This is a genomic window from Tuberibacillus sp. Marseille-P3662 (assembly GCF_900178005.1).
Taxonomy (GTDB): domain Bacteria; phylum Bacillota; class Bacilli; order Bacillales; family Sporolactobacillaceae; genus Marseille-P3662.
Genome location: NZ_FXBS01000006.1, coordinates 461,374 through 576,716 on the forward strand (window position 1 = coordinate 461,374; position 115,343 = coordinate 576,716).

Consider the following 115,343-nt stretch of genomic DNA (forward strand, 5'->3'; position numbering starts at 1 on the left):
ATAAAGCAGACCTCTCTTTAGAATAGATGAGGCCTGCTTTTTAATTTATCTGAAATAATGACGGGTTAAGGGGATGAACACATTGAAGAACATCGAAACTATTTTAGCTCAAATTGGTAACCAAAGCGAAATAACGGGAGCAGTCAGCCCACCCGTCTATTTGTCTACAGCCTATCGTCACCAGGGTCTCGGCCAATCGACCGGTTATGATTACACACGAACGGGTAATCCGACTCGCGCTATTTTGGAAGATGCCATTGCTGAATTGGAAGGTGGCAGGCGAGGGATAGCTTTCAGCTCAGGAATGGCAGCGATCCAAGCCGTTTTGTCTTTATTTTCTTCCGGAGATGAGCTGTTAGTTTCCGAAGATTTGTATGGCGGGACCTATCGATTGTTTGAGGATTTTGCTGGTAAGTGGGGTTTGTCGTTTCAATACCATCATTTCCTTGATATCACTGATACGGTATCAAGGATTAGCGAACGCACAAAAGCGATTTTTATCGAAACGCCGACCAATCCATTGATGCATGAAACCGATATTGAGGCTGTGGCCCAAATCGCGCGCCAGCATGGATTACTTTTGATCGTGGATAACACATTTTATACGCCGCTGTTGCAACAGCCGATTGACAAAGGAGCGGATGTTGTTGTCCATAGTGGAACTAAGTATCTCGGCGGACATAACGACGTTCTCGCTGGTTTGATTGTGACCAAGAGCGAGGAAACGGGTGAACAACTGGCTAGCTATCAGAATGCTGCAGGTGCCGTCTTATCACCGTTCGATTGTTGGTTGCTTATGCGCGGTATGAAAACATTAGGGCTGAGAATGAGGCAGCATGAAGCGAATGCGAAACGGATTGCTCAGTTTCTTCAAAAGCACTCGGCCGTTAAAGACGTTCTTTATCCGGGCCAAGGTGGTATGCTTTCGTTTCGTTTACATTCGGAAGATGGTGTGGCCCCGTTTCTCGAGCAGTTACAAGTGATCGCATTTGCTGAAAGTCTTGGCGGTGTTGAGAGTTTTATTACTTATCCGGCAACACAAACACATGCAGATATTCCCGAAGCGATCCGTATTGAACAAGGGGTATGTAATCGACTCCTTCGTATGTCTGTCGGTGTTGAATATATTGATGATTTGCTGGCTGATCTTGATCTGGCCTTGCAAAAACAGAAAGAGGTGATCACTCGTGGGTGAAGCAACTTATTGTTTTCAGACAAAGCTCTTGCATAATCAACATAAAGTCGATCCGAACACGGGCGCAGTCAGTGTCCCAATTCAACCGGCATCGACCTTCCATCAGTTTGATATGGATCATTTTGGCCAGTACGATTACAGCCGGTCAGGCAATCCAACAAGGGCAGCTTTAGAAGATGCGATTGCTGATTTGGAAGGAGGCGTTCAAGGTTTCGCCTTTGCTTCAGGCATGGCTGCGATTTCAACAGCCTTCATGTTACTTTCGCAAGGAGACCATGTCTTGCTTTCAGAAGATGTCTATGGCGGCACATATCGAATGACCTCCGAGGTGCTAGGCCGTTTTGGTATTGAGCACACGTTTGTGGATACAACTGATATAGAAATGGTGGCCCGTCATATTCAAAGCAATACAAAAGTCATTTATATTGAAACACCCTCAAATCCATTATTAAAAATTACGGATATCCGTGCTGTGACAGAACTAGCGCAGTCTCATGGTTGTTTGACATTTGTTGATAACACCTTTGCTACACCGGCTGTGCAGCGTCCACTTGAATTGGGTGCTGACGTTGTTTTACATAGCGCGACCAAGTTTATCGCAGGGCACAGCGATGTTGTGGCTGGTTTGGCTGTTGTTAAAGATCAGCATCTCGGTGACCAGATTGCTTTTTTACAGAATTCATTTGGAGCCATTCTCGGCGTGCAAGATGCGTGGCTTGTTTTGCGCGGATTAAAAACCCTGCAGGTGCGTATGAACCAGTCAACAGCATCCGCTAAAACCATCGCTGCTTTTCTAGAAGAACACCCCAGTGTCGACAATGTCTACTATCCTGGACTCGCGTCAGATCCAGGCCGCGATTTACATTTAAGTCAAGCTAATGATACTGGTGCTGTACTTTCTTTTAGTTTGCACGATGAAGCGGCCGTTCGCCAATTGACAGAACACATGCAAATTCCGGTGTTCTCAGTAAGTCTCGGTGCCGTTGAATCCATTTTGTCTTATCCGGCTAAAATGTCGCACGCCTCCATGCCAGCTGTCGAAAGGGAGAAACGAGGCATTACGGACGGATTATTGCGTCTTTCTGTTGGACTAGAAGATCACGATGATTTAATTCAAGATCTAACACAAGCTTTATCAGGTGTGGAAGCGGCTGCTGTCTCGAAGCAGTAGCTTTAATACTTAAGTTACGGTACAAAAAATCGTAGTTAGGCACCTTTCTTTTATCAAAAAAGGGGAACGAAAGTGAAAGTGTAAGGAGCATAATTTGAAGTAAGAAATAAGAAACAATATCGATGTGAATCACAGATAAAAGAAGTGTCTCAAAGGTATTAATTAATACCTTTGAGACATCCTTGTTCATGTTATTGTGTGATGTAATGAGCCAAAAGTTGAAAGGTATTGTCCAAGGCGTCAATATGAGTGCGTTCCATGCTGTGGGAAGCGTGAACACCGGGTCCAACAAGTGCGCAACGGATATTGTTGCCGCCTTTAAGTGCGGCTGATCCGTCTGAACCATAAAAAGGATAAATGTCAACAGCGTGATTTAAATTTTGGTTTTTGGCAATATTGATGAGTTGGGTCGTCATTTCATAATCATACGGGCCTGATGAGTCTTTGGCACAAATCGAAACATCATATTCCGTACAAGACAAGTCATCACCCATTGCCCCCATATCAACCGCTATTAATTCACGAATATCTTCAGGAATATAGGCAGCCCCATGACCGACTTCTTCATAAGTAGTAATGATGATTTTTAGCGTTTTTTCAGGCGTGATGCTATTATCGCTCAGCCATTTTAACAAGCCAAGCAAGACACCAACACTTGCTTTATCATCAAGATGCCGTGATTTAATAAAACCGCTCGGCACGACTTGGGTTCTTGCATCGAAAGAAATATAATCGCCGACATTGATACCTAGAGCTTTGACATCCTCTTGACTCGACACTTTTTCATCAATTCGTACTTCCATAGCTTTTTCATCACGATCCTGGCTCTTAGCTCCTTTATAGACATGAATAGATGGCTGGTTCGTTAAAATTGTACCTGTGTATGTGCGGCTGTCACGTGTATGTATTTGGCAATACTCACCTTCAATAGCGTGCATCATAAACCCGCCGACAGAGGTCAATTTCAATGTCCCATCAGATGTGATCGAACGAACCATAGCCCCTAGCGTATCTACATGACCACTGAGACCGAGAACATCGGATTGTTTTCCAGGTACCGAAACGATAAGATTGCCTTTCGGCGTTGATTCCCATTGATAACCCAATGAATCTGCTTCATGGATGACGTGATCCAAAACTTCTTGACAAAATCCGCTAGGACTTGGTGTCATCAGCAACTTTTTTGTTATATCTACAACATAGTCACGGTTCATATTAATGTCCACATGCAACTCTCCCTAATCAAAAAGTTATGACACATTTAATTATAAGAATCCGGTTCGAAAGTTGCAAATGGATATTGACAAATTGCGATAAATAGTAGTTACCCCTCGGAAAAAAGCGTTAAATGTATTATAATAGGCATGATGAGCTTTCTTTAAAAGGAGTCGAGAAATCAATGGCAGGACATTCAAAATGGAAAAATATCCAACATAGAAAAAACGCTCAGGATGCCAAGCGCGGGAAAATTTTTATGAAATTATCTAAAGACATTTTCGTGGCCGCCAAAGAAGGCGGCGGTGATTTGGAAACCAATGCTGCTTTGCGGACCGCGGTCGATAAAGCAAGGGCAAATAACATGCCCAATGACAATATTAATCGCGCCATTAAAAAAGGAACGGGTGATTTGGATGGTGTCACCTACGAACAAATCACTTATGAAGGGTACGGCCCTAGTGGTGTCGCGATCATGGTTGAAGTATTAACGGATAATAAGAATCGCTCCGCTTCTGACATTCGTCACGCCTTCTCCAAACATGGCGGCAATTTGGGCGAAGATGGTTGTGTGGCGTTTATGTTTGATCGAAAAGGTGTGATTGTCATTGAACAGAGCAAAGAAACGGATGAGGACACGCTCATGCTCGATGCCATTGAAGCTGGCGCTGAAGAAATGGAAACTGAGGATGGCTACTATGAAGTGACAACCGAGCCGGAAAACTTCAAGGGCGTCCGTGATACATTAACAGAACAAGGGTATGAGCTGTCGGATGCTGAAGTTACGCAAATTCCGCAGACGACGACCTCATTGTCAGATGCCGATCGCGACAAGTTGAATAAACTCATTGAAACACTGGAAGACAATGATGACGTCCAAGATATCTACCATAATGCAGAAGACTAACAGGCTTGACGGATCCCCCTCTTACGAACTTGTTAGGAGGGTTTAGATGGAAATTGACAATAAAGTTGCTTCAGTATTATTTATCAGCGGTATCATTGAAATGATCGCCGGTTTGTTTATTGGTATTGTTTTCGGCCGTATTGAAGTAACATATGAGGCCTTTAATTATTATTTGGCCATACGGTGGTGGGGAGCCGGGTTTATATGCGGTATGATGTTTATTGGCTTTGCAGAAGTCATTAAACTACTGTACAGCATCAATTTACAGTTAAATCACGATTCTTTAATAGAGAAGGAACAAACGACTGCAGCTATTCACGGTAACCGTGTTGAACAAGACATAAAGTATCACCAATGGGAATTACCAGAGTTCGACAAAATAAAAATTAAACAATTATTTAGTGATGCAACTTCAGAGCTCGATATCATTGAAACGCCATTCATTAATTTCGTGTTAGTTATATTAGATGATAGGTATGAATTAATTGAAACAGGTGGTTTTAACCCTAAAATTATTCCTAAAGATCGTTGGCGGACAGAAATATTGAATTGGTTTGATGAAAACTTTAAATGACATGGGAAAGAATGACTTCATTCAGGGCTATTTCATCTAAGATATTTCCATAATACAGAAGAATAATACGTGACGGAATATTAACCTCTTACGCCGTTAATAATAGTTGTGGAACAATAATCTTGTGATAAGAGGTGATCGATTTGTTCCGGCTCATATCCTCAATTTGTGTGTCGGTTTTACTAACCATCAGCCTATCGTTACCCGTGTATGCCCACGGTCAAACGTCCCATGCCGGTTCAAAATCTGGACCCTTGATTGTTAATCTTCATTTAAAGAAAACCTTCATCGACGGCGTTCAGATTCAAAATACAGTCAAGAAAAAAGTAATGTCTATGGAGGATCTTTGGACGACGTACTCGGATTGGCAGTTGGTTGACCAACGCAAAGGAAACGTCTATTTCAAAAAAAAGGTGGATGACTTATCCCCGGTGTCAAAAGCAGTCGGGATCTTGGGTTTGAGTGATAACGAGACGCTAACTTTGTATAAAGGGAATCCGGATGATCAAACGATTATTCAAACCTTCTATCAAATTGACACAAAAGAGCTTCAAGTCAACATGAGGAAACAATTGAAAGAAGGCATTCGCATCAAAAATAAACAAGACTTCAAGCATGTCTTAAAAAAACTTCAGCAATATGCTCAGTCATCATAAGGAGCCTACATTGTAGGCTCCTTTTTTTTACTGCCTAAAGTCACGTTATTATTCATATTAGATTACAAATCAAACGAACATATGTTATGATATTAGCTAGCATTTATACATAATTGGGTGAGTCTATCAGTGTATGATTATATAATAGGAACCATTAGTGATGTTACACGCGAATACATTGTTGTTGATCATGATGGCATCGGTTTTCAAGTTCATTGTCCAAATCCGTTTGCTTTTAGGCAGCATGCTGAAGCTATAAAGGTGTATACCTACCAACACGTCCGCGAGGATTTTATTGGCCTTTATGGATTCCAAACCAGAGATGAACGGTCATTATTCATTCATTTATTGGGTGTGTCAGGCATCGGACCTAAGGGAGCATTAGCCATTCTTGCTACGGGACAACCAGCTGAAGTGGTTCGGGCGATTGAAAATGAAAACGAAAAATTGTTGACGAAATTCCCGGGCATTGGCAAAAAGACAGCACGACAAATGATTTTAGACCTTAAAGGGAAATTTGTGGAAACGTATGATTTATTGTCTGAAGATGAAGCAAGCACAGTGTCTATCCAAGGATCAAGCCCAATGGTCAATAGCGCATTGACAGAAGCTGCTGCAGCGTTAGAAGCCTTAGGCTATTCCGAACGGGAAATAGGTAAGGTTCGTCCTCAATTAGAAACGAAAGATTTAGATGCTGAAGGCTATATTAAAGAGGCCCTCAGACTTATGCTCAAAGACTAGGAGGTGTTAGCCTCATGGAAGATCGTATGCTTTCCGGTGAAGCGGTTCCTGAAGAAGTCGTGGACGAAACCAATGTCAGACCTCAAACGTTAGAAGATTACATCGGGCAGGAACAAGTCAAAGATAATTTGAAAGTGTTTATTGAAGCGGCCAAACAGCGGCAGGAACCATTGGATCACGTTCTTTTATATGGCCCTCCTGGTTTAGGTAAAACAACTTTATCGATGATTATTGCGAATGAGCTCAATGTTAACCTGCGGACAACATCAGGACCTGCGATTGAACGGCCGGGTGATCTGGCGGCTGTGTTAACGGCCTTGGAGCCCGGGGATGTTCTATTCATCGATGAGATTCACCGACTGAATCGGAATGTCGAAGAAGTATTATACCCGGCGATGGAAGACTTTTGCCTTGATATTGTTGTCGGGAAAGGGGAAACGTCACATTCGGTACGTTTAGATCTTCCACCCTTCACACTCGTGGGCGCGACAACAAGAGCAGGATATTTATCACCGCCGTTACGTGACCGATTCGGCGTTGTTAGTCGTCTAAACTATTATACGCATGATGAATTGGCCGTGATTGTTAACCGGACAGCCGGCGTATTAGAAGCTGCTATTGAAGACGTAGCCTCTGAAGAAATTGCTAGACGTTCACGCGGAACTCCTAGAATTGCGAATCGTTTATTAAGACGGGTGCGTGATTTTGCTCAGGTCAGTAACAATGGTGAGATTGACCATGCGATCACAAAGGAAAGTCTGACACGTTTGCAAGTGGATGACTGGGGGCTGGATGGTGTAGATCATCAACTTCTCCGGGGCATTATTGACCATTTTCAAGGCGGACCTGTTGGATTGGATACGATTGCGGCGGCGATTGGTGAGGAGCGTCACACAATCGAGGATGTCTATGAACCTTATTTAATGCAAATTGGGTTTTTACAACGGACGCCACGGGGAAGAATGGTAACCAATAAAGCGTACCAGCACTTGGAGGTTCCTAAACCCGATGCCTAATATGGGAAAATGGCTGATGATCATGGGGAGTATGTTATTTTTACTTGGACTGGTGTGGCAGCTTATTGGTAAGCTGCCAGGCGATATTGTGATTCGTAAAGGTCATACAACGTTCTATTTTCCTATCATCACATGTATTGTTATCAGTGTGGTGATGTCCCTGTTATTCTACATTATTGGCCGCTTTAAATAGCTGACAACGAGAGAGGACCTTGTTTTATGGATATATCGATGTTTGATTTTGAATTGCCGGAGGACTTGATCGCGCAAACGCCTTTGGAAAACCGTGAAGCGTCGCGATTAATGGTGCTTGATCCAAATCGAAAAACAATGGAACACAAGACGTTCCATGATATAACCGACTTTTTAAATCCTGGCGACTGTCTGGTGTTAAATGACACCCGTGTGATTCCGGCTCGTTTATTTGGGGTGAAAAAAGACACGGGAGCCAATATTGAAGTATTATTATTAACACAAAAGGAAAGTGATCGCTGGGAATGTTTGGTAAAACCAGCTAAACGGGTGAAAGAAGACACTGTGATCACTTTTGGTGACGGCCGGTTGCAAGCCGTTTGTGAAACGGAGCTTGAAGAAGGGCGCCGTGTACTTAAAATGTGTTATCAAGGCATATTTAATGAAATTTTAGATGAACTGGGAAATATGCCGTTGCCACCTTATATCAAGGGGCAGTTGGAAGATCAGGAACGCTATCAAACGGTATACGCGAAGCACAGAGGCTCGGCAGCAGCCCCGACAGCGGGTCTTCATTTTACAGAAGGGTTATTGGACAGGCTGCAGGCAAAAGGTGTACAAATTGCTTACATCACTTTGCATGTAGGTCTGGGCACTTTCCGCCCTGTAAAAGTGGATGAGGTTGAATCTCATAAAATGCATGCTGAATACTATGATATGCCGGAGCAAACAGCTGAGCTTCTTGAGCAAACACGGTCTGCCGGTGGCAGGATTGTTGCTGTCGGAACGACGGTGATCCGGACGCTTGAGACGATTAAGAGGGATTACAGTAATTTTCAGCCTGCCTCTGGGTGGACGGATATTTTTATCTATCCCGGTTATGAGTACCAAGCGATTGATGCAATGATCACCAATTTTCACTTGCCGAAATCCACATTAATTATGTTAGTTAGTGCTTTTACAGGCCGCGACTTTTTGATGCGTGCTTACCGGGAAGCGGTTCAGGAGCGCTATCGGTTTTTCAGTTTCGGCGATGCGATGTTTATCACGGAAAGGAATCGAAACCAGTCATGACTTCAACCTCAGTCACATATGAATTAATAAAAGAAGATGGACAAACCGGTGCGCGGCTCGGCAAGCTGCATACGCCACATGGTACATTCGAAACACCGATGTTTATGCCTGTCGGTACTTTAGCCACAGTAAAAACAATGAGTCCTGAAGAATTAAAATCTATGGGTGCAGGGGTTATTTTGAGTAATACGTATCACCTTTGGTTACGTCCAGGCGAAGATATTGTGGATGAAGCTGGTGGCTTGCATCAATTTATGAATTGGGATCAAGGTATTTTAACTGATTCCGGCGGTTTCCAGGTGTTCAGTCTAAGTGATATGCGGGAAATTAAAGAAGAAGGTGTTCATTTTCGCAACCATTTGAACGGTGCCAAGCTCTTCCTTTCACCGGAAAAGTCCGTCCAAATTCAAAACGCACTTGGTTCGGATATTATGATGGCCTTCGATGAATGTCCGCCGTATCCAGCTGAGTATGATTACATGAAGTCATCAGTCGAACGGACAAGCCGTTGGGCGGAACGGTGTCTAGGAGCGAACCAAAATCCGGATCGTCAATCTTTATTCGGTATTGTTCAAGGTGGGGAATATGAAGCCCTTCGCCGGCAGAGCGCCGCCGACATTACGTCACTAGATTTCCCAGGTTATGCTGTCGGAGGGCTGTCTGTCGGTGAACCGAAGTCTGTGATGAACCATGTCTTAGAGTATACGACACCCTTGCTGCCATCTCATAAACCGCGTTATCTTATGGGTGTCGGTTCACCTGATTCTCTAATTGATGGGGCGATTCGCGGGATTGATATGTTTGATTGCGTCTTACCGACGAGAATTGCTAGAAATGGGACATGTATGACGTCGACGGGTCGGCTTGTTGTCCGCAATGCCAAATATGCGCGTGATTTTTCACCGCTCGATGAACATTGTGATTGTCATGTTTGCCGGACTTATAGTCGCGCTTATATCAGACATTTGGTCAAAGCAAATGAAGCTTTTGGATTCAGGCTTACGACTTACCATAACCTTTATTTTCTGATAAAATTAATGGAGCGTGTGCGACAAGCTATTCGCGAGGATCGTCTTCAGGATTTTAGAGATACTTTTTTTGAGCAGTACGGCTTTAACAGGCCGAATGCTAAAAACTTTTAATTGATTACATAAGGGAGGGTTATAGATTATGTTACAAACCATCATACCATTGATTTTGTTTTTAGCGGTGTTTTACTTCCTATTAATTCGTCCGCAGCAAAAACGGCAAAAGCAGACGCAGCAAATGCAAGCGGATCTGCAAAAAGGCGATAATGTTGTTACGATTGGTGGATTGCATGGTGTGGTTGATGTGATTGAGGATGATAAAGTCACAATCAAAAGCCATAACACCAAGTTAACATTTGATCGGGCTTCAATTCGTAGTGTTGTTGAAAAAGCAACGTCAACAGAACAGCCGACCGAAGAATAATAAAAAAAGCGTGCCGTAGCGGCACGCTTTTTTTATTATTTGATTCGGCCGCGGACAAAAAGATTGACGCCTAAGACTCCCCCAAGAGCTGTAACAATGATATTCGCGCCGAAGAGTAGGTACTGTTCCGGTGATAGCCCCATATTCACACCTAAGAACAAATAAAGCGATATGATGACTGAGTAAAGGATCCCGGTAACGGCCCCGATCATCAAACCTCGTTCCTTAAGCTTGACGCCCGCTGTTATGCCGCCGATAAATAAAGCAACGAGTGAAATGATAAGTGGAATTTTGTCAATGGATGCTTCTGATAATGACGATAGTTTCAAAAGGCTTGATAAGATGAGCGCCATGGCAAGGATAATAATTAAGCTTGTCACAACGCCGTAGCCTGCTGCTGTGAATAATCGTTTTGTCATACGATACACCCCCATAGTCATGTTTATTAAATACATATTCAGGCTTGACCATTTTAGAAGTAACAACATGTTTTTATAGGCTTGTTCATAAGATGTAGAAACCATAGAAATAGGGGGATGTACCGGTTGGATGTGATTATCACTTGCAGCATTTTTATTGTATGTTATCTCTTTATCATAACGGAAAAGCTCAACCGGGCACTTGTGGCCTGTTCCGGTGGTGTGTTAATGGTTATTATGCGAATTGTAGATGTCAGTGATCTGTTTGAAACGTATATTGATTGGCATACCATCTCACTGTTATTTTCAATGATGATTATCGTTTCTATAACAAGTCAAACGGGTGTGTTTGAATACATCGCGATTAAACTGGCTCAATATGTTCATGGCGGGCCGATTCTACTGCTTGTTATCAGCTCAACCTTAACGGCGATAGGATCAGCTTTTTTGGATAATGTGACAACGGTGCTTTTATTTGTTCCCATTGTTGTAAAATTGACCGATATTCTAAAGCTACCTGCGATTCCGTTTTTAATTGTATCGATTCTCTTTGCCAATATTGGGGGCACGGCGACTCTCATTGGCGATCCTCCCAATATTATGATTGGGCAGGCCGTCAGCCATTTATCATTCAATGATTTTCTGTACCATTTGGCACCCATTGTTTGTGTGATTTTCGCTTCAGTATTAACGGCGGTCATTATCATTTATCGCAACCAGCTACAAGTTAGCGACATGCATAGGCGGCAATTAATGGCCATACATGCTGGAGATTACCTCATTATTAATTCTGTCTTATTCAAATCATTAGCCATTTTAATGATGACGATTGCCGGGTTTATGATGCACCCTGTTATTAATATTGATATGACAACTGTTGCCATGGCAGGAGCTTTGCTCCTTTTATTAGTAACTTATCATGATGTTTCATTTGACAGTGTCTTTCGCCATATTGACTGGATTACACTATTTTTCTTTATCGGTTTGTTCATGCTTGTCGGGGGCTTGACGGAGATAGGAATCATCGATGAAATCGCCAAGCAAGTGATCTTTTATACTAAGGGTGATCTCCCCAAAACCGCTTTATTAATTCTGTGGGGATCGGGTATCTTGTCAGGCTTTGTTGACAATATTCCATTTGTCGCAGCGATGATTCCAGTTATTAAAGAGTTTCAGGAATTCGGTGTAAATAATTTAAACCCACTATGGTGGTCACTAGCATTAGGGTCGTGTCTCGGAGGTAATGCAACATTGATTGGAGCCTCTGCGAATGTCATCGTTGCCGGTATGTCTCAGCAGACAGGTAAACCGATATCATTTCTCGGGTTTATGAAAGTGGGGATCCCTGTTGTCCTGTTTTCGTTAATCGTCGCAACGATTTATGTCTATTTCCGCTATCTTATTCACTATTATTAATCTTTAAAGTGATAAACTCCTTGTGTTTCGCTTATACTAAAGGGCGATTGTGAGAAGACACAAGGGGTTTTAGGCATGGGAACGATTTTAATACGAACATTGCTCTTATATATTTTGATGTTAGTTGCTTTTCGAATTATGGGAAAGCGGGAAATAGGGCAATTAAATGTTGTTGACTTAGTAATTAACATCATGGTCGCGGAACTTGCGGTGACATCGATTGAAGATCCTTCTAAGCATTTAATCGATTCGATTATTCCCATTGCGCTATTATTGTTTGTCCAGTTTTTGATTGCTTATCTTTCAATGAAGTTACCAGCTTTTCGCCATATCATTGAAGGTCAGCCAACGGCCATCATTAAGCAAGGACAGGTGGATGAACAGGCGATGAGAAAGCAGCGGTACAATTTTGATGATTTATTAACGCAATTAAGGGAACAAGGTGTTCAGCAATTAGATGACGTTGACTATGCTGTCCTGGAGCCTACAGGTAATCTGTCAGTGATCGAAAAAAGTGGGGGGAGTTTAATACAGCCTACGATGATTTATCCGGTCATAATTGATGGTATGATCCAGCATAGGCATCTTCGCTATTTTAATAAAAGTGAATCATGGCTGAAAGAACAATTGCAGAAAGAAGGGTTAGATGATATAGAAAAAATCGCGTACTGCGCGATTGACCAGAAAAAACGTTTGCATATTGATATCAAAGACGAACAAGAATAGGTGGTTTGCACCTATTCTTGTTTATTTTATCCATCTTTTGATAATAGGTATATGGCTTAATTCCTCACGGTTGATTAGACGGAGACTGACAGCTAAGGTCATATAGACGATGACAACCAAGCTGATGAGAGTTAGGGTCCGCGGTAGCATCGTCCATGAGGTCAACAAGTACCGTTGACATATTTCAGCAAACACTCCTGCTAAGAGTAGAGCCGATATGCCTTTGATATAATCCATGATTTTAAGTGAGAAGCCGATCGATTTGATGACGGTGACTAAGTGCAATAGCGTGACAAGTATGACACTGACGACAACACCGATCGCGGCGCCCATGATGCCAAATTCGGGACGGGAGGCTAATGCCAGCATTGTCAAAATTTTAACGACGGCCCCCACCAGACTATTAATCATTGCAGCACTGGCTAAATTTAACGCCTGTAACACTGCTTGGAGCGGCCCTTGAAAATAAAATAGGAAAAAAAACGGCCCCATCATATTGACAAATACAGCTGATTCCGGCGAGTCGTACATGAGATCGAGTATTGGTTCGGCAAAAACATAGGAAATGACGATGGAGATCCCACCGGCAATCATGGCGATTTTTAAAGCTTGATTCAATCGGTAATGAATGGTTCCGATATGGTTTTTAGCGGCCGCTTCACTAATGGTTGGAATTAGCGACACATGCAAAGAGTGCGTAATAAAACTGGGCAATACTAATAGGGGAATGGCAAATCCCGTTAACATCCCATACTGCTTTGTTGCCATCGTAACGGAGACACCGGCAATCATTAAGCTTTGTGAGACGACAATAGGTTCGAAAAAATTGGATATCGAACCAATCAACCGGCTTCCTGTGGTTGGCAAGGCGACATGCATCAATTGAAAAAGTGTCCGGCGGCCACCGGCAAGGTGCGTAAAGAAATTTTGGCGCACTTTCACGCGTTTCTTAGCTTTGAACATCGCTAACATATAGAGCAGTGATGCGAGTTCGCCAATCACTCCGGAAATCATCGCTCCAGCCGCAGCATATTCAATCCCAAGCGGTAATAGCGCAGAGGCGAGCAGATAGACAAGCGTAATCCGAACAATTTGTTCAATGACTTGGGCTGTGGCATAGGGCTTCATGTTTTGGATGCCTTGAAAATAACCGCGTAATACGGATGACACAGCGACGATTGGTACAATCGGTGCAATCGCGATTAATGGATACAATGTCCGTTCATCCGTAAACACCGTTTTGGCTAATACTGGCGTGATGGCGATCATAGCAAGTGTTAAAATAATACTTAAAGTTCCAACAACAAAAAATGAAACGGTTAAAATACGTTTGATTTTTTTTCGGTCATTATGTGCCTCGGCTTCGGCAACTAATTTGGAGATCGCGACCGGTAAGCCCAACTGTGTTAATGTGACCGTCAACATTAACGTCGGGAAAGCCATGTTGAATAATCCCATGCCTTCTGCACCGATCACCCGAGCCAGTATCATTTTATTAATGACACCTAGAATTTTTGTGATGAGGCCGGCAAGCATCAATACAAAGGTTCCTTTTAAAAATGTTTGTTTCGTCATGTCAACCCAACCTTTTTCCTGCTATCAAAAGTCTAACTTCGCTAACGCAGTTATTGGTAGAAAGCTTGGTGCAACTAAGGTGTTGTCATCATACTTAGCGAAAAGCCAATTTTTCTTGATCTGCTTGTCAAGGTTGTACATTACATCTATATGCTTGATAGTCGGTCGAGCATGACTGATTATTAAAAGTGGGGTATTGAGATTATTGAGACATAAAAATCTCATTTTAGGAAATGAAAAACTGTGATATCATTATTAAAGTGAGGTGAGGTTATGGAACATTCGGTTGATGTGGAAAAGTGGCGTTATCATATACAGCCCTTTCTGCAAAGTAAGCTTGAAGAGTTCTATATACTAGGATTGAACAGTATGACGATGGACGAGCTGTGGACGTTTATTTTGGAATCACTTGAGAAAAAGAAACAACACCCGCAGCACTTACATCAGTTCGTCAATTTTGTGATGACACTCTCCGTTAATGATTATATGAATAGAATCCGGATGCAAATGTTTCAGAGTTCGGATCTAGCGGAAGATGACTCGCTTTTGAAATAAAAGGCATGGTACATAATAAGTAGATGATTGATATTGTTAAGACCTTGAGGGGGTACAGACATCATGGTGAAAAAAGGACGGATTGTTGCCTTTTTTTTAATTTTAATTGTTGCTGGCACCATTATTGGTTTAACGGCAACGAAGCTGGTTAATAATGTGAAGCTTGGCCTTGACTTGCAAGGCGGGTTTGAAGTGCTTTATCAGGTCGAGCCGCTGGAAAATGGTCCGGATATTACAGATGAGACCCTTAGCAGCGCGGTATCTGCGATTAACCGCCGGATCGATGCGCTGGGTGTCAGTGAACCGAGTATTACGATTGAAGGTGACGACCATATACGAGTAGCGTTAGCCGGGATTAAAGACCAGGAAGAAGCAAGAAAATTGCTATCGACGACCGCTCAATTAACGTTTCGTAATACGAACGGAAAAGTGATGCTGGACGGTTCTGATCTTGCTCCAGGTGAAGCTCAACTATCCTTTGATTCACAGACAAATGAACCCATCGTTGCTTTGGAATTGAAAAGCGCGAAGAAATTTGGGAATGTCACAAAGAAAATCTTAAATAACTCCAATGTAGACAATCGCTTAGTTATTTGGATGGATAAAAAGAAAGGGCAAACATTTAAAGAAGAGGTCAAAAAAGAAGGCTCAGCCAAAGGTGAGCCAGCTTATATTTCTGCGCCGACCGTTAATCAAGTCATCAATAGTAAGGATGTTCAGATCACTGGCGTAACCCAAGAGGAAGGGAAACACTTGGCGAGTTTATTGAAAGCAGGTTCGCTGCCAGTTAAAATGACCGAAATTTATTCAAACTCTGTCGGTGCTCAATTTGGTCAAAATGCCATGGATAAGACCATTCTTGCGGGTATTATCGGGATTGCGGCTATTTTCTTATTTATGCTTCTGTTTTATCGCTTCGGCGGTCTCATCGCAGTGTTAACTTTAGCGGTTTACATGTATCTTGTGCTGGCGGTCTTTGTCGGGTTACAGGCTGTACTTACCTTGCCAGGGATTGCCGCTCTGATTCTCGGTGTTGGGATGGCGGTTGACGCCAATATTATTACGCTTGAACGTATTAAATATGAAATCCGTTCAGGTAAATCTATTTTATCCGCCTTTAAATCCGGAAGTAAACGGGCGTTTGGAACAATATTGGATGCCAACTTAACAACGATCTTGGCGGCGGCTGTCATGTTTGTCTACGGGGATAGTTCTGTTAAGGGGTTTGCGATCATGCTGATTGTGAGTATCGTTGTGAGTTTTATCACCGCCGTCTTTGGATCGCGCCTATTGCTCGGTCTTTGGGTCAATAGCCGGGCGTTAAATAAAAAACCGGGACTATTCGGCGTAAAAAAGGGTGATATTGATGAACTTTAAAAACTTAGATTTTATCGCACAACGTAACAAGTTTTTTATGCTTTCAGGGATCATCATCATTTTAGGCATTATCTGCCTGTCTATATTCGGTATGAACCTAGGCATCGATTTTTCCAAGGGGAGTCGTGTCGATATTCAGGGTGACGAGTCCTTATCAATTGAAAAAGTCAATGCAACCTTTGAAAAACTTAACATGGAACCTTCAGAGCCCATCGTGACGTCGGGCACCAACAGTAATGTCATCACAGCTCGCTTTAATCAAGCATTTAATAAAGGCGAGGTTGCGAATATACAGGATGCTATAAAAGAGGAGTTCGGCATCAAACCAAGTATCAGTACGGTTTCACCACAAGTCGGTCGGATGCAGGCTAAGAATGCCTTCTGGGCGATAATGATTTCTGCTCTCTTTATCATAGTGTATGTATCGATCCGCTTTGAATTTTTGCAAGGTGTGGCCGCGATTGTCGCATTATTCCATGATGCTTTCTTAATTATTGCGGTGTTCAGTTTGTTCCATATTGAGGTCAATATTGTGTTCATTGCCGCAGTTCTAACGATTGTTGGTTATTCCATTAACGATACTATCGTCACGTTTGATAGGATTCGGGAACAGCAAAGGTTGAACAAAAAGAAAAAATTACGCACCTTTGCCGACTTCAAATCCATTACGAATGTGGGTATTCAGCAGACGTTTAGGCGATCTATCAATACGAGCTTGACGACGACCTTAGCTGTTTTAGCCCTGTTGTTTTTTGGTGCAACATCCATTTGGACCTTTTCATTAGCTTTATTAATCGGTCTGATTTCTGGGGCTTATTCATCAATTTTTATTGCTGCACCATTATGGGTCCTCATGAAAGTCCGGTGGAGTCGTCATCAGGGGAAAAAGAAACAGGCCCAACCGCAAACAGAAACGTGATTTTCAGGGTATACGGTTTTTTACCGTGTACCCGTTTTCTATGCCAATTTATGGGGAAGATACTTTGTGAGTCAAATATATTTCTGTAGGAGGATCTAATATATGGGGTCACAATGGCGGTTAATTTTAGCGCTTATTTTTGCCTTGGTGATCGGCATTTTTTCAGTGATGAATGTGGGAGCTGTCACCGTGAATTATGTATTTGGCCAATCAGAATGGCCGCTGATTATTATTATTTTATCTTCAGTATTAATGGGAGCACTCATCACAGGGCTTATTGGGATTGTCCGTATCTACAAGTTACAGCGTGAAGTCGGCCAACTGAAACGTCGTTTGTCTAAGCAAGAACCACCAGTTTCAGAGGAAGTGATGGACTCTGAGACTTTCGATGAATCGACCCATGAAACAACAGAAAATGACAATAAGGAGCAAGGTACAAAAAGATAATGTTTGCTCGTTCGACAACACCTCTAGTATAATTTAGTTTGGCGAGAGGTGATCAGATGCTCAAGGCAAACACACGTTGGCAGACGACGGCAATAGATGATCATCGTGCCCGGCAACTGGCAGATGATTTGGACGTTCCGCCTATTCTTGGGCGCTTACTTATCGGGCGAGGCATTGATGATGCTGAAGCCGCCCGTATATTTTTACATACTGAGCGATACGAAACGTTTCAGGATCCGTTTTTGCTGAAAGGGATGGCAGAAGCGTCGGAGCGCATCCATCAGGCTATCGCCAAAGATGAATCGATTTTGGTTTTTGGTGATTATGACGCTGATGGTGTCAGTGCCACGTCTCTAATGGTCACAGGTTTAAGAGAGCTTGGCGCTCATGTGACCTATTATGTGCCCGATCGTTTTAAAGAAGGTTATGGGCCGAATGTACCTGCGATTGAACAGGCCTACGAAGATGACATTAGACTGATTATAACTGTTGATACGGGTATCTCTGCGTTAGAATCTGCAGAGCGCGCTAAAGCGTTGGGCATGGATTATATCATTACCGACCATCATGAACCGCCGCCGGCGTTGCCTGATGCTTATAGTATTATTAATCCGAAGCAACTGGATTGTTCTTATCCCTTTACTGGACTAGCCGGTGTCGGTGTTGCATTTAAGGTGATCCATGCCTTGCGGGAACGAGCCCCTGAGCATTTACTGGATCTCGTGGCCGTTGGAACGATTGCAGACTTAGTTCCATTAATCGGAGAAAACCGCCTGATGGCAACGAAGGGGTTAAGGCGCATTAATGACGAGCCGCGTCCCGGTCTTCAGGCGCTCATGGCAGTGAGCCGTATGAACCCACCGGTAGCAGAAGATGATATTGGCTTTGCCATTGGTCCCAGAGTTAATGCTGCAGGGCGTATGGATCATGCGATGCCGGCCATTGAGTTGATGCTGGCTCAAGATCAAGATGAAGCGGATCAACTTGCGGCGACACTGGATCAGCTGAATAAAGAACGGAAAAAAATCGTTGATGAGATGACCACAGAGGCGGTGGCTACAGTAGAAGCGTTACCCGATCATCGGAGAGATATTCTCATTGTTGCTAAAGAGCAGTGGAACGCAGGTGTGATTGGGATCACAGCCTCCAGGTTAGTGGAGAAATTTTACCGCCCGACGATTGTTTTTGGTATTGATCCTGATACAGGTGAAGCCAAAGGCTCAGCACGGAGCATTGAAGGCTTTGACATTTTTTCAGCACTTTCACAATCAAGGGATTTGTTACCGCATTTCGGCGGTCATCCGATGGCAGCTGGTATGACAACATCTGCTTCTGACTTAGACGAACTTGCGGAACGATTGAACACCTATGCAGCGGAGCATATGACCGCAGACATGCTGGTGCCGGCAACTAAGGTTAACAGTACAGTAGCAATAGAAGACGTATCAGTAGATGTTCTTGAGACCATTGATAAGCTTGCACCATTTGGCGTCGATAATCCGAAACCGACCTTTGCTATCCATGATGCTAATGTCAGGGAAGTGCGGCAAATCGGTCGCAATCAAAATCATTTGAAACTCACCTTAGAACAAAATGGGGCACGCTTAGATGTCATCGGTTTTGGCCACGGCCATCAATTTGATCATATATCAACTGCGGCAAAAATTTCCGTTGTCGGTGAGTTGGTCATTAATGAATGGAACGGTTTCAGAAAACCGCAACTTATGCTTAAGGATCTAGAAATATCAGAATGGCAGCTCTTCGATTTACGTAATAAAAGAGATTTGCCTGGTAAAATAGAAACGATTTCAAAGCAGCAGAGGCTTCTGTTAGCTTTTCATGAAGAAACGGTTCAAGACCTCAAGCTTGAAGCTTATCAAAGCGAAATTGTTGGTCCGGATGATTTGGACCTTATTGACACGAATCAAAACCATTTGTTCATATTGGATTTGCCAGATGATGAGGAGGCTTTTGACCGCTGTTTTCAAGCCATGGCGTTTCCGGAGCGGATTTATGCGGTCTTCCATCAAAAAGAGGCCCATTATTTTTCTGGTATTCCCCAGCGTGAAGCGTTTAAGTGGGTATATGGATTCCTATATAAGAATCAACCGGTACAAGAACGCCCGATTCTACAAAAAATTGCCAACCACAAAGGCTGGTCATTGGAATCCCTACAATTTATAATACAAGTGTTTTCTGATTTGAAATTTGTTAAAATAGAAGACGGTGTGATTTCGTTAATTAAAGGACCTGCCGAGCAATCGCTGACAGCTTCCATAACCTATCAACAAAAGGAAAAGCGGATCGCATTAGAGGAGCAATTGTGCTTCTCGACGTATCAAACATTAAAACAATGGTTTGCTAAATATACGATTGGCCGGGAACGAACTGAGGAGGCTATAACTTAAATGAATTTTAAGGATTATGTCAAGATTGTTGAAGATTTCCCTAAAGAAGGTATTAAATTCAAAGATATTACCCCGCTTATGCAAAATGGCGAGGCTTATCAGGCTGCAATACAAAAGATTGTTGAATATGCAAAAGATAAAGACGTTGATATCATTGTCGGGCCTGAAGCCCGCGGTTTTATTGTGGGCTGTCCGATAGCTTACGAGCTAGGGATTGGGTTTGTCCCTGTCCGGAAAAAAGGAAAATTGCCCCGTGAAGTGATTGAGGTTGAATATGGACTGGAATATGGTGACAATGTTCTAACAATGCATGAAGACGCCATTAAGCCTGGACAAAAGGTATTAGTTGTTGATGATCTATTAGCAACGGGCGGAACCATTGATGCCTCCATTCAACTTGTTGAAAAATTAGGTGGAAGTGTGGCAGGAACGGCTTTTATGGTCGAACTCACTTACTTAAGTGGCCGCGACAAATTGAATGATTATGACGTTTATACGCTGATGCAATTTTAGCTAGAGAGTGCTCGAAAGTCGAGCGCTCTTTCTTTTCTTATGGTTAATGCAGATTAAAAAAGAAATTTATCAAATCATTGGCTTTACAAGACGACGTGAAATCGTGATAATAGACACAATAGACGTTTTTTCGGATAAAAAGGTGATGGGTGTATGACATTCGAAGAATTAATTGAAAAATCTCAGAGCTATTTGGACGATGAACAAGTTAATTATGTGATTGCAGCCTATGATTATGCGGATAAGGCCCATGACGGTCAATATCGGAAGTCTGGGGAACCTTATATTATGCACCCCGTTGAAGTTGCGGGCATTCTTGTTAATTTGGAGATGGATCCCGTAACAATTATGGCGGGCTTATTACATGATGTCGTCGAAGATACGTCGGTGGCGTTTGAAGACATTCAATCTAACTTTGGTGAACAAGTGGCGCTGCTTGTTGATGGTGTTACCAAACTTCGTCATTTCGAATTTAAATCAAAGGAAGAACAACAGGCTGAAAATCACCGCAAAATGTTTGTTGCCATGGCTCAAGATTTGCGATGTGTCTTAATCAAACTCGCGGACCGGCTGCATAATATGCGCACCCTAAGCTATATGCCGGCGGAAAAACAGTTGCAAAAGGCCAATGAGACATTGGAAATATTTGCACCCTTGGCTAATCGTCTTGGAATTTCGACTATTAAATGGGAACTTGAAGATATTGCTTTACGCTATCTTAATCCGCAGCAATACTACCGGATTGTCAACTTAATGAAGCGCAAACGCAATGAACGTGAAGACTATATCAGTACGGTAATAGAGGATATTGAGAAGCACGTTCAGCAAGTCAATATTGATGCGGACATTTCCGGGCGGCCTAAACATATTTATAGTATTTACCGGAAAATGGCTCACCAGCATAAACAATTTAATCAGATATACGACTTACTAGCGGTTCGTATTATTGTTAATAGTATTAAAGATTGCTATGCGGTTCTAGGTATTATTCATACCCATTGGAAACCGATGCCTGGGCGGTTCAAAGATTATATTGCCATGCCGAAAGCCAATATGTATCAGTCGCTTCATACGACGGTGATTGGTTCAAATGGCCAGCCATTGGAAGTCCAAATTCGGACAAACGATATGCATAAAGTAGCGGAATTCGGGATTGCTGCGCACTGGGCTTACAAAGAAAATAAAGGCCATAATGTGAATAATAAATTTGAGGACAAGCTTGCATGGTTTAGACAAATTCTTGAATGGCAAAACGATGCTGAAGATGCTAAGGATTTCATGGAATCCCTTAAAGTTGATTTATTCTCGGATATGGTTTTCGTGTTTACACCTAAAGGTGACGTAATTGAACTTCCTGCTGGGTCCGTTCCGGTTGATTTCGCGTTTCGAATTCATACTGAGATTGGCAATCAAACAGTCGGGGCCAAAGTTAATGGAAAGATGGTGCCTTTGGATCATCATTTAAAGACCGGTGACATCGTTGAAATCACGACGTCAAAGCATTCGTATGGACCCAGTCAAGACTGGTTGAATATCACGCAAAGCTCGCACGCTAAGAACAAAATTAAACAATGGTTCAAACGGCAGCGTCGTGAAGAGACATTGACCAAAGGCCGTGAATGGATTGAGAAAGAAGTCAAAAATCAAGGTTATGATGTTAAGGACGTATTAACCGAAGATAATCTGAGCCATGTGGCAGAAAAATATAATTTCACAAGTGATAACGATATTTATGCGGCTGTGGGCTATAACAGCATTACAGCTAAGCAAGTTGTTAACCGGCTTACGGAACAAGTACGCAAGCCTGAACAGGAAGCTGAAAACCTTCTGAATCACTTTCCAGATGTGGATCATTATACAGCTAAGCGGAAGACAGAATCAGGGGTTCGTGTTAAAGGTATCGACAACATGATGATCCGTCTATCAAAATGTTGTAATCCTGTTCCTGGCGATGACATTGTCGGTTATATTACGAAAGGCCGCGGGGTTTCAATTCATCGCCGCAACTGTCCTAATATTAACAATGACGAAGCCCAGCAACGTTTACTAGAGGTGGAATGGGAAGGACAAACGGCAGGCAATAAACAATTTAACGTTGATATTGAAATTACCGGATTTGATCGTGATGGCTTTCTTAATGAAGTATTGCAGGCAGTATCTGAAACCAAAACGATTATTAATGCGGTCACTGGAAAAGCTGATAAAAATAAAGTCGCTATTATTGATATGACCATCGCAATTCACAACGTCAGCCATCTTAAGAAGGTGGTTGAACGGATTAAAAAAATTCCTGACATCTATGCCGTCAGACGAATGATACAATAATCTTAGGATGAGGGAGACAGGTTCATGCGTGTTATTGTGCAACGAGCCAAACAAGCCAGTGTGTCCGTCCATCAGCAAACAGTCGGGGCAATTGAGCATGGTTTAATGTTACTGGTGGGCATCAAACAAGGGGATGCATTGCAAGATGTCCAATATGTGGCTGATAAAATTGCAGGCTTAAGAATGTTTGAAGATGATACAGGTAAAATGAACCAATCGGTGCTGAACGTTGGTGGAAGCATCCTCTCTGTATCGCAATTTACGCTTTACGGTGATGTCCGAAAAGGAAGACGTCCCAACTTTATGAAAGCGGCTCAACCTGAGGATGCCAGTCGACTGTATGAGGCTTTTAATGACGAATTAAGAAACAAGGGATTGATTGTTGAAACGGGGCAATTTGGTGAAATGATGGATGTTCATTTAACGAATGATGGCCCTGTGACTTTGATTGTCGAAAGCAAACAGCATGATTAGGAATGATATCAACGTTTGATGGTTAGACTAGATGCAAACACTTAGAAGGTGAATGCGATGAAACTATCAAGCGACCTATTTTACCAATTCTATAAAAACCAATGGATAATGGCTTGGAAGCATCCTGGTGAAGAACAGTTAGCAAATGATGAATCTGTCAGGGCAGTATCACAACCGTGGACTCCACAGCGTCATCATAAACATTGGACGACATAATTTAACACTTCGCCTACTTTTATGATAAAATCCTTGCTAATACCGAGAACTTATTTTACAATTAAATGCATCAAAAACGAATTAATAAAACCGATCGAGGAAGAAAGTATCTGGAATGTTAATGGCGCAGAGAGGATAGGCCGAACGGCTGTAAGCTTATCCCCATATCTCCAGTGAAAGACACTTCTTAGGTTTTTCTTCGAACGTTGTTTAGCTAGTAGGGGAAAGCGTTGCAGGCGTTAACTGTTAAGTGGTTGTCGTTGGTCTATAAACGGCATCAACAAAGGGTGGTACCACGGGTTTAATTCTCGTCCCTTGTTTTCCAAGCGGAAACAAGGGGCGTTTTTTTTATTTTATTTATTTATATTATGACTTGGATAAGGATGCACTTCCCCGCTACGCTAAGCACAACGATTTCATTTTAGCGGAGAAGCAAACTCGACGTAGAAAAAATGAGGAGGATGCACTTCCCCGCTACGCTAAGTACAACGATTTCATTTTAGCGGAGAAGCAAACTCGACGTAGAAAAAAATGAGGAGGATGCACTTCCCCGCTACGCTAAGTACAACGATTTCATTTTAGCGGAGAAGCAAACTCGACGTAGAAAAAATGAGGAGGATGCACTTCCCCGCTACGCTAAGTACAACGATTTCATTTTAGCAGGGAAGCAAACTCGACGTAGAAAAAATGAGGAGGATGCACTTCCCCGCTACGCTAAGTACAACGATTTCATTTTAGCGGAGAAGCAAACTCGACGTAGAAAAAATGAGGAGGATGCACTTCCCCGCTACGCTAAGTACAACGATTTCATTTTAGCAGGGAAGCAAACTCGACGTAGAAAAAATGAGGAGGATGCATATGGCGATTCAAATTCCACGCGGGACCCAGGATATCTTGCCTAAGGAAGCTAATTTGTGGCAATTTATTGAAGATCAGGCTCGGGAGATATGTCGATTGTATCATTATGAAGAAATACGGACTCCCATCTTTGAGGCCACGGATTTATTTCAAAGAGGTGTGGGTGATTCGACGGATATTGTTCAGAAAGAAATGTACACCTTCCAGGATCGCGGCGGTCGAAGCTTAACGTTAAGACCAGAAGGTACCGCTTCAGTGGTTCGTTCGTATGTTGAAAACAAAATGCACGGTGAGCCGAAACAACCGTCAAAATTATTTTATATGGGACCGATGTTTCGCTATGAACGACCACAATCGGGACGGACACGGCAATTTACGCAATTTGGCATTGAAGCTTTAGGGAGCAATGATCCGGCGATCGATGCTGAAGTGATTGCTTTAGCTATGCATTTCTACCACAATCTTGGGTTACGGAACCTGAAATTAGTTATTAATAGTCTTGGTGATCCTGAGAGCCGCAGTCAACATCGCCAGGCATTGATTGATCACTTTAAGCCGTCGATTGGCGACTTTTGTCAGGATTGCCAGAACCGGTTAACGTCCAATCCGATGCGAATTTTGGACTGTAAGGTGGATCGCGATCATCCATTAATGGCAACCGCGCCATCTATTTTAGATTATTTAAATGATTTTTCGGTATCCTTTTTTGCTAAAGTTAAGCAAGCGTTAGATGACATGGGGATTGCCTATGAGATTGACCCGACGTTAGTTAGGGGTCTAGATTATTACAATCATACAGCGTTTGAAATTATGGGTGAAGGGTTTGGAGCCATTACCACCTTAAGTGGCGGTGGTCGTTATAATGGTTTAGTGAGTGAACTCGGCGGTCCGGAAACGCCAGGAATCGGATTCGCTTTAAGTATTGAACGGCTCATTTTAGCTATGGAGGCTGAAAATATAGAGGTTCCTTATGATGAAACGATCGATTGCTTTATTGTAACGCTTGGTGAGGATGCTGAGCGTAAGACGCCGGTTCTCTTACAGCAAATGCGTCATGCCGGCCTTGCCGTTGATCAGGATTACGTTGGTCGTAAGGTTAAAGGCCAATTTAAACAAGCAGATCGATTAGGGGCAAAATATGTTGCTGTGTTAGGTGAGAACGAGCTTCAACAAGGCGTCATTAATCTAAAAGATATGACAACTGGTGAAGAAGAGACGGTTGGATTAGAAACATTGGCGACAACGGTAAAAAATAAATTGGAGGAGTGATCGGGTTTATGCCACGAACGGAATTTTGCGGGCGTTTAACAGAGGCCCATGCAGGACAAGAAGTGACGCTTCAAGGATGGGTGCAGAAGCGTCGTGATTTAGGCGGTTTAATTTTCATTGATCTGCGTGACCGGACTGGGATTGTGCAAACGGTCTTTAATCCAAAAGTGTCAGCAGAAGCGATTCAAATCGCTGATAAAATTCGTAATGAATTTGTCGTCGAAATTAAAGGATCTGTTGTCAAACGTGATCCCAATGCAGTAAATGACAACATTGCGACGGGTCAAATTGAAGTGAGTGCTCACAGCGTAACGATTATTAACGCTGCGAAGACACCGCCATTTACGATTGAAGACGATACAGATGCCTCCGAAGAAGTTCGTTTAAAATACCGCTATATGGACTTGCGTCGTCCGGTTATGGCAGAAACATTTAAAATGCGCCATCAGATTACGAAAAGCATTCGTCAATTTTTAGATGAGCACGAGTTTTTTGAAGTGGAAACGCCGATGTTGACCCGCAGTACCCCTGAGGGTGCTAGGGACTACTTGGTTCCAAGTCGTGTCAATCCGGGTTCTTTTTATGCGTTGCCGCAATCACCACAATTGTTTAAGCAACTATTAATGGTGTCCGGTATGGAACGGTATTATCAAATCGTTAAATGTTTCCGGGATGAGGACTTGCGCGCCGACCGGCAGCCTGAGTTTACCCAAGTTGACATTGAAACATCATTCTTTGAGCGCGAACCGTTTATGGCTATGATGGAGGAGATGATGGCTAATGTTGTCAAAAATGTTCGTGATATTGATATTCAAGGCTCATTCCCTCGGATGACTCATGCCGAAGCCATGGCCAGTTACGGTAGTGACAAACCGGATACACGGTTTGGCATGGAACTGATAGATGTTTCTGAAGAAGTTCAAAATTGTGGTTTTAAAGTATTTAGCGACACGGTGACTGGCGGCGGCCAAGTCAAAGCTTTGAATGTGAAGGGACAAGCTGAACACTATTCACGTAAAGATATCGATCAGCTGGGCGAATTCGTTGCAAGACATGGTGCAAAAGGGTTAGCCTGGATGAAAGTTGAAGCTGCTGACTTAAAAGGGCCGATTGCCAAATTCTTTGCTGATGAGACAGGTGAAGCCATCCGGACGCAAACAGAAGCGGAGGCTGGGGATTTATTGCTGTTTATTGCTGATAAGCCGTCGGTCGTTGCCGATAGTTTAGGAGCGTTACGCTTGAAACTTGGCAAAGATCTTGCATTAATCGATGAATCACAGTTAAACTTCTTATGGGTCACGGACTTTCCATTACTCGCCTATGATGAAGATGCTGGCCGTTATGTTGCGGAGCACCATCCATTTACTTCACCGGTAGCTGAAGATATCGATAAATTAACGGATCAGCCTGAAGCAGTTCATGCTGAGGCCTATGATTTAGTGTTAAATGGTTACGAATTAGGTGGGGGTTCACGGCGTATTCATCAACGTGATTTACAAGATAAGATGTTTCAAGCCCTTGGCTTTTCACAGGAAGAAGCTGAAGAGCAATTTGGATTTTTACTGGAAGCTCTTGATCATGGAGCACCGCCGCATGGTGGGATTGCTTTCGGATTGGACAGGTTAGTCATGATTCTTGCCGGCCGTTCTAATTTAAGGGATACGATAGCATTTCCGAAGACAGCAAGTGCCTCAGACCTTTTAACACAGGCACCGAGTGCAGTAAGCGATTCGCAGTTAGATGAACTTCATTTGCGTGTGACAAAAAACACCAATCAATAATCGAGGGTGGCGGTTGATAAGACCGTCATCGTGTGTTAAGATGTAAATACAATCACAGAGACGTCCTGAAGTGTTTGTAGGAAGGCCACATGTTTTGACCGAACACTAATTTTGAAAGGGAGTCCGTAAAGTTTTCATCCGGCGTAAATGCCTCTTCTGAGTGGACTTACAAAAGATGAAACAGGACACCCACCTGCTAACAGCGGGTTCAAAACTAGGGTCGACATACGGCACATTTGGGACTCTCTCTTATTTTCTAATTGACACTTTTATAGGTGTCTTTTTTTGTGTCTTTTTTAAGGCTGTTTTCTAAAAGATTGTTGCTTTTTTACAAAATCTATAAAAGGCGTCTTAATATACCGCTCCGGAAATACACTATGCTTTCCGCGGGTGACCCGTGAGCCTCCTCGAACTCCGTTCTGCGGGGTTCGAGGAGCAAAAACGAAGGATAAGATGACTATAATAGAATTAAGTCATACAAATATAAGAAAAAGGCTGTCCCTGGTATTTGGGACAGCCCTCTATTTTGCCATTTTTTCTAGATTACCGTTTTTGTCCATTTTGAACGCAGAACTTGCCTCATCTTGTTGATCAGATAGGGCAATCATTCGTCTTGCCCGATCCATGATACCCATCAAAGATTGATAATCTTCTTCAATGGTTTGATGTTCCTCACGCAGTTTATGTAACGCGGTCTCCAATTCCTTAATTTTCGATTGCAAAGCGTTATTTTCTTGTTTTAACGCAATGTTTTCGGATTGAAGTCGTTCACTTGCGGCACCATTGTTCTGCATGTCCTCTAAGAATGAAATCACATGGTTTAAATTTAATTGAGATCCCGATTGAGACTGGGATTCTGCCGTTGAGTGTTGATCCTCATTGAGTGTTGACATTTCCGAATTAACAATAGGCTGATCTACAGCTGGTTCAAGATTGTCATCATCCGTTGGTTCTTTTTGATCCATCGTTGGAACAGGTGATCCTGAGTAACCTTGTTCGTGGTGTATAGCTGTTGGCTCATACGTTTGCCAGCTTGTCCGGCGGTGTTTTTGTTCGGCACGTTTCTTTTGCTTGCGTTGTTTTTTGGCAATTTCAATCGCTTGATCATATTTTCTGCGAACGATGGCATTCCATCGGAAACCGCAAGCTGCCCCTGTCCGGTTCAATCTGTCACCGACTTCTTCAAAGGCATCCAATTGCGTACCGCCTTCTCTTATATGTCTCAACACCGTTTCGGCCAACAACAGGTCATCTTCGTGTGACCAAGCATCCTGTCTAACTTTTGTCAATGTCGACCTCTCCTTGTCTCTATTGTTTGCTATAATGATTGACAAAAAAGACTTGGATTATACACGAAAACTTATTTTTCTATATATCTTTTAATAGAGGCCCGTTGCTAGCTTTGTTCATCAAGGTGATTGAAAAATTCAATCCGCTTTCTGACGGTTTTTTCATGACCGCGGTCAACTGGATGATAGAATGTTAAATGCTCTAAATGATCTGGCAAATATTGTTGACTGACATAACCATGTTGGAAATGGTGCGGATATTGGTACGTTTTGCCGTGTCCAAGCCGCTCAGCCCCTTGATAATGGCTATCTCGTAAATGGACTGGAACCTCTCCGGTTGACTCGGTTTGCACCGCTTTAAGGGCTGCATCAATCCCTGATATCACTGCGTTACTTTTCGGCGCTGTCGCAATGTATAACGCCGCTTCAGCGAGTGGGATACGGGCTTCTGGCAAGCCGATAAAATCAACCGCATAAGCGGCTGATTGAGCGAGTAATAACGCGTTGGGATCAGCTAAGCCGACATCTTCAGCCGCGTGAACGTAGATTCTTCGGGCGATAAATTTAGGGTCTTCACCGGCTTCAATCATTTTTGCTAAATAGTATAAAGTTGCGTCCGCATTGGAACCGCGCATACTTTTAATAAAAGCGGACACTGTATCGTAATGGTTATCACCGGTTTTATCATACTGCAGCACCCGTTCTTGAATAGATTCTTCAGCGGTTGCTAGATCAATGTGTACGCCGCCATCTTTATCGGGATCGGTCGTCAGCACGGCGAGTTCTAAGGCGTGGAGGGCGCTTCTAGCGTCCCCGTTGGCGACTTGAACAAGATGATCCATAGCTTCGCGGGTTACATGAATTTGATAGTTACCAAAGCCCCGTTCTGGATCATGAATGGCCTGTTCCAATATGCGGTGGATGTCTTCATGGTTTAGCGATTTGAACCGAAATAAACGGGAGCGTGATAATAGGGCTGAGTTGATTTCAAACATGGGACTTTCTGTGGTCGCTCCAATTAAAATAATCGTTCCGTCTTCAACCGATGGTAATAAGGCATCTTGTTGTCCTTTATTAAAGCGATGAATCTCATCTATAAACAAGACGGTTTTTTGCTCATCATATTTCAACCGGTCCTTGGCGTTGTCAATCACCTCACGTATATCTTTAATGCCTGATGTCACCGCATTCACTTGCACGAAAAAAGCCGATGTTGAATTGGCGATAATACGTGCCAATGTCGTTTTACCTGTTCCGGGAGGTCCATAAAAAATCATGGGCGTCAGTCGATCGGCATAAATTGCCCGACTTAACAGCCGGCCAGAACCGACAATGTCACCTTGCCCTGTGAACTCGTCCAGCGTTCTCGGGCGCATACGGTCAGCTAACGGCTGATTGGTTCGCGTTTCTTCCTGCGGAAAATCGAATAAGTCCATCTAACATCTGTCCTTTCTACGGGGAACGTTACTACAGCGATTTGACAAATGCAAGATAAGTTGATTTCATGCTATAATAGATAAGGTTTTAAAAATTTTAGTGGAGCGAATGCTCATTGAAACATGTATTTCTTCATAAACAAAATTGGCTGATTCGGCTATGGAAATGGTCTTTTTTTATTTTCGGCCTTCTTATTATGTCATTGGGTATTGCGTTAATGATTGAAGCCCATCTCGGCAGCGCGCCTTGGGATGTTCTTCATATTGGCTTATATAAACATTTCGGATTAACTGTAGGAACGTGGTCGGTCATCGTTGGTTGCTTAATTATAACAACAACGAGTTTGCTAAGGCGATGCTTTCCAGAAACAGGCGCCTTACTAAATATGGTACTTGTCGGTGCATTTATAGACTTGTTTTTACATTTTTTGGCGGCTCCTGATTCATGGGCTGGTAAGACGGGGTTTCTGCTTATCGGTATTTTAATTAATGGCATTGGCATCAGTGTGTATATTTCAGGTGACAAAGGTGCCGGCCCTCGGGATACGCTCATGTTATATTTAACCGAAAAAACGGGTTGGAAAGTGTCGCATATCCGACGAATGATGGAACTGTGTGTACTGATTGCTGGTTGGCTTATGGGCGGTCCGGTATCAGCTGGAACTGTCCTATTCGGATTAACGATCGGGACGCTTGTTGGATGGTTCTTGCCATTCTTCCGGAAAGTAATGCAAACTTTGGTTGAAAGAGGTGCTGACAGTGAAGATTTCTACAAAAGGTCGTTACGGGTTGACCATCATGATGGCGCTGGCGAGAAAGCACGGTAGTGGGCCGACGTCGCTTAAATCGATTGCCGAACAACATCGGTTATCAGAACATTACCTTGAGCAGCTAATTGCGCCCTTAAGGAACGCTGGTTTTGTCAATAGTATCCGGGGAGCCTACGGTGGATATGTCTTAGCTAAAGATCCGTCTGAGATTACGAGTGCAGATATTATTAGAGTATTGGAAGGCCCGATTCGTCCAGTTGAGGTTATGGATGATGACGAGCCGGCCAAACAGGAATTATGGATTAAAATTCGTGATGCTGTTAAAAATGTTTTGGAAAATACAACGTTGAAAGATTTGATTGAATTTGATCGTCATGATAATATGCAAGATCCGTATATGTTCTTTATTTAACATGAAGGGATCAAAAGGATGAGTTTGATGAACGCAATTTACTTGGATCATGCCGCGACAACACCGGTTCATCCTGATGTGATTGAACAGATGTCGCACGTTTATCGGGAGACATTTGGTAATCCATCCAGCATTCATCAATTCGGGCGTGTTGCGCAAAAACGTGTTGATGATGCGCGAAGAGCGGTTGCAAAAACCATTGGGGCATCGCCGGGTGAAGTCGTGTTTACGAGTGGTGGGACAGAAGCCGACAATCTTGCCATTGTCGGTGCGGCCCATGCGAATCAAGATCATGGACGCCACATTATTACGACGTCCGTTGAACATCATGCGGTTTTGAACACATGTCAAGCCCTTGAGGAACAGGGGTTTGATGTGACGTATTTGGATGTTGACGAACGTGGTAGGATAGACATTGATGATTTTAAGGCCAAAGTCAGGGACGATACCATTCTCGTCTCAGTGATGTATGGTAATAATGAAGTCGGTACGATTCAACCGGTGCAAGAGATAGGTGAGTTTCTCGCTGATAAGCCTGCTTTGCTGCATACGGATGCGGTGCAGGCCTTTGGTGTGGTCGACATGAATGTCAGCGAGCTACAGGTTGATTTGTTATCGATGACGGCTCATAAAATTAATGGACCTAAAGGGATCGGTTTTTTATATATAAAAGATGGAACGAAGCTTGTTTCTCATCAACATGGTGGTGAACAAGAGCGCAAGCGGCGGGCGGGGACGCATAATGTTCCTGGTATCGTCGGTCTAAGCGAAGCCTTGTCGATTGCCTCTCATCAACGTGAGGCACGTGTAGATGATTACAGACGCTATCAGCAAGTGCTCTTGGATGTGTTTGACGAATACGGGATAGACTTTGCTATTAATGGCGATCCTGAACATGGTTTGGCACACATTTTAAACGCTTATTTCCCGGGAACGCATGTAGAATCACTGCTCATGAATCTGGATTTATCGGGGGTGGCTGTTTCCAGCGGTTCAGCGTGTACAGCCGGTTCGATGGATCCTTCACATGTGTTGACAGCTATGCACGGAACAAATTCCGATCGTCCGGAAAGCTCGATTCGGATCAGTTTTGGCTTGCATAATGATGATGAGAACGTTCGTGAAGCCGCCGAAGTGATAGCGAAGACAGTGAAGCGGTTGACGAAATAGAAAAGGTGGTGAAGAATGATGGAAAAACGACGTGAAGATACTCGTGTTGTTGTCGGTATGTCCGGCGGTGTTGATTCCTCAGTAACAGCGCTTGTACTGAAGGAACAAGGTTATGATGTTGTCGGTATTTTCATGAAAAACTGGGATGATACGGACGAAAATGGGGTTTGCACAGCAACGGAAGATTATGAAGACGTTGCTAGAGTTGCTGGGCAAATCGGCATTCCTTACTATGCGGTGAATTTTGAAAAACAATACTGGGATAAAGTATTCACCTATTTCCTAGATGAATATAAAGCGGGCAGAACACCTAACCCTGATGTTATGTGTAATAAAGAAATTAAATTTAAAGCGTTTTTGGATCATGCATTGAATCTTGGTGCTGATTATGTTGCTACGGGTCATTATGCCCGCGTAGATCGCAGTCGTGGTCAAGCACAATTGGTTCGCGGTGTTGATCATAATAAAGATCAAACCTATTTTCTTAATCAATTGAGCGAACATCAAATTAGCCAAGTTATGTTTCCGCTGGGTGAGCTTGAAAAAACTGAGGTTCGTGATATCGCGAAAAAACACGATCTAGCAACAGCTAATAAAAAAGATAGTACAGGCATTTGTTTCATTGGTGAACGTGATTTTAAAACCTTTCTAAGTAACTATTTACCAGCACAAAAAGGTGAAATCAGGACGATTGACGGTGAGTTTAAGGGTTACCATGACGGATTGATGTACTATACCAATGGTCAACGTCAGGGGCTTGGTATTGGGGGTCCCGGCGGTCCGTGGTTTGTGTGCGGTCGTGATCTTGATCAAAATATTTTATATGTCGCTCCAGGCGGCAATCATCCTGCCTTGTTTTCCGAAGGCTTAATGGCTGAAAAGGTGAACTGGGTGAACGGTCGACCCGACGAAGATACGATTCAATGCACTGCTAAATTCCGTTATAGACAAACCGACCGATCGGTAACAGTCATCATTGAGGCGGATGATCGGGTGAAAGTGCTGTTTGATGAACCGCAGCGGGCGATTACTCCCGGGCAGTCGGTGGTTTTCTATGATGGTGATATTTGTCTCGGTGGTGCGACTATTGACACCGTTTTTCAAAATGACTACCACCGGACATTCGACTTTGTCACAGCCAATGCGTAATATATATGGGCACCGGAGAAAGATTCCGGTGTCTTTTTATGGTCAATTGCATGGAGTTAATGGAGTTAAGGATGACGTTTTTGATATACTAGAGTATAGAAAGATTGATGTGGAGGGCACTTCCCCGCTACTCTAAGTACAACCATTTCACTTTAGTGGGGAAGAAAGTTTAGATAATCATCGGCTAAGAAACGCAACGTCCTATTGCGAACGCCGATGCTAGCACGTCCTGTGCGTCGTAAAAATGATTGTAGGGGATGCTGTCTGTGTCTGACTTGATTGAACAAGGTTTACAGTTTTGGGAACAACAAAAATATGAAAAAGCGGCGCAAGCCTTTAATGATTATATCGAAACCTATCCGGATGACCCGGTTGGCTATACCAATTTTGGCAATTTGTTAACTACCATGCAGCAGCCGGAGAAAGCCCTCAACTTTTATCACAGGGCTTTGCAACTGGATGAGACTCATGCGCCGGCGTATTATGGGTACGGAAACACACTTTTTAATAGCGGTGAATACCATGAGGCGATTAAACAGTATACAGAAACGATCAGTCATGGGTTTGAAGATGGTGACGTTCATTATATGATTGGACAGGCATATAGCAATCTCGGTCAAGCATTAATGGCCCTTGTACATTTTCAGCGTTCGTTGGAATGGCGTCCGGACGATACAGAAGCCAGGTTTCAATATGGTCTTTGCCTGTCAAAGACGGGATATGTCGATATGGCCGTTCAACAGTGGAATCATGTTATTTCTGAACAACCAGAACATGCTGACGCTTTTTACAACTTGGGTGTCGCTTACAGTTATAAAGATGATACGGAAGCCGCAAAGAACTATTTTAGTCAGGCGCTGGCGATTCAAGAGGATCATATGCTGGCGTCTCATGCCTTGAAACAACTTGTGAAAAATCAGCAGAACAATGAATCATAGAGTGAGGGACCGATATGGTAGAGGTTGTTGAAGGGCGCCAAACTGATGAAGACAATTATATAAAGGGCACCCCCTATCGTGTGATTTTTAAAAACGATGATAATGCTTATACAGTAATGCGTGTCAAAGTAGAAGAGACAAATGAGGATCTGGACGATAAAGACATCGCAGTCATCGGTCACTTTCCCGTCATTCATATGCATGAAAGCTATCACTTTACGGGAACGATTCAAGTTCATCCCCGTTACGGCAAGCAGTATGAAGTGCAGTATTATAAAAAGTTGTTACCGGAATCCGAGGAAGGTATGATTCAATACTTGTCGGGTGATCTATTTCCGGGAATTGGTCAAAAAACAGCGGAGAGCATCATTCATACCCTTGGGGAAAATGCAGTCTCCAAAATCATTGATTCACCCGAATGTCTGAATGATGTGCCGAAACTTCCCGATGACAAAGCTAAGCAGCTGTATAACACATTAATGGAACACCAGGGGCTAGAAAGAATCATGCTTACTCTGTCAAAATATGGATTCGGTCCGCAATTGTCGATGAAAATCTATCAAACCTACGGGAATGAAACGGTGGAAATAATCAATGATAATCCCTATTGTCTCGTACATGATGTTGACGGTATCGGGTTCCAGCGGTCGGATGAACTTGCTCAATCATTAGGTATGGATCGTGATCATCCCAATCGCATCCATGCAGCTATGATTTATTTGCTGACCGAGGAAGCGATGAATAATGGGCACGTCTTTCTTCCCATTGATGATATCATCGAGGCGACATTGAAATTACTGAATCAACCCACACCCATTATTAATGAAGGCCAAGTTATGCAAGAAATCGATGTCCTTGAGGAAGAGGGAAAGCTCGTCATTGAGGATGAGCATATCTATTTGCCGAGTCTTTACTTTGCCGAAAAAGGTGTGGTTACGAGTATTAGTCACTTAGCTGAAGAGCCGTCGCCGCAGGCGGAATTTTCCGAGACTGAGTTCTTAGAGGCGTTAGGATCGCTTGAAGAACGCTTGGATATCCAATATGCACCCAGCCAGCGGAAGGCGATTCAGACGGCCTTAGCCTCGCCTGTTATGTTGCTGACAGGTGGCCCTGGAACAGGAAAAACAACTGTCATTAAGGGAATGGTGGAAGTCTACGCTGAATTAAACGGTCTGTCCTTGAATCTTAAAGATTACAAAGACGACGAAGATTATCCGTTTATTTTAATTGCGCCGACCGGTCGTGCCGCCAAGCGGATGGGAGAATCAACCGGGCTACCAGCTGTGACGATCCATCGATTATTGGGCTGGAAAGGTGAAGCCGGTTTTGATCATGATGATGAAAATCCAATTGCAGGCCGATTGTTAATCATTGATGAAATGTCAATGGTTGACTTATGGCTAACCAATCAATTATTTAAATCACTCCCAGATAATATCCAAGTTGTGATTGTAGGTGATGAAGATCAACTACCTTCCGTAGGTCCTGGGCAAGTCTTGAAAGATTTTCTTGATGCCGAAGTGATTCCGACCGTACGGCTAACAGATATCTACCGGCAGGAGGATGGCTCATCGATTATCGAACTTGCTCACCATATTAAGGATGGTCTCATTCCCGAGACATTGACCCAGCCGCAGATCGATCGCCGTTTTTTCAAATGCCGTCAGCGCGATATTATCGATGCGATTTGCCAAGTCTGCGAAAATGCTGTCAGTAAAGGTTATGCACCACGGGACATCCAGGTGCTTGCTCCCATCTATAAAGGGAATGCCGGTATTGATGCGATCAACCAGGCGCTACAAGATTTATTTAACCCTGATAGCGATGATAAGAAAACAATCACGTATGGTGATAAGGTTTATCGCGTGGGTGATAAAGTTTTACAGCTCATGAATGAACCTGAATCCAACGTCTTCAATGGCGATATTGGAGAGATTGTCGCCATTATTAAGGCAAAAGAAACGAAAGATAAAATTGAACGAGTGGTTGTATCCTTTGATGGGAATGAAGTGAGCTATGTTAAAAAAGACTTAAATCAATTGACGTTAGCTTATTGTTGTTCGATTCATAAATCTCAGGGAAGCGAATTTCCAATTGTCGTCTTGCCGATTGTCAAAGGCTATCACCGAATGCTTAAGCGCAATATTATTTATACAGCTGTCACGCGCAGTCGTTCCTATCTCATTATTTGTGGTGACAGCTCGGCCTTTGAGCAAGCGATTAATCGCTCCGACGTTGATCGCCGTCATACGGTATTGGCTGATAAACTCGTGGAACGTTTGCAAGAAGAGACGACTCACATTGAAGATGTTGCCGAACCTGAGCTCACCAGTGGGCAAAAAACCGATGGATACGATTGACCGGATCAGGGGACTATGTATGACGGTACACAAAATAGGGCACTCTAGTATTAAATAATTTTTAATACTAGAGGTGAGACAATGCGATGCCCTAACTGTTCGAGTCGAAATCTCGGAAAGATTGGCAGTCAACATTATTACTGCTGGAATTGTTTTATCGAATTAACATTGACTGACGGAAAGTTTTCTATGAATCAAGTTGAGTGGGATGGGAGTTTGACGACGCTCGATGATTTATTTGCTGACGATGAAAGATATGCTTGAAAGATAACGGAGGTTCGCCATGAAGCCACGATCGTCAGCAGAATGGTTACGTAGGCTCTCCATCCTCTTAATCGCGTTGATTTCTGTATATATGGCGATACAATTGCTGCCTTATTTTAAAATGGTTATTGGCAATCTACTAAGAATGCTGACACCGTTTTTTATTGCGCTTCTTATTGCGTATTTGTTACATCCGTTTGTGAATTACTTGCAGCGCGGTATGCCACGGCCTGTGGCGATTCTGATCATTTATACCACTTTTTTTGGGGTGATGATCTATGCGCTTATCAAGGGTATGCCTTATGTAATTACGCAATTGAAGCATTTTGCTGAACAAATACCGGATTGGATTCAAGTTTACCGAAAACATGTGAATGATATCTATCTTGCCACGTCCAATTGGCCGGAGACGCTTCATGATAACTTTGATCAAATCCTGTCATCAGTGGAAAACACCTTAAAATCTTTTATTCACGGTGTTGTTTCTTGGTTGCAAGGTTTGGTTAAATCTTTTTTCACTATTCTTTTGATTCCGTTTCTTGTTTTTTACTTTTTAAAAGATGCCGATAAAATGAGGCGTTATTTTTGGCACATTGTACCGGAAAGTTGGCGACCAACAGGCAGGGAATTGACGCATAAGATTGATCAGCAATTAGGTAACTTTATCAGAGGCCAATTATTGGTGTGTGCGGCCTTAATAGTTGTCGCATTTATCGGTCTTTGGTTCCTTGATGTCCCTTATCCGCTTATCTTAGGGATGTTTATCGGGATTACCGATATTATCCCGTTTTTTGGGCCCATCATTGGTGCAGTGCCGGCGATTCTTATTGCTGCGACGGTTTCCGTAAAAACCGTCATTCTCGTTGGGGTTCTCATTTTGGTGATTCAATTTTTAGAAGGCAATATCATTAGCCCTCTGATTGTGGGTAGGAGTGTCCATGTTCATCCTGTGTGGATTATGTTGTCACTGGTCGTTGGTGAGACTTTTGCCGGAATTTTAGGGTTGCTTTTGGCAGTTCCAATATTTCTAGCCATTCGAGTGATTGTTAACCATTATGCTGAACAGCGAAAAAAAATTGACAAAGGAATCTGAGCTCATCTATAATGTCGACAGGAATAGAAAAACGGCGAACATGATAAGGGAGCCCGTTGCCTGCAGCCATTGACAGAGAGGAATCTTCACGGCTGAAAGAGATCCCCAATGCAGTGCTTGCAACACGCTACTCCTGAGTGCAGTTAACCACTGCCGGCCGAGGACACCGTTAACCGTCTGCCAAAGTGGATCCGCAAGTCTTGCGGATAACCAGGGTGGTACCGCGTGAGATGATTAAGCTCTCGTCCCTGTAAGGGATGAGGGCTTCTTTATATTTTAAGGAGGTCTTAAGTAATGGAGCCATCGTTGACATCAGCTGAGGTCAGACAAAAATTTCTAGATTTTTTTACAGAAAAAGGGCATAAAGTTGAACCAAGTGCCCCATTAGTCCCGCATGAAGATCCAACACTATTATGGATTAACAGCGGTGTAGCTACTTTGAAAAAGTATTTTGATGGCCGGGTTGTCCCGGATAACCCTAGAATGGCTAATGCACAGAAGGCGATTCGAACCAACGATATTGAAAATGTCGGTTATACGGCAAGGCATCACACATTTTTTGAAATGCTAGGTAATTTTTCTATTGGTGATTATTTTAAAGAAGAAGCCATACAGTGGGCATGGGAATTTCTCACGAGTAAGGATTGGATTGGTTTCGAACCGGAGAAATTAGCTGTCACGATCTATCCAAACGATGATGAAGCTTATGATATCTGGCATGATAAAGTTGGGATTCCCGATGAACGGATTATCCGTTTAGAAGAAAATTTTTGGGATATCGGTGAAGGGCCATGTGGTCCGAATACGGAAATTTTTTATGACCGTGGTCCTGCTTATGGCGATGATCCGAGTGATCCAGAAATGTTCCCAGGTGGGGAAAATGAACGTCATCTGGAAATTTGGAACTTAGTTTTTTCACAGTATAATCATAACCCTGATGGCAGTTATACGCCGCTTCCAAAGAAAAATATTGATACAGGTATGGGTCTGGAACGAATGGTATCGGTCATTCAAGATGCTAAGACCAATTTTGACACTGATTTGTTTATGCCGATGATCCATGAAATTGAATCCATTTCTGGAATGAGTTATGGTGAACAAAATGCAAAGGATACGGCTTTTAAAGTGATTACCGATCATGTACGCGCGGTGACCTTTGCCATTGCTGATGGTGCTTTACCTTCCAATGAAGGTCGTGGTTATGTATTAAGACGACTGATTCGCCGGGCCGTTCGATTTTCGATGGAGCTCGGAATTGAAAGACCATTTATGTATGAATTGGTTGATAAAGTCGCTGATATTATGAAAGCATTCTACAACGAATTGCCGGATAAAACAGCGTTTATTCAAAAAATTATTCGTTCTGAGGAAGAACGATTTCATGAAACGATTCATGAAGGTTTACAAATTTTAACGGGTATTTTGGAACGAGATGATGCTAAAGCCGAAAAGGTTGTTTCAGGACAAGATGTCTTTAAATTGTATGATACCTTTGGCTTTCCGGTTGAACTTACTCAAGAATATGCCGAACAAGCAGGATTTGCTATTGATTTAGAAGGATTTGAGCAAGAACTTGAAATGCAGCGGAACAGAGCCCGTCAAGCCCGTCAAAGTACTGATTCAATGCAAGTCCAAAGTGAAACGTTGCGGAATATAACGACTTCAAGTGATTTCGTTGGCTATGACCAATCAGAGGCTGAAACAACCGTTACTGTCATGTTGAAAAATGATGAGATCGTCCAACAAGCCGTTTCTGGAGAAGAGGTTCAAGTATTATTAGATCGGACACCTTTCTATGCCGAAAGTGGTGGGCAAGTAGCTGATCAGGGATACTTATTTAATGATGAAGCGTCTCTTGTGATGCAGGATGTCCAAAAGGCGCCAAATGGTCAGCATTTACACACAGTCAGGATTGATGAGGGCACACTTCACACCGGTGACCGTTTGACAGCTGATATCGATGAGCAAGAAAGAGCCGATACTGAAAAGAATCACACAGCAACCCATCTATTGCATCAGGCATTGAAGGATGTTCTTGGTGAGCATGTCAATCAAGCGGGCTCACTTGTGGCCCCGGATCGTTTGCGGTTTGATTTCACACATTTTGATAAAACGACTGAAGAAGACATTCAACGGATTGAAACGATTGTTAACCAAAAAATATGGGCCAATATTCCTGTTGAGGTGATGGAAAAACAATTAGATGAAGCAAAAGCCATGGGCGCGATGGCTTTATTTGGTGAAAAATATAGTGATGTTGTCCGCGTTGTTCGTGTCGGTGATTACAGCTTAGAACTTTGTGGTGGCTGCCATGTTAATAATACGGCGGAAATTGGTTTATTTAAAATTGTATCCGATGCAGGTATTGGCGCAGGAACACGCCGGATTGAAGCTGTTACAGGGCAATATGCATTTAGACAATTGAACCAAAGTGCTGCACAATTAAATCAAATCGCTGATCAACTCAAAACAAATGTTCAGCAGATTCCTGAACGAATTGAAACTTTACAACAGACAATTAAAGATTTGGAAAAGGAAAATGAGTCCTTAACAGCGAAATTAGGTAATGCAGAAGTTAATGACTTAGTTCATAACATCAAAGATATTAATGGTGTTAAAGTATTGGCGGAACAAGTTAATGGACAAGATATGAATGGACTGCGCGGTATGGTTGATCAACTAAAGCAGAATATGGATTCAGGAATTGTGGTATTGGCTGCAGTTAATGATGGCAAGGTTCAGCTTATAGCCGGTGTCACAGATGATCTTGTCCAAGCCGGTTATCACGCTGGCAAACTGATCAAGGAAGTTGCTACCCGGTGTGGCGGCGGTGGTGGTGGCCGTCCAGATATGGCTCAAGCTGGAGGCAAAAACCCCGATGAAGTGATCGGAGCCCTTCATTATGTATACGAGTGGATCGAAAACCAACAATAAACAACATGGCCAAAACGTGAGTCTGAACCTGGGGGGATAATCTGAGATGGATCAAACCATGAAATTTAATTTCAATGAAGAACCTGAAAGCCGTGAAGCAAAAGAAGTTTTATTACAAGTTTATCAAGCCCTTCACAGTAAAGGTTATAATCCGATTAACCAGATCGTTGGATACTTATTATCCGGTGATCCGGCTTATATTCCTCGACATCAAGATGCCAGAAACTTAATCCGCAAGATTGAACGGGATGAAATCATTGAAGAATTGGTGAAATCCTATCTAGACCAACATGGTGAGGGATAATTCATGAAAATCATGGGACTTGACTACGGGGATCGTACGGTTGGTGTGGCTGTCAGTGATGCTTTGGGACTGACGGCACAGGGGATCGAAACCATCCGACATCATCCTGATGATCAAGCAGCATTGTTTGAGCGGCTCAAACAATTAATTGACGAGCACGATATTTATAAAATCATTGTTGGTTTACCAAAAAATATGAATAATACAATTGGTGAACGCGGTGAAATAACTAAAGATTTTTCGGAAACATTAGAAACGACCTTTACTGTGCCCATCGAGTTAGTGGATGAGAGGTTAACAACCATGGCAGCAGAACGAACGCTTTTGAGTGCGGATGTCAGCCGAAAAAAACGAAAAAAAGTGATTGATAAAATGGCTGCCATGTTAATTTTACAAAGTTACTTAGATAGAAATGGGGTGACATAATTGTCTGAGGAACAAGAGCGTGTTGTGATACCGGACGAACAAGGTGAGGAACACTTATTTGACATTTTATTTACGTTTGATGTTGATGAAACAGAACGTTCATATATGGTTGTCAAACCAGTGGAGCCGGATAATGATACCGACGATCAAGAAGAAGAAGTATATGCCTTTAGGTTTGAAGAAGAAGGGGATGACTTCAATTTATTCCCAGTTGAAACTGATAAGGAATGGGATATGATTGAAGAAATGCTGAATACCTTTGTCGAAGAAGGGCATGTTTAAGAGCTTCCACTTTGGAAGCTCTTTTTTTCTTGCTTAAACCATATTATGAGGGATTTAGAAGGCTGTTTTCGTAAATTTCGTTGCTTTTTAACCTTATGGTTGAATCAAAAATACGACATTGCAGCTCCGTTGATTTCCGTTCCGGGCTGTCGCTTTCCGCGGGCAACGCTTCAGCCTCCTCGGAAGAAAACCACTTCCTGCGGGGTCTTCAGCTGTTGCTTTTCCCACGGGAGTCGACTGCCCTCCACTCCAATCAAGTATTTTTTTAAAACAAAATAAGATTTTGTCCAAAAAACAATATTTTATAAAACAGCCTTTTTTAATATATAGCAAATATAACGCTTTAAGTTCTAGAAAATTATCAAGAGGGCTTGTCGACAACCTGTCGAATTATTGTATAATAGATGAGGTATGTTGTGTTAGAGGAGGTCAAGATGTGTCGAATTCCGATGATCGATTTCGTCAAATAGAAAATCGCGCTAAAGAAAATCGCTTGGTGAGGCGGATTGTTTTAATCGCTATTGTTGCCATAGTCGTACTCATCATTGCAGCAACCTTGTTTATTTATTTCTATGTCAGCAACGGATTAAAACCCGTAGATCCTTCGAGTGAAGAGAAAGTTAACGTGACCATCCCTATGGGCACCGGAGTGTCGGAAATCGGTCAACGTTTGGAAGACAAGGGTGTCATCAAAAATGCGCTCATTTTTCGCTATTATGTTAAGTATAAAAATGAGAACGGATTTCAGGCGGGAACATATGAACTGACGCCATCAATGACGCTTGATGAAGTCATCGAAACATTAAAGTCTGGCAAGGTTAGCGAAAAACCTAAAGTGAAGATGACATTCCCTGAAAGCCAGTGGATTAAGGATTATGCTGGGGTCATTGCTAAGCATACTAAGCTAAAGAAAGCTGATATCCTTAAAAAGATGAAAGATCATGACTACATTAAGAAGCATTATTTAAATCAATATACATTTTTGAAACCAGCTGTACTGGGGGAAAAGATTAAGTATCCGTTAGAAGGTTATTTGTTCCCAGCCACCTATAGCTTTACAAAAGAAAATCCAAAGCTTGATACAATTATTAAACGAATGTTGGATAAAACCAAGCAAGTCCTTTCAAAATATAAAGGAGACTTACAAGATATCAAAGAAATCGATTCGGTTCATAAGTGGTTGACATTGGCCTCCATTGTTGAAAGAGAGGCAAAGACATATAAACAACGTCGAAAAATAACAGGAGTTTTCTATAATCGCTTGCATACTAAAATGCCGCTCCAAACCGATCCGACGGTGTCATATGCATTGGGAAAACATCAAATGAATATATCTAATAAACAAGCTGGCAAGGATTCCCCTTACAACACCTATAAGTATAAGGGATTGCCACCGGGACCGATAGGCAATCCTGGGGAACAAGCGATGAAGGCTGTTCTTGACCCCATTAATACAGACTTTAAATATTTCTACGCAAGACCTAATGGGGAGATTTTGTATTCCAAGAATTTTCCACAACACAAAGCAAATATAAAAAAGTATGACCACGAATGGGATGAATTAGAGAAGAAAAAAGAGGAATAACAAAGGGTTCTTCTTTTCTGCAGATATAAAAGAGGTGTACACATGACGGACGCGTCCCTTGGACAATATGCGGCCAATTTGTCTTTGGATTATCGGCCCTTTCCCGAATTAGAATCATATGCGTCCGATAGCCGGATTCCGATTATCCATGCCGATGCGATGGCCCATATTCAGCAATTAATTACGTTACACTCATCGCTAAAGATTTTAGAAATAGGAACAGCTATCGGTTATTCCGCCATGATGATGGCGCGAATGTCCCCGCAGATTCATGTTGTGACAATAGAACGCGATGAAGATATGGCGAGTGCTGCCCGCCATAATATAAGGAAGTATGGTTATCAAACACAAGTCGAAATCATGAGCGGTGATGCACTCCAATTGGATCAGGAAGTCGGGTGCATGGCTCCGTTTGACTTATTATTTATTGATGCTGCTAAAGGTCAGTACGGTTCATTTTTTGATTTATACACGCCAATGCTTAAGGCTGGAGGACTTGTCATTACCGATAATGTCTTTTTTAGAGGATTCGTCACACAAGCGGATGAGGATATTCCCAAACGTTTCCGACGGATCGTTCATAAATTGCGGACATTTAATCAAGAACTGTCCTTGAACCCTTATTATCAGACAGTGTTTTTAACCGTTGGAGATGGACTCGCCGTAAGCTTAAAACTTGGAAAGGATTTTAGAACATGAAACATAAACCCATTGTGATTGGTGTTGCAGGCGGATCGGGATCAGGGAAAACGACCGTTGCGAGGGAAATTTCCCGTGAATTTCCACACCAATCCATTGCTGTGATTGAACAGGATGCCTATTATCAAAATCAAGACGAAAAAACCATGGATGAACGCCTGCAAACGAATTATGACCATCCGTTAGCCTTTGATTATGATTTATTAATTGAACATATTAAGGAACTTTTGCAATTCAAAGCCGTCCAAAAGCCAGTGTATGACTATACAGCACACACAAGATCTGATAAAATAATTCCTGTCAAACCAAAGGATGTCATCATTATTGAAGGCATCTTAATTCTTGATGATGAGCGGCTTCGCAATCTCATGGACATTAAAGTTTTTGTTGATACAGATTCTGATTTACGTGTGATTCGCCGGATGATAAGAGATATTAATGAACGTGGACGTACGATGGATTCAGTCATTGAACAATACATTTCTGTTGTTCGGCCGATGCACAACCAATTCATAGAACCGACGAAAAGATATGCTGACATTATTATTCCTGAAGGCGGTCAAAATGAAGTTGCTATTGATTTATTGACAACAAAAGTCGAAAGCATTTTAGAAGACTCTGTAGCCACTCGATTGTCTGAAACTGTCAATCAAATGGGTTGACCAAAATAGAGGAGTGTACATATGGCTGAAGAGAAACAACACTATATGACCGAAGAAGGTAAACACAAACTTGAAGAAGAACTTGATCAATTAAAAACTGTAAAGCGAAAAGAAGTTGTTGAGCGAATTAAAATCGCGCGAGATTTTGGCGATCTATCCGAGAACTCCGAATATGACGCCGCTAAAGATGAACAAGCATTTGTTGAGTCACGTATTCAACAATTGGAGCAAATGATACGGAACGCTGTCATTATTGAAGATGATGACAGTCACCCTGATGTTGTTAATATCGGTAAGACTGTGACTTTTCAAGAGCTTCCTGACGGAGATGAAGAGACTTATACGATTGTTGGAAGTGCGGAAGCAGATCCATTTGAAGGTAAAATATCGAACGACTCACCGATTGCGAAAAGCCTCATGGGAAAGCGTATCGGTAATCAAGTAACCGTCGTGACACCAGGTGGAGAAATGAATGTCAAAATTGTGAATGTACAATAAGAAAGGGTTCAGGTTGTTTGCCGGTTTTTATGACCGGCTTTTTTTATGTCAGAAATGTAAGATAACGCCTTTGCTGAGGGTTTAGAACATGAGAATGTTGACAACAATGTCAGCAGAGGTGTTTGCATGCAATTTTATAAACGTTTTCGATTCATCGGTCTGTGCCTGCTCCTCGTACTGGTTTTATTTATTTGTCGATTAGCTCAACTCCAATTATTCGCTACTGAATCTCTTTCAGATGAACACGTTGACTTAATCCGTCAAAGTGTTGAGCAGCGAACAAGTGAGTTTGTCATTGATAACGGCCGTGGCTCGTTTCTGTATCGTAATAAAGAAACAATGAATCCAAAACAAAATCAATTGGTATTATTTCCTTTCTTAAAAACCGTTGACTGGCCTGCCAACAAAGTAGCTAAGATATTACACATCAACGCAAATGATTTAAAGCAGGCTGTTCTGAATGCTGACAAACCGTTTGTCTTTAATCAGCCATCGTTACATATCACTTCTGATCAAAAACAACAAATCAATGCCTTGAATTTGACCGGTGTTCATGCTCTGTCGTTAAATCGTGACCGATTTGGACTCTCAGCACCTTATCTTATCGGCATAACTGGGGAAAATCAGTCACTGGTTAAAAAACGCTACCCTGATCTTTTGAATAAAGGAATGGTCTCCAAGCAAACAACGGTTGGTTTAACGGGATTGCAGCGGGCTTTTGATCCATTTTTAATTTCACGGGACCAAGAAAAGTTGCTTTATCACACGACGGGAACGGGGCAACCAATGTTTGAAGATAGCATGCGGTTAAGTGCCATTCAGAATCAGAATTACTTTCCATTGCACATTCAAACAACGATTAATCAATCATTGCAGGATATAGCCGAACAAGCCGTTGAACAGTCTAATATCGATCGCGGTGGGGTTGCCATTGTTGATGTTAGTAACAGCGATCTATTAGCGATGGTTAATCGGCCAAAAATGATGACGAATGACCCGTTTAGTGGTGGTCACCAAAACAATATGTTGACAGCCAAATTCCCAGGATCTATTTTTAAAGTGGTGACTGCTGCTGCTAGTATTGGTCATAACATTATCACGAATGATCAGCAATACAATTGCAATTTAGGGGTTTACGGGGAAGAGCAGGCTGATCGTCAACTCGGACAACTTGGATTTAAAGATAGTTTTTATCAAAGTTGTAATTACACGTTTGCTACTTTAGCTAATCGGCTTATGAAGACGGATTTGCAGGTTATGGAAGACTATGCCGATAAGTTGGGGTTAACAGGAAGGTCGGGCTGGTCGGGCGATGTATTTCACATCAATGATTTACGTCAATTTCCTGAGGAACAAGCGAATACGATTTGGCAATCAGAAGATGACAAACACTCTAAAAAAGCCATTGCCCAAACAGCCATTGGTCAATTAAATGTTAAGCTAACACCGCTCTCAGTTGTTAACATGATGGCGACCATTGCAAGAGGAGGACAAAAGAAAGAGGTTAGAGCGGCCTCAAAAATTCTTTATAACAATAAAAGCATGCCGATGACAACTTTTCCGAGTCATGAACAGGATGGAAAAACATTGGCCCCTTATACTATTATGAAGTTGCAATCCTTGCTTAGAGGTGTTGTCACAGATTCAGAGGGAACTGCTCACTCATTAAATAAGCTGCCGATGCCGATTGCTGGAAAATCGGGAACCGCAGAGACAGATGGGGCAAAGAATTATCATTGGTTTGCTGGTTATTTTCCTGCTGACGATCCACAATATGCGATGGTCGTTGCCAACTTTTCATCGCAAAAGGGAGAAGAAACGGTTTATGACGTTTTTGGTAACATTATTAAACAAATGAGTAAACAGAAACAAGCTGAGACTAGTTAACAATTGTCTCAGCTTGTTCATATTGGTCGCAAATATGTTGCTGATAGAAAGATTCCTTGTCCTGGGAAATGATGAATGAAAAGATATCAAACTCTAAGACATGTTTATAAATGATACTTGTTCCATTGAAAAAAATAACTTTTAATAATTGCTTATCTTTATCATAGCCGATGGTATCAAATGAAGATAACCGGGAGATCGTGTTATCAAATGACGTATAAATCATTGGGTGAACCTCCTTTTTCTATAATATATTAGTTGTTAAAGCGGAATATTCCTTTTAAGTGTCAAAACTAGAGTAATTTTGACACAAATCGTCTTAATTGTCTGATAAATATGGGTGTGGAGAAATTTAAAGGACAAACCTGAATATACTGTGACGAATGCTTTACGGGATGGTACAATAAAGAAGAATTTAGTAAGGAGGGGTTGTTGTGGCTGACCGTCATTATAAATCTCGAACATCAAAGCAAAAAGGTGAACGAGCTGATCGCGTATTAAATTGGGCTATTGGCATCGTTGCCGTGCTTATATTGGTTGTGGGAGGATTTATATTCATGTCGATTACACAGCTAGGTAGTGGTGATAAGCAAGCGGATACGCCTGAGAATCAGCAGGAATCGACCAGCAATAATGATGGCGATGGAACCGGCGCAACCACATCCGATGATGAAGAAGCATCCAATTCTGATGACAACATATCTCAGGATGAAACATCGGACACAACCAAAGATGATTCGGAAGCAAGTGATTCCAAGAACTCAGAATCAGACGATGAGACTCATTCTACGGAACAAGATACACCTTCCGACGGCTATATCGCGAGTGATGGTGAACCGCATATGGATGGGCCGTGGAATTCCATTGGTACCAAGCAGGAGGGTTCACATGAACTGTCATTTGATGAAGGGTCGACCGATTGGAATGAACGATTGAAGGTACTGACTTATGTGACAGGGATAACGCCATCTGAACGCACCCTTTGGTATATGGGAAACATGAATGGCACAATATATGGTGTTGTCAGCAAAAACGGTAATCGCCAAAATCTTTACGTTGTTACGATGGAGTGGGTGGACCAGCAAGGCTGGAAACCAACGAGTGTCAAAACAATGACACATGATAAAGCCGTCCAAGAAGGTTATGTCAAAGAATGACGGGCTGCCTCAATATTGAGGCAGCCTTAATGATATTTAACGCTACATTGGCTAAATATATATATATGATACAAATCTTTTGCCATTATCTTTTTATCTGTGATAAAGTAACGTTAAATCAAATAATTCATATCAATAAAGTAGGAATTAATATTTATAGAAAACAGCCATACTGAGGTGATAGGGATGGGCCTGGAATTTACGGGATTATTTAACCACTGGGCAGACAGCTATGATGACACCGTAGCAGGTCATGATCCGGAATATCAAGATGTGTTCCGCGGATATGATGATATTCTTAATCACGTTGTTCATGAAACGATAAGTCCTGTCTTAGAATTTGGAACGGGCACAGGTAACTTGACGCAAAAATTGCTAACGAACGGTTTTAAGGTCTACGGAATCGAGCCATCGCAGGCAATGCGGCGGAAGACGAAGGAAAAACTCCCTAATCTTAAATTAAGTAAGGGTGACTTTCTAACATTTGACAATCCGGAGCGCCCGATTCAATCCATTGTTAGTAGTTATGCTTTTCATCATTTGACCGATGATGAAAAAGATTTGGCGATTGAACAGTATTGTGAGCATCTCCCTCAGGGTGGTAAAATTGTATTTGCTGACACCTTGTTTGCTAATCAGCAAAGCAGGGAAAGGCTTTTACAAGAAACAAAACAAAAGGGTTTTACCAATTTGCTTCATGACTTACAAACGGAGTATTATACTTTTAAAGACAATCTCGCGTCCATATTTGCCAAACACGGATTTGACGTTGAATTTAAGCAGTTGAATGCCTTTGTTTGGTTAATCACGGCCGTCAAACTATAATCGAGGGAGCACGCTTGTCAATGACAATAGGAATCATCGGGGCTATGGATGAAGAAATAGAACAATTAAAAGCAACACTAGGTGGTTATGAACACATACACATCGCAGGTAGTGATTTTTATAAGGGAACGATCGGTCAACACAATGTTGTGGTTTTAAAATCGGGTATCGGTAAAGTCAATGCCGCCATGAGTACAACGATTTTATTTACACAGTTTGAACCTGATATCGTCATTAACACGGGATCAGCTGGTGGGTTTAACCCAGAACTTGAAGTTGGTGACGTTGTCATTTCAACAGAGGTTCGATATCATGATGTTGATGCTACGGCTTTTGGCTATGATTATGGGCAAGTCCCACAAATGCCAGCGACTTTTCAAGCAGAGAATCGACTGATTGCCGTTGCCGAACGGGCGGCACAATTAAGTACCGACGCCCATAACATAGTTAAGGGGCTTATAGCAACGGGTGACTCGTTTATGTCGGATGCGGATCGTGTTGCGTTTATTAAGCAGCAATTTCCTGATTTGCAAGCAGCTGAAATGGAAGCAGGTGCGGTTGCGCAGGTATGTTATCAATTCCGGGCACCGTTTGTTATCATTCGATCGTTATCTGACATTGCAGGAAAAGATGCTAACGTCAGTTTTGATGAATTCTTGCAAACCGCGGCGAATCATTCGGCACAACTTATAATAACGATGATAAAGGAGTTGGATGATATTGACAAATAAAACGATGAATGTTGAAAGTTTCAACCTTGACCACACAAAAGTTGACGCACCTTATGTCCGGTTAGTCGGGATCACTGAAGGTTCACATGGTGACAAACTATATAAGTATGACATCCGCTTTTGTCAGCCAAACCAAGATCATATGGATATGCCGGGCTTGCACTCCATTGAGCATTTAATGGCAGAAAATATTCGTAACCACTTAGATAATGTGGTTGATATTGGGCCAATGGGTTGCCAGACAGGGTTTTACTTATCAATTTTAAACAACGATAGCTATGACGATATTACCAATGCATTAGACAAGACGTTAAACGATGTTCTAGAAGCTGATGAAGTCCCTGCATGCAATCCGACCCAGTGCGGTTGGGCGGCTAACCACAGCCTTGAAGGGGCAAAAACCATCGCGAAAAATATGCTTGATGCAAAAGACAGCTGGCATCACGTATTTGCAGAGTAATCTGAGGCGTCTAATATGGAATATTATCGCAACATCCAAGAAATGATCGGTCGGACACCTTTGATGGAACTTACACACGTTCCATTACCACAAGGTGTCCGCTTGTTTGCGAAACTTGAATTCTTTAATCCCGGCGGTAGTGTTAAGGATCGTCTGGGTCAAGAACTCATCCGGGCTGCGTTTGAAGAAGGTAAGATCAATGAAGGCGGAACGGTAATTGAACCGACGGCCGGCAACACAGGTATTGGTCTTGCACTGGCAGCGATCGGTAAGCATATTAACGTGATTTTTTGTGTCCCTGAGCAATTTAGTCTAGAGAAGCAAGAGTTGATGAAAGCGCTTGGGGCTAAGATTGTGCACACACCGACAGAAGACGGGATGCGTGGGGCAATCAATAAAGCCAATCAATTATTAGCTGAAATGCCGGATGCTTATTCGCCTCAGCAGTTTGCCAACGTATCTAATCCTGACGCTTATTATAAGACATTAGGGCCGGAAATTTATAATGAAATGGACGGAAATGTCGATATTTTCGTTGCTGGTGCCGGCACAGGGGGAACCTTCATGGGCGTCGCCAATTACCTCAAGGAGCAAGATTCATCCATTAAGACATCGATTGTGGAACCAGAAGGGTCAGTGCTTAACGGCGGTCAGCCTGGAGCCCATAAAACAGAAGGTATCGGCATGGAATTCTTGCCACCTTATATGAATTCCGATTACTTCGATGCGATTCACACAATTTCCGATAACGATGCATTTGAACAAGTTCGATCATTAGCAGCCTTGGAAGGCCTGCTCGTGGGCAGCTCTTCGGGTTCGGCCATGCAAGCGGCACTGCTGGAAGCGGAACATGCCGCACCTGGTACCAACGTTGTCACCATATTTCCTGATAGCAGTGAACGGTACCTCAGTAAAAAAATATACCAAGGAGGTCTGTAACCTTCATGAAGAAGAAAACACAAATGATTCATGCCGGCATTACCGGTGATGAACAAACAGGAGCTGTTTCGGTTCCGATCTACCAAACAAGTACGTACCAACAGGATGGGGCTGGCCAGCATCGTGGATATGAATATTCTCGGACGGGCAACCCAACTCGTCATGCCTTGGAAGAGACGATAACAGCCTTGGAACACGGTCAAGCGGGATTTGCCTTCGCTTCCGGTATGGCAGCCATCACATCGGTTATGACGCTTTTTAACTCCGGTGATCACGTGGTGATGACCGATGACGTGTATGGCGGGACGTTTCGCCTGATGAATCATGTCATCAATCGTTTGGGCATCGAATCCACATTTATTGATTCAAGTGATCCTGCTCAAGTGAAGGAAGCCATCCAGGATAATACGGTGGCTCTATATATTGAAACACCGACCAATCCATTGTTAAAAATCACTGATATTGCTGAAATGGAAGAGATTGCTCGCGAACATGAATTGACGTTAATTGTTGATAATACCTTCAACACCCCGTACTTTCAACATCCACTAGAGCTTGGTGCTGATATTGTGCTGCACAGTGCGACCAAGTATATCGGTGGGCATAGTGACGTCGTGGGAGGTCTTGTTGTTGTTAATAACGAGACGTTGGCTAAAGATCTTCACTTTATTCAAAATTCCTCTGGTGCTATTCTTGGACCGCAGGATTCATGGTTGTTGCTAAGAGGCATCAAAACATTGGGACTGCGGATGGAAGCCCATGAAAATAATACGCAAAGAATCGTTCATTTTCTTAACCAACATCCGAAGGTGACGAACGTTTATTATCCAGGCTTGTCCGATCACAGCGGTCACGAAATCGCTCAACGGCAAGCTTCGGGTTTTGGCGGGATGATATCTTTTGATGTTGGTTCAGGGGAAAACGCCGACCATGTCCTCGCCAATGTCAAATACTTTACCTTAGCAGAAAGTTTGGGAGCAGTAGAAAGTCTCATTTCTATTCCCGCACGTATGACCCATGCGTCGATCCCGAAAGATCGCAGGGAAGCCTTGGGGATTACGGACGGATTGATTCGCATTTCTGTCGGTATTGAAGACGCAGATGATCTCATAGACGACTTACGTCAAGCCATCGAAAATTAAAGTAGAAATACAAGAGACCGGGACAAAACTATATTAGTTAGAGAATCATCCGAACTTGTTGATGAATCCGTTCGGATGATTTGTCATTCCTGTCATCGCTTCGTCAAAATCCTTCGATTGCCGCGGGTACGTATTTTGGCGACGCTTAGAAACTTGCTTTCATATCTTATTGTTCGGCTTTCTGAGTATCCTGTTTTAGATTTGCCCCAGCTTCCTTTTCTTATAGATTGTTACTTTTCACATAGGACTTATGAAAGCTAAAGCGTCGAAAATCGTTGATTGGAGCGGAAACCAACCCCTCCTATCAAATAGCAACAAAGTTTACGAAAACAGCCTTATAAAACATCATTTCTTCTAAATTACTAATATTTACATACGGCAGGCATCAGCTAACCATGTTATTGTAGTGGTGGAGGGGATAACGATGTCAGACAATCAATTACATCAATTAAAAAATAAGATGACTGATTATCAACGCTTTAGTTTGATATTTTTGTTCCTCAGTGCGTTTATATTTGTGGGCTCGGTGATACCGTTTGCGGGTCGAACGGCCCTTAAAGCTGATGTACTCGCATTGATCAGTATGGGCTGCGTAACGATTGCTTTATTATTCTATTGGCGGATGCGCAAGGCAAAAGAAGCCTATGAAAATGGTTAGACCACATCCTTGTTGGATGTGGTCGTTTTATATTATTGGTCTAATAAAGTCTGAATCTTATTTTGCCATTTGTTATCATCTAAGATAATTTGAAATGAGATACGCCGGTTTTTTTGTCGCGAAGCAGCTGTATGATCGTCTGCGATCGGTTTGTATTTACTGTAGCCTGTGGCTGCTAGATATTTAGCGTAGGCATTTTTAGTGAGTTTGGTATTGGCTGACTGCATATATTTTAAGACATTCACAGCTCGATCGGTTGATAGTGACCAATTATCATAAGGGACCGAATCTGTATGGCCTTCGATTAAAATAATGTAAATATACTGACTTAATTTTTCGTTTTCAATAATATTGACTAGAGCATCGGCAACACCATTTAATACGGTTTTTCCATGATCACTGACTTTAGCTTTGGCCGATTCAAACAGGACATTTCCCTCGACTGATATTGTGTTGTTGGGTCCGCGCGTAATTTTATCCTTTCCGATCTTTTCAGCCAGTTTTTGATTGATGATGTCTGATATATTTTTTTTGACATCCGTAACTTGAGCTAATTCACGTTCGACTTCCCTTTGATCGTATGCTTCATATATAGCCTGGACAAACGCGATGATGGCAATGAATAAAAATACGAGAACGACCATGGCCATCATATCGGTAAAAGATGGCCAATAATGTTCCTGAGGTGACTGTTGCTGATGTCGACGACGAGGCATTAGTCAATCACCCGGGTTGGTAACCCTTGCTGTGACGTCGGTCTTGACTGGTCTCGCATTTGTTGCTCCATTAAACCGGATATACGCTGTAACAATTGGTAAAACTCTTGGAAATACCGCCCCGTATCATTCATTTGCCGATCGACCGCGTGGGAAACATTTTCAACACTTCGCAATAAATCACGTGTATCTTGTCGTCCCTGATCCTGGTTCATCATTTGCGCCTGCCGATCTTGTTGATACTTCATTTGTTCTGTAATATCCCGTTTAGCTTTTTCAAACATTTGGTATAATGCGCGTTCTAATTGTTCTACGGACGTTTTGAATCCATCCGATGCTTGCGCGTAATGGTTATTCATTTCTTGATGCTGATACAGCCAGTCTTCTTGCTGTCGATGCATCGAATCCGCAGCAGTATCATATTTGTCTTGATACGTCTGTAGCTGCTGGTCCATTGCACGTAGAAATTGCCGTGATAATTCTTCCGCTTTCTTATCACTTTGCTGAATGATAGACTGCATTTGTTTCTGGTGTTGTTCAATCCTCTTTTCCTGGGATTCATTTCGTTGAAAGACTCGGTCAACGCTTCCTTCTAATGATTGGATGTGACTTTTAATACCTTCTGTCGAATCACCAAAAGAATCAGTCCCTTCTTTAAAACGTTCACCGAATGTTGTTAACGATTCGGTTGCCTCCGCAAATCGTTCGCTATGCGTTTTCTGAGCTTCGATGATCCTCATCACATCATTCATGGTTGTATCTAGCTTCTCAGTGAAATGCACCATATCCCGGGAAAAATCACCAATGGTATTTTGAAAACTTTCCCCAACTTTATCCGCCAACCGGTCTAATATTTTCTCAAAGGAATCTTTAGGCTTTTCGTTAAGTAATTGGCCTTGGAAATGGTGATCGAGCAGGCTTTCCGTCTCTGTGAATAGTTTGTCTATCAGATAGTCCGTTGATTGCCCCTTAGAAAGGAAGCCGGACTGTAAGATATTCAGAAACAGGGCAGCTCCAATACCAGCGATACTGGTTATAAACGCCAAACTCATTCCCTCGAACGGTTCTGTAATAGAAGAGATAATGCTGTCAAATGAGAGTTGACCGCCCCCGGCGTTACCAAGTGACGTTAACGTCTCCTGCATGGAAAACATAGATAACGTGAGCCCGAGAAATGTTCCCATGATACCCAGGACAATTGCGAAAGATGGTAGATGGACGAGCAGCTTAGAACAATTGCCAATGGGGGTTCGCAGCACCCCCATGATTAAAATTCTTTCCTTGTATAGATGTTTTTCAATCAACGCCGGTGTATTGACGGGTGTTCCCGACAAATGGAAGGTTTTATATTCTTCCAATGTTTTATGTAACCATTGGGACGCCGTCATATGCCCGCTGTCACTTTGCGACAATTGTTCGACCTCGGTTAGCCATTTTTTTAATGTGAAGCTGACTTGAATATGACTGATGAAGCCAATAAACACAATCAGACCAATCACAATCAAAAATCCTGTTGTAATACTCAAGATGAGACACCTCCATAGTACAAACATATGAAAAGATTAATCAGTCTTGATAAAAAATAAAAGGAATTGGAGAAAAAGACTCAAAATTAATTAGAAAAAAGGGGTTTACAAAGCAGGTTTTTCCATGTATAATCCGTTTGTAATATTAAATGAAAGAGGCACTTCCTGCTACACGAAGCACATGATTTCATTTAGCAGAAAGCTGATAAATGACAAGAAGGAGGTCGGGAGAAATGACAATGTTATTAAATATAGCGCAACAAAACTTATATTTTAACAATCCACCCCGACCTAGCGGAATGTTATCACTTGTTTTTTCATTCCTACTCTAATGACGATTGAATGAAACCGCCGCGGGTCAGATATGATTCGCGGCTTTTTATCTTTGTTAGAAAAGGCCGTGGTGCTTATAACCATGGCCTTTTTTATATATTAAATTAAGTAAAGGAGGATTAAGTTTTCGATGGAGATGCTGAGTTGGAAACGTAGAGAATGGCTGAAAGGTTTGACAGGGTTTATATGAAAGGGTATTTTCTCGGAAAGGAGGGGTAAGCATGTTTAAAGTGAACATTTTTACGTTTACCCTCATTATTCGCGTGAAGCGACGCGAAAGATCGGCGGAAATGGTTGAAGAAGCACAAAGGCAACGTACTGTTTGTGACGAGATGCTTGACCGCCGTGCAACGTTTATTAACAAGATGTAAAGAATTAATTGATGTATTGGCGAATCATTTAAGACACAAATACTGGTAGCCGGCACTCGGACTAAAGAGTGCCGGCTTTTTAGGTTGAGTGTGCATCCATGCTTGTATGTTCTCAAGTAAGATATATTACGGGTTTCCGCCTATAGGCTGAGAACAAATCCACTCACAGCTGGTACGACTTTCATATTTAGCCAGCTATAATAGGCATAATAAGGCGGAATGGGATGTGAACATAAATGAATACAGCGTTTTTAGTCTTTAAGAACATGAACTTTACGAAATTATTTTTAGCGTCTTTTGCATCAAGGATGGGCACTATTATTGGCATGACGGCCTTCACTTTTTATTTGTTAGATCGTTTCAGTAACCAGCCGTTCTATGCCACATTGACCGAGATAATGTATTCAGCTCCGACGTTGCTCGTGTTTTTCGTTGTTGGGGTGATCGCTGATAAGATGGACCGGCAACGAATTGCCTATAAAAGTGACTTTATTTGCGCCTTTCTATCAGCCATCTTAATGCTTGCTATTTTCATTGGCTGGATGCCGCTCGTGTTTCTCATCTTGTTCATAAGAAGCGCCGTTTCCAAGTTTTTCTTCCCGGCAGAACAGGCCTTGGTGCAGGGTATTTTAACGGATGATGAGTATACAACGGCTGCTGGACTCAACCAAATGGTGGCCGGCCTATTTAATATTTTGGGCAGTGCAATAGGTATCAGTTTCTACTGGAGCGTGGGTATGACTGGTGCGGTGCTGGTTGATGGGCTGTCTTTTGTGATTTCGGCATGGCTCATTCATTCTTGTATGATGACTGATAACGTCCGCCTACCTAATGGTTCGCATCGTTTGACTGATTTGAAAGTTCAATTGATACTAAATGATTTTAAAGAAGGGATTCAATATATTCTGGGCTATAAATTATTACGAACGCTCATTTTGGGTTTTTTGATGATTGGCATTGTTAATGGCGGCTTTTCAGTGTTGCCTGTCTATGTTCTCAAATATAAATTGGCACCCGGATCGTATGAGATGTGGTCTGTGTGGATGGGCATCATATTTGGCATCTGCATGTTGATCGGTAGTTTCATAGGCGCAGTTATTTCGAAAAAAATCAAGCTTTATCATGGCATCATACTAGGGATCGCCTTGTCAGGTTTGCTGACAGCGACAGCTGCATTTTGCACACGGCCGATGAGTTTTATGGTTTTGGCTGGTTGTATTGCATTATGTTTGCCGCTTGTTAATATTGCTTTAGGTGGATGGTTGCCGAAAATCGTTGATCCGAAATTAATGGGACGGGTTGAAAGCTGGATTTCGCCAATCATGATGTTATCGCACACACTGATGTTAGGTTTCATATCTATCGGATTTCAAACTTTCATATCCATAGAAGGTCTATTTATCCTTGAAGGTCTAATCATGCTGTTCGTTGCTATCTTTTATTTGTTCACTTTGCCAAGATACGCCCATATGATCCGATCATCGGATGAATGGAATGAATCGAATCCGTATAAACAATACAGTCAGGTCTGAGTACCCCCTATATTAAAACGATAAATGCCTTTGCTATGGCCCGGTTTTTTCGTTTGACCAAGGTTTGAGAAAATCGCTATTTGGGTAATTCATTTAAGAAACATTTTACCACCTGTTAATCGTGTCTGAATCACAATATTCTAGGCACATGATTAGCTCAGGTATCATATATATACAATAAGGTATAACAGTTTATATGGAGGTGGAATGGTGCTATCACTTTTTGGAGGTATCGCCCTCTTTTTTAAAGAATTCTGGATGTTCGTCTCCTACGTCAAGAACAATGCGTTCCCACAACCGCTATCTGGTGAAGAAGAACGCTCGTGTTTGGAGAAAATGGCCGATGGAGATGAGGAAGCACGAAATAAGCTTATTGAACATAACCTAAGGCTGGTTGCCCATATCGTCAAAAAGTTTGAAAATACGAATGAAGATAGCGAGGATCTCATCTCCATCGGAACGATTGGTTTAATCAAAGCCATTGAGAGTTATTCCCCGGGAAAAGGTACCAAATTGGCAACTTATGCTGCACGGTGCATCGAAAATGAAGTATTAATGTCATCTCCCCCACATGCTCTCAAGTATTCATTTTAATAACATTCGTATGAAACTCCTCTTGACCGGTATGGGTTTGGTCGTTCGATAAGGGGGATTCTTCATGACTCATCACCCGTTCAACATATCGTCCACTAAAGGTATAAAGGACAAACAATCCCAGTAATCCCACGGTCATTGAAACCATAACAATCTCCACAATCCGGATTATAAAGTCCATCATGTTCCTCCTCATCTATTCAGATTACTGCTTATTACTATTACTATAACAAGGAATCTATTAGAAAATAAGATTATCGACAAAAGAAGAAGTAAAGTTACGAAAAAAATCAATTTTTTATTCAATACTTATGGTCATTTGACAAAATTCAAGATGAAGTCGAAAAGGAAGCAAGTGGACAACCGGTTGCCGCATAAAGTCACACCAGGGGTGATATGATGAAAATTCACTGGTGTGAAGGTCCTGCTGAACAAACTTCAAGAGAAGGCTGTTATCGCTACATTTTAGAAAAAAGCAGGAGGGAAGCGGCTAATGAAGGCAATCTACGCCCGAGTGAGTACGGAAGAACAAGCCAAACACGGTTACAGTCTGAACGGACAAATTGCGTCATGCCAAGCTAAAGCAGGTGAAGGTCCTTTCGAAATTTATACTGATGAAGGAGTCTCTGGTGAATTGCTGGATCGCCCGGCCCTTCGGCAATTAAGAGAAGATATTAGAGGGAAAACGATCACTCATGTGATCTGTTATGATCCTGATCGTCTCTCCCGTAAATTAATGAACCAACTCATCGTTACCGAAGAGTTTGATAAGTGTGGTGTCGAACTCGTTTTTGTGAATGGTGATTACGCGAAGACGCCAGAAGGTCAATTGTTTTACAGTATGCGCGGAGCAATTGCTGAATTTGAAAAGGCAAAAATCACGGAAAGAATGGGTAGAGGGCGACTGGAGAAAGCTAGACAGGGAAAAATTTTAAAAAACTATCAACTATATGGCTACAATTATGATCCAGAAAGGGGTCAAATTGTTCCCCATCCTGAAGAAGCTGCCGTTGTTCAATTAATTTTTGATCTGTTCGTGAATCCCCGGCCTGGCATTGAAGGTATTAATGGGATTGCCAAGTATTTAACACAACTCAATATCCCAACAAAACGCGGTGCGAAGGTTTGGCATCGGCAAGTTGTCAGACAAATACTAGGGAATGAAACTTACTCTGGGACTTTTTATCAGAATCGTTGGCAAACCGAAGGGATGTTTGCTAATAAATATAAATCAATCGATGATAAGATTTCCTTAAAAGAACGCCCGGAGGAAGAATGGATTCCTGTTCCATGTCCAGCGATTATTGATGAAGAGACGTTTACTAAGGCTGCGCAATTACTTGCAGCGTCCCGTCGCCGTTGGTCAAAGCAATCGAAGCACGCGTATTTGCTAAGCGGCATGCTTCGATGTGGGCACTGTGGAAACACCCTGACAGGTGAGAAGACGAAGTATTGGGGTCGAGAGAACTATGTATACACGGATCGAAAAAATTATTCGGGTGCCAAACAGAAAGGATGCGGCCGGCGCATTTCCTGTGAGACGCTCGATTGTGCTGTAATGGGTGCCCTAATGACAAAATTGGATGATCCTGATGCTTTAAGGCGTTTTTATAAAGAATCTTCTTCTGATGACGCGGCTGGTGAACGCAAGGTGCTTGATCAAGAATTGTCCCGATTACACCAGAGACGGGCGCGACTTCTAAATTTATATGCTGATGGCGGACTGCAACTTGCAGATGTTAAGCAGGCACTTAAAGATAATGATTTGAATCAGGCCGAGTGTCGCCATCGTCTAGAGATGTTAGCAGATAACGAAATTGAGGGTGAACCAGCTGACGATGAAAAGCCATTACAATCCATGATCCAGGATTGGCATCAACAATTGACATTTGCTGATCAACAGACTTTGCTCAGAACGTATATAAAGGAGATTATCGTTAATGATAACGAATTGACGATTCAAAGCTTTTAAATCAAGGATGCAGACTGCTGACATTGATATTGAAATCCTAATGCACCTGCGTGGACTAAAAAAGACGCGAAAAGATGTATCTCTAAATGATCCGATTGGTCAAGATCAGGAAGGCAACGAAATAAGTCTTATTGATATTCTCAAATCGAAAAACAAGGATGTCGTTGAAGAGATTACTTTAAATATGGAAAAAGAAAAGATCCACAAATACTTATACATCCTTGATGGACGCGAACGAGATGTTGTCGTCGCCCGGTTTGGTCTAGATAGCAAAAACGAACTCACGCAACGGGAAATTGCCACGAAATTAAACATTTCCCGCAGCTATGTGTCACGAATCGAAAAGCGGGCGTTGATGAAGCTGTTCAATGAATTTTACCGAGAACCCCGGCAGTCACGATGACCCTTTGTCAAAAAAAGAGCATCCCTTTATATAAAGGGATGCTCTACTCATGCCTTCACATTAACGGAATGAGATATCTAAAGTAAATATAGACTGTTGAAATAATTAAAGCAACAATAGTTAATGGCGCACCAATCTTCAGAAAGTCAAGGTAACTGAATCCATGACCTTCTCGTGCAGCCATACCAGCAACAATCACGTTTGCGGAGGCACCAATTAACGTCCCATTACCGCCGAGACAGGCCCCCAGAGCAAGTGACCACCAGAGCGCATTAACGTGATCAGAATCTACTGAATACCCCATACCTTGTGCCATATCCTCAATAAGCGGAATCATCGTAGCAACATAAGGAATATTGTCAATGGTAGCGGAAGCGAGCCCCGATACCCATAAGACAAGCATGGCTGCAAGTGGAATACTGCCGCCAGTGACTTCTAAAGCTTTACTGGCTAACGATTCGATGACGCCTGTCTCTATTAACCCACCGACGAGTGTGAAAAGACCGGCAAAGAAGAAGATTGTTACCCATTCAACTTCATTGAAAATCTCATCAATTTCGTTTTCAGGCACCCCAATAAGTAAGAGAGCACTTGCACCTAGCATAGCAACAGTTGCTGCTTCCATGTGTAAGACGGCATGGAGCATGAATAATACGATAACAACCCCTAAGACACAGAGAGACTTAATCATCAGTTTACGGTCTTTAATAAACTGATCGTCATCAAGATCCATAAGCTTTTGTTTTTGGTCATCAGATACTTTTAAATTCTTGCGGTAAATTAAGATGAGTATACCAAGAGTAACAGCTCCGATGACGATAACAATCGGGGCGAGATTGATTAAAAATGAATTAAATGTTAAATGTTCAATGGCGTTACCTAGCATGATATTGGGCGGATCCCCAATCATGGTTGCTGTACCACCGATATTAGAGAAAATCACTTCAGAAATTAAAAATGGAACAGGATTGACTTCCAGCATTCTGGTAATTGAAAAAGTCACCGGAACCATTAATAAAACAGTCGTCACATTATCTAGAAAGGCTGAACCAATGGCTGTTAATATCGATAAGATAATAAGAATTTTTAAAGGGTCGCCCTTAACGGCTTTAGCTGATTTAACAGCAATATATTGAAAGACACCGGTTTTATTGGTAATCCCGACTAGAATCATCATCCCAATAAGTAATGTGATCGTACCCCATTCAATGTGATGAAAGGCATCTTCCATATCAATGATTTGAAATACAATCATGGCAACGGCACCAAGTAATGCGATGACAGCCCTATTAATTAATTCGGAAATAATGAAAAAGTAAACAATGACAAAAATTGAAACCGCAATGATGACATCCATGAGACATCCCTCAGCTCCTTTTTATACGAATATGGTTTAGGTGGTATCATTCTTATTAATGGTCTTAATATTTCTCCTGGCGGTATGTACATCGCCACCATCAACAGGACAACTAAGGTCATTTAGATCATGATGTAAGTCTTCAATATAAAATTCAAAGCCACAATCACTGCATTGTAATTTCAACATACGATCAATGACCATGGAACTTGTCGGATTATCACTCATACTTGTATCCAGGAGTTCTACATGCATCGTTGGTTCCGTATCGTCGTCAGCAATCATTTCACCTGTAACATCAGAAATTGTCCGCCAAGGCGAGTCAAGTGTGTATTCTTTCAATTCACTGGGTGACAATTGATGTAAAACTTCTTTGGCAAAATTCATAATTTCTTGAGATGACAATTCGGAAAACGGCTTGTCATTTTTTGTTTTCGACCAACGGCCCTTTAGCTGATCTTCGGTCAAAACATATTTAACAATTTTGTTAATGATGACATTCTTCATAATTACACCTCCAATTTTATAATGGCGCATTTCATTCTACATTATTTTAGTATAGTCATAAAATAATGCGCATAAAAAAATAAACGAGCAACTAGTGCTCGTGGTTTCAAAAAATTTATGACGATAATTGTTTTATTCTATTGCCTAAAGAACGGCGATGAATTTCCTTTTCAATCAGCCTAATGAATTCAGTGCTTAACTCTAGTTCCTTTGCTTTAAAATACGATTCGATTAATAGATCGTCAGATAGTTTTTCCATAAAAAACCCGCATTCGGAGCGGTTAGCCACCTCCTAAAGGTAAGAAGTATGTATGGCAAGATTGACGTTAACAGCATGTTTTACATTCTGAATGTTATCATGAATAAGGAGGTAGAACAACCGTTCTAATATCCACATGTAATGGTGGATAAACTGTGGGTAAGGTGTTTATAAACATCATTAACCCAAGGGGGGGTTTGTGTATAAAATTAATAAAGTTATCCACAGTCTCTGAAAGTGTCATAATTTGTCGAACGATTTCTTGGATTTTTTCTTTTATATTAGCATATAATCATCGACGATTATTCGATCTGTGATAAGTCTAATGTGTTCCTAATTTGCTTGTGTTATAATTTCCTTTGATATACTGCATATTTTGTGAACACTTTTGTAGAGGTGTCTATTTTGTTAAATTTCTTTTTACCTGACCAACACGTGAACCGTATTATTGACATACAACCGGAAGAACTAAGACAACATAATATTAAAGGGATTGTTACTGATTTAGATAATACGTTGGTGGCTTGGGATGAGCCTGAGGCAACGCCTGAATTGCGTGATTGGTTCGAACTTATGCAAGACGCTGGTATCACAATCACTATTGTTTCGAATAACAGTGAAAATAGGGTGAAATCGTTCTGCCATCCGCTTGGTATCCCGTTTATTTCAAAGGCAAGAAAGCCGATGAAGCGGGCAATAAGAAAGGCCGTCAAAAATATGGGCTTTCAAAAAGACGATATTGTCGTCATTGGTGACCAACTATTAACAGATATTCTTGGAGGTAACCGTTTGGGGGTTCATACTATTCTTGTTGTCCCAATAAAAATGACGGATGGGTGGACGACGCGGATTAACCGTAAGATCGAACGCCGGCTATTTTCCTTGATGCGAAAGAATGGTTTAATTGATTGGGAGGAAGAGTAAGTGACACAAGAACAATACTGTAGCGGCTGTGGGGCCGCAATCCAAACCGATGATCCTAAAAAAATCGGCTTCGCACCCGAAGCAGCATTAAAACGGGAGACGGTTTTATGCAAACGCTGCTTTCGTTTAAATCACTATAATGAAGTTCCAGACGTTCAGTTATCGGATGAGGACTTTTTGAATATGTTGGAAACCATCAGTCATACCAATGCATTGGTCGTTAAAATTGTTGATATATTTGATTTCACCGGAAGTTGGGTACCTGGGGTTCGGAGATTTGCTGGTAACAATGATGTTATGCTTGTCGGGAATAAATTAGATCTCCTGCCGCAGTCATTTAATCAAGATAAATTACTAAAGTGGATGCGATTCATGTCGAATCAGGCCGGGTTGAAACCGATTGACGTCCAACTGATCAGCGCGGAAAAAGGGACGCATATCAAGGAATTAGCAGCTTTGATTGATAACTACCGTGATGGCAAGGATGTTTATATAGTTGGTAGTACGAACGTTGGTAAATCAACGTTTTTGAACCAATTAATACAGACGTTTGCCGGCGATGACGATACTGGAATTACAGCTTCCCAGTATCCAGGTACAACCCTGAACTTTATTGAAATACCGCTTGATGATGAACAAAGCATCTATGATACGCCAGGGGTTATTAACCCACAGCAGATGGCTCATTTCGTGAATGCGGATGATTTGAAGGTCATTACACCAAGAAAAGAAGTTAAAGCAAAAATTCATCAACTCAATGAAGGCCAGACATTGTTTTTCGGTGGGCTGGCACGATTGGATTTTGTTAAAGGCGGTTTTTGTCCTTTCGTTTCCTATGTTTCCAATGAACTCTATATTCATAGGACAAAAACGGAAAATGCTGAAGCACTCTATCACAATCATCTAGGGGAACTGTTAAGCCCGCCAAGTGATACTGATATGTGGACAGGCTTGATTAGACATGACTTTAAAATAAAAGAAAAAAATACAGATATTGTAGTTTCAGGGCTGGGATGGATTACAGTTAAAGAAGCGGGTGTGACCGTTAGTGTTCACGCACCAAAAGGGGTTGGCGTGTCGGTGAGAAGATCAATTATTAAAGGGTGAGAACATGAAAATATTTGGTGTGATGGGTGATCCGATTAGCCATTCTTTATCACCTATAATGCATAATACTTGGTTCCGAAAGTATGAAATGGATCATCACTATCATGCCTTTCAAGTATCAACAAATGGTGTTCATGATGCTATGAAAGGGATTAAGGCGCTTAGTATTTCGGGTATGAATGTAACCATTCCGCATAAGGTTTCGGTGATCCCATATCTTGATCATATTGATGATGAAGCGGCGATGTTGGGCGCTGTCAATACAATTATTCATCGTGATGGCAAGCTTTATGGTGAAAATACCGATGGATTAGGTTTTTTAGCTAGCTTGAAAACTAAATATCCGAATTATGAAAGGCTCCGTCGTGTATTAATTATTGGAGCGGGTGGTGCCAGCCGGGCCGTTGGATTGACACTTTCGAAACATCTTTCGGACGTGGTTGACTATGCGAATCGCACGGTGGAAAAGGCACAATCATTAGCTGTAGAAACGCGTCAATATGGCAATAGTAAAGGGATATCCATTCTCGAAGCTGAAACGCAAATACATAATTATGATATGGTCATTAACTGTACGCCAATGGGAATGGATAGTGTCAATGAGCGCCTTCCAATTCAACTTGATGGTGTTACACCGGATACGGTTATTGTCGATATCGTCTATCGACCGTTAAAAACATCATGGCTACAGCATGCTGAGCACCAGGGTTGTACGATCATTGGTGGCTTGCCGATGTTAATTCATCAAGGCGCGTTGGCATTCCAAGATTGGCTTGGCTTTATGCCAGAAGTGGCAAGGGTTGAACGTTTACTACAATCACAATTGGGGGATTCCTATGTTGACGAATAGACAGAAAAAATTTTTACGAAAGCAAGCTCATGATATAAAACCCATCTTTCAAATCGGCAAATCAGGTATCCATCAAACGATGATTGCTGAAATTGCCGCTGCTCTTGAAGCGCGGGAGCTTATTAAAATCAGCATTTTACAAAATGCTCTTGAGGATACGGAGGAAGCAGGGCAACAGTTAGCTTCAAAAACAGATGCTGATGTTGTGCAAACGATCGGCAGCACAATTGTTTTATATAAAGAATCCCGGGAAAATAAACATATCGAGCTGCCCCGATGAAGAACATTGGATTATTAGGTGGAAGTTTTGACCCGCCGCATTATGGACATTTAATTATGGCACAAGAGGCGCTGGAAAAGTTCCAATTGGACAAGGTTTGGTTTCTACCGTCTTATATTCCGCCGCACAAAAGAAAAAAAACGACATCGGCCTCCGTCAGTCATCGGTTAAATATGCTGAAGCTGGCGATAGCTGACACACCGGCTTTTGATGTATCAACAATTGAAATTGAACGAGAAGGCAAATCGTATACTTATGACACGATTAAAACCTTGAAACATCGTTTTTCTGATGTTTGTTTTTATTTTATGATTGGCGGGGATATGATTAATGATCTTCCTAATTGGCATAACATTGATGAGTTATCCCAAATGATTGATTTTGTCGGGTTCAAACGAGCGGGTTATCAATTGAAGAAACCGGACAACGTCAGCATTCATGAAGTCGATATGCCCGAAATTCAAATTTCGTCGACAATGGTCAGGGAAAGAATAAAAAACCACCAACATTACCGTTATTTTATTCCTGAGAATGTTAGACAATATATTGAGGAGAAGGATGTTTATGAATAAACAAGAAGCGTTGCAAGTTGTTCAAGAGATATTACCGGAGCATCGCTTTGAACATACTAAGAGAGTCGTGGAAACAGCTAAGCAATTAGCTGGACGAAATGATGCAGATATTGATAAAGTCACCTATGCTGCTATTTGGCATGATATTGCCAAATACTTTGATGAGGACTATATGTACGAAATCATTTATACACATCCAGAAATCCCTAATGAATTGCTCAACTATCATGTATCTTTATGGCATGCTCCGGTGGGTTCCGTGTATGTTCGTGAAACCTATAATCTGTTAGATCAAGATGTACTGAATGGAATGACTTATCACACGACAGGAAGAGCAGGCATGTCCACATTAGAAAAAATCGTTTTTTTAGCTGATTATATTGAGCCGGGACGAGCGTTTCCTGGCATTGATGAAGTAAGGCATTTGGCTGAAACCGATTTGGACGCCGCCGTGTGTCAGTCACTCGCTAATACGATACAATTTCTAGTGGCTAAAAATGCTCAAGTACACCCTGATACTGTCGACGCTTACAATGAACTTATAAAAAATAAGGAGGAACATGAATGACATCAAAGGAAACTGCTTATTTTGCAGCTGAGACAGCTGACCAAAAAAATGCTCATGATATCGTTATGTTGAACATGCAAGGGATATCGATTATGGCTGATTATTTTGTCATTTGTCATGGTAATTCTGAAAAGCAAGTGCAGGCAATTGCTCGAGCGCTTAAAGAAGAAGCGGGAGAGAAAGAGGTTAGCATCAAGCGAATTGAAGGGTTTAATAATGCCCGTTGGGTGCTCGTCGATTTGGGGTATGTGATTGTTCACATCTTTCACAAAGAGGATCGGGATTATTATAAGTTGGAAAAATTGTGGGGAGATGCTCCTGTATTCACATTGGAGAGTAATTTCTCCAGTGGTCAATAAGTCGATTCTCTAGGCCAATGGTCTTTTTCTCTTTGATGTTCATTTTCAATAAATTAAACCATCCTTTTAAAAAGAAGGAATTGTTAATAGCATGGCGAATATTTTTTAAAGAAGGGTTGTATAAAACAACCCTTTATTTCTTTTCTTTCTACTTTGTATAAGCCTCGAACTGCTTATCAACATGATTGTGATCCTCTCTGAATTTTTCATGTGTTGTTTGAAACAATTGCTCAAACACATCACCCAGTTCCGTTTCCAAAACATCTAACCCTTTACCAGTAACACCGCCTTTTACTCTGACTTTTTCCTTCAAGGTTTCCATTGTGTAGATTTGCTTCTCAAGCAGATGGCCTAATCCTACAACCATTTTGCTCGTTAATTGTGTGGCTTGGTATTCGGATATGCCTGTTTCTGAGACTGCGGCGTTCACCATGCGTTCCATCAAATAACTTAGGAATGCCGGTCCGCAACTACATAAGTCTGAAGCAGCTCTAGTGACAGATTCATCAATCATAACTGGGTCTGAGAAGTTTTCCGCCAGCCCCAACAATTGATCTTTTTGTGCTTGGCCGCATCGTTGTCCAAATGTAAAGAGGGTGGTGCCCGATAATGCGCGGTTCGTAATACTCGGAATTAGCCTCGCAACATGACAATCTACAGCAGATTCAATTTGTTCGACTTTTATTGGACTAGTAATGGATACTAATGTTTGCTGAGAGTCTAGGGAATCCCTAATTTTGATCAGCAGTGGATGGATATCTAATGGTTTAATACAAATAAATGTGATATCAGTTGATTTGGCGACATCCTCAGCTGTGTGGGCAACCTGGATGTTTGGATATTCTTCTTGTAGCTGATAGGCCTTACTGAGAGTACGATTAGTCACAATAACATGCGACGGTGGCACCGCTAGACCATCGACGATTGCTTGAGTTAAGACTGTTCCCATGTTGCCGGTACCTATAATCCCTATTTTCACTAATTACGCCCTCCAATCGCTACGTTTCCTAGTTAACTTTATGAGTGTTCTATACTGAATATGAATAATGAGGTGGTTGACATAAAAAATAAATGGATTTTTTATGGCTGTGTCGTATTGGCTGTCTTGCTCGTTGCGGGTTATAAAATGTGGCCTTCAGATGATGAACCAAGCAGTTGGCAGACGATGGAGCAGCTTAACAAGAATGAGGATTCTGCTGAACATGAAAAGTCACAACAGCAAACATCGTCTAAACAACAAAATACTCATCAGCCGAAGACGCTATTTATTGATGTTAAAGGGGCAGTTAAAGCCCCTGGTGTCTATCAGATGGATCAAGGTGATCGTGTACTCAATGTCATCAAAAAAGCGGGTGGACTAGGGGAGAAGGCTGACTCAACCAAGGTGAATTTAGCGGCTAAGTTAAAAGATGAAATGGTCATTTATGTGCCTAAGGTAGGAGAGGAGACAAGTTCAAAACAGGGAGTGATTGCACCAGGTAATAGCGAAGAAAAAGTGAATTTGAATACAGCCGATCAAAGTGAATTGGAAGAACTCTCTGGGATTGGTCCATCCAAAGCTGCGGCGATTGTGACTTATCGAGAAACCCAGGGAGCATTTAAATCGCTGGAAGATTTATCAAACGTTAAAGGAATTGGTGAAAAAACTCTAGCATCCCTTAAGCCCTTAATAACTGTGAAATAGTTGACGGTATTCGATGAGGCACATAAAATATGGATATACCAATGGACGGAGGCAATAATGTGAAACGATTATCATGGGATCAATACTTTATGGCTCAAAGCCATCTTTTGGCTAATCGGAGTACGTGTAACCGTTTAGCCGTTGGTGCTACAATTGCACGCGATAAACGGATTATAGCTGGTGGTTATAATGGATCAATTGCCGGTGGTGTTCATTGCATTGATGAAGGCTGTTATTTGATTGATGGACACTGTGTTCGAACTATCCATGCGGAGATGAACGCCATTTTACAATGTGCAAAATTTGGCGCTTCCACAAATGGAGCGGAAATGTATGTGACTCATTTCCCTTGCCTTCAGTGTTGTAAAGCTATTATTCAGGCTGGTATCAAAAGTATTTACTATGCGAATGATTACAAGAACCATCCATATGCGGTTGAATTGTTTGAAAGTTCCGGTGTGGATATGATAAAGGTTGAATTTGAAAATATCTTTGAAGATGAATATAGTGAGGAAAAGCTTGCTTTTGTCGCGGATTTGTTGGCTAAATTGAAGGAACAAGGTGCTGAAGACAGTGAGATTAAAGATATGTATGAGCAAGCCCAGTTGATTTTTTCAAACGGAGCTTAATCAAATGGGAAAGTCACAGCGATTGTTCATAATGACATTGGCCGTTATTTGCGCGGCCATTTCTGTTAATGGATCATTCATGCTCATGCTCCTTCTTGTGATGCTTGTATCGATTGTATTGGCGAGGCAAAGCAGGGGGATTCTTGCCACTGTATTCTTGACGACCTTCATCCTATCCCACCTTTTTATTGCTTATGATTTAAATGAACAGTCAAAGCTTCGCCCGAAACAACAGTTGTTTGATGTTATCCTCATGCAGCCGTTGATTGACGGTGACCGTCTGTCAGCGGTTGCCATTGATCGTGATACCGGTGAGCGTATGAAATACAATTATACAATTAGAAGTCAAGATGAGAAACAGCGTCTTCGTCAACAATTGACGCCAGGTTTGATTTGCCAAATGCACGGAACCTTGGAAAAGCCTCGACCACCAACCAATTTTCAAGCCTTTCACTATCCTGACTACTTGCAGCACCAAGAAATTTATTGGTTGCTGTCGGGTGATCATCCACCGAAATGTCGGGACAACCACTCCAATCTTATAACCACAATAAAACAAATGCGTTATCAGTCAATTTTAAAAGTATCTGATGCATTACCAGCAGATATTGCCGGTGTTGTGAATGCATTAATATTTGGCTATAGAGAAACGTTTGATCCTGATGTTTTGCAAGCCTATCAGTCATCCGGGCTCATCCATTTATTAGCTGTTTCAGGTCTTCATGTCGGCATTATGATCGGTATAATCTATTTCGGGATGCTCCGATTAGGGGTTATTAAGCAACATGCGGCACTCATTTTATGTGTCTTGTTGCCGATCTACGTTATTCTAACAGGATTCAGTCCATCTGTTTTACGCGCCTCTTTGATGTTTGGATCATTGCTAATGGTTAAAATACTCTCACTTCGTTGGACCCCTTTTGACGTTCTGTGTATGGTTTTTCTATTTCTTACTGTGATAAACCCAGATATGATTTTTAATGTTGGTTTCCAATTATCATTTTTAGTGACTTTTGCGATAATAATTTCTGCCCCTATCATAGATCACCGGTATAAATCAACAATGATGAAAAGCTTTGTGATCACGTCAATTTCCCAGGCGGTGGCTCTTCCTATTTTAGTCTTCCACTTTTATGAAATATCGTTGTTAAGTTATCTGCTTAACTTATTATTTATTCCGTTTATAACCCTGTTTGTGCTGCCAATGGCGTTAATGATTGTAGGTTTGGGTTTTATCCCTCCGTTGCAGCATCTTGTTGTGGTCATGCTTCAGGGGGTGGTCACACCGCTTCATGATCTGTTATTGGCTATTCAAGATCCGGTTTTCCAATTGACGTTTGGGCAACCATCATTAGTTGTTCTCGTTATAATGATTGGAAGTGTTTATATTGCCCTTGTTCTTTGGGATCGGTTTAACCGACTGTTAACAATGATCTTACCATTGTTAGCTACTTCGTGTTTATTCGGATTGATTATTTTGATACACCTATTGTCGCCAGAAGGTCAGATTACATTCATTGATGTTGGACAAGGTGATGCGATTTTAATCCAAGTGCCGCACAATCAGGGCAATATTTTAATCGATACGGGAGGTACGCTTCCATATTCAGAACCTGATTGGAAAAAAAGACGTGATCCTTTCAATGTAGGGGAAGATATCTTAGTACCGGAACTTAAGGGACTTGGGATTAACCATTTGGATTATGTTATTTTATCCCATCCGGATTATGATCATACAGGTGCATTGGGGGCGTTACTGGAACAGATTTCTGTTGAGACCCTTGTAATTAGTCAACATTACAAGGCTTTGGATGGACAAATGAAGGTTTTTGAGCAAGCGAAGAAGGCTGGTGTTCAACTGAAAACGGTAAGTGCAGGTGATCAGTTACAAATGGGTCATATTGTCTTTTCATTTATCGCATCATTGGGTCAAGGGTTTAGTGATAATGATCGTTCATTGGTGATTCGCGCACAGATTGCTGGAATGAAGTGGTTGTTTACAGGTGATTTGGAGAAAAAGGGTGAACAGAAGTTATTAGCATCACGACGTCAGATCAAGGCTGATGTCCTAAAGGTCGGGCATCATGGCAGTAAAACATCGACATCGACAGCATTTTTAAAGACTATAAACCCAAAGTTAGCCATTATATCTGTTGGCCGCCATAATTTATATGGTCATCCTTCAAAAGAAGTCATAGAGCGTCTACAAAAGCAAGGCGTTCACGTGTTACGCACCGATCGTGATGGGGCTGTTAGACTGAGATTTGCTCACGGTCATATCCGGAGTATTAACACCGCCGTGCCATAATGTCAGAGAAAAAAGCGACTGCATGGGAAGCAGTCGCTTTTTATGTACCTTACTACAATACAAATTCACGGAAAACAATGCCAATGATGAAAATAATCGTGAAAAATCCGAAGGAAAAGGTAAAACCATTTAAAGCATGAACAAAGTCATTGTCTTTATCTTGGACATCTTTTTCGAATTCGTTCATATCTGCATCCCTCCTACTTCTATTTTAGTATAATTCATTTGCTAAGAAAAATCCATATTTCCAGAATTTTTTCCTTACTGACAAGTGTTGTCACCCATAGTTTTTCACTGCATAGGATAGTATAACAAATGCAGCAAGATATCGCTGTTTAGCAAATGTCCTAGGCTTTGGTAATCAGCGTTGATATAAATTTTGGGGGGCTGGCCGCGTCGCTGGCCCTTCACTTGTTATAAAATTAAAATTCGGGTAAAGTGGCTTATGTAAGAGGTGATGTTCATTGGAACTGACTAAAAAAGATTTAACCATAAGCCAACCATTATCTTCCATATATTTGTTGTATGGCAAACATACTTATCTTATACAATTACTTACTAAAAAAATTACGGATCAAGCTGTTCCTGAGGCTGAACGAGACTTTAATTTGTCCGTTTATGATATGGAAACAAACGCTGTGCAAACGGCTGTTGAAGATGCGAACACTTTACCGTTCATGGGCGATAAAAGAGTCGTTGTGCTTGAAAATCCTGTTTTTTTGACAAACCAACAAAAAAAATTGTCTGTGGAACATGATGAGAAGACGTTGATGCATTACCTTGAGTCCCCGTCCCCCGATACTGTTTTAATTATTACAGCGAGCTTCGAAAAATTAGATAAGCGAAAAAAACTTGTCAAACAATTACAAAATACGGCCAATGTTTTGGAAATGAATAAGATAACGGATCAGCTGATGTTTGACATTCTTAAAGATATTAGTGACGGTTATGACACAACGTATACAAAAGAAGCACATGATCAATTGACGTCGATTGTGGGCAGCGATATGGAGATGTTAGTCAGTGAAGTTAAAAAACTGGCTTTATATTGTGATGGCCAGCAGCCTATTACGCCCGATGTTGTCAGTCAGTTGACCCCTCGTTCACTTGAACAAAATGTATTTGAACTGGTTGATAGGGTTATGAGCAAAGATTTAAAAGCAGCCTATCAAATATTAGATGATATGTTTAAACAAAAACAAGAGCCTATTCGGTTATTGGCCCTAATTGCCAGGCAATTTCGTTTAGCTTTTCAAGTGAGCTTGTATTTACCAACGGGGTACAGTCAGCAGCAAATCGCACAGAAACTAAGTGTCCATCCGTATGCGATTAAGGTGGCTTCAAATCAATCTCGACGCTTCAACAGCGAATTGCTAACACGAGCATTGGATCTATGCACGGAGACAGATTATCGAATGAAAAAGGGTTTAGTTGATAAACACCTTGGTTTAGAATTGTGTATTCATCAACTTGCATCACTTCAATCAAGAAAGGCGTAGTAAAAAGGCTTTGTTAAACGTGACTGTTGATTTCCGCTCCAGGCGTTCGCTTTCCGCGGGCAACGCTTCAGCATCCTCATGCCCACACCCGGGGTCCCCGAAAAGCGATTTTTGCTTTTTGGTGTGGATTGATGTGGGTAGGATCAGCGTTGTCATAGGACGTAGGCCCGCAGGACTCTAGTAAAGGCTTCTTGAGTAAGCGGCGTTGAGGAACACACTAAATTTAAGTGTTCCGAACCTCGAACGCCTTCCTCTCAATCAACGAAGGACAAAAAGCAACAATGACCTTTAACATAGCCAATAAAAAAGGGTGACCCTTGAGCAATTAAGCTTTTGGGCACCCTTTTTATTATGCGGTCAATTCATTAAGTTGTTTTGACAAACGAGATTTTTCACGTGCAGCTTTATTTTTTTGAACGACACCTTTTTTAACGGCTTTATCAATACGCTTAAAAGCTGTTGTGTATGCATCTTTTGCGTTAGCAACGTCGCCTTCTTCAACAAGTGCGTTAAATTTTTTAATCGATGTACGCATGGCGACTTTAACTTCCTGATTTTCTTCACGGTTGCTTTCGCTTTTTCTAACCCGGCGCTCTGCAGATTTAATATTTGGCATGTCATTCACCTCCTTATGGACATTCATCAACAAACTGTATTGTATCAAAGCATATGGTGATTTGCAATATGAATGAAATCATGGAAAATGGGTCAATTTATAACAAAGGACGTTTGTTAAAGGAGTGTACGGTTGTGGCTAAAGACTTAGATATGCAGCAATACAGTATGCGAACGGATTTGGCGGTTGAAGCTCGAGAAATGATTGTGGAAAAAGATGAAGATAAGGGTAAATCCATTCCCGGAATTGAAATAACGGAAAAGGACATTGAAGGTATTCATTTCACGAAAATGGCTGTTGATAAGAAAGGTGCTGAGCAGTTAGGAAAAAAGCCCGGTCACTATTTAACCTACGAAGTTCAAGGGATTCGCAAGCAAGATACCGAACTGCAACAAACAGTTGAGCGTGTGTTTGCTGATACTTTTGCCCGTTTTTTAGAGGATTTAGACATATCCAAAGATGCGAGTTGTTTAATCGTTGGTTTGGGGAATGACAAGGTTACACCGGATGCGCTAGGCCCTTTTACTGTCAACAATTTACTCGTTACGAAGCATTTATTTAAGTTACAACCAAGTCGGGTTAAAGATGGATTCCGACCGGTAAGTGCGTTGGCACCTAACGTGATGGGTAACACAGGGATTGAAACGAGTGATACGATTTTTGGTGTAATCGAGAAAACAAATCCAGATTTTGTAATCGCGGTTGATGCACTGGCATCACGTTCAATTGAACGGGTCAATACAACGATTCAAATTGCTGATACCGGTATTCACCCGGGGTCAGGTGTTAATAATGAGCGTAAAGAGTTGAGTATGGAGACACTTGGAATTCCAGTCATTGCCATTGGTATTCCAACAGTCGTTGATGCTGTTACGGTTGCGAGTGATACAATCGATTTTATTCTAAAACATTTAGGAAGAGAACTTAGTGAAGGTGATAAGCCCGCAAACGCACTGACACCATCCGGAATGACGTTTGGAGAAAGAACAAAATATACAGAAGAAGATCTACCGCCGGTTGAAAATCGCGAGTCATTCTTAGGAATGGTGGGAACGTTGCCTGAAGAGGAAAAACGCCGGTTGATTAAAGAAGTACTCGGGCCAACAGGACATAACTTAGTTGTTACACCAAAAGAAGTTGATATGTTCATGGAGGATATGGCCAATGTCCTTGCAGGTGGTCTGAATGCTGCGTTGCACGCGAGTGTTGATCAAGATAATACTGGATTTTTCACTCATTAATGGACATAACCTTAGGTGGACAAGCATAGATTTATTGTTATAGAGCAGCTTGAACGTGGACAGGCTGTTGCTAGAGACCTAAGCAGGTGGTGTTGATATGGGATGGATGGTTAAGTTCGGCATATTAGTCACCGTATTGTTTATGTGTGTGATTGGCGGCATGATGTTTGCAAAACAACAGATGTTGGATATGAGTGCGGTGAAAGATCGGAATAACCAAGCTATAGATTTTAATGTTGATTTTTTTGAGAAAGATAAAGCAAAGATGCATGAAGTGGCTAAGCATTCCAAAAGTTTGGATGAACGATTGGCTAAAATGGAGAACATCCAAAGTGCCAATCCATATGGAGACTTGGGCAAGACGTTATCTGATGGCCTGAAAGGATTATTAGGACAAGGATTGGCATTGACATCGGAATTGTTCGGCAAAGTGATTCATGCTATATTATAAGACTAAATAGTAAAGGTTTGTTAATATTGTATTAGCCGGTTTGGTGACCGGCTAATTTTTATTTAGTGAGGGCAATGTTATGCAAGCTGATTATAAAAAGAGAACATCTTCAGTTATGACCCGGAGTATCATACTTGTCTTGGGCATTGTTTTTATCGCAGCGAATTTAAGACCGGCGATTACATCGGTTGGTCCTCTGGTTGAGTCTATCCAGGGAGACTTGTTGCTTTCCCATGGTGTCGTCGGTTTAATCACAACCATCCCTTTGCTTGCTTTTGCTGTGCTCTCACCGTTAGCACCTAAATTAAGTCAAACCTATGGGAATGAACGTGTCTTATTTGTTAGCTTAATGATCTTATGTGCTGGAATATGGCTTCGTTCATCCGGTTCTGTAACAGCGCTATTTATTGGTACACTCTTAGTTGGCTGCGGGATTGCAGCGTGTAATGTTTTGTTGCCGGGTTTGATTAAAGAGCGATTTTCCAACAAGGTCGGTCTCATGACGAGTGTCTATTCCACATCGATGGGGACATGGGCGGCGCTTGCATCCGGTCTTAGCGTTCCGATTTCTCAGGGGCTTGGTTTGGGCTGGCAAGTGACCCTTATTCTGTGGAGTCTATTAGCGATAATTGCGATTATCATTTGGATACCGCAAATCATACGTGGCAGACAAACGAGGAATAAAAAAGCAGTCACACCGACGAATGGTCGCATATGGCGATCGGGATTAGCTTGGCAAGTGACGTTATTTATGGGATTACAATCTTTTGCATTTTATGTCACCGTTGCTTGGCTACCTGAACTTTTGCATGATCAGGGTATGGCCGTTGCTAAAGCAGGTTGGATGTTATCCCTTTCCCAATTTGTTAGTTTGCCTGCCAACTTTCTAACACCGCTGCTCGCCGGTCGATTATCCGGCCAACGCGGGATGGTTGCTGTCATTAGTGTGTTTTATTTTGTCGGGTTTGGTGGGTTGCTTTTCGATACGGACATGTCTTTCGTCGTCCTTTGGGTCATTTGTCTTGGATTATGCCAAGGGGCCAGTATCAGTTTGTCATTAACTTTCTTTGGACTACGGGCTAGAACCGCCAGTCAAGCTTCTGAACTCTCAGGTATGGCGCAATCCATTGGCTATTTACTCGCTGCTGTTGGCCCCTTATTGATTGGATCTTTGTATGATTGGACCCATTCATGGGTTGCTCCTTTAGTGACGCTTTTGGTTGTTAGCGTGTTACTGCTCATCTCCGGGCTCGGTGCCGGGAGGAATGAATATGTGCTCGAGGATGATGAGTAGATCTGTGAAGAGTCTGGGCCAAAACGCAAATCATATAAATGAAAGCCGAATAATGGCTGGAATATATTTGTATGATATTGGGATAAGACTTAAGCATCTCTACAGAAAAATACTCTGCTTTCCGGGGGCGGCCGATGAGCCTCCTCATGCCCACAGGATGTGGGTAGGATCAGCGTTGTCACAGGACGTGACGAATTTAGTTGATCATCCTTCGCACTCTAGGGTCTCATCTAGGCCTCTGCTCCCCCAAGAGTCTCCGTATGTTTCTTTCGCTAATTCAGGTGTAAGCCCATATATTAAGAAAATCCAAACGGATTTATGAAAAACGTTCAATCATCGTTCGGATTTTTGTTGCCTCTATGCGCACTTTGGCTTATTCCATTTATTATTCGGTGGAGCGAGGGCACTTGATGGTGGTGGTTTGACAATTTACCTACCTGTCTCTGGGTGAGCGTCGAGTGGTCAAGAAGCAACAGCAAAATTCCGAGGATCATAAGCCAAGTTATGGTCAGAAAGAGTCTAATTTTGAATTTGTTCGGAGCAGGGCTAATAACAATTATAGGCCATTTTTAGGAATTCAAATCGGCTGCCGTTTGTTGCTTGAATAAACGTACCGACAGCTTCAAACCCAGCTTTTTTATACACCTTAATCGCTCTTTTGTTGAAGGTGGCGACGGACAATGTGAGGATTTGGGGTGTGTAATGAGCTTGGGCATATTTCATGCCGGTTTTTATAAACGCAAGACCGTTGCCTTGTCCTGTCAAATCAGGCCTCATTCCCAAGCCTATGTCAACCGTGCTTGCATCAACGCTGTTAAAACTAAAATAACCAATCACATTGTCATCGTCATAGACCGCAAATGTGGATTCACCTCGTTGCTCAGGGTCTATAAATGCCTCGAAATCTTCTTGATCGGCTTCAATATCGTAAAATGAATAGATGCCGTCATAGTGCCAGCTGTGAGCAATGGTTTCTGCTTGTTGTTGTTTCATAATTTGAAAATAATAGTCCATATTAATAACCTCCCCTTATTTGTTGTTCGATGAATATTATAGAATTCCTCTTGAGCTAAACAGTTGGTTATTGACATTAACTTGACGTAAAGGTTTATATTCGAATAAACCTTATGAATTGAGGCGTTTTCTATGATAGAGTTATGTTTTTGTCAACCGCAACATGAGGCGGCTTTACGTCAATTTTATCTCCCTAATGAACAGAAGCGATTCACAGCATTACCAGCTGAAGCCCTTATTAAGTGTGCGGAAGATCATGAACAATATCCAGTCGTTATTTTGTCGGATCAGTATCCAATAGGTTTCTTCGTATTACATTTGGGTGAAGGCATTCGAGGTATTATTGATATTGAGCATGCGGTTCTCATTCGAGCATTATCCGTTAATTATGAATATCAGGGTCAAGGTCATGCTATGAAAGCGATGAAACAGTTACCATCGTTTGTAAGAGAACATTTTCCGGCTAAATATGAAATCGTTCTTGTGGTGAATCAAAGAAATCGTGTTGCTAAACATTTATATTTAAAAGCAGGTTTCCAAGACAAAGGAGTGCGGCGAGAAGGTCTAATCGGGCCACAGGATGTTTTGCGTTATTTTGTTTAATTATAGGTTCTAATCATGGATGAACGTGTTTTATGGGACAAGTGCGTTCCTCATTTATTGTTTTGTGAGACGGGATTATTGCAGTACGGGACAAGTTTGTTTCTTTTTGGGACCAATACGGGACAACGAACCTTCTGGGACAGTATTGGGACAGCACTGTGATTTTTTGAGACAAGCTTGTTAATTTACAGGACAGAAATATTACAGAATGGGACAAGCATGGGACAGTCAACTTTTTGCGGAATTTCTTCAGTTGATAAGAGAAATTCCTCAGAGCAACCCACTCACACATAATTGATTATTTTGGATAAAGGAACACTGAGTAAGGGTGTGTTCCTAGCGGTTCAGAATTTCTTCAGTTGATAAGAGAAATTCCTCAGAGCAATAACATCACACTCAATTGAGTGTGATGTTATTGCGTGCTATAATCTGGGTATAGATAGACGGGAGTGAGTACATAGTGTCTGAAAGCAAGCAAGAGCGGCAGAAGCGGATACGAAATTTTTCGATTATCGCGCATATTGATCATGGGAAGTCGACGTTGGCTGACCGGATTTTGGAGTCAACGAGTGCTTTGACAAAACGTGAGATGCAGGATCAGATGCTCGATGCGATGGATCTAGAACGGGAACGCGGTATAACGATTAAATTAAACGCTGTTCAGTTGTTGCATAAAGCAAAGGATGGCGAGGAGTATATTTTTCACTTAATCGACACCCCGGGGCACGTCGATTTTTCTTATGAGGTTTCCCGGAGTTTGGCGGCGTGTGAAGGGGCGTTGTTAATCGTTGATGCAGCGCAAGGCATTGAAGCGCAGACGTTAGCGAACGTTTATTTAGCGCTTGAGAATGATTTAGAAATTATTCCGGTGATTAATAAGGTTGATTTGCCTGCGGCCGAGCCTGATCGCGTCAAACAGGAAATTGAAGATGTGATCGGAATTGATGGTTCCGATGCGATTTTGACATCGGCCAAATCTGGCATCGGTATTGAGGACGTACTTGATGCTATTGTTAAACAAGTGCCGGAACCTCAAGGGGATCCTGAAGCTCCGCTGAAAGCCCTCATCTTTGACTCGGTCTATGATCCCTATCGCGGTGTCATCACTTATATCCGTATAACCGAGGGTACGGTCAAAGCCGGAGATCATATTAAAATGATGGCAAACGATAAAGTGTTTGAGGTTGCTGAGCTTGGTGTTTTTACACCGAAGCCTGTGTCAAAGGATGAGCTAACTGTTGGTGATGTCGGATTTTTAATGGCGTCTATTAAAAACGTCAAAGATACCAAAGTCGGTGACACGATTACGAGTGCGGAGCGTCCAACTGCTGAGCGCTTACCGGGCTACCGCCCGATGACGCCGATGGTGTTCTGTGGACTATATCCAACTGATAGTAACAATTATAATGACTTACGCGAGGCACTGGAACGGTTAGAATTGAATGATTCATCGCTGCAATATGAGCCGGAAAGCTCAGACGCACTTGGTTTTGGTTTCCGTTGCGGTTTCTTAGGGCTTCTGCATATGGAAGTACTTCAGGAGCGGATTGAGCGTGAATTTGGGATTGGTTTAATTACGACTGCACCAAGTGTCATTTATAAAGTAACCAAAACAGATGGCACTTATATCGAGATTGATAATCCATCACAAATGCCAGACCCCAAAGATATTGATAAAGTTGAAGAACCTTATGTGACGGCGACGATCATGACGCCGAATGATTATGTCGGTCCTGTTATGGAGCTCTGTCAAGGAAAGCGCGGGGATTTCGTTAATATGGAATATTTAGATGATAACCGTGTTAATGTCATCTATCACATTCCTTTATCTGAGATTGTCTTTGATTTCTTTGATAACCTGAAGTCACATACGAAAGGCTATGCTTCGCTAGACTATGAGGTGTTGGGTTATAAAGATTCCAATTTGGTAAAAATGGATATTTTGATTAACGGCGACAGAGTTGATGCCTTATCTGTCATTGTTCATCGTGATTTTGCTTTTGAACGAGGCAAAGGAGTTGCGGAAAAGTTAAAGGAAATCATTCCACGTCAGCAATTTGAAGTGCCGATTCAAGCAGCTATTGGACAGAAAATTATCGCTCGTACCACGATTAAAGCGTTAAAGAAGAATGTGTTGTCGAAGTGTTACGGGGGAGACATTACCCGTAAACGGAAACTGCTTGAAAAGCAAAAAGAAGGTAAGAAACGGATGAAGACCGTGGGGAAAGTCGATATTCCGCAAGAAGCGTTTATGTCTGTCCTCCGTATCGATGAAAATAAGTAAAGGTTGGGAAAACCTATGGTGAAAGGTGCTTACTTGCACATTCCATTTTGTGAACATATTTGTTATTATTGCGACTTCAATAAATTTTTCATCCAATATCAGCCCGTGGATGAATACCTTGAAAGTTTGGAAACAGAAATTAAAACAACTGTCAATCAATATGGCGCTGAAGACATGGAAACGATTTTTCTTGGCGGTGGTACACCGACGGCCTTAGATCATGATCAGTTTGAGACATTACTTAAAACCATTAACAACCATTTGCTTCATCCGGGTATTCAAGAATTTACCGTGGAAGCGAATCCGGAAAATATGACAGAAGAAAAATTAAAGTTAATGAAAAAGTGGGGCGTCAATCGATTAAGCGTCGGTGTGCAAACATTTAACGATTCACTGCTGCAATCTATTGGACGTGCTCATACTTCCGCTGGTGCGACACAGGGCATTGAATTGGCGAAATCAATGGGTCTTACAAACATTTCCGTTGACCTCATGTTTGGATTACCTGGACAAACTGAGCAAGATTTGGAAACTTCAATCGATCAAGCGCTAGCGCTTGATCCGGCCCATATATCCATTTATTCACTACAAGTGGAGCCACGAACTATTTTCTATAATCGGATGAGAAAAGGGAAACTGAAACTCCCAGCCGAAGAAATTGAGGCGGAAATGTATGAGACGATTATTAGTCGGCTTCAGGACAAGGGATTTCACCAATATGAGATCAGCAATTTTTCAAAATCAGGCTTTGAAAGTCGTCATAATCTAATCTATTGGAATAATGATGAATATTTCGGATTCGGTGCTGGCGCCCATGGATACCTTGAAGGTGAACGCACCGTTAACGCTGGACCCATGAGAAGCTTTTTGAGGTTAGTTCAGGAGCAGGGGACATCCATGGTCAGCCATCATCCTGTAAGTCAACAAGAGCAGATTGAAGAGGAAATGTTTTTGGGATTAAGGAAAATCCAAGGCGTTAATAAACACAATTTCTATCATAAATATGACAGAACGGTCCATGAGCTCTATGGACGTGAGATTAATGATCTTAAACATCGGGGACTCCTTTATGAGACCGATCATTTCCTCGCATTAACCCACAATGGTATCTTTCTCGGCAACGAAGTCTTTCAAGCATTTTTAGGATAAAACATATGCGTTGACAAACGCGAGGAAGATTGATAAATTTTAGATTAGACTTAGCACTCACCTACGTCGAGTGCTAACAGAGGTGATGGGGATGTTGACAGAACGTCAGCTTTTTCTCTTTCAATTATTGGTTGATGACTATATTCAAACGGCTGAGCCGGTGGGATCGCGCACGATTTCCAAACGTAATAACGTCAATCACAGTTCAGCAACAATCCGAAATGATTTAGCTGATTTGGAAGACATGGGTTTCATTGAAAAAACTCACAGTTCTTCAGGTCGTGTACCATCGGAAAAAGGGTATCGCTATTATGTTGATCACTTGTTATCCCCGGCTTTGCTGAGCCAAAAAGAAGTCTATAACATTAAACATGCGTTGGCCGATCACTTTGTTGAATTTGAACAACTGATTCAGGAAACGGCGGGAATCTTATCGGAGTTTTCCAATTACACATCCATTGTCATGGGTCCTGAGCTGCTCGATACCAAACTGAAACATATTCAGATTATTAGTATTCGTGAGGATACGGCGGTCATGATTGTTGTGACGGATACCGGGCATGTGGAAAATCGGACAATGACCGTTCCAGAGGGGATTCAATACAGTGATTTAGAGAAAATCGTTAATATTTTAAATAGGCATCTCCAAGGAACGCCGTTATACCAATTGCAGGTTCGAGTTCGAACCGAGCTACAACATGTTTTAAGCCATCAATTTCATTATTATCAAAAAGCACTTTCAATGGTAGAGGATGCCTTAGGTCAACAGTCCATTGATAAGATTTATTACGGCGGTAAGATGAATATTCTGTCACAACCAGAATTTCAAGATATAGACAAGGTGTTGCCGTTACTCAATGCTTTAGAAAACAAAACATTTGCTCAAGAGTTGCTTCGCCCTGCTTCCGATGGTATGCATATTAAGATAGGTCATGAAAATGACCTTCTGCCGCTCAAGGACTGCAGTGTCATCACTGCGACATATACCATTGGAGGAGAGCATATGGGGACGGTGGCTGTCCTTGGGCCGACACGGATGACATATCCACGTGTCGTCACACTGCTTGATGTGGTGTCAAATGGGTTATCCAATTTATTGTCACAACGGTATCAGAATGATTGAACAAGTCAATGATAGAAGCGTGGAATTTAAATGGAGGTGGATGGCGTGGCAAACCAGGATGCAAATCAAGATACAGTGAACAATCCTGAGAATATAGAAGAAAATCATGATCATGATGAAATAGCTGAACCGGTTGAAGCTGAACTTGTTGAAGAGGACGAGCCTGTTTCAGAACAAGCTGATCATCAGGCGCTTATAGAAGAAAAAAATGCAGCTTTAAAAGAGCAGCAACAGGAAAATGAATCATTGAAAAATCGCCTTTTGAGAGTTCAAGCTGATTATGATAATTTTAAAAGGCGGACAAAAGATGAAAAAGAACAAGAGCGAAAATACCGTTCGCAAAAGCTTGTGGAAGACTTATTGCCCGTGATGGATAATTTTGAGCGTGCTTTAGAAACCGAAGAGATTAATGATAGTGAACAATCCTTAAAACAAGGAATGGACATGGTTTACAAACAATTGAAGGAAGCGCTAGAAAAAGAGGGCGTTGAAGTCATTGAAGCTTTGAATCAACCATTTGATCCTAACGTTCATCAAGCCGTCATGCAAGTTGATAGCGACGAACTCGAATCAAATACTGTTGCTGAAGTCTTGCAAAAAGGTTATACATTAAACGGACGTGTTGTTCGTCCAGCTATGGTGAAAGTGAGCTCATAATCATTTATCAATAAATTGAATAGAAAACATAGGAGGTACTTTATAAAATGAGTAAGGTTATCGGAATTGATTTAGGAACAACGAATTCATGTGTAGCAGTTATGGAAGGTGGAGAACCAACCGTTATTCCTAATGCGGAAGGAAGCCGCACAACACCATCTGTTGTGGCTTTTAAAAATGGTGAACGCCAAGTAGGTGAAGTGGCCAAGCGTCAAGCGATCACTAATCCTAATACAATTATTTCGATTAAGCGCCACATGGGTACAGATTATAAAGTTGATATTGAGGGCAAAGAATACACACCTCAAGAACTTTCAGCCATCATTTTGCAAAAGCTAAAATCCGATGCTGAGGCATACTTAGGTGACGAAGTAACTAATGCCGTTATTACTGTTCCAGCTTATTTCAACGATTCTCAACGTCAGGCAACAAAAGATGCTGGTAAAATCGCAGGACTAGAAGTTGATCGAATTATTAATGAGCCAACAGCTGCTTCTCTTGCTTATGGCCTTGATAAAGAAGATGAAGACCAAACTATCCTTGTTTACGACCTTGGTGGCGGCACATTTGACGTATCGGTTCTTGAGCTTGGCGATGGTCTTTTCGAAGTTCGTTCAACGGCCGGTGATAACCAATTAGGCGGAGATGATTTCGACCAAGTTATCATCGACCACCTTGTTCAACAATTCAAGAACGAAAATGGCATTGACTTATCCAATGATAAAATGGCACTGCAACGGATGAAAGATGCCGCTGAAAAAGCGAAAAAGGATCTTTCCGGTGTTACTCAAACGCAAATCTCCTTGCCGTTCCTAACAGCTGATGCTGAAGGACCGAAACACTTGGAAGTCAATTTGACACGCGCTAAATTTGAAGAACTCTCTTCTCATCTCGTTGAAAAAACGATGGGACCAACGCGTCAAGCGCTTAAAGATGCTGATATGTCAGCAAGCGACATTAATAAAGTCATTCTTGTCGGTGGTTCGACACGGATTCCAGCGGTTCAAGATGCGATCAAGAAGTTAACAGGCCAAGATCCACACAAAGGTGTCAATCCTGATGAAGTTGTTGCGCTGGGTGCAGCCATTCAAGCAGGGGTGCTTGCCGGTGACGTTAAAGATGTTGTTCTCTTGGACGTAACACCGTTATCCCTTGGTATTGAAACAATGGGTGGTGTTTCCACGAAATTAATTGAACGGAATACGACCATTCCGACCAGTCAATCACAGGTCTTTTCGACTGCGGCCGATAATCAAACATCTGTTGATATTCACGTTCTTCAAGGTGAAAGAGAAATGGCAGCCGATAACAAAACGCTTGGTCGTTTCCAATTGACGGATATTCCGCCAGCACCTCGTGGCGTTCCACAAATTGAAGTGAGCTTCGAAATCGATGCAAATGGTATCGTGAATGTTAAAGCCAAAGATAAAGGAACAAACAAAGAGCAGTCTATTACAATCAAATCCTCTTCTGGTTTAGAAGATGATGAAATTGAGCGTATGGTTAATGAAGCGGAAGAGAACGCTGAAGAAGACAAGAAGCGCCGCGAAGAAGCTGAAGTCCGTAATGAGAGTGACCAACTCGTATTCACGACAGATAAAACAATCAAAGATCTTGGTGAGCAAGTCACTGATGAAGAAAAGCAAAAAGCGGAAGATGCTAAAGAAAAACTGAAGACGGCCCTTGAAGGGGACGATCTTGACGCCATCAAAACAGCTAGAGATGAACTCCAAGAAGTCGTTCAACAGCTGTCAGTTAAGCTTTATGAGCAAGCTCAACAGCAAGCACAGGAAAGTCAAGACGGTAACGATAGTCAAGATGACAATGTTGTTGATGCTGATTATGAAGATGTTGATGACGAGAGTAACAAGCAATAAGCAGGGTCATTTTACAAAGTCAAAGTCAAGCATTGTCTTGGCTTTGGCTTTTTTTAGATAGATTGATTGAGGCTTGCCACTAATTGATGATGAATGATATGATAAACGTTATGTGAACTTAAGAAACGAGATGTTCGAGGTTAGAGATTCATAACTGTTTCTAACTTCTAAAATCGGGAGTGTTAGATATATGAGTAAACGCGATCATTACGAAGTCTTAGGTGTTAGTAAGGACGCGTCAAAAGATGAAATAAAAAAAGCCTATCGAAAATTAGCTAGAAAGTATCATCCAGATGTGAACCAAGACGATGAATCTGCGACAGAAAAATTTAAGGAAGTCCAAGAAGCCTATGAAACATTAAGTGATTCTCAGAAACGGGCAAATTATGACCAATTCGGTCATGCTGACCCTAATCAAGGCTTTGGCGGAGGTCAAGGCTTTGGTGGTGCTGACTTTGGAGGCTTCGGCGATATTTTTGATATGTTCTTCGGTGGCGGCGGTTCTCGCGGGCGAGATCCGAATGCACCAAGGCAAGGCGCTGATCTGCAATACACGATGAGTCTCGCATTCGAAGAAGCTGCCTTCGGTAAGGAGACTGATGTGGAAATTCCTCGTGAAGAAACGTGTGATACTTGTGATGGTTCTGGAGCCAAACCAGGTACAAAACCAGAAACATGTCAGCACTGTGGTGGTTCAGGTCAAATGAATGTCGAACAAAATACACCATTTGGTCGAATCGTTAACCGTCGAGTCTGTCACCATTGTCAAGGATCGGGTAAAATCGTTAAAGACAAATGCACGACATGCGGTGGCGATGGTCGTGTACAAACACGTAAACAAATTCATATTAAAATCCCTGCAGGTGTGGATGATGGTCAGCAAATCCGCGTAAGTGGACAAGGTGAAGCGGGTGTAAATGGCGGTCCAAGCGGCGATTTATTTGTTGTTTTTGATGTGCGTCCACATAAGTTTTTCGAGCGTGATGGCGATGACGTCTACTGTGATGTTCCGCTAAACTTTGCTCAAGTCACTCTTGGTGACGAAATTGAAGTACCGACCTTGCATGGTAATGTTAAGTTGAAAATTCCAGCTGCGACTCAAACAGGAACGACCTTTAGACTAAAAGGCAAGGGGATTCCGAATGTCCGCGGTTACGGTCAAGGTGACCAACATGTTTCCGTAAAAGTTGTGACTCCAAAAAAACTATCTGACCGTGAACGTGAGTTGTTTAAGGAGCTGTCAGAAATAAGCGGTAACTCGCTTAATGAGGATGAACCAGATAATCTGTTTTCAAGGTTCAAACGCGCATTTAAATCAGATTCCTAAATGAATTGAACGGAGCTGGCGATATGAAATGGTCGGAAATTTGTATTCATACAACCCATGAGGCTGTTGAGCCTGTCTCAAACATTTTACATGAGGCAGGTTCCAGTGGTGTGGTCATTGAGGATTCAGAAGATCTGAAAAGAGAATGGCCAGAAGGAACCGGGGAAATTTATGAACTGAATCCTGATGATTACCCTGAAGAGGGGGTTAATGTTAAAGCTTATCTCCAGGTCAATAGCTTTTTGGGCGAAACCGTTGAGACAATTAAGGCATCCATTAATAACTTATTATTATATGACATCGATGTTGGACCTAACGAAATCACGTTGACGGAAGTCCGTGAGGAAGATTGGGCAACAGCTTGGAAAAAGTATTATAAGCCGGTAAAAATTACAGACCGCATAACAATAACACCGACATGGGAGACCTATGAGGCTGAGTCCCAGGATGATTTAATCATTGAACTAGATCCGGGAATGGCATTCGGTACCGGCACCCATCCAACAACGGTTTTATGTATACAAGCTCTAGAAAAATATTTGCAACCCAGGGATAAGATGTTGGATGTTGGTACTGGATCAGGTGTATTAAGCATTGCTGCAGCTAAACTAGGAAGCGACGATATTCTAGCGGTTGATCTGGATGATGTGGCCGTAAAATCAGCTAAGCAAAATATTAAAGGCAATAAAGCTGATGATGTTGTCACCGTTAAACAAAATAATCTGGTTGATCATATTAAAGGCCCTTACGATTTCATTGTTGGGAATCTCCTAGCTGATATTGTGATTCGTATGTCTGAGGGTGTAGCCTCTATTATCAAGCCCGGCGGTATTATGGTGACCTCCGGAATTATCCAGAACAAAAAAGATCAAGTCATTCAAGCGCTTCGACATCAGCAATTCACAGTGATTGAAACGATGGAACAAGAAGACTGGGTTGCTCTAGTGGTCAAATATCAGGGTTAATAGGCGGTGGATCCATGTCACAGCGTTATTTCATACCAAAGGAACAATTTCAAGATCATAGCGTGATCATACAGGGTGAGGATGCCCGGCATATTCGTAAGGTTATGCGGATGACAGACGGCGAAACGATTACTTGTTGTGATAATGATGGTCATGCTTTTCTTTGTAAAATACGAGATCTAGATGAGCAAAAGGTTATTGCAGACATTCTTGAAGAACAACCAGCCAATCAAGAGTTAGATATTAACATTACGGTCGTGCAGGGCATGCCGAAGAGTGATAAACTGGAATGGGTTGTCCAAAAAGGGACTGAATTGGGAGTTAACTCATTTGTTCCTTTTACTGCCGACCGATCGATTGTTAAATGGCCCGCTAATAAGGTGGATAAAAAAGTTAGTCGTCTGCAAAAAATCGCTAAAGAATCAGCTGAGCAATCCCACCGTGTCTATATACCTGAAATAATCGAACCATGGACGCTTCAAGATTTGATCCAAGCAATTTCTGATTATGACAGTTGTGTCGTCGCCTATGAGGAAGAAGGGAAGCGTGGACAACAGACAGGACTTCCATCAGTTTTAAACAACTTGGAATCCGGGCAACGGCTCCTTATTGTGATTGGACCTGAGGGTGGATTATCGAAATCGGAAGTTGACGCCTTTCAATCGGCTGGAGGAGTTCTTTGTGGTTTAGGTTCGCGAATTCTTCGTACGGAAACAGCACCGCTGTTCATTCTGTCAGCAATTGCTTATCAATTGGAATTACTTAGTGAGGTGAAATAAATGTCATCTGTCGCTTTTCATACGTTAGGTTGTAAAGTAAACCATTATGAGACAGAAGCCATCTGGCAGTTATTCGAAAAAAACGGTTATGAACGGAAAGAGTTTAACTCAGCAGCTGATGTTTACGTCATTAACACATGCACAGTGACCAATTCAGGTGATCGCAAAAGCCGGCAAGTGATTCGGCGTGCGATTCGAAAAAATCCTGATGCCGTGATTTGTGTCACAGGGTGTTATGCACAGACATCGCCCTCTGAAGTGATGGAGATTCCTGGCGTTGACATTGTTGTTGGCACTCAAGACCGTGAAAAAATGTTGGGTTATATCGAACAGTATCAAAAAGAACGGGAACCTATTAACGGTGTCGGCAATATTATGAAGACGCGTGTTTATGAAGAGTTGGAAGTCCCTTCATTTACTGATCGAACTAGGGCATCATTAAAAATTCAAGAAGGTTGTAACAACTTCTGTACGTTCTGTATTATTCCGTGGGCACGTGGTTTGTTACGGTCTAGGGACCCCAAATCTGTCCTTGAGCAAGCACAGAAACTCGTGGATGCGGGTTACAAAGAAATCGTGCTAACAGGCATACATACTGCGGGTTATGGTGAAGACATGAAAGACTATAACTTTGCTCAGTTGCTGCGTGATTTGGAATCAAAGGTTATAGGCCTTAAACGTCTAAGGATCTCCTCAATTGAAGCGAGTCAAGTGACGGATGAAGTCGTTGAAGTTATTGACAAGTCCAAGGTGATTGCCCGTCATTTACATATTCCGCTTCAAGCAGGTTCCAATACGGTGCTTAAACGCATGAGACGTAAATATACTACTGAATTTTTTGCTGAGAAAATTGAACATTTGCGCAAGGCGCTGCCTGATTTCGCCTTAACGTCAGATGTGATTGTGGGATTTCCAGGCGAAACAGAAGAAGAATTTCAAGAAACCTATGATTTCATCCGCAATCTCAGATTTTCGGAGCTTCATGTTTTCCCATATTCAAAACGAACAGGGACACCAGCGGCACGTATGAAAGATCAAGTGCCTGATGATGTCAAACATCACCGGGTTAAACAACTGATTTCACTATCGAATCAATTAGCCAAAGAATATGCTTCACGATATGAAGATGAGGTTTTGGAAGTCATCCCAGAAGAACCGTTCAAAAAGGATGCAAATGACAATTACTGGGTTGGTTATACTGACAATTATCTTAGAGTGAAGTTTCCGGCGACCCCTGATATGGAAGGGAAACTTGTTCGGGTGAAAATTAAGCAATCAGGGTATCCGTATAATGAAGGCCAATTTGTTAGAGTCCTCGATGATGATCAGCTGGAACCGCATACGGTAAATCTATAATAGTGCAAAGGGATGACGTCCATGACAAATATTGCGAGTATGATTGATCATACAGTTTTGAAGCCCGCTGTGACGTATGATGATATCCTGAAACTTTGTGAGGAAGCGAGGCAGTATCATTTTGCCTCCGTCTGTATTAATCCCACGTGGGTGGGTATGGCCTATGAACAATTGAAGGAAACAGATGTCAAAGTTTGCACTGTTGTGGGTTTTCCACTTGGAGCAACAACAACAGAAGTAAAGACGTTTGAAACGAAGCAGGCCATACAAAATGGCGCGACGGAAATTGATATGGTGATGAATATCGGGGCTTTTAAGTCGGGAGACTATGAAAGCGTTGAACATGACATAGCCTCTGTGGTAGAGGCGACGGATACATCCATTATTGTTAAGGTGATCTTGGAAATTTCCTTTTTGTCCGAAGAAGATATTCAGAAAGCCAGTCGCTTAGCTATCCTAGCTGGAGCCGATTTTGTCAAAACTTCAACAGGTTTTTCCGACAGTGGTGCTACGACAAAAGCCGTTCGAATCATGCGCCAAACTGTTGGCCCTGATAAAGGTGTTAAGGCTTCTGGAGGCATTCGCGATCGGAAGACAGCTGAAGATATGATCGCGGCTGGGGCTTCTCGCCTTGGTGCAAGTGCAGGGATTAAGATTGTAGAAGAAACATAGACGATGGCCGCTAGGGTTATCATGCGTCGAACGTTCGACGCATGATTTTTTTAGCTCCAACTTTTTCTCGATTCAATCCATTGCCCTAAAGGTTTGGCAAAGGGGAGAGCCAGCAATCCGATAATGACATTAAAGAGCACGCTGGCATGGGCTAACTGAGCATCAGGGGTGCTGGCGAATGATCTCGCCAAAGCCGATAACCATTGGACAAAGGGAAGAAATATTATGGCGCCAGCGAGGTTGAATACACCATGAGTGTAAGCTGTCCAACGCGCTTGCCAGTTAGAACCGACAGCGGCTAATAATGCTGTAACACATGTACCAATATTTGCGCCTAAAATAAAAATAATCCCTGTTTCTAAAGGAACACCATGATTGTACATGAACGTCATGGCTATGATGGTTGCGGCTGATGAAGATTGGATGATAGCCGTAAAAATAGCCCCAATCAGCAGTGCAAACAATATGGAATCATTCGCCATTTCAATAATGGTCTTGATTGAACCGGTTTCTTGTAAGGGTGTTGCTAACGAATGCATGCCGTTCATGGCTGTGAATAGGCATCCTAAACCGAAAATAGCCGCCCCGGCGCTAAACCATTTTTGTTGCGGCATCATTAGCAACAGCACACCGGCAATTAATAAAACGATATGTAAGTAATCCGTTTGGAGAACTAATACTTCTCCTGTCACTGTTGTCCCAATGTTCGCCCCAATCATGATGCCAATGGTTTGATAATATTTAATCAAACCGCTTGCTGCAAGTCCAACAGCAATGACTATAACGGCTGAACTGCTCTGAACAATCGCAGTGATGGCAGCTCCAACGACTAAACCTTTTATGGGATGGTCGGTAAGTTTGAATAGTATCCCATTGAGTTTACTTCCCGTTAAGTTGCCAAAACCTAATTTCATAACAGTTATGCCAAAAAGGAATATACTGAGATACACTATGAAAGCTGAAAATAATGGATTCATACCACATCACCCATTGATATCTTATTGGACAAGATGTTCCGTCATGACAATTTTATTTGAATAAACGAGTCGTGACTAAAAAAATATCGCAATTAAGTTGACCCTGAAATCGGATTGATATATAATGTCAAACGTATAGGAATTCATTGTCGCTATTTTGATCTAAGTATGGTCAATAAGTCTGATGGGCAGATATTTTGCCTTCTTTTTTTGGTGTACTGTATCACCAAAAGCGGCATCATTTGGAGGGAGGGAAAACACGTCATGAAAATTGAAACAAAAGTTCGCAAAAACGAATCTATAGAGGACGCTCTCAGACGTTTTAAAAAATCCGTCAACAAGTCTGGGACCATGGCGGAAGTTCGTAAACGCAAACATTACGAAAAGCCTAGCGAACGCCGTAAGAAGAAAATTGAAGCTCGCGCCAAGAAGAAAAGATAGCGAGCAAGAAAGGGTGTTCGCATGAGCTTCAATGAACGGCTGACACAAGATATGAAGACCGCTATGAAGAGCAAAGATAAGACTAAATTGTCTGTGCTTCGTATGCTTAAAGCGTCTCTTCAAAATGATGCCATCAAACTTGGCAAAGATGTCGCCGCTATGACTGAAGATGAAGTGTTGACGGTATTGTCTCGTGAACTCAAACAGAGGAAAGACTCCCTCCAGGAGTTTGAGAACGCCGCACGTGATGATTTAGTCACCGAAACACAAAAAGAAATTGAAATTATAGACATTTATATGCCTGAACGATTATCAGAAGCTGACTTGACCGCCATTATTGACGAAGTCATTAATGAAGTTGGTGCCACATCACCAGCAGATATGGGCAAAGTCATGAGTGCCATTATGCCAAAGATCAAAGGTCAAGCTGATGGTGCCTTAGTCAGTCAACTTGTTAAAGACAGGCTTAATTAAAAAAACTGCTGATCATAAATTGATCAGCAGTTTTTTTGAAACGATTTGAATATTCAAATCGTATGTACATAAGAACGCAAACATTATAGGGGGGATGAAGATGGATCAAGTTTCAGGTTCATCCATTGGTGTTTTTTTAATCGCAGCCATCATTATCATTGTTTTGGCAATATTTTTGACTTTTGTACCTGTCATGTTATGGATTTCAGCATTGGCAGCGGGTGTACGGGTCAGTATTTTTACACTTGTTGGTATGCGCTTACGCCGGGTGACGCCAAGAAAAGTCATTGCGCCGCTCATTAAAGCTGAAAAAGCGGGCTTGAAGTTAAATACGAACCTATTAGAAAGTCACTATCTCGCGGGCGGTAACGTTGATCGGGTTGTAGATGCCTTAGTCGCCGCTCACAGGGCGAATATGGAGCTCAGTTTTGAGCGCTGTGCCGCCATTGATTTGGCAGGTAGAAATGTCCTCGAAGCTGTACAAATGAGTGTGAATCCAAAAGTGATTGAAACCCCGTTTACCGCGGGTGTCGCCATTGATGGCATTGAAGTAAAGGCCAAAGCTCGAATCACGGTTCGGGCGAACATTGACCGGCTTGTGGGTGGTGCCGGCGAAGAAACGGTGATTGCCCGTGTGGGTGAAGGTATTGTATCAACAATCGGATCCAGTGAAACTCACAGCAAGGTTCTAGAAAATCCCGATATGATCTCACAGACCGTATTGAAAAAAGGATTGGATGCAGGGACGGCGTTTGAAATTCTGTCCATTGATATTGCTGACGTGGACATTGGTAAAAATATTGGCGCTCATTTACAAACGGAACAAGCTGAGGCCGACAAGAATATTGCTCAAGCCAAGGCAGAAGAACGACGGGCAATGGCGGTTGCCCAAGAACAAGAAATGAAAGCTCGCGTCGAGGAAATGCGCGCCAAAGTAGTTGAAGCCGAAGCTGAAGTGCCACAAGCCATAGCTCAAGCACTCAAAGACGGAAACATCGGTGTAATGGACTATATGAATTACAACAATATTAAAGCTGATACAGATATGCGTGATGCGGTCGGTCATATTAATCAAAATGATGAAGATGAACCGGATCCTGAATCCTAATGCTGGAAGGTGAGGCTGTTGTCTAACCAGAATCATAAACAAGGTCAAAATAAACGAGGGACAGATGTGCGGTTGAATCTGCAATTTCGAAACCGGCAGCAATTGGCTGATAGTTTGATCATGCAAGAAGTGTTTGGCCCACCGCGGGCTTATCATAAACACTTTTCCAATCGCCTGTCTCGCCGTTTATAATTCTAATCGAACAGATCCATTAATGGGTCTGTTTTTTTTATGGAGTTATAAGGTGATACACAGCTGGTTTTTAACATAAAGATGAATAAAGAGGTGGTGGTTTGGCGATGGCAAAATGGCGTAATAACCTAAAAAGTTGGGTCCTTAATCATACTGATATGCCTGCCGATGTTGTCATGGATTTGCCCCGGATCACCATGATCGGGCAATTACATATATATATTGAAAATCACAAAGGTGTTTTGTCGTTCACGAATAATGAACTACGTTTGTCATTGGACCAAGGACAGTTGTTGATTACGGGTAAAGATTTTGTTCTAAAAACCATTTTACCTGAAGAAATTTTACTTGAAGGAACGATCAAACAAGTCAATTTTATCGATTAATTTATACAGGGGTTGACGTGGTTTATGAAAAAAAATTGGGATGAAACGATCTATGGTCATGTCCGTGTCATCATTAAGGGAAAGCGAACGGAGCAATTTATTAATCGCTGTGTCAGAGAGAACGTGGCGATATGGGATGTTTCACGGGTCACTGACAACAAGATCCGTTGTTACATTGCATTAAAGAATGTTAAGGAAATCAAGCCATTGTTGAAAGCAACGGATTGCCGTATCCATTTTGAAAGGCGGCAAGGTTTGCCGTTTTTTATCAAGCGTATGACGAATCGGGCAGGAATTATTGGTGGACTGGCCTTATTTTTCCTTGTATTATTCATTTTATCTAACATGGTTTGGTCTATTAAAATTACCGGTGCCGATGCCCGTGTTGAAGATGACATTAATAAAATTTTGAAAAATATGCAAGTCCATGTTGGTTCCATTGATTTCTTCCTCCCGCCCTTAGAAAAAATGGAAGATGAACTTGCTGCTCAATTGGATAAGGTGACATGGGTCGGTGTGTCAAAAAATGGGACAACTTATCGGATTGATGTTGTTCAAAAGGAATTACCAAAGGAAGACAAGAATACGGGTCCGCGGGATATGGTCGCTTCACAGAAAGCAACCATTGTTGATATCTATGCCGAAAAGGGAACGCCGATGGTCAAGGTGAATGATTTTGTTAAACCCGGCGACGTTTTAATTTCGGGAAATGTGGGAACATCTGAGGATCCTAAGTTTGTATCGGCTAAGGGGAAAGTTATAGGGGAAACATGGATGACCACGGAAACAGAGGTTCCGTTAAAAACGGACTATACAACGATGACAGGAGAAACTTATACCCAACACCAGTTATCGCTGTTTGGTTGGGACGTTCCAATATGGGGATTTGATGACGATCCTTATAAACATAGTGAAAAAGAGGTTGTCAAAAAACCCGTCCGTTTTTTATTTTGGAAACTTCCTGTTTCCTATAAAAAGGAAATTAAGCGAGAGACGGAGTCGTCAAAGCGTCATTTATCGAAAAGCGACGCCGTCAAACTTGGAAAAAATATCAGCCGAAAGCAACTGTTAAACCGCTTGTCTGATGAAGCTGAGATTGTCTCACAGGAAGCGACAAACATCGATCAGAAGGATGGGATTGTCAAGCTTGAGATATCCTATACAGTCCATCAAAAGATTACAGAAACGAAAAGTTTTGTCCCGAAACAAAGAAAACAGAAACTAGAAGAAGAGACTGAAGATGACGAATGATGGCATGTCCGGAGAGAATCCGGACATTTTTTATTTTGATGGAATGTTTACTGTCTTAGGATGAATTGGAATTGCGACTCGAATTTGTGGTAAACTAAGGTAAAAAATAGGCCTAACAAATAAGGAGTTTGAGATTATTGACAGAACGTCCATTACAAGCGATCGATCTCCAATTCGATGAATCTAATGAAGCTATTGCTTTGTTCGGCCCCGGAGATGCCAATTTAAAAATCATTGAAGAGAAGTTAAATGTATCCCTTGTCACACGCGGAGAAGGTGTATCCGTCTCGGGCAATGATCAAGTTGTAGGGCAAGTGAAACAAGTGTTGCAAGAACTGTTGAACCTTGTTAAGAAAGGTTATCAAGTGACAGAGCGCGATGTTGTTTATGCTATTCAATTGGCTGAACAAGGGCAAATTGAAGAACTAAGTCATTTGTATGAAGAAGTCATTGCCGTCAATGCCAAAGGCAAACCCATTCGAGTCAAAACTTTGGGGCAGAAGCACTATATTGCTGCTATGAAGAGCAAGGATATGGTGTTTGCTATAGGTCCGGCCGGAACGGGTAAGACCTTCTTAGCTGTTGTTATGGCAGTTAATGCTCTGAAAAACGGGGATATTAAAAAAATTATTCTAACACGTCCCGCTGTCGAGGCCGGCGAAAGTCTAGGGTTTTTACCTGGCGATCTCAAAGAGAAAGTCGATCCCTATTTACGACCATTGTATGATGCCTTGCATGATATTTTGGGAGCTGAGCATACGATGCGGCTCATTGAACGAGGGACGATCGAAATCGCTCCGCTTGCTTACATGCGCGGGCGTACGTTAGATGACGCGTATGCGATCCTAGATGAGGCTCAGAATACGACAAACGAGCAAATGAAAATGTTCTTAACACGCCTTGGTTTCCATTCAAAGATGATTGTGACCGGTGACATCACTCAGGTAGACTTGCCTAAAGGCCATGAATCAGGTTTGAAAATAGCACGAGATACACTTAAGAATATTAATGGGATCTCAACAGTCCAATTGAAACCAGTGGATGTTGTCCGTCATCCGCTTGTTCAAAAAGTCATAGAAGCTTACGAATAATCATAACCAGCGAAGAAGGTGAGCCCGAGATGAGTTTAACAATTGAATTTAATGATGAAACCGAACAAATAAATGATCCATTGCAAGGACACATGAACGATTTACTATCGTTTGCCGCAGAGAAATTGAATATTGATGATGCGGAGTTGTCCGTAACTTTTGTTGATAATACGACGATTCAAGGTATTAATAAGCGTTATCGGGATAAAGATCAACCGACGGATGTCATTTCGTTTGCTCTTGAGGAAATGGATGAGACGGAAGTTCCGGTTGAGGGTGATGATATGCCAAGAATCCTAGGTGATATTGTCTTGTCGGTTCCAAAAGCTGAAGAACAAGCCAAAGCGTATGGTCACTCATTTACAAGAGAACTGGGCTTCCTGCTTGTCCACGGTCTACTTCACTTGCTTGGATATGATCACATGACTGAAACCGATGAAAAAGAGATGTTTCAACTTCAAGAAGATATTTTATCTGACTTCGGTTTGACGAGGTCAAGTTAAGGTGAAAGGGGATGGCTCAAGTTCTTATTCGCTATGGCACAGGATTTCGTTTGCATTAAGTGGGATTGTACAGGCGGCCAAAGCGGAAAAAAATCTACAGATCCAATTGGCGATTGCATTTATCGTTCTTACGCTGGCATGGATTTTAGAGATTAGCCGAACTGAATTCTTTATAATTTTGCTTCTTATAGGACAGGTTGTGAGTCTTGAAATGGTGAATACAGCGCTTGAGAGAGTGGTTGATTTGGTCTCAGATGAATGGCATGCATTAGCCAAAGCTGCTAAAGATATAGCTGCAGGGGCTGTTTTATCAATGTCGGTGATTTCTGCCATTATTGGCGGCATGATTTTTTGGCCGACATTTTGAGAAAGGGAGAAAGGATGTTATATCTTGAACGATGAACAATTGATTGAAGCGGCAACCGACGCAAGAAACAAGGCCTATGTACCATACTCGGATTACTCTGTTGGGGCCGCTTTGTTAACTTCAGGCGGTGAGGTTTACACCGCTGGTAATATTGAAAATGCAGCCTATCCCCTGACTATTTGTGCGGAGCGGACGTCGCTGTTTAAAGCATTTTCAGACAATGATAAAGACTATCAAACGCTGGCCGTTGTCGCTGATTCAAATCGGCCTGTTCCACCGTGTGGAGCTTGCCGTCAGGTGATGGCTGAGTTATGTCCCGGAGATATGCGGGTGTTGCTGGCCAATTTAGATGGTGACGTGCAAACAACAACAGTTTCGGAACTATTACCAGGAGCTTTTAATGCGGGGGATATGAATCATGACAAATGACCAATTTAAATCAGGGTTTGCGGCAATGATTGGCAGACCAAACGTGGGGAAATCAACGTTATTAAACCATGTGTTAGGGCAAAAGGTTGCTATTATGAGTGACAAACCGCAAACAACAAGAAATAAAATACAAGCTGTTTATAATCAGTCAGATGCTCAAGTTGTTTTTATTGATACACCAGGTATACATAAACCGAAACATAAATTGGGAAGCTTCATGACTAATATCGCCCAAAAAACACTTGATGAGGTCGATATTGTTTTATTTATGGTTGATGCCGACAAGGGGTATGGTAAAGGGGATCAATATATCATGGAGCAACTGGAAAAATGCCATACTCCTGTTTTCTTGGTCATCAATAAAATTGATAAAGTACATCCTGATCAGTTATTGCCTTTTATTGAGTCATACCGGGAGAAATATGATTTTACTGAAGTGATTCCGATTTCCGCACTGAATGGGAATAACGTGAATACGCTGCTAGAACAAATTCTTTTATATATGGAAGAAGGACCACAATTTTATCCTGCGGACCAAATCACAGATCATCCAGAACGCTTTATTATCTCTGAATTGGTCCGCGAAAAAGTCTTGCATTTGACTGAGGATGAGGTGCCTCATTCGGTTGCTGCTCAAGTCGAGCATATCGAGTATAAGGAAGAAAAGGATACAGTCTATGTTGCGGCAGCTATCATTGTTGAAAGATCATCTCAAAAAGGTATTATCATCGGAAAACAAGGAAAAATGCTGCGGAATATTGGGACACAAGCACGGGGTGATATTGAGGCGCTTTTAGGAAGTAAGGTTTATTTGGATTTATGGGTTAAAGTCAGAGAAAATTGGCGTAATCGCGAAGGTCGTCTGCGCGACTTTGGGTTTGTTGAAGAAGATTATTAATGTCAAGCCTCTTCAATTAACAATATTTCCTTATCATGTTTTCACCGTTTAAGTGAAACCTAATCATGAAACCAAAACAAATGAAAGGTGGTACAATTCATGTTAGACTTTACTTGGAAAGTCTTTTGCATGACGGGGGATGTGGACACCTACCTTTTGTACAAAGAAATGGAAAATAATGATGGTACTGAACAAGAAAACGGTGACGAAGCGTTGGTGAATGATACACCAACACAATAATGCAGGTGAGGCAGGTTGATGGAGAAATCGGAAGGCATTATTTTAAAATCTGTTGATTATGGGGAAGCGAACAAGATTCTGACTGTTTTGACAAGAAAGCATGGCAAAATTGGTCTAATGGCCAGAGGAGCTAAGAAAGCTAACAGCCGTTTGTCATCAATTTCCCAGGTGATGAGCTACGGACAGTTGCTATATAAAAAAAGCCAAGGACTTGGATGGGTATCTCAAGGGGAGATCCTTAATGGGTTTCGCCATCTAAAGTCTGATATTGTTCCGATGGCTTATGCTTCTTACGTCATTGATTTAACCAATCAATTGATAGATCAAAATGAAACAAATCCTTTCTTATTTGAATGGCTGCTGCATACGTTGAATTATATGGACGAAGGGTTAGACCCTAAAGTACTTACACTGATTTATGATGTCAAAATGCTGCCACAAGCAGGTATAGCGGCTGAACTTGACGGTTGCGCTCATTGCGGTCGTTTTAACCTTCCAATGGCATTTTCCGTTACTAATGGTGGCTTTCTGTGTGCGGGTTGCTCTTACCATGATCGCCACGCTTTACCTATAAGTGAAGCCGCCGCCAAATTGCTCCGCATGTTCAAACATATTAATTTAAACCGATTAGGGAAAATACATGTCAAAAAGAGCACGATTCGGGAAATGGATCAGGTGATGTCATTGTTTTATGAGCAGTATTCGGGAGTGAAATTAAAATCGAAACAATTCCTTAAGCAGATTGAGGAACTGGATTCCCGTTAACTCTTGTCAAAATTCTAAGGCAAGAGTTTTTTTGATTGATGCAGGAAAATGGTGTTTTTCCACGAAATTTTATTAGGTTGGCTGATAATACTTTGATAGCTCAAACAACCCTTGTTTTTTACGTAAAAGGTGGTGAAGGCATGGAACTGAATGATCGTCAAAAAAGGATTCTAGAAATCACAAAGGAAAAGGGTCCAATAACAGGAGAACATATAGCCGACCACTTAAACCTTACAAGGGCGACTCTTCGACCTGATTTGACGATTCTTACAATGGCTGGATTTTTGGATGCTAGACCACGGGTCGGGTATTATTATACCGGTAAACCTCAGTCTAAACTGATCGCTGACCATATTAACAAAATGACTGTTAAAGACTATCAATCGATTCCAGTTGTTATTCAGGAACAGTCCTCTGCATATGATGCTATTTGTGCGATGTTTCTTGAGGATGTCGGGACCTTGTTTGTGATTGATCAACAAGGTGTTTTGACAGGTGCGTTATCACGAAAGGATCTTTTGCGGGCAAGCATTGGTAATCAGGATCTTAATGCGATTCCGGTTAGTGTGATTATGTCCCGTATGCCAAATCTAACGGTTTGTAAGAGTGATGACCTGGTAATTGACGTAGCCAAATTGTTAATTGAACGTCAAATTGACGGACTTCCAGTTGTAAAAGATACAAGCAATGGAATAGAGGTTATTGGTCGTATTACAAAAACTAATGTGACGAAAGCTTTTGTTGAAGTCGCTGAAGGTGACATGGATTAAAGGGAGGGACGATTGATGGGTAAAACTCATGAAAATTTAGTATATATTGTGTCGGACTCTGTAGGTGAAACAGCAGAACTCGTTATTAAAGCGGCATCCAGTCAATTTCGTGATATAGATATTGATGTTCAACGTTTTCCTTATGTAGAAGACCGGGAGACGATTGATGAAATTGTGCAGGCTGCCAAGGAAAATCAAGCCATGATCGCCTATACACTCGTTGTCCCAGAGATCAAAAATGATTTGTTAACTAAGACAGAGCACTTGGGAATTGACGCCGTAGATATCATGGGCCCAGCGATTAAGCTTATGGAGCAACGCTTTAACAAAAAACCAAGGTATGAGCCTGGGCTGATTCATAAGTTAGATGAAGATTATTTCCGGAGGGTTGAGGCTATAGAATTTGCCGTTAAATATGATGATGGTCGTGATCCACGTGGGATATTGCGAGCAGACGTTGTTTTAGTCGGTGTATCCCGGACATCAAAGACCCCATTATCCCAATATCTCGCCCATAAACGATTGAAGGTGGCTAATGTTCCGGTTGTCCCTGAGGTCGAACCACCAGAAGAGTTGTTTCAAGTGGATCCTAGAAAGTGTTTTGGCCTTCGGATTAGTCCCGAGCAATTGAATCATATTAGGAAAGAACGGTTAATTGCATTGGGACTCGATGCCCAAGCCAATTATGCAAAAATGGATCGGATCAAAAAAGAACTACAGTATTTTGAAGATGTTGTTGATCGTATTGGCTGTCAAATCATTGATGTCTCGAGCAGAGCTGTGGAGGAAACGGCTAATGTCATTTTTTCTTTATATCAAAGAAAAAATTAATTGCTTAGATCTCTTGATTTCTTAAATTTATATGTATTATAATACATATTTGTGATAAAAATAACAAGTAAAGGTTTTTGTGCTTAACTCGACAAATTTCATAAAATTTAAACATGCAGTGTCTAGAAGGAATTGACGAGGGAGATATAGAATAACTTGTTATGGATAAACGACAGATCTATGTGGACGCAGATAGTTGTCCTGTAAAACATGACATTATTGATTTGGCGGAGGCCAATGAGGTACAAGTCCTATTTGTTGCATCGTACAATCACATGTCCCATAATCATGTACGGGAACAATGGATTTTTGTCGATCCTGTACGAGAAGCGGCTGACATATATATTGTCAATCACGTTGGGGTTGGCGATATTGTAGTTACCCAGGATATGGGACTCGCAAGTTTGTTAACAAAGAAAAATGTTTATGTCCTGACACCAAAAGGAAAATACTTAAAAGAAGAGGATATGTCGAATATCCTATTTTTTCGGCATATGACAAAAAAGGACATTAATGCCGGTAGAAAAGTTAAAGGTCCTTCAGCGTTTACTGATGCTGATCGAGAGCGGTTTAGACAGACCTTATCTAATATATTAGGGACATGGCATTAATTTTTCAAGGGGGTGTGTTCCGGACATGCCCATCAGTCAAGAAACCATTGATCGCATTAGAACGTCCATTGATATTATTGATGTGATTGGAGAGTATGTCCAGCTAAAGAAACAAGGAAGAAGTCACCTTGGACTATGTCCTTTTCACAATGAACGCACACCGTCTTTTTCCGTTTCAGCTGATAAACAAATTTTTCACTGTTTTGGTTGTCATATGGGCGGCAATGTCTATACATTCTTAATGGAAATCGAAGGTATTGATTTTGTTGAAGCCGTTCGTTTATTAGGTGAAAAAACTCAGATTCCGATCCCGGAAATTGAACATTACACCAATCATTCATCGAAGAATCAGACTCAAGAACAATTATATCATGGATTGGAATTACTAACCAAATTTTATTCATATTTGTTGAAGGAATCGAAGTATGGTAATGGCGCAAAGACTTATTTATATGACCGGGGATTTACCGATGAAAGTATTGAAAAATTCCAATTGGGTTACGCCGTTGATGCATGGGAAACAGCGACGGAGTTTTTGGCCAATAGGAAGGTTTCATTAGATCAATTAGAAAAAGCTGGTTTAGTGTCGAAGCGTGAGTTTGATGGCAAGTTTTTCGATCGTTTTCGAAACCGAATTATTTTTCCCATCACGAATCATCGCGGCAAACCGGTTGCTTTGGCTGGGAGAGTTCTTGATGAGTCAAAACCGAAATACTTAAATACGCCGGAATCGAATATATTTCATAAAGGGCAAATATTATATGCATATCACCTTGCACGGCCGAATATAAAAAAGCAGAATCAGGTGATTTTATTTGAAGGTTATGTTGACGTGATTAAAGCCCACCAAGCTGGAGTTACAAACGCTGTGGCATCCATGGGCACCTCTTTAACCGACAACCAAGCGTCTATGTTGGCGCGTAATGCTGAGACTATCATTATTTGCTATGATTCCGACGAAGCGGGTATTCAAGCTGCATTTCGGGCATCGGAACTGCTTAAACCATATGATCGAACGATCAAAATTGCCAATATGCCTAAAGATATGGACCCCGATGATTACATTGATCGTTATGGCGGTGACCGTTTTCAATCAGATGTATTAGGGGCTAGCCGAACGCTAATGGCGTTCAAAATGGAATATCATAAATTAGGAAGAAATTTAAATGATGAAGGAGAACGCCTGCGCTATATAGAAACTACACTATATGATATTGCTAAGCTTAGCAAAGCTGTTGAGCGTGATCATTATTTAAGACATCTTGCCGATGAATTTTCTTTATCATTAGATGCTCTGAAGCAACAGCAATTTCAAATTTATAAACAAATGAAGCAGCAGCAACATCAAACCGATCGTCAACAGACGTTCACTATTCAACAAAATCATCAAGATCCACACAAATTATCACCAGCTCATTTGACAGCTGAACGCCAATTACTGGCGCATATGCTTAGAGATCCTGATATTGCTGAACGGGTGAAAACGGAAATTGGCGGTCAGTTCTCAGATGATATGCACCAAGCATTGGCAGCGTATCTCTATGCTTATTTTGAAGAAGATCATCTCCCAGATGTCAGTGGATTTATTCAAATTTTACATGATGCTGAGCTTCAGAAGCGGGCGACGGAGATTGCCATGATACAAATTAACGAAGATGTCAGCGATAGAGAAATAAGTGATTACATCCGGCAGATAACAAATTATAATAAAAGGTTAGCTATTGGGAAAAAAGAAGAAGAGAAAAAGGCGGCTGAAGGTCGGAATGACATGACACGTGCTGCGGAAATTCTGTCTGAAATCATCATGTTAAAGAAAAATCTAAATGAACAATAATGTATTGAGTTTTGGAAGGAGGGGATCAAATGGCTGAAAAGCAAACGGATGAGCAAGTAAGCCAAGAGCTGACCGTTGAACAGGCGAAAGAGCAACTCATTTCATTAGGAAAAAAACGAGGTGTTTTGACTCATGGCGAAATTGCTGAAAAATTAGCGCCATTTGATCAAGACTCGGAACAAATGGATGAGTTTTACGAAAGCCTTGGTGAACAAGGGATCGATGTTCTTGATGAAGTGACCGCCAACAACGGTGATGCCCCTAAAGAGGAAGAGTTTGATTTAAATGATTTGTCTGTGCCCCCAGGCGTTAAGATTAACGATCCTGTGCGTATGTATCTGAAAGAAATTGGTCGGGTGGATTTACTTTCAGCTGACGACGAAATTCAGCTGGCGCAGCGGATCGAAGAAGGCGATGAAGAAGCTAAACGTCGATTATCTGAAGCTAACTTACGTCTCGTTGTTAGCATTGCCAAGCGCTATGTTGGCCGGGGGATGTTGTTCCTAGACTTGATCCAGGAAGGTAACATGGGTCTGATCAAAGCTGTAGAAAAGTTTGATTATCGTAAAGGTTATAAATTTAGTACCTACGCTACGTGGTGGATTCGTCAAGCCATTACGCGTGCCATTGCTGATCAGGCAAGAACGATCCGCATTCCTGTTCATATGGTAGAAACGATTAACAAACTCATTCGTGTCCAGAGACAGCTGTTGCAGGACTTTGGCAGAGAGCCTACACCAGAAGAGATTGGTGAGGAAATGGAACTGCCGCCTGATAAGGTTCGTGAAATTCTAAAAATTGCTCAAGAGCCTGTTTCCTTGGAAACCCCTATTGGCGAAGAAGATGATTCTCACTTAGGTGATTTCATTGAAGATCAAGATGCCCAAGCGCCATCGGATGCAGCGGCTTATGAACTCTTGAAAGAGCAATTTGAAGACGTTTTGGATACGCTCACTGATCGCGAAGAAAATGTCTTGCGTCTACGGTTTGGTTTGGATGACGGGCGTACGAGGACGCTCGAAGAAGTTGGCAAAGTCTTTGGCGTCACACGTGAACGGATTCGACAAATTGAAGCCAAGGCCTTACGGAAATTACGTCACCCAAGCCGAAGCAAACAATTAAAGGATTACATGGAATAAAGTTTACCTCCTTTTGGGGTAAGCTTTTTTTATTCATCCATTTGTCAATTATTTTACTGACTTTTTGAACGATTTGCAAACGCTATTTTCGTCGAAGTTTGTAAAAAAATGTTGTCCACATGACAAAAAAGCTTGTGCAGCCTATTATGGCAGTCACCACTTGAAATACAAAATTAATTTAGAGATTGAAATGCCAGTGACCCTCCCTTTATAATAAAGAAAGCGCATACATATATTTTATATGTTGGAGAGGGGAGAAAATGATGAATTATGAATTAAACGAGGAACAAAACATGATTCAAAAAATGATGCGGGAGTTTGCTGAGGAAGTAGTCGCTCCTGGTGCGATTGAACGCGATAAAAGTAAAGCCTTTCCTGAAACAATTTTTAAACAACTAGGTGATTTAGGTATTTTAGGACTACCATTTCCTGAAGCTTACGGAGGAAGTGGAGCAGATACTATTAGTTTTGCAATTGCTACCGAGGAACTCAGCCGTGTATGTGGATCTACAGGTATTACCTATTCAGCTCATGTGTCGCTCGGAGGCGCACCATTAAATTTATTTGGTACGGACAAACAAAAACAGGATCATCTCGTTCCTATTTGTACAGGTGATGCTTTGGGGGCTTTCGGTTTAACGGAACCCAATGCGGGTTCGGATGCCGGAGGTACGGAAACAGAAGCCTATCTAGAGGGGGGTGAGTGGGTCATTAATGGAAGCAAGTCGTATATTACGAATGCTAGCTATGCCCAAGTTGTACCACTCACAGCTGTCACAGATAAAAAGGGTGAGGATAAGGAGATTACCTCCATCATTGTTCCAAGGAATGTGGAGGGTTTCTCCGTCAACACCCCTTATGACAAAATGGGCTTAAATGCATCAAATACGACTGAATTGTATTTGAATGATGTTCGGGTTCCTGAAGACTATGTTTTGGGCCATCGAGGCGAAGGGTTTAAACAATTTCTTATTACGTTGGATGGAGGACGAATTGGGATTGGTGCGATGGCAGTAGGTATTGCTCAAGGTGCTTATGAACGCGCACTTACTTATGCAAAAGAACGGCGCCAATTTAATCGACCCATCGGGACATTTCAAGCCATTCAATTTAAGTTAGCTGATATGGCAATGAAAGTTGAACTGGCCCGTTCAATGGTCTATAAAGCTGCATGGCTGAAAGATGTGGGGAAATCGTTTAAAAAGGAAGCCGCAATGTGTAAACTTTATGCTTCTGAAGTGTGTATGGATATTTGTCGCGACGCCATTCAAATTCACGGCGGGAATGGTTATATGCGTGAATACGAAGTTGAGCGATTCATGCGTGATGCTAAGCTTTTGGAAATTGGAGAAGGGACTTCGGAAATTCAGCGAATGGTGATTGCTCGCGAAATTGGCTGCTAGTGATAATAAAAATAAATCATTCTATGGGTGTTGGAGAGGACCTATGTCAAACATCACGACATATCTCAGGCTAAATATTTTTATAAATAGGGTGATGGTTATGGCAAGGTTCATTGACAAGACAATTGGACAATTACTTCAAGATCGAACGCAAGTCAACGGAAATGATGAAGCTATCGTGTATCCTGACGAAGGGATCCGCTGGAATTATCAGACGTTTGCATACAAGACAAAACAATTAGCCAAAGGTTTGATGGCTCTTGGTATTCAAAAAGGAGAACATATTGCTGTCTGGGCAAACAATGTTCCCGAATGGATATTACTTCAGTTTGCATCCGCCCGTATGGGAGCGGTGCTGGTAACCGTCAATACGAATTATCGTGAAAGCGAATTAGAATACTTGCTCAAGCAATCGGATAGTACCCATCTTTTTCTCGTAGATGGTTTTAAAGACGTCTCTTATACTGACATTGCTCGAAATATTAAAAATAGTGGCGTCTGTCCAGAATTGCAACGGTTAGTCTATATAGGTGCTCAAAATGTGGGAGATATGACATCATTTGAACAATTATACGATATTGCTGAGGCCGTTAGTGATGATGAATTGGTCAGTCGTGAACAATTACTGAGCCCCAATGAAGTGATTAATATGCAATATACTTCAGGAACAACAGGATTTCCAAAGGGGGTTATGCTTAGTCATCACAATATCGTTAATAATGCTTACCAAGTAGCTATGGCGATGGGCTTGGACCATGGTGACCGTTTATGCATACCAGTACCTTTCTTTCATTGCTTTGGATGTGTGATGAGTATTGTAGCGAGTGTCGCGGTTGGAGCTGTTATGGTTCCGGTGGTATCCTTTGAACCAGAAACCGTTTTACAAACGGTTGAGAGTGAAAAATGTACCGCTTTACAAGGCGTACCGACAATGTTTATCGCAGAACTAAATCACCCGAAGTTTAATGACTATGACATCTCGACTTTAAAAAAAGGTATTATGGCCGGATCACCATGTCCAATGGAAATCATGAATAAAGTTATTGAACAAATGGGAATGACGGATGTCACGATTGCTTATGGGCAAACGGAGTCCTCCCCTGTGATAACGCAAACTAGGACAAATGATACTGTTTCTCGTAAGGTTGATACAGTTGGTCAGGTTTTGCCTTTAGTAGAAGCCAAAGTCGTTGAACCTGAAACAGGAAAGGAATTGCCTGCAGGGCATCAAGGGGAATTATGCACCCGTGGTTATCATGTGATGGCAGGCTATTATAAAAACCACGTAGCAACTAAACAGGTGATTGATGACCAAGGATGGCTACACACCGGTGATTTGGCCACAGTGGATGTTGAAGGATATTACAAGATTACCGGCCGGCTTAAAGATATGATCATTCGTGGTGGCGAGAATTTATATCCACGTGAAATTGAAGAGTTTTTATATTCACATCCAGCTGTTAAAGATGTTCAAGTTGTAGGTGTACCGGATAGAAGATTCGGAGAAATTGTGGTGGCCTATGTACAGCTTATTAATGAAAACGATTGCTCGGAATATGAATTAAAGGCTTATTGCAAGGGACGTATCGCGACATATAAAATTCCTGCTCATTTCTTCTTCGTATCAAGTTATCCGATGACAGCATCAGGTAAAATTCAAAAATATAAACTACGTAAGCAAGCAATCAATGCATTGGAACAGAGTGAAAATCATCTTTGATGAACAGTATGTTTTTCAAAATCAGAGGTAAAATAAAATTATCATGACGAAAATTTGAACAAAGAGTGACAAAACAAGTGATGAGTTGCCCCTTTTCTTGTATTTCGAAATACAGTAAAATATAATAAGTATTAGACTTGTCCATTTTAAATACATATACTTATTGATGGGATCTAAGGTTTTGCTAAGGAGGTAGTTCAATCATGAAACGGAATCCGATTATACCATTTGCGACAATTGCTGTTCTTGGCATTGTTCTTATGATTGTTCTAGGAGCTTTTGGTATGAATGAAGTTCAAAAGAAACAAGCTGAGAATGATGAACCGAAGAAGGAACAGAAATCTAATATGGCATCGCAGCCACCGGAAAAAATTTATTCCAACAATTGTGCAAGTTGTCATGGTAATAATTTACAAGGTGCTATGGGTCCGAAATTAAAGGGAAATGATTTATCCAAAGATGCTATTCAGACTCAGATTAAAGAAGGCGGCGGCGGTATGCCACCAGGGGTTATTAAAGGGGAAGCGGCACAAAAAGTCGCAGAATGGCTAACGAAACAATAAAAGATCGCAGGATGAACGATCACTGTTAACAGTGATCGTTTTTCTTCATGTAAACAAGTCAAAGCTAGGTTGGTGATGTTATTTGATTCAAGCAATTGATATTTCTGAACGGTTAAAGGTGATTACGACACTTATTCCTGATGACACCCATGTTTTGGCGGATATAGGCAGTGATCATGCCTATCTTCCATGTTATGCTTATCAGATGGGTAAAGTTAACAATGCAATCGCTGGAGAAGTGGGTTATGGGCCGTTACGATCTGCTGAACAGACGATCAAAACGTGGGAGTTGCAATCGGTTATCGAAACGAGGCAAGGTGATGGGTTGGCTGTTCTCGAATACGCTGAAGCTGATGTCGTTGTGATTGCAGGTATGGGTGGAGCATTAATCCGGGATATTCTTGCAGCTGGACATCAAATCTTAAGCCCAACCACGACTTTGTTACTTCAGCCCAATAACTGTGAGCCTGAAGTAAGAGGCTGGTTAAATGATGAAGGGTGGGCCATTCATTCTGAACGATTGATCCAGGAAAACGGTCATTATTATGAAATCATTTGTGCTGATCGATCGCGTCAACCCGGAAGTCTAAGTCGCAAGGAGCTACTATTTGGGCCAATATTGCTACATAATCCTAGTGATCCAGCGTTTAGGGCCAAATGGAGTCATGAATGGGATAAACGCAAGAAGATTCTATCGTCTTTATCAAAAGCTACAATGGCAGCATCGGTACAAGAAAAAAAACGTCGGTTTCAGAGAGAACAATCATACATAGAGGAGGTATTATCATGGGAAAAAACTTAAAGGGCCAGACACTGATTCAAGCCTTTGAATCATGGGCGCCTAAATCGCTCGCATTTAATGATGATCGAAATCGCATCGGATTACAAATCGGAACATTAGACAAACCCATCAACAAAGTCATGGTTACATTGGATGTGCTAAGCACAACGGTCGATGAGGCGATCGAGCAAGGCGTCGATTTGATTATTGCCCACCATGCTGTAATATTCAAGCCGCTGAAGGATATGCGTACAGACCGCGGGCAAAGCCAAATTGTAGCGAAGTGTGTCCAACATAACATTGCTGTCTATATTGCGCATACGAATTTGGATATTGCTCAAGGTGGCATCAATGATATGTTAGCCGAGTGTCTAGGCGTACATCATACAGAGATTTTAGTTCCGACCCAATCAGAGCAGCTCTATAAACTTGCTGTCTATGTTCCTGACTCCCATGCGGATCAGCTTCGCTCGTCGCTAGGTGCAGCAGGTGCCGGTTATATCGGTCACTACAGTCATTGTACCTATAACATACAAGGGGTTGGAACTTTTATGCCTGAGGATGGAACGAATCCTTATATTGGGCAGAGCGGGACGCTTGAAAAAGTTAATGAAGTCAAGGTTGAGACAGTCGTCCCAGAAAGTGATGTTAAACGAGTTGTTGCTAAGATGTTAAAAGCTCATCCTTATGAAGAGCCAGCCTATGATGTTTATTTGCTGAAAAGCGAAGGCAAGGCCTTTGGGTTAGGGCGAATGGGAACACTGCCATCACCCCTGTCATTGCAGGCGTTGGCCGAAGACGTCAAAATGAAACTGGGACTTGATGGTGTTCGAGTCGTTGGCCATTTAGATGATAATATAAAATCCGTTGCCATCCTTGGTGGCGATGGCACAAGCTTTATGAAGACGGCAGCTTTTAAGGGGGCTGATGTTCTCATTACCGGCGATATCGACTATCACACAGGACACGACGCAATTCTAGAGGGGCTAAATATTATTGATGCCGGGCATTATATTGAAAAAGTGATGATTGCCGGTGTTGCTGAATTTCTCGATACATTTATTAAGAACCAAGGTTACGATGCTGAAGTGGTGAAAACGAATGTTGATACCAACCCATTTCAGTTTATTTAAATGGCTTTTTTTCGTTGGGGTCTCACTTTGGTCATGTACCGCAGGAGTCTAAGTGTATTTGGGCGGCTAACAGCATCTAACAGTTTTTTATAAAAAGCAAATTAATACAGAAGTAGAGAAACACGGAACCTAGCTTTGAGGTTCCGTGTTTCTTCTTGGTCGTGCTTTATTTTTCTTTAATTTAACCTTTGGAAGAATGTTCTTACCGCGTGTTACGGTCTGTTTTTTCTCCCAAGTGTCTGGATCGTTAGGGTCAAATTGGTCGATAAATAGAACGACTTCTTTGGTGAGTTGTGTTGGTGTGGAAGCACCAGCAGTAACGGCTACTTTTTGACAATCTTTCAGCCAATCGATATTGAGCTCTGATAAGTCAGCGATTCGATGCGCAGGTGTGCCAGCGACTTCTTGGGACACCTGCGCCAAACGATTAGAATTGTTACTGCGCGGGTCGCCGACAACAACAAGCAAATCGGCGTCTTGGGCCTGTTCAGCAACGGCTTCTTGCCGTGTTTGGGTTGCCAAGCAAATTTCATTATGAATCGTTGCCTGTGGATATTTTTCTTGAATATGATTCATAATCTCACGGACATCCCACTGACTCATAGTCGTTTGGTTTGTGATAATAATCCGGTCATTTTGGATATTTAATTGATCAACATCATCATGCGTTTCGACAAGATGGACGATATCCGGTGCAACGCCCATTGCACCTTCGGGTTCAGGATGGCCTTTTTTACCAATATAAATGACTTCATAACCTTCTTGCCTTTTATCCCTTATTAAGTCATGGGTCTTGGTAACGTCAGGACAGGTGGCATCAATGGTTGTTAAACCTTTATCATCAGCCATTTGACGGACTTCGGGCGAAACACCATGAGCTGTGAAAATCACTGTACCTTGGTTAATCTCTTGCAAGAGATCAAGCCTTTTTTTTCCGTCTAGTGTGATAATATCTTCTTCCTCAAAAGCTTCAGTCACATGATTGTTATGAACAATCATGCCTAAAATATATATCGGACGCGGTAATTCAGGGTTCATGGCCGCTTTTCGAGCGATGACCATAGCATCAACAACCCCGTAACAATAGCCACGTGGAGATATTTTTGTGACTTCCATAAAAGTCTATGCCTCCTTGTACACAAGGACTTTTTCTTTTCTCATTATACAAGAGGCATAGCAATTAAACAATGAATGAAACATGAAATTAAATATATAATTTGGGAACGGATGGTTTCACTTTAATTTCGTCGGACTCCTCGATGTTTTTTTGACGGCGTTTTCGGTTGGATGATGGTGCTTTTGGTTGTTTATTGATATTTTTTTGCTCCTGGTTTGTGGCATCTTGATGAGCATCATGGTGCGCTGATGATGCATCATGATGCTGATGATCGTCTTTTGTTTCCCTTTCTTCAGTGCTAGTATCTTCACCAGAATTGGCTTGAATGTCTCTAAACGCTTTAGCCATCTTAAGCATCTGCGGTACATTTTTAACCATGGGACCGTATTTTTGAACCATTGGGCCATATTTTTGTATCATAGGTATGACGGTTTGCGCTGTTTTGATAGCTTTTTGCGCATTTTGCAATAATCCACCGCCACCTGTTCCACTGACTAGACCCGATAACTGGCTAGCGTTTTGTAAGCCTTGACCCATTGACCCCGGATTCATAGTTGGCCCGGGAAATCCACCACCTGGTCCAAAAGGGGGTTGACCAAAGCCCGATGTCGGCATTTGACTACTTTGTTTAAATGGAAACATGGCGCGCCTCCTTTCTAGTCAAACCATGCTGATATATTTTATGCACGTCAAACGAAACAGTGTTTGTTGGACAAGTTATTCCCTTCTAGGGAAAAGAGTATGTTAAAATTATTATATTAGAAGGAGGATGATCGGATGGCTAAAATAGGTTCACATGTATCCATGAAGGGTGACAAGATGTTACTCGGGGCAAGCGAAGAAGCCCTGTCGTATGGGGCGAATACGTTCATGATTTATACGGGTGCCCCGCAGAATACAAAACGTAAAGCAATTGATAAACTAAATATTGAGGCAGGTAAAGACCATATGGAGACACACGGCATGGAAGATATTGTTGTGCACGCTCCTTATATTATAAATATCGCTAATACACAAAAACCGGAAACCTTTCAAATTGGTGTTGAATTTTTGCGTAAAGAAATTGACCGAACGGAAGCATTGGGAGCGAAACAAATTGTGTTACATCCAGGATCGCATGTGGGAGCCGGGGTTGATGCAGGTATCACGAAAATTATTGAAGGCCTTAATGAAGTGCTAACACCTGATGATAACGTTCAGATTGCTTTAGAAACGATGGCTGGTAAGGGATCTGAGTGTGGTTTTGAATTTGAACACCTTGCTCAAATTATGGATGGTGTCACTCATAATGAACACCTATCCGTTTGTTTTGATACATGTCACACTCATGATGCCGGGTATGATGTCGTTAATGATTTTGATGGCGTTCTTGAGACTTTTGATAGTATTATTGGATTGGACAAGCTTAAGGTCATTCATATTAATGACAGTAAAAATCCTCAAGGTGCGCGAAAAGACCGGCATGCGAATATTGGTACTGGCTATATCGGGTTTGACGCTATTAATAAAGTGGTTCATCATGATCAGCTTTCACACTTGCCGAAGATTTTGGAAACCCCTTATGTTGGTGAAGACAAAAAGAATAAAAAACCACCGTATGCTTTTGAAATTCAAATGTTGCGTGAACAATCATTTAATGATGATTTAATTGAAGATATTATCAATCAGTAAGACGAGGGGGTGTCCCTCGTCTTTTTAACATTATAAAAGCCGATCCAGTAATCCTTTAATGTCACGGGCTAAATCTGGATGTGTAGCTGCGAGCTGTTTTAGGGCTGTTTGCCTTTGGCTTTTATTAAAGATATCCACGTCCTGTTGTTGTAAAATACCTAACACCTTTTCAGCCTCATCCTGTTTGATTTTGAATCCATACTGTTTAGCTAGTTTCACTAATCCGCTTGGTGTTAGTTGGTTGATCTTCTGGTTCAACATCTGACGAAACATTGAATTCATTGATTCACACCTCTCATCATCTACTCTTAGTCAACATATGACGTTACCAAGATGATTGTGAGGTATTCTTTATGAAAGAATTTATGACAATATTCGACAATTGAAAACGAAGCCTGTCTAAGAATATTTAGTTATAGAACCTATATAAATTATTAAGATTTTAGTATAATAAACATAGAATGAGTTTCAAAAGTCAAGGGAGGGGTTTGCCATTTTTGATCCGTCGACAACCTCAGCAGATGACTTCGCCAAAACTGATGATCTGACTTTTGATATACGGTTGACATTATCTTTGGACGGTAAAATTTTGACATACAATCAAAACGCCCGTCAATATGTTATGGGCAACGGTGATTTATTTTTTGATCATTTTCCCCCTGATTCTCAGAACCAAGTGTTGACATTTTTAAATAAAATTTCCCAATCTCATCAGCTCATTGAAGACTGGCTATGTCAAAAATGTGATGATCATCTTGATTTCATTCATTATCGAGGGAAATTCATTAACGGTAATATTCAATTAGTGGGTCAACAGCAGAACTGGGGAGAAAGAATTGACGGAATCTTGAAACACAAACAGCAAATGGAATCGGTTTCTTATTTGTCTGCCGGATTTGCTCATGAATTACGGAATCCACTATCTGTAATTAAAGGGTTTATTCAATTGTCAGCGTTGACGGGAGATATCGATAAATATTATCAGACGATCACCTCAGAGATCGACAGAATGAATGGCATTATTGATGACTTCTTATCACTGTCCCGAAAGTCTCCTAAAAAAGCGGAATATCAGCCGCATGAATTGTTTGAATCATTGGTATCACTGATTCGTGCTGAATGTTTGCTGCAGAGTATTGAATTGGACTGCCGTTTTGAGCCTTCAAATCGTCAATTAAGTTTAAATAAATCGATGATAAAACAAATCATTTTAAACTTATTGCGAAATTCGATTGAGGCATTCGAAGAAAATCAAAAAAAGCGACATTTTTACATATATGGAACGGTGGATGCTTCGGGTTACAAAATTGAAGTAAGTGATAATGGCCCCGGGATGAAACAAGAAGTGA

At 41.8% G+C, this 115,343-nt stretch carries 119 protein-coding genes, 1 other RNA gene, 3 pseudogenes and 1 other annotated feature (1 of these 124 running past the window's edge); of the genes and pseudogenes, 103 read left to right on the plus strand and 20 right to left on the minus strand.

Features of this window, described 5'->3' with window-relative positions:
- Positions 1-82: 82 nt before the first annotated feature.
- Both B9Y89_RS10760 and metC read left to right on the plus strand, forming a co-directional pair.
- Positions 83-1,195 carry a methionine biosynthesis PLP-dependent protein gene (locus B9Y89_RS10760; RefSeq protein WP_085523239.1) on the plus strand — a complete coding sequence of 371 codons (1,113 nt, stop codon included), beginning with the start codon at positions 83-85 and terminating at the stop codon, positions 1,193-1,195.
- A complete protein-coding gene (metC, locus tag B9Y89_RS10765) occupies positions 1,188-2,366 on the plus strand; it encodes a cystathionine beta-lyase (RefSeq protein ID WP_085523240.1) in 1,179 nt (392 codons plus the stop codon). Before B9Y89_RS10760 ends, metC begins: the two co-directional genes overlap by 8 nt.
- A 191-nt stretch (positions 2,367-2,557) precedes the next feature.
- Here the strand turns inward: metC and B9Y89_RS10770 are convergent, their stop codons facing one another.
- The gene (locus tag B9Y89_RS10770) at positions 2,558-3,592 is read right to left on the minus strand and encodes a M42 family metallopeptidase (protein WP_139822788.1); all 1,035 of its coding nucleotides are present in this window, start codon (positions 3,590-3,592) and stop codon (positions 2,558-2,560) included.
- Positions 3,593-3,765: 173 nt separating this feature from the next.
- Here B9Y89_RS10770 and B9Y89_RS10775 point away from each other — a divergent pair, with 173 nt between their 5' ends.
- From B9Y89_RS10775 to yajC, 9 genes are all read left to right on the plus strand, one after another.
- A complete protein-coding gene (locus tag B9Y89_RS10775; RefSeq protein WP_085523241.1) occupies positions 3,766-4,488 on the plus strand; it encodes a YebC/PmpR family DNA-binding transcriptional regulator in 723 nt (240 codons plus the stop codon).
- Between the two features lie 46 nt (positions 4,489-4,534).
- A complete protein-coding gene (locus B9Y89_RS10780) occupies positions 4,535-5,062 on the plus strand; it encodes a hypothetical protein (RefSeq protein ID WP_085523242.1) in 528 nt (175 codons plus the stop codon).
- Between the two features lie 143 nt (positions 5,063-5,205).
- Positions 5,206-5,718, plus strand: coding sequence for a BofC C-terminal domain-containing protein (locus B9Y89_RS10785; RefSeq protein WP_176222190.1), 513 nt, complete (start codon positions 5,206-5,208; stop codon positions 5,716-5,718).
- 129 nt (positions 5,719-5,847) lie between these two features.
- On the plus strand, positions 5,848-6,459 hold the full coding sequence (ruvA, locus tag B9Y89_RS10790; protein ID WP_085523244.1) for a Holliday junction branch migration protein RuvA: 612 nt from the start codon (positions 5,848-5,850) through the stop codon (positions 6,457-6,459).
- Positions 6,460-6,473: 14 nt separating this feature from the next.
- Entirely contained in the window at positions 6,474-7,475 is a 1,002-nt protein-coding gene (gene ruvB / locus B9Y89_RS10795) for a Holliday junction branch migration DNA helicase RuvB (protein WP_085523245.1), read from the plus strand.
- Complete coding sequence (locus B9Y89_RS10800; RefSeq protein WP_176222191.1) at positions 7,468-7,668, plus strand: DUF2905 domain-containing protein; 201 nt, start codon at positions 7,468-7,470, stop codon at positions 7,666-7,668. Before ruvB ends, B9Y89_RS10800 begins: the two co-directional genes overlap by 8 nt.
- A 26-nt stretch (positions 7,669-7,694) precedes the next feature.
- Positions 7,695-8,741, plus strand: coding sequence for a tRNA preQ1(34) S-adenosylmethionine ribosyltransferase-isomerase QueA (gene queA / locus B9Y89_RS10805; RefSeq protein WP_085523246.1), 1,047 nt, complete (start codon positions 7,695-7,697; stop codon positions 8,739-8,741).
- Positions 8,738-9,883 carry a tRNA guanosine(34) transglycosylase Tgt gene (gene tgt / locus B9Y89_RS10810; RefSeq protein WP_085523247.1) on the plus strand — a complete coding sequence of 382 codons (1,146 nt, stop codon included), beginning with the start codon at positions 8,738-8,740 and terminating at the stop codon, positions 9,881-9,883. The genes queA and tgt overlap by 4 nt, the downstream gene beginning before the upstream one ends.
- A gap of 28 nt (positions 9,884-9,911) precedes the next feature.
- Positions 9,912-10,193: a preprotein translocase subunit YajC gene (gene yajC, locus B9Y89_RS10815; RefSeq protein WP_085523248.1), complete on the plus strand. Its 282-nt coding sequence runs from the start codon at positions 9,912-9,914 to the stop codon at positions 10,191-10,193.
- Between the two features lie 35 nt (positions 10,194-10,228).
- Here yajC and B9Y89_RS10820 read toward each other — a convergent pair whose 3' ends face one another.
- Entirely contained in the window at positions 10,229-10,612 is a 384-nt protein-coding gene (locus tag B9Y89_RS10820) for a TIGR04086 family membrane protein (protein ID WP_176222192.1), read from the minus strand.
- Between the two features lie 117 nt (positions 10,613-10,729).
- Between B9Y89_RS10820 and B9Y89_RS10825 the strand changes: the two genes are divergently transcribed.
- A complete protein-coding gene (locus tag B9Y89_RS10825; protein WP_441351475.1) occupies positions 10,730-12,028 on the plus strand; it encodes an ArsB/NhaD family transporter in 1,299 nt (432 codons plus the stop codon).
- A gap of 75 nt (positions 12,029-12,103) precedes the next feature.
- Entirely contained in the window at positions 12,104-12,754 is a 651-nt protein-coding gene (locus B9Y89_RS10830) for a DUF421 domain-containing protein (protein ID WP_085523251.1), read from the plus strand.
- Positions 12,755-12,775: 21 nt separating this feature from the next.
- Here B9Y89_RS10830 and spoVB read toward each other — a convergent pair whose 3' ends face one another.
- Positions 12,776-14,329, minus strand: coding sequence for a stage V sporulation protein B (spoVB, locus tag B9Y89_RS10835; protein WP_085523252.1), 1,554 nt, complete (start codon positions 14,327-14,329; stop codon positions 12,776-12,778).
- Positions 14,330-14,602: 273 nt separating this feature from the next.
- Between spoVB and B9Y89_RS10840 the strand changes: the two genes are divergently transcribed.
- The 11 genes and pseudogenes from B9Y89_RS10840 to ssrS all read left to right on the plus strand — a co-directional run bounded on the left by B9Y89_RS10840 (position 14,603) and on the right by ssrS (position 27,718).
- Complete coding sequence (locus B9Y89_RS10840) at positions 14,603-14,884, plus strand: post-transcriptional regulator (protein ID WP_085523253.1); 282 nt, start codon at positions 14,603-14,605, stop codon at positions 14,882-14,884.
- Between the two features lie 66 nt (positions 14,885-14,950).
- Positions 14,951-17,180 (plus strand): annotated as a pseudogene (gene secD, locus B9Y89_RS10845) (protein translocase subunit SecD).
- A 102-nt stretch (positions 17,181-17,282) separates the two neighbouring features.
- Positions 17,283-17,627 carry a LapA family protein gene (locus B9Y89_RS10850; protein WP_085523254.1) on the plus strand — a complete coding sequence of 115 codons (345 nt, stop codon included), beginning with the start codon at positions 17,283-17,285 and terminating at the stop codon, positions 17,625-17,627.
- Between the two features lie 56 nt (positions 17,628-17,683).
- Positions 17,684-20,035: a single-stranded-DNA-specific exonuclease RecJ gene (gene recJ / locus B9Y89_RS10855; protein WP_085523255.1), complete on the plus strand. Its 2,352-nt coding sequence runs from the start codon at positions 17,684-17,686 to the stop codon at positions 20,033-20,035.
- Complete coding sequence (locus tag B9Y89_RS10860) at positions 20,036-20,548, plus strand: adenine phosphoribosyltransferase (protein ID WP_085523256.1); 513 nt, start codon at positions 20,036-20,038, stop codon at positions 20,546-20,548.
- Positions 20,549-20,701: 153 nt separating this feature from the next.
- Positions 20,702-22,873, plus strand: a complete 2,172-nt coding sequence (locus tag B9Y89_RS10865; RefSeq protein WP_085523257.1) for a RelA/SpoT family protein — start codon at positions 20,702-20,704, stop codon at positions 22,871-22,873.
- A 24-nt stretch (positions 22,874-22,897) separates the two neighbouring features.
- Positions 22,898-23,347 carry a D-aminoacyl-tRNA deacylase gene (gene dtd / locus B9Y89_RS10870; protein ID WP_085523258.1) on the plus strand — a complete coding sequence of 150 codons (450 nt, stop codon included), beginning with the start codon at positions 22,898-22,900 and terminating at the stop codon, positions 23,345-23,347.
- A 57-nt stretch (positions 23,348-23,404) separates the two neighbouring features.
- The gene (locus B9Y89_RS19045; protein ID WP_176222193.1) at positions 23,405-23,563 is read left to right on the plus strand and encodes a hypothetical protein; all 159 of its coding nucleotides are present in this window, start codon (positions 23,405-23,407) and stop codon (positions 23,561-23,563) included.
- Between the two features lie 84 nt (positions 23,564-23,647).
- Positions 23,648-23,882, plus strand: a binding site (T-box leader).
- 539 nt (positions 23,883-24,421) lie between these two features.
- Positions 24,422-25,690, plus strand: a complete 1,269-nt coding sequence (gene hisS, locus B9Y89_RS10875; protein ID WP_085523259.1) for a histidine--tRNA ligase — start codon at positions 24,422-24,424, stop codon at positions 25,688-25,690.
- 8 nt (positions 25,691-25,698) lie between these two features.
- Positions 25,699-27,471 carry an aspartate--tRNA ligase gene (gene aspS, locus B9Y89_RS10880; protein WP_085523260.1) on the plus strand — a complete coding sequence of 591 codons (1,773 nt, stop codon included), beginning with the start codon at positions 25,699-25,701 and terminating at the stop codon, positions 27,469-27,471.
- A gap of 59 nt (positions 27,472-27,530) precedes the next feature.
- Positions 27,531-27,718, plus strand: a non-coding RNA gene (gene ssrS / locus B9Y89_RS10885) — 6S RNA.
- Positions 27,719-27,992: 274 nt separating this feature from the next.
- Here the strand turns inward: ssrS and B9Y89_RS19485 are convergent.
- Both B9Y89_RS19485 and B9Y89_RS10895 read right to left on the minus strand, forming a co-directional pair.
- On the minus strand, positions 27,993-28,760 hold the full coding sequence (locus tag B9Y89_RS19485; protein ID WP_085523261.1) for an RsfA family transcriptional regulator: 768 nt from the start codon (positions 28,758-28,760) through the stop codon (positions 27,993-27,995).
- Positions 28,761-28,867: 107 nt separating this feature from the next.
- Positions 28,868-30,196: an AAA family ATPase gene (locus tag B9Y89_RS10895; RefSeq protein WP_085523262.1), complete on the minus strand. Its 1,329-nt coding sequence runs from the start codon at positions 30,194-30,196 to the stop codon at positions 28,868-28,870.
- Positions 30,197-30,312: 116 nt separating this feature from the next.
- On the opposite strand from B9Y89_RS10895, the gene B9Y89_RS10900 reads away from it, so the two are divergent.
- The 17 genes from B9Y89_RS10900 (at position 30,313) to B9Y89_RS10980 (ending at position 47,629) form a co-directional block, all read left to right on the plus strand.
- Positions 30,313-31,023, plus strand: a complete 711-nt coding sequence (locus tag B9Y89_RS10900) for a YczE/YyaS/YitT family protein (RefSeq protein WP_254901237.1) — start codon at positions 30,313-30,315, stop codon at positions 31,021-31,023.
- The gene (cymR, locus tag B9Y89_RS10905; protein WP_085523263.1) at positions 30,956-31,378 is read left to right on the plus strand and encodes a cysteine metabolism transcriptional regulator CymR; all 423 of its coding nucleotides are present in this window, start codon (positions 30,956-30,958) and stop codon (positions 31,376-31,378) included. The genes B9Y89_RS10900 and cymR overlap by 68 nt, the downstream gene beginning before the upstream one ends.
- A 27-nt stretch (positions 31,379-31,405) precedes the next feature.
- Complete coding sequence (locus B9Y89_RS10910) at positions 31,406-32,548, plus strand: cysteine desulfurase family protein (protein ID WP_085523264.1); 1,143 nt, start codon at positions 31,406-31,408, stop codon at positions 32,546-32,548.
- An 18-nt stretch (positions 32,549-32,566) separates the two neighbouring features.
- The gene (gene mnmA / locus B9Y89_RS10915) at positions 32,567-33,697 is read left to right on the plus strand and encodes a tRNA 2-thiouridine(34) synthase MnmA (protein WP_085524702.1); all 1,131 of its coding nucleotides are present in this window, start codon (positions 32,567-32,569) and stop codon (positions 33,695-33,697) included.
- A 266-nt stretch (positions 33,698-33,963) separates the two neighbouring features.
- The gene (locus B9Y89_RS10920) at positions 33,964-34,635 is read left to right on the plus strand and encodes a tetratricopeptide repeat protein (RefSeq protein ID WP_176222194.1); all 672 of its coding nucleotides are present in this window, start codon (positions 33,964-33,966) and stop codon (positions 34,633-34,635) included.
- Positions 34,636-34,649: 14 nt separating this feature from the next.
- A complete protein-coding gene (gene recD2, locus B9Y89_RS10925) occupies positions 34,650-36,995 on the plus strand; it encodes an SF1B family DNA helicase RecD2 (protein WP_085523266.1) in 2,346 nt (781 codons plus the stop codon).
- Between the two features lie 81 nt (positions 36,996-37,076).
- Positions 37,077-37,259, plus strand: a complete 183-nt coding sequence (locus B9Y89_RS10930; RefSeq protein WP_085523267.1) for a hypothetical protein — start codon at positions 37,077-37,079, stop codon at positions 37,257-37,259.
- Positions 37,260-37,278: 19 nt separating this feature from the next.
- Positions 37,279-38,352, plus strand: a complete 1,074-nt coding sequence (locus B9Y89_RS10935) for an AI-2E family transporter (protein WP_085523268.1) — start codon at positions 37,279-37,281, stop codon at positions 38,350-38,352.
- A gap of 294 nt (positions 38,353-38,646) precedes the next feature.
- On the plus strand, positions 38,647-41,286 hold the full coding sequence (alaS, locus tag B9Y89_RS10940) for an alanine--tRNA ligase (RefSeq protein WP_085523269.1): 2,640 nt from the start codon (positions 38,647-38,649) through the stop codon (positions 41,284-41,286).
- Positions 41,287-41,332: 46 nt separating this feature from the next.
- Positions 41,333-41,590, plus strand: coding sequence for an IreB family regulatory phosphoprotein (locus tag B9Y89_RS10945; RefSeq protein ID WP_085523270.1), 258 nt, complete (start codon positions 41,333-41,335; stop codon positions 41,588-41,590).
- Positions 41,591-41,593: 3 nt separating this feature from the next.
- A complete protein-coding gene (gene ruvX, locus B9Y89_RS10950) occupies positions 41,594-42,016 on the plus strand; it encodes a Holliday junction resolvase RuvX (RefSeq protein WP_085523271.1) in 423 nt (140 codons plus the stop codon).
- The gene (locus tag B9Y89_RS10955; RefSeq protein ID WP_085523272.1) at positions 42,017-42,298 is read left to right on the plus strand and encodes a DUF1292 domain-containing protein; all 282 of its coding nucleotides are present in this window, start codon (positions 42,017-42,019) and stop codon (positions 42,296-42,298) included.
- A 436-nt stretch (positions 42,299-42,734) separates the two neighbouring features.
- Complete coding sequence (gene mltG / locus B9Y89_RS10960; RefSeq protein ID WP_176222195.1) at positions 42,735-43,883, plus strand: endolytic transglycosylase MltG; 1,149 nt, start codon at positions 42,735-42,737, stop codon at positions 43,881-43,883.
- 42 nt (positions 43,884-43,925) lie between these two features.
- Positions 43,926-44,582, plus strand: coding sequence for an O-methyltransferase (locus B9Y89_RS10965; protein WP_085523273.1), 657 nt, complete (start codon positions 43,926-43,928; stop codon positions 44,580-44,582).
- The gene (udk, locus tag B9Y89_RS10970; RefSeq protein ID WP_085523274.1) at positions 44,579-45,244 is read left to right on the plus strand and encodes a uridine kinase; all 666 of its coding nucleotides are present in this window, start codon (positions 44,579-44,581) and stop codon (positions 45,242-45,244) included. Before B9Y89_RS10965 ends, udk begins: the two co-directional genes overlap by 4 nt.
- 21 nt (positions 45,245-45,265) lie before the next feature.
- On the plus strand, positions 45,266-45,742 hold the full coding sequence (gene greA, locus B9Y89_RS10975; protein ID WP_085523275.1) for a transcription elongation factor GreA: 477 nt from the start codon (positions 45,266-45,268) through the stop codon (positions 45,740-45,742).
- Positions 45,743-45,868: 126 nt separating this feature from the next.
- Positions 45,869-47,629 (plus strand): penicillin-binding transpeptidase domain-containing protein, encoded by a 1,761-nt coding sequence (locus tag B9Y89_RS10980; protein WP_085523276.1) that lies wholly within the window; start codon positions 45,869-45,871, stop codon positions 47,627-47,629.
- On the opposite strand, the gene B9Y89_RS10985 is transcribed toward B9Y89_RS10980, so the two are convergent.
- On the minus strand, positions 47,622-47,855 hold the full coding sequence (locus tag B9Y89_RS10985) for a KTSC domain-containing protein (protein WP_085523277.1): 234 nt from the start codon (positions 47,853-47,855) through the stop codon (positions 47,622-47,624). The genes B9Y89_RS10980 and B9Y89_RS10985 overlap by 8 nt on opposite strands.
- Before the next feature lie 208 nt (positions 47,856-48,063).
- On the opposite strand from B9Y89_RS10985, the gene B9Y89_RS10990 reads away from it, so the two are divergent.
- The 7 genes from B9Y89_RS10990 (at position 48,064) to B9Y89_RS11025 (ending at position 53,541) form a co-directional block, all read left to right on the plus strand.
- Entirely contained in the window at positions 48,064-48,786 is a 723-nt protein-coding gene (locus tag B9Y89_RS10990) for a YrrS family protein (protein WP_085523278.1), read from the plus strand.
- A 186-nt stretch (positions 48,787-48,972) separates the two neighbouring features.
- Positions 48,973-49,611 (plus strand): class I SAM-dependent methyltransferase, encoded by a 639-nt coding sequence (locus tag B9Y89_RS11000; protein WP_085523280.1) that lies wholly within the window; start codon positions 48,973-48,975, stop codon positions 49,609-49,611.
- Positions 49,612-49,631: 20 nt separating this feature from the next.
- Positions 49,632-50,342 carry a 5'-methylthioadenosine/S-adenosylhomocysteine nucleosidase gene (gene mtnN / locus B9Y89_RS11005; RefSeq protein ID WP_085523281.1) on the plus strand — a complete coding sequence of 237 codons (711 nt, stop codon included), beginning with the start codon at positions 49,632-49,634 and terminating at the stop codon, positions 50,340-50,342.
- Positions 50,343-50,346: 4 nt separating this feature from the next.
- Positions 50,347-50,802, plus strand: a complete 456-nt coding sequence (locus tag B9Y89_RS11010) for an S-ribosylhomocysteine lyase (protein ID WP_254901297.1) — start codon at positions 50,347-50,349, stop codon at positions 50,800-50,802.
- Positions 50,803-50,817: 15 nt separating this feature from the next.
- Positions 50,818-51,741, plus strand: coding sequence for a PLP-dependent cysteine synthase family protein (locus B9Y89_RS11015; RefSeq protein WP_085523283.1), 924 nt, complete (start codon positions 50,818-50,820; stop codon positions 51,739-51,741).
- Positions 51,742-51,746: 5 nt separating this feature from the next.
- Positions 51,747-52,883, plus strand: a complete 1,137-nt coding sequence (locus B9Y89_RS11020; protein ID WP_085523284.1) for a bifunctional cystathionine gamma-lyase/homocysteine desulfhydrase — start codon at positions 51,747-51,749, stop codon at positions 52,881-52,883.
- Between the two features lie 424 nt (positions 52,884-53,307).
- Positions 53,308-53,541 carry a YrhC family protein gene (locus B9Y89_RS11025; protein WP_085523285.1) on the plus strand — a complete coding sequence of 78 codons (234 nt, stop codon included), beginning with the start codon at positions 53,308-53,310 and terminating at the stop codon, positions 53,539-53,541.
- A 32-nt stretch (positions 53,542-53,573) separates the two neighbouring features.
- Here the strand turns inward: B9Y89_RS11025 and B9Y89_RS11030 are convergent, their stop codons facing one another.
- Both B9Y89_RS11030 and B9Y89_RS11035 read right to left on the minus strand, forming a co-directional pair.
- Positions 53,574-54,257 carry an OmpA/MotB family protein gene (locus B9Y89_RS11030; RefSeq protein WP_085523286.1) on the minus strand — a complete coding sequence of 228 codons (684 nt, stop codon included), beginning with the start codon at positions 54,255-54,257 and terminating at the stop codon, positions 53,574-53,576.
- The gene (locus tag B9Y89_RS11035) at positions 54,257-55,783 is read right to left on the minus strand and encodes a hypothetical protein (RefSeq protein ID WP_085523287.1); all 1,527 of its coding nucleotides are present in this window, start codon (positions 55,781-55,783) and stop codon (positions 54,257-54,259) included. Before B9Y89_RS11035 ends, B9Y89_RS11030 begins: the two co-directional genes overlap by 1 nt.
- Positions 55,784-56,337: 554 nt before the next feature.
- On the opposite strand from B9Y89_RS11035, the gene B9Y89_RS11040 reads away from it, so the two are divergent.
- From B9Y89_RS11040 to B9Y89_RS11050, 3 genes and pseudogenes are all read left to right on the plus strand, one after another.
- Positions 56,338-56,487: a YrzI family small protein gene (locus tag B9Y89_RS11040; RefSeq protein WP_085523288.1), complete on the plus strand. Its 150-nt coding sequence runs from the start codon at positions 56,338-56,340 to the stop codon at positions 56,485-56,487.
- A 236-nt stretch (positions 56,488-56,723) separates the two neighbouring features.
- Positions 56,724-58,019: an MFS transporter gene (locus B9Y89_RS11045; RefSeq protein ID WP_085523289.1), complete on the plus strand. Its 1,296-nt coding sequence runs from the start codon at positions 56,724-56,726 to the stop codon at positions 58,017-58,019.
- A gap of 207 nt (positions 58,020-58,226) precedes the next feature.
- Positions 58,227-58,577: pseudogene (locus tag B9Y89_RS11050) on the plus strand (sigma-70 family RNA polymerase sigma factor); the annotation flags it as partial.
- Between the two features lie 19 nt (positions 58,578-58,596).
- Here the strand turns inward: B9Y89_RS11050 and B9Y89_RS11055 are convergent.
- Positions 58,597-58,794 carry a hypothetical protein gene (locus B9Y89_RS11055; protein WP_085523291.1) on the minus strand — a complete coding sequence of 66 codons (198 nt, stop codon included), beginning with the start codon at positions 58,792-58,794 and terminating at the stop codon, positions 58,597-58,599.
- Between the two features lie 312 nt (positions 58,795-59,106).
- Here B9Y89_RS11055 and B9Y89_RS11060 point away from each other — a divergent pair, with 312 nt between their 5' ends.
- Positions 59,107-60,585 (plus strand): recombinase family protein, encoded by a 1,479-nt coding sequence (locus B9Y89_RS11060; protein ID WP_085523292.1) that lies wholly within the window; start codon positions 59,107-59,109, stop codon positions 60,583-60,585.
- Between the two features lie 22 nt (positions 60,586-60,607).
- Positions 60,608-60,988, plus strand: a pseudogene (locus tag B9Y89_RS11065) (sigma-70 family RNA polymerase sigma factor); the annotation flags it as partial.
- A 55-nt stretch (positions 60,989-61,043) separates the two neighbouring features.
- Here the strand turns inward: B9Y89_RS11065 and B9Y89_RS11070 are convergent.
- The 3 genes from B9Y89_RS11070 to B9Y89_RS11080 all read right to left on the minus strand — a co-directional run bounded on the left by B9Y89_RS11070 (position 61,044) and on the right by B9Y89_RS11080 (position 63,111).
- On the minus strand, positions 61,044-62,345 hold the full coding sequence (locus B9Y89_RS11070; RefSeq protein ID WP_085523294.1) for an ArsB/NhaD family transporter: 1,302 nt from the start codon (positions 62,343-62,345) through the stop codon (positions 61,044-61,046).
- Between the two features lie 36 nt (positions 62,346-62,381).
- Entirely contained in the window at positions 62,382-62,852 is a 471-nt protein-coding gene (locus B9Y89_RS11075) for a hypothetical protein (RefSeq protein WP_085523295.1), read from the minus strand.
- 115 nt (positions 62,853-62,967) lie between these two features.
- Positions 62,968-63,111 (minus strand): sporulation histidine kinase inhibitor Sda, encoded by a 144-nt coding sequence (locus B9Y89_RS11080; RefSeq protein ID WP_085523296.1) that lies wholly within the window; start codon positions 63,109-63,111, stop codon positions 62,968-62,970.
- A 402-nt stretch (positions 63,112-63,513) separates the two neighbouring features.
- Here B9Y89_RS11080 and B9Y89_RS11085 point away from each other — a divergent pair, with 402 nt between their 5' ends.
- Genes B9Y89_RS11085 through rsfS form a run of 7 tightly spaced genes read left to right on the plus strand, consistent with a single transcriptional unit; the run spans position 63,514 to position 67,771 of the window.
- Positions 63,514-64,035 (plus strand): YqeG family HAD IIIA-type phosphatase, encoded by a 522-nt coding sequence (locus B9Y89_RS11085; RefSeq protein ID WP_085524704.1) that lies wholly within the window; start codon positions 63,514-63,516, stop codon positions 64,033-64,035.
- On the plus strand, positions 64,036-65,142 hold the full coding sequence (yqeH, locus tag B9Y89_RS11090; protein ID WP_085523297.1) for a ribosome biogenesis GTPase YqeH: 1,107 nt from the start codon (positions 64,036-64,038) through the stop codon (positions 65,140-65,142).
- A 4-nt stretch (positions 65,143-65,146) separates the two neighbouring features.
- Positions 65,147-65,992, plus strand: a complete 846-nt coding sequence (gene aroE, locus B9Y89_RS11095; protein WP_085523298.1) for a shikimate dehydrogenase — start codon at positions 65,147-65,149, stop codon at positions 65,990-65,992.
- Positions 65,979-66,272, plus strand: coding sequence for a ribosome assembly RNA-binding protein YhbY (gene yhbY / locus B9Y89_RS11100; RefSeq protein WP_085523299.1), 294 nt, complete (start codon positions 65,979-65,981; stop codon positions 66,270-66,272). Before aroE ends, yhbY begins: the two co-directional genes overlap by 14 nt.
- Positions 66,269-66,844: a nicotinate-nucleotide adenylyltransferase gene (locus tag B9Y89_RS11105; RefSeq protein ID WP_085523300.1), complete on the plus strand. Its 576-nt coding sequence runs from the start codon at positions 66,269-66,271 to the stop codon at positions 66,842-66,844. The genes yhbY and B9Y89_RS11105 overlap by 4 nt, the downstream gene beginning before the upstream one ends.
- A complete protein-coding gene (gene yqeK, locus B9Y89_RS11110; protein WP_085523301.1) occupies positions 66,837-67,412 on the plus strand; it encodes a bis(5'-nucleosyl)-tetraphosphatase (symmetrical) YqeK in 576 nt (191 codons plus the stop codon). The genes B9Y89_RS11105 and yqeK overlap by 8 nt, the downstream gene beginning before the upstream one ends.
- Positions 67,409-67,771 (plus strand): ribosome silencing factor, encoded by a 363-nt coding sequence (gene rsfS / locus B9Y89_RS11115; RefSeq protein ID WP_085523302.1) that lies wholly within the window; start codon positions 67,409-67,411, stop codon positions 67,769-67,771. Before yqeK ends, rsfS begins: the two co-directional genes overlap by 4 nt.
- Before the next feature lie 148 nt (positions 67,772-67,919).
- On the opposite strand, the gene comER is transcribed toward rsfS, so the two are convergent.
- The gene (gene comER / locus B9Y89_RS11120; protein WP_085523303.1) at positions 67,920-68,750 is read right to left on the minus strand and encodes a late competence protein ComER; all 831 of its coding nucleotides are present in this window, start codon (positions 68,748-68,750) and stop codon (positions 67,920-67,922) included.
- Between the two features lie 60 nt (positions 68,751-68,810).
- Here comER and B9Y89_RS11125 point away from each other — a divergent pair, with 60 nt between their 5' ends.
- From B9Y89_RS11125 to B9Y89_RS11135, 3 genes are read left to right on the plus strand one after another with little or no spacing between them, the layout of a single operon-like run.
- The gene (locus tag B9Y89_RS11125; protein ID WP_085523304.1) at positions 68,811-69,455 is read left to right on the plus strand and encodes a helix-hairpin-helix domain-containing protein; all 645 of its coding nucleotides are present in this window, start codon (positions 68,811-68,813) and stop codon (positions 69,453-69,455) included.
- Positions 69,456-69,514: 59 nt separating this feature from the next.
- On the plus strand, positions 69,515-70,084 hold the full coding sequence (locus B9Y89_RS11130; RefSeq protein ID WP_085524705.1) for a ComE operon protein 2: 570 nt from the start codon (positions 69,515-69,517) through the stop codon (positions 70,082-70,084).
- A gap of 4 nt (positions 70,085-70,088) precedes the next feature.
- Complete coding sequence (locus B9Y89_RS11135; protein ID WP_085523305.1) at positions 70,089-72,392, plus strand: DNA internalization-related competence protein ComEC/Rec2; 2,304 nt, start codon at positions 70,089-70,091, stop codon at positions 72,390-72,392.
- A gap of 52 nt (positions 72,393-72,444) precedes the next feature.
- On the opposite strand, the gene B9Y89_RS11140 is transcribed toward B9Y89_RS11135, so the two are convergent.
- Positions 72,445-72,579, minus strand: coding sequence for a YqzM family protein (locus B9Y89_RS11140; RefSeq protein WP_085523306.1), 135 nt, complete (start codon positions 72,577-72,579; stop codon positions 72,445-72,447).
- A gap of 277 nt (positions 72,580-72,856) precedes the next feature.
- Between B9Y89_RS11140 and holA the strand changes: the two genes are divergently transcribed.
- A complete protein-coding gene (gene holA, locus B9Y89_RS11145; protein ID WP_085523307.1) occupies positions 72,857-73,891 on the plus strand; it encodes a DNA polymerase III subunit delta in 1,035 nt (344 codons plus the stop codon).
- A gap of 349 nt (positions 73,892-74,240) precedes the next feature.
- Here holA and rpsT read toward each other — a convergent pair whose 3' ends face one another.
- Positions 74,241-74,507 (minus strand): 30S ribosomal protein S20, encoded by a 267-nt coding sequence (gene rpsT, locus B9Y89_RS11150; RefSeq protein ID WP_085523308.1) that lies wholly within the window; start codon positions 74,505-74,507, stop codon positions 74,241-74,243.
- Between the two features lie 134 nt (positions 74,508-74,641).
- Here rpsT and gpr point away from each other — a divergent pair, with 134 nt between their 5' ends.
- The 3 genes from gpr to B9Y89_RS11165 all read left to right on the plus strand — a co-directional run bounded on the left by gpr (position 74,642) and on the right by B9Y89_RS11165 (position 77,493).
- Positions 74,642-75,748, plus strand: a complete 1,107-nt coding sequence (gene gpr / locus B9Y89_RS11155) for a GPR endopeptidase (protein ID WP_085524706.1) — start codon at positions 74,642-74,644, stop codon at positions 75,746-75,748.
- Between the two features lie 97 nt (positions 75,749-75,845).
- Positions 75,846-76,199, plus strand: a complete 354-nt coding sequence (locus tag B9Y89_RS11160) for a DUF3679 domain-containing protein (RefSeq protein ID WP_085523309.1) — start codon at positions 75,846-75,848, stop codon at positions 76,197-76,199.
- 79 nt (positions 76,200-76,278) lie between these two features.
- Positions 76,279-77,493 (plus strand): CynX/NimT family MFS transporter, encoded by a 1,215-nt coding sequence (locus tag B9Y89_RS11165; protein ID WP_085523310.1) that lies wholly within the window; start codon positions 76,279-76,281, stop codon positions 77,491-77,493.
- A 546-nt stretch (positions 77,494-78,039) separates the two neighbouring features.
- Here B9Y89_RS11165 and B9Y89_RS11175 read toward each other — a convergent pair.
- Positions 78,040-78,507 (minus strand): GNAT family N-acetyltransferase, encoded by a 468-nt coding sequence (locus tag B9Y89_RS11175; protein WP_085523312.1) that lies wholly within the window; start codon positions 78,505-78,507, stop codon positions 78,040-78,042.
- Between the two features lie 132 nt (positions 78,508-78,639).
- On the opposite strand from B9Y89_RS11175, the gene B9Y89_RS11180 reads away from it, so the two are divergent.
- From B9Y89_RS11180 to deoC, 11 genes are all read left to right on the plus strand, one after another.
- Positions 78,640-79,110 (plus strand): GNAT family N-acetyltransferase, encoded by a 471-nt coding sequence (locus B9Y89_RS11180; protein ID WP_085523313.1) that lies wholly within the window; start codon positions 78,640-78,642, stop codon positions 79,108-79,110.
- 460 nt (positions 79,111-79,570) lie between these two features.
- Positions 79,571-81,394, plus strand: coding sequence for a translation elongation factor 4 (gene lepA, locus B9Y89_RS11185; protein ID WP_441351476.1), 1,824 nt, complete (start codon positions 79,571-79,573; stop codon positions 81,392-81,394).
- Positions 81,395-81,412: 18 nt separating this feature from the next.
- Positions 81,413-82,543: a radical SAM family heme chaperone HemW gene (gene hemW / locus B9Y89_RS11190; protein ID WP_085524707.1), complete on the plus strand. Its 1,131-nt coding sequence runs from the start codon at positions 81,413-81,415 to the stop codon at positions 82,541-82,543.
- A 91-nt stretch (positions 82,544-82,634) separates the two neighbouring features.
- Positions 82,635-83,666, plus strand: a complete 1,032-nt coding sequence (gene hrcA / locus B9Y89_RS11195) for a heat-inducible transcriptional repressor HrcA (RefSeq protein ID WP_085523315.1) — start codon at positions 82,635-82,637, stop codon at positions 83,664-83,666.
- A gap of 45 nt (positions 83,667-83,711) precedes the next feature.
- Positions 83,712-84,323, plus strand: coding sequence for a nucleotide exchange factor GrpE (gene grpE / locus B9Y89_RS11200; RefSeq protein WP_303393579.1), 612 nt, complete (start codon positions 83,712-83,714; stop codon positions 84,321-84,323).
- A 47-nt stretch (positions 84,324-84,370) separates the two neighbouring features.
- Complete coding sequence (dnaK, locus tag B9Y89_RS11205; protein ID WP_085523317.1) at positions 84,371-86,200, plus strand: molecular chaperone DnaK; 1,830 nt, start codon at positions 84,371-84,373, stop codon at positions 86,198-86,200.
- A 190-nt stretch (positions 86,201-86,390) separates the two neighbouring features.
- The gene (dnaJ, locus tag B9Y89_RS11210) at positions 86,391-87,527 is read left to right on the plus strand and encodes a molecular chaperone DnaJ (protein ID WP_085523318.1); all 1,137 of its coding nucleotides are present in this window, start codon (positions 86,391-86,393) and stop codon (positions 87,525-87,527) included.
- A gap of 23 nt (positions 87,528-87,550) precedes the next feature.
- A complete protein-coding gene (prmA, locus tag B9Y89_RS11215) occupies positions 87,551-88,492 on the plus strand; it encodes a 50S ribosomal protein L11 methyltransferase (protein ID WP_085523319.1) in 942 nt (313 codons plus the stop codon).
- 14 nt (positions 88,493-88,506) lie between these two features.
- Positions 88,507-89,271 (plus strand): 16S rRNA (uracil(1498)-N(3))-methyltransferase, encoded by a 765-nt coding sequence (locus B9Y89_RS11220; RefSeq protein WP_085523320.1) that lies wholly within the window; start codon positions 88,507-88,509, stop codon positions 89,269-89,271.
- A complete protein-coding gene (gene mtaB, locus B9Y89_RS11225) occupies positions 89,272-90,627 on the plus strand; it encodes a tRNA (N(6)-L-threonylcarbamoyladenosine(37)-C(2))-methylthiotransferase MtaB (RefSeq protein ID WP_085523321.1) in 1,356 nt (451 codons plus the stop codon). It begins immediately after the preceding gene.
- Between the two features lie 21 nt (positions 90,628-90,648).
- The gene (gene deoC / locus B9Y89_RS11230; protein ID WP_085523322.1) at positions 90,649-91,299 is read left to right on the plus strand and encodes a deoxyribose-phosphate aldolase; all 651 of its coding nucleotides are present in this window, start codon (positions 90,649-90,651) and stop codon (positions 91,297-91,299) included.
- Positions 91,300-91,349: 50 nt separating this feature from the next.
- Here deoC and B9Y89_RS11235 read toward each other — a convergent pair whose 3' ends face one another.
- On the minus strand, positions 91,350-92,276 hold the full coding sequence (locus tag B9Y89_RS11235) for a Na/Pi symporter (protein WP_085523323.1): 927 nt from the start codon (positions 92,274-92,276) through the stop codon (positions 91,350-91,352).
- 264 nt (positions 92,277-92,540) lie between these two features.
- Between B9Y89_RS11235 and rpsU the strand changes: the two genes are divergently transcribed.
- The 23 genes from rpsU to B9Y89_RS11345 all read left to right on the plus strand — a co-directional run bounded on the left by rpsU (position 92,541) and on the right by B9Y89_RS11345 (position 111,206).
- On the plus strand, positions 92,541-92,717 hold the full coding sequence (gene rpsU, locus B9Y89_RS11240) for a 30S ribosomal protein S21 (protein ID WP_139822790.1): 177 nt from the start codon (positions 92,541-92,543) through the stop codon (positions 92,715-92,717).
- A gap of 21 nt (positions 92,718-92,738) precedes the next feature.
- Entirely contained in the window at positions 92,739-93,191 is a 453-nt protein-coding gene (locus B9Y89_RS11245) for a GatB/YqeY domain-containing protein (protein ID WP_085523324.1), read from the plus strand.
- 100 nt (positions 93,192-93,291) lie between these two features.
- Positions 93,292-94,299, plus strand: a complete 1,008-nt coding sequence (gene floA / locus B9Y89_RS11250; protein ID WP_085523325.1) for a flotillin-like protein FloA — start codon at positions 93,292-93,294, stop codon at positions 94,297-94,299.
- 18 nt (positions 94,300-94,317) lie between these two features.
- Positions 94,318-94,491: a hypothetical protein gene (locus B9Y89_RS19050; RefSeq protein WP_176222196.1), complete on the plus strand. Its 174-nt coding sequence runs from the start codon at positions 94,318-94,320 to the stop codon at positions 94,489-94,491.
- Between the two features lie 107 nt (positions 94,492-94,598).
- On the plus strand, positions 94,599-94,877 hold the full coding sequence (gene yqfC / locus B9Y89_RS11255) for a sporulation protein YqfC (protein WP_085523326.1): 279 nt from the start codon (positions 94,599-94,601) through the stop codon (positions 94,875-94,877).
- Positions 94,878-94,901: 24 nt separating this feature from the next.
- Positions 94,902-96,128 (plus strand): sporulation protein YqfD, encoded by a 1,227-nt coding sequence (yqfD, locus tag B9Y89_RS11260; RefSeq protein ID WP_085523327.1) that lies wholly within the window; start codon positions 94,902-94,904, stop codon positions 96,126-96,128.
- A 137-nt stretch (positions 96,129-96,265) separates the two neighbouring features.
- Positions 96,266-97,219 (plus strand): PhoH family protein, encoded by a 954-nt coding sequence (locus B9Y89_RS11265; protein ID WP_085523328.1) that lies wholly within the window; start codon positions 96,266-96,268, stop codon positions 97,217-97,219.
- Positions 97,220-97,248: 29 nt separating this feature from the next.
- Entirely contained in the window at positions 97,249-97,722 is a 474-nt protein-coding gene (gene ybeY, locus B9Y89_RS11270; protein ID WP_085523329.1) for an rRNA maturation RNase YbeY, read from the plus strand.
- 1 nt (position 97,723) lies between these two features.
- Positions 97,724-98,089: a diacylglycerol kinase family protein gene (locus tag B9Y89_RS11275; RefSeq protein WP_085523330.1), complete on the plus strand. Its 366-nt coding sequence runs from the start codon at positions 97,724-97,726 to the stop codon at positions 98,087-98,089.
- A gap of 24 nt (positions 98,090-98,113) precedes the next feature.
- Positions 98,114-98,518, plus strand: coding sequence for a cytidine deaminase (gene cdd / locus B9Y89_RS11280; RefSeq protein ID WP_085523331.1), 405 nt, complete (start codon positions 98,114-98,116; stop codon positions 98,516-98,518).
- Complete coding sequence (era, locus tag B9Y89_RS11285; RefSeq protein ID WP_085523332.1) at positions 98,508-99,416, plus strand: GTPase Era; 909 nt, start codon at positions 98,508-98,510, stop codon at positions 99,414-99,416. Before cdd ends, era begins: the two co-directional genes overlap by 11 nt.
- 99 nt (positions 99,417-99,515) lie before the next feature.
- A complete protein-coding gene (locus B9Y89_RS11290) occupies positions 99,516-99,656 on the plus strand; it encodes a YqzL family protein (RefSeq protein ID WP_085523333.1) in 141 nt (46 codons plus the stop codon).
- An 18-nt stretch (positions 99,657-99,674) separates the two neighbouring features.
- Positions 99,675-100,421 (plus strand): DNA repair protein RecO, encoded by a 747-nt coding sequence (gene recO, locus B9Y89_RS11295; RefSeq protein ID WP_254901238.1) that lies wholly within the window; start codon positions 99,675-99,677, stop codon positions 100,419-100,421.
- A gap of 140 nt (positions 100,422-100,561) precedes the next feature.
- A complete protein-coding gene (locus B9Y89_RS11300; protein ID WP_085524709.1) occupies positions 100,562-101,191 on the plus strand; it encodes a helix-turn-helix transcriptional regulator in 630 nt (209 codons plus the stop codon).
- A 15-nt stretch (positions 101,192-101,206) separates the two neighbouring features.
- Positions 101,207-102,022 carry a pyruvate, water dikinase regulatory protein gene (locus tag B9Y89_RS11305; protein ID WP_085523335.1) on the plus strand — a complete coding sequence of 272 codons (816 nt, stop codon included), beginning with the start codon at positions 101,207-101,209 and terminating at the stop codon, positions 102,020-102,022.
- 161 nt (positions 102,023-102,183) lie between these two features.
- Entirely contained in the window at positions 102,184-102,633 is a 450-nt protein-coding gene (locus tag B9Y89_RS11310) for a YaiI/YqxD family protein (RefSeq protein ID WP_085523336.1), read from the plus strand.
- 25 nt (positions 102,634-102,658) lie between these two features.
- Entirely contained in the window at positions 102,659-104,467 is a 1,809-nt protein-coding gene (gene dnaG / locus B9Y89_RS11315) for a DNA primase (protein WP_085523337.1), read from the plus strand.
- A gap of 29 nt (positions 104,468-104,496) precedes the next feature.
- Positions 104,497-105,606 (plus strand): RNA polymerase sigma factor RpoD, encoded by a 1,110-nt coding sequence (gene rpoD / locus B9Y89_RS11320; protein ID WP_085523338.1) that lies wholly within the window; start codon positions 104,497-104,499, stop codon positions 105,604-105,606.
- A gap of 263 nt (positions 105,607-105,869) precedes the next feature.
- Positions 105,870-107,009, plus strand: a complete 1,140-nt coding sequence (locus B9Y89_RS11325) for an acyl-CoA dehydrogenase family protein (protein ID WP_085523339.1) — start codon at positions 105,870-105,872, stop codon at positions 107,007-107,009.
- Positions 107,010-107,109: 100 nt separating this feature from the next.
- Positions 107,110-108,729: an AMP-binding protein gene (locus B9Y89_RS11330; protein ID WP_085523340.1), complete on the plus strand. Its 1,620-nt coding sequence runs from the start codon at positions 107,110-107,112 to the stop codon at positions 108,727-108,729.
- Between the two features lie 203 nt (positions 108,730-108,932).
- Complete coding sequence (gene cccA / locus B9Y89_RS11335; protein WP_085523341.1) at positions 108,933-109,292, plus strand: cytochrome c550; 360 nt, start codon at positions 108,933-108,935, stop codon at positions 109,290-109,292.
- 82 nt (positions 109,293-109,374) lie between these two features.
- On the plus strand, positions 109,375-110,094 hold the full coding sequence (locus B9Y89_RS11340) for a tRNA (adenine(22)-N(1))-methyltransferase (RefSeq protein ID WP_085523342.1): 720 nt from the start codon (positions 109,375-109,377) through the stop codon (positions 110,092-110,094).
- Positions 110,079-111,206, plus strand: coding sequence for a Nif3-like dinuclear metal center hexameric protein (locus B9Y89_RS11345; RefSeq protein ID WP_085523343.1), 1,128 nt, complete (start codon positions 110,079-110,081; stop codon positions 111,204-111,206). Before B9Y89_RS11340 ends, B9Y89_RS11345 begins: the two co-directional genes overlap by 16 nt.
- A gap of 129 nt (positions 111,207-111,335) precedes the next feature.
- On the opposite strand, the gene B9Y89_RS11350 is transcribed toward B9Y89_RS11345, so the two are convergent.
- Together B9Y89_RS11350 and vrrA are read right to left on the minus strand one after the other, a co-directional pair.
- Complete coding sequence (locus B9Y89_RS11350) at positions 111,336-112,322, minus strand: 4-hydroxy-3-methylbut-2-enyl diphosphate reductase (protein WP_085523344.1); 987 nt, start codon at positions 112,320-112,322, stop codon at positions 111,336-111,338.
- A gap of 88 nt (positions 112,323-112,410) precedes the next feature.
- Entirely contained in the window at positions 112,411-112,965 is a 555-nt protein-coding gene (vrrA, locus tag B9Y89_RS11355) for a VrrA/YqfQ family protein (RefSeq protein WP_085523345.1), read from the minus strand.
- A 135-nt stretch (positions 112,966-113,100) separates the two neighbouring features.
- Between vrrA and B9Y89_RS11360 the strand changes: the two genes are divergently transcribed.
- Complete coding sequence (locus B9Y89_RS11360) at positions 113,101-113,994, plus strand: deoxyribonuclease IV (RefSeq protein ID WP_085523346.1); 894 nt, start codon at positions 113,101-113,103, stop codon at positions 113,992-113,994.
- A gap of 30 nt (positions 113,995-114,024) precedes the next feature.
- Here B9Y89_RS11360 and B9Y89_RS11365 read toward each other — a convergent pair whose 3' ends face one another.
- On the minus strand, positions 114,025-114,276 hold the full coding sequence (locus B9Y89_RS11365) for a DUF2624 family protein (RefSeq protein WP_085523347.1): 252 nt from the start codon (positions 114,274-114,276) through the stop codon (positions 114,025-114,027).
- Between the two features lie 307 nt (positions 114,277-114,583).
- Between B9Y89_RS11365 and B9Y89_RS11370 the strand changes: the two genes are divergently transcribed.
- Positions 114,584-115,343 carry the 5' portion of a two-component system sensor histidine kinase NtrB gene (locus tag B9Y89_RS11370; protein ID WP_139822791.1) on the plus strand. Its footprint extends 167 nt past the window's final position, so only the first 760 of its 927 coding nucleotides appear in the window; it begins with the start codon at positions 114,584-114,586; its stop codon lies beyond the right edge, outside the window.

Bases quoted from the DNA above. Each gene is read 5' to 3' on its own strand.
- B9Y89_RS10775 (WP_085523241.1), top strand. From the start codon at position 3,766: ATGGCAGGACATTCAAAATGGAAAAATATCCAACATAGAAAAAACGCT.
- B9Y89_RS10780 (WP_085523242.1), top strand. From the start codon at position 4,535: ATGGAAATTGACAATAAAGTTGCTTCAGTATTATTTATCAGCGGTATC.
- ruvB (WP_085523245.1), top strand. From the start codon at position 6,474: ATGGAAGATCGTATGCTTTCCGGTGAAGCGGTTCCTGAAGAAGTCGTG.
- B9Y89_RS10800 (WP_176222191.1), top strand. From the start codon at position 7,468: ATGCCTAATATGGGAAAATGGCTGATGATCATGGGGAGTATGTTATTT.
- queA (WP_085523246.1), top strand. From the start codon at position 7,695: ATGGATATATCGATGTTTGATTTTGAATTGCCGGAGGACTTGATCGCG.
- tgt (WP_085523247.1), top strand. From the start codon at position 8,738: ATGACTTCAACCTCAGTCACATATGAATTAATAAAAGAAGATGGACAA.
- yajC (WP_085523248.1), top strand. From the start codon at position 9,912: ATGTTACAAACCATCATACCATTGATTTTGTTTTTAGCGGTGTTTTAC.
- B9Y89_RS10820 (WP_176222192.1), bottom strand. From the start codon at position 10,612: ATGACAAAACGATTATTCACAGCAGCAGGCTACGGCGTTGTGACAAGC.
- B9Y89_RS10825 (WP_441351475.1), top strand. From the start codon at position 10,730: ATGTACCGGTTGGATGTGATTATCACTTGCAGCATTTTTATTGTATGT.
- B9Y89_RS10830 (WP_085523251.1), top strand. From the start codon at position 12,104: ATGGGAACGATTTTAATACGAACATTGCTCTTATATATTTTGATGTTA.
- spoVB (WP_085523252.1), bottom strand. From the start codon at position 14,329: ATGACGAAACAAACATTTTTAAAAGGAACCTTTGTATTGATGCTTGCC.
- B9Y89_RS10840 (WP_085523253.1), top strand. From the start codon at position 14,603: ATGGAACATTCGGTTGATGTGGAAAAGTGGCGTTATCATATACAGCCC.
- B9Y89_RS10850 (WP_085523254.1), top strand. From the start codon at position 17,283: ATGGGGTCACAATGGCGGTTAATTTTAGCGCTTATTTTTGCCTTGGTG.
- recJ (WP_085523255.1), top strand. From the start codon at position 17,684: ATGCTCAAGGCAAACACACGTTGGCAGACGACGGCAATAGATGATCAT.
- B9Y89_RS10860 (WP_085523256.1), top strand. From the start codon at position 20,036: ATGAATTTTAAGGATTATGTCAAGATTGTTGAAGATTTCCCTAAAGAA.
- B9Y89_RS10865 (WP_085523257.1), top strand. From the start codon at position 20,702: ATGACATTCGAAGAATTAATTGAAAAATCTCAGAGCTATTTGGACGAT.
- dtd (WP_085523258.1), top strand. From the start codon at position 22,898: ATGCGTGTTATTGTGCAACGAGCCAAACAAGCCAGTGTGTCCGTCCAT.
- B9Y89_RS19045 (WP_176222193.1), top strand. From the start codon at position 23,405: ATGAAACTATCAAGCGACCTATTTTACCAATTCTATAAAAACCAATGG.
- hisS (WP_085523259.1), top strand. From the start codon at position 24,422: ATGGCGATTCAAATTCCACGCGGGACCCAGGATATCTTGCCTAAGGAA.
- aspS (WP_085523260.1), top strand. From the start codon at position 25,699: ATGCCACGAACGGAATTTTGCGGGCGTTTAACAGAGGCCCATGCAGGA.
- B9Y89_RS10895 (WP_085523262.1), bottom strand. From the start codon at position 30,196: ATGGACTTATTCGATTTTCCGCAGGAAGAAACGCGAACCAATCAGCCG.
- B9Y89_RS10910 (WP_085523264.1), top strand. From the start codon at position 31,406: ATGAACGCAATTTACTTGGATCATGCCGCGACAACACCGGTTCATCCT.
- mnmA (WP_085524702.1), top strand. From the start codon at position 32,567: ATGGAAAAACGACGTGAAGATACTCGTGTTGTTGTCGGTATGTCCGGC.
- recD2 (WP_085523266.1), top strand. From the start codon at position 34,650: ATGGTAGAGGTTGTTGAAGGGCGCCAAACTGATGAAGACAATTATATA.
- B9Y89_RS10930 (WP_085523267.1), top strand. From the start codon at position 37,077: ATGCGATGCCCTAACTGTTCGAGTCGAAATCTCGGAAAGATTGGCAGT.
- B9Y89_RS10935 (WP_085523268.1), top strand. From the start codon at position 37,279: ATGAAGCCACGATCGTCAGCAGAATGGTTACGTAGGCTCTCCATCCTC.
- alaS (WP_085523269.1), top strand. From the start codon at position 38,647: ATGGAGCCATCGTTGACATCAGCTGAGGTCAGACAAAAATTTCTAGAT.
- B9Y89_RS10945 (WP_085523270.1), top strand. From the start codon at position 41,333: ATGGATCAAACCATGAAATTTAATTTCAATGAAGAACCTGAAAGCCGT.
- ruvX (WP_085523271.1), top strand. From the start codon at position 41,594: ATGAAAATCATGGGACTTGACTACGGGGATCGTACGGTTGGTGTGGCT.
- B9Y89_RS10965 (WP_085523273.1), top strand. From the start codon at position 43,926: ATGACGGACGCGTCCCTTGGACAATATGCGGCCAATTTGTCTTTGGAT.
- udk (WP_085523274.1), top strand. From the start codon at position 44,579: ATGAAACATAAACCCATTGTGATTGGTGTTGCAGGCGGATCGGGATCA.
- greA (WP_085523275.1), top strand. From the start codon at position 45,266: ATGGCTGAAGAGAAACAACACTATATGACCGAAGAAGGTAAACACAAA.
- B9Y89_RS10980 (WP_085523276.1), top strand. From the start codon at position 45,869: ATGCAATTTTATAAACGTTTTCGATTCATCGGTCTGTGCCTGCTCCTC.
- B9Y89_RS10985 (WP_085523277.1), bottom strand. From the start codon at position 47,855: ATGATTTATACGTCATTTGATAACACGATCTCCCGGTTATCTTCATTT.
- B9Y89_RS11000 (WP_085523280.1), top strand. From the start codon at position 48,973: ATGGGCCTGGAATTTACGGGATTATTTAACCACTGGGCAGACAGCTAT.
- mtnN (WP_085523281.1), top strand. From the start codon at position 49,632: ATGACAATAGGAATCATCGGGGCTATGGATGAAGAAATAGAACAATTA.
- B9Y89_RS11010 (WP_254901297.1), top strand. From the start codon at position 50,347: ATGAATGTTGAAAGTTTCAACCTTGACCACACAAAAGTTGACGCACCT.
- B9Y89_RS11015 (WP_085523283.1), top strand. From the start codon at position 50,818: ATGGAATATTATCGCAACATCCAAGAAATGATCGGTCGGACACCTTTG.
- B9Y89_RS11020 (WP_085523284.1), top strand. From the start codon at position 51,747: ATGAAGAAGAAAACACAAATGATTCATGCCGGCATTACCGGTGATGAA.
- B9Y89_RS11025 (WP_085523285.1), top strand. From the start codon at position 53,308: ATGTCAGACAATCAATTACATCAATTAAAAAATAAGATGACTGATTAT.
- B9Y89_RS11030 (WP_085523286.1), bottom strand. From the start codon at position 54,257: ATGCCTCGTCGTCGACATCAGCAACAGTCACCTCAGGAACATTATTGG.
- B9Y89_RS11040 (WP_085523288.1), top strand. From the start codon at position 56,338: ATGTTTAAAGTGAACATTTTTACGTTTACCCTCATTATTCGCGTGAAG.
- B9Y89_RS11045 (WP_085523289.1), top strand. From the start codon at position 56,724: ATGAATACAGCGTTTTTAGTCTTTAAGAACATGAACTTTACGAAATTA.
- B9Y89_RS11055 (WP_085523291.1), bottom strand. From the start codon at position 58,794: ATGGACTTTATAATCCGGATTGTGGAGATTGTTATGGTTTCAATGACC.
- B9Y89_RS11060 (WP_085523292.1), top strand. From the start codon at position 59,107: ATGAAGGCAATCTACGCCCGAGTGAGTACGGAAGAACAAGCCAAACAC.
- B9Y89_RS11070 (WP_085523294.1), bottom strand. From the start codon at position 62,345: ATGGATGTCATCATTGCGGTTTCAATTTTTGTCATTGTTTACTTTTTC.
- B9Y89_RS11075 (WP_085523295.1), bottom strand. From the start codon at position 62,852: ATGAAGAATGTCATCATTAACAAAATTGTTAAATATGTTTTGACCGAA.
- B9Y89_RS11080 (WP_085523296.1), bottom strand. From the start codon at position 63,111: ATGGAAAAACTATCTGACGATCTATTAATCGAATCGTATTTTAAAGCA.
- aroE (WP_085523298.1), top strand. From the start codon at position 65,147: ATGAAAATATTTGGTGTGATGGGTGATCCGATTAGCCATTCTTTATCA.
- yhbY (WP_085523299.1), top strand. From the start codon at position 65,979: ATGTTGACGAATAGACAGAAAAAATTTTTACGAAAGCAAGCTCATGAT.
- B9Y89_RS11105 (WP_085523300.1), top strand. From the start codon at position 66,269: ATGAAGAACATTGGATTATTAGGTGGAAGTTTTGACCCGCCGCATTAT.
- yqeK (WP_085523301.1), top strand. From the start codon at position 66,837: ATGAATAAACAAGAAGCGTTGCAAGTTGTTCAAGAGATATTACCGGAG.
- rsfS (WP_085523302.1), top strand. From the start codon at position 67,409: ATGACATCAAAGGAAACTGCTTATTTTGCAGCTGAGACAGCTGACCAA.
- B9Y89_RS11125 (WP_085523304.1), top strand. From the start codon at position 68,811: ATGAATAATGAGGTGGTTGACATAAAAAATAAATGGATTTTTTATGGC.
- B9Y89_RS11135 (WP_085523305.1), top strand. From the start codon at position 70,089: ATGGGAAAGTCACAGCGATTGTTCATAATGACATTGGCCGTTATTTGC.
- B9Y89_RS11140 (WP_085523306.1), bottom strand. From the start codon at position 72,579: ATGAACGAATTCGAAAAAGATGTCCAAGATAAAGACAATGACTTTGTT.
- rpsT (WP_085523308.1), bottom strand. From the start codon at position 74,507: ATGCCAAATATTAAATCTGCAGAGCGCCGGGTTAGAAAAAGCGAAAGC.
- B9Y89_RS11160 (WP_085523309.1), top strand. From the start codon at position 75,846: ATGGGATGGATGGTTAAGTTCGGCATATTAGTCACCGTATTGTTTATG.
- B9Y89_RS11165 (WP_085523310.1), top strand. From the start codon at position 76,279: ATGCAAGCTGATTATAAAAAGAGAACATCTTCAGTTATGACCCGGAGT.
- B9Y89_RS11175 (WP_085523312.1), bottom strand. From the start codon at position 78,507: ATGGACTATTATTTTCAAATTATGAAACAACAACAAGCAGAAACCATT.
- B9Y89_RS11180 (WP_085523313.1), top strand. From the start codon at position 78,640: ATGATAGAGTTATGTTTTTGTCAACCGCAACATGAGGCGGCTTTACGT.
- hrcA (WP_085523315.1), top strand. From the start codon at position 82,635: ATGTTGACAGAACGTCAGCTTTTTCTCTTTCAATTATTGGTTGATGAC.
- dnaK (WP_085523317.1), top strand. From the start codon at position 84,371: ATGAGTAAGGTTATCGGAATTGATTTAGGAACAACGAATTCATGTGTA.
- dnaJ (WP_085523318.1), top strand. From the start codon at position 86,391: ATGAGTAAACGCGATCATTACGAAGTCTTAGGTGTTAGTAAGGACGCG.
- prmA (WP_085523319.1), top strand. From the start codon at position 87,551: ATGAAATGGTCGGAAATTTGTATTCATACAACCCATGAGGCTGTTGAG.
- B9Y89_RS11220 (WP_085523320.1), top strand. From the start codon at position 88,507: ATGTCACAGCGTTATTTCATACCAAAGGAACAATTTCAAGATCATAGC.
- mtaB (WP_085523321.1), top strand. From the start codon at position 89,272: ATGTCATCTGTCGCTTTTCATACGTTAGGTTGTAAAGTAAACCATTAT.
- deoC (WP_085523322.1), top strand. From the start codon at position 90,649: ATGACAAATATTGCGAGTATGATTGATCATACAGTTTTGAAGCCCGCT.
- B9Y89_RS11235 (WP_085523323.1), bottom strand. From the start codon at position 92,276: ATGAATCCATTATTTTCAGCTTTCATAGTGTATCTCAGTATATTCCTT.
- rpsU (WP_139822790.1), top strand. From the start codon at position 92,541: ATGAAAATTGAAACAAAAGTTCGCAAAAACGAATCTATAGAGGACGCT.
- B9Y89_RS11245 (WP_085523324.1), top strand. From the start codon at position 92,739: ATGAGCTTCAATGAACGGCTGACACAAGATATGAAGACCGCTATGAAG.
- floA (WP_085523325.1), top strand. From the start codon at position 93,292: ATGGATCAAGTTTCAGGTTCATCCATTGGTGTTTTTTTAATCGCAGCC.
- yqfC (WP_085523326.1), top strand. From the start codon at position 94,599: ATGGCAAAATGGCGTAATAACCTAAAAAGTTGGGTCCTTAATCATACT.
- yqfD (WP_085523327.1), top strand. From the start codon at position 94,902: ATGAAAAAAAATTGGGATGAAACGATCTATGGTCATGTCCGTGTCATC.
- ybeY (WP_085523329.1), top strand. From the start codon at position 97,249: ATGAGTTTAACAATTGAATTTAATGATGAAACCGAACAAATAAATGAT.
- era (WP_085523332.1), top strand. From the start codon at position 98,508: ATGACAAATGACCAATTTAAATCAGGGTTTGCGGCAATGATTGGCAGA.
- B9Y89_RS11290 (WP_085523333.1), top strand. From the start codon at position 99,516: ATGTTAGACTTTACTTGGAAAGTCTTTTGCATGACGGGGGATGTGGAC.
- recO (WP_254901238.1), top strand. From the start codon at position 99,675: ATGGAGAAATCGGAAGGCATTATTTTAAAATCTGTTGATTATGGGGAA.
- B9Y89_RS11300 (WP_085524709.1), top strand. From the start codon at position 100,562: ATGGAACTGAATGATCGTCAAAAAAGGATTCTAGAAATCACAAAGGAA.
- B9Y89_RS11305 (WP_085523335.1), top strand. From the start codon at position 101,207: ATGGGTAAAACTCATGAAAATTTAGTATATATTGTGTCGGACTCTGTA.
- B9Y89_RS11310 (WP_085523336.1), top strand. From the start codon at position 102,184: ATGGATAAACGACAGATCTATGTGGACGCAGATAGTTGTCCTGTAAAA.
- dnaG (WP_085523337.1), top strand. From the start codon at position 102,659: ATGCCCATCAGTCAAGAAACCATTGATCGCATTAGAACGTCCATTGAT.
- rpoD (WP_085523338.1), top strand. From the start codon at position 104,497: ATGGCTGAAAAGCAAACGGATGAGCAAGTAAGCCAAGAGCTGACCGTT.
- B9Y89_RS11325 (WP_085523339.1), top strand. From the start codon at position 105,870: ATGAATTATGAATTAAACGAGGAACAAAACATGATTCAAAAAATGATG.
- B9Y89_RS11330 (WP_085523340.1), top strand. From the start codon at position 107,110: ATGGCAAGGTTCATTGACAAGACAATTGGACAATTACTTCAAGATCGA.
- cccA (WP_085523341.1), top strand. From the start codon at position 108,933: ATGAAACGGAATCCGATTATACCATTTGCGACAATTGCTGTTCTTGGC.
- B9Y89_RS11345 (WP_085523343.1), top strand. From the start codon at position 110,079: ATGGGAAAAAACTTAAAGGGCCAGACACTGATTCAAGCCTTTGAATCA.
- B9Y89_RS11350 (WP_085523344.1), bottom strand. From the start codon at position 112,322: ATGGAAGTCACAAAAATATCTCCACGTGGCTATTGTTACGGGGTTGTT.
- vrrA (WP_085523345.1), bottom strand. From the start codon at position 112,965: ATGTTTCCATTTAAACAAAGTAGTCAAATGCCGACATCGGGCTTTGGT.
- B9Y89_RS11360 (WP_085523346.1), top strand. From the start codon at position 113,101: ATGGCTAAAATAGGTTCACATGTATCCATGAAGGGTGACAAGATGTTA.
- B9Y89_RS11365 (WP_085523347.1), bottom strand. From the start codon at position 114,276: ATGAATTCAATGTTTCGTCAGATGTTGAACCAGAAGATCAACCAACTA.